Here is a 110,299-nt window from a genome sequence, read left to right on the forward strand (position 1 = left end):
TGGCGGCGGGAGCGGTGCTCGGCATCGCGAGTGCGGCGACCGCACTGGCGGTGGCGTCGGCACGCTTCCCGGCGTCGTACCGGCGGACCTAGCCGTACCCGCCCCCCGCGAGGACCTCGACGGTCTCTCCGGCACGAGGGACGACGCGCACGCTCACACCTGCTCCCCGAACGCCCGGACGGACCGCTCCCCGTGCATGGCGGCGTGGAAGGGGTCCCCGGGCACGATCTCGCCGGCCCGCACGGGCCGCCCCGTGAACGCCGCCTTGTACAGGGCCGCGGCGAACTCGAGCGTTCCCCGCGCCTCCTGCCCGCTGCCCGGCGGCCGCACGCCGGCGTCGTAGGCGTCGAGCAGGGCACCCAGCTGTGCCGCGTGCGAACTGGGCACGTCCCGCCCGGGTGTGCGCCAGGCCTCCGCACGCCCGGCGGGCACGTGCGGCGCCGGCGTGTATCTCCAGTCGTCGTCGACGTGCCCGTACAGATGGGTGAGTTCGACCGTCGCGTCCGCGCAGTCGACGCGGATCCGGCTCGTCTCGTCCGGTGAGAGCACGCTGTTGACCACGGTGGCGAGGGCCCCGTCACGGAAGCGGACCAGGGCGGTGGATACGTCCTCCCCCTCGGTGTCGTGGACCAGGCGCGCCGCCATGGCCCGTATCTCCTCCCATTCCCCCAGCAGGTGCAGCAGCAGGTCGTACTGGTGGATGCCGTGCCCCATGGTCGGCCCGCCGCCCTCGGTGTCCCACCGTCCGCGCCAGGGCACGGAGTAGTACGCGGCGTCGCGATACCACGTGGTCTGGCAGTGCGCGACCAGCGGGGCGCCCAGCTCACCGCTCCGGATCAGCGCGCGGGCACGGTCGGCGCCGGAGCCGTACCGGTGCTGGAAGATCACGGAGGCGTACGCCCCCGACGCCTCCTCCGCGGCGGCGATCCCGTCGTACTCCGCGAGCGACAGGCACAGCGGCTTCTCGCACAGCACCCAGGCCCCCGCCTCCAGCGCGGCCACCGTCTGCTCGCGGTGGAGCGCGGGCGGGGTCCCGATCAGCACCAGGTCGGGACGGACGGCGTCCAGCATGGCGGCCGCCGAGGTGAACCCGGCCACGCGTTCCCCGGCCTCGGAGCGGAAGGCGGCGAGCCTGCCCGGGTCCACGTCGACGGCGGCGACCAGTTCGGTGCGGTCGGCGTGGGCGCGCAGCGCGGGCAGATGGCTCGCGGTGACGACGGCGCCCGTGCCGACGACGGCGACGCGGCGGCGGACGGGAGTACGGGACATGCGTCGCTCCTCGCAGGGCAGAAAGCGCTTTCTCGACAGACCCTAGGCCCGCCCGCGGACCAGGACAACCCCGTCGGCGCCCTCACCTCCCCGCCCCCGCGGACCCGCGCCCCACCCCGGCCGCCGCCACTCCCGCCCTCAGGGCCGCACCCCGCCCCCGGCCCGGGCCCCTCCCCCCGCTGCCACGAACCGGTACCGCCGCTCCGGCCGCCCGGTCACCCCGTACCGCAGCGACACCTCCGCACTGCCCACCGTGTGGAAGTACTCCAGGTACCGGCGCGCACTGACCCGCGAGACACCCGTCAGCCCGGCGCACTCGGTCGCCGACAGGCTCCCCCGCGCCTCCCGCAGGGTGCGCTCGACCAGCCCGGCGGTCTCCGCGCTCATGCCCTTGGGCAGCGCCGTGGCCACCGGCCCGGCCGCCGACCCCGCCAGTACGCGGTCGACGTCGGCCTGCCCCCGGACCACCGTGTCGCGCATCCGTCCGCGCTGGACGGCGTAACGCTCGAGCCGCCCCCGCAGATCCTCGAAGTCGAACGGTTTGAGCAGATAGTCGACGACCCCCTGCCGCACCGCACCGCGGACCGCGTCCGCCTCCCGCGCGGCGCTGATGACCATCACGTCGCAGTCGTGCCCGGCGGTGCGCAGCCGGGGGATGACGTCCAGCCCGAACACGTCGGGCAGGTACAGGTCGAGCAGGACCAGATCGGGCCGGAGCACCTCCACGGCCGCGAGGGCCTGCTCACCGGTGCCGGCCACCCCGACCACCCGGAACGCCCCGAGACGTTCCACGTACGCGCGGTGCACCCGGGCCACCCGGAAGTCGTCGTCGACCACGAGCACGTCGATGGTGTCCACCGCCTCGATCACCTCCGTCGCGTCCGTCGCGCCGGACGTCACGGCCGTGGAGTCACCGCTGTCACCCCGCGTGCTGGTCATGCGCTTCGCTCCCTCCGCCACCGCGTCGGTGAGGTGGCCCGGAGCCGCCCATCATGGCGCCCACCTGCGGCCGGGGAAAGGGACCGGCGCCGACGGAACCGCCCCGCGCGGGCACTGTGCACATTCCGCCCTCCCCGTGGACACGACCTCGATGTCCCGCTGACGCAATGACCACAACCTCCATTGGTTCCGCAAGCGCGACAGCCCCCCGGAGCGCGGGCACCATGTGGCCCACGCCGGCCCGGTCCCCCTCCCCCGCCTTCCGGTACGGGGCCGGCGTGATCCCGGACGACCGACCGACAGGTGGTGGCACTCGTGCGCCTGCGCACACCCCTCGCCCTGATCGGGGCCGCCGTGCTCCTGCTCGTGGGCCCGCCGTTGCTCACGGCGGGCAGCGGCACCGAGAGCGGCACCCGCATCCCGGGCCTGCGTTTCATGGTCCCCAACTCCCCCGGCGGCGGTTACGACATCACCGCCCGCACGGCCGCGAGGAACGCCGAGGACGCCGGACTCACCCACGGCATCGAGGTGTTCAACCTGCCGGGCGCCGGCGGAACCGTCGGCCTGAGCCGGCTGGTGAGCGAACACGGCAACGGCAGGCTCGCGATGTCGATGGGCCTCGGCGTCGTCGGCGCCGTCCGCTCCAACGACGCGCCCAGGACCCTCGCGGACACCACGCCCATCGCCCGGCTCACCGAGGAACAGGACGTCGTCGTCGTGGGGAAGGACTCCCCGTACCGGACGATCGACGAGCTGATCGCTGCCTGGAAGCGGGACCCGGGCAAGCACCCGGTGGGCGGCGGGTCCTCCCCCGGCGGTCCCGACCATCTCGCGCCGATGCTGATGGCACGGGCGGCCGGCATCCCGCCGAAGCAGGTCAACTACGTCCCCTTCGACGGCGGCGGCGAACTGCTCGCGTCGATCCTCGGCGACAAGGTGGCCTTCGGCGTCTCGGGCGTCGGCGAGTACCTCGACCAGATCGAGTCCGGTGAGCTCAGGCTGCTCGCCGTCACCGGCCCGGAACGGGTCGCGGGACTCGACGCGCCCACCCTCCGCGAAGCGGGCTACGACGTGAGTTTCACCAACTGGCGCGGCATCGTCGCCCCGCCCGGCCTGACCGAGGCCGAGCGCGGCAAACTCGTGCGGCTGGCCGAGGAGTTGCACGAATCGAAGGAGTGGCGGGAGTCATTGGAGCGGAACGGCTGGGACGACGCCTTCCTCACCGGCGGCAAGTTCGGCGAGTTCCTGGAGGCGGAGGACAGGCGCGTGGTCTCGGTACTGAAGGAGCTCGGCCTGTGACGACACCGACCACCGACCCCGGCGCGGCGGGCCCGGGCGCGGGCGCGGGCGAGCCCGCGGCCGGACGGCGCTCCTGGCTGCGCGAACACTCCGAACTCGGCGTCTGCGTCCTGTTGTCGGCGCTGGGGGTGCTCCTGTTGACCGACGCGCTCACCATGGACGTCGACATCGCCCAGCGCGGGCCCGTCGGCCCGCGGACCGTGCCGGTCGTGGTCGGCGGCGGGCTGCTCGTCGCGGCCGCCCTCCTCGCGGCCGACGTGCTGCGCGGCGGCCGGGGCCGGGCCGAGACCGGCGAGGACGTCGACCTGTCCGAACCCGCCGACTGGCGCACGGTGCTGCTGCTGACCGGGGTGTTCCTCGGTGCCGCCGTGCTCATCGAGCCGCTCGGCTTCCCGGTCGCCGGCGCGCTGCTCTTCTGGGGCGCGGCCTTCGCGCTCGGCAGCCGCAGACCCGACCGCGACCCGCTGATCGCGGCGGTGGTCTCGTTCGTCACCTACGCCGTGTTCGACAACCTGCTCGGAGTGCCGCTGCCCGGCGGTCCGCTGATGGGAGTGCTGTGACGTGAACACCCTCACCTCCCTCATGGACGGCTTCGGTACGGCCCTCACCCCGCTCAATCTGCTCTGGGCCGCCCTGGGTGTGCTGCTGGGCACCGCGATCGGGGTGCTGCCCGGCATCGGACCGGCGATGGCCGTCGCACTGCTGCTGCCGGTGACGTACGGACTGGAGCCGACCGGCGCGTTCATCATGTTCGCGGGGATCTACTACGGCGCGATGTTCGGCGGTTCGACGACGTCGATCCTGCTGAACACGCCCGGGGAGAGCGCGGCCGTGGTCGCGGCCATGGAGGGCAACCCCATGGCCAAGTCGGGGCGGGGCGCGCAGGCCCTCGCGGCCGCCGCCGTCGGTCACTTCGCGGGCGGCATGATCGGCACGATGCTGCTGGTCGCGCTGGCCCCGACGGTCGCCGGCCTGGCGGTGGACATCGGCGCACCGGACTACTTCGCCCTCATGGTGCTGGCGTTCATCGCCGTGACGTCGGTGCTGGGTTCGTCCCGGATCCGGGGCATGGCCTCGCTGCTGATCGGCCTGACCATCGGCCTGGTGGGCCTCGACCGGATGACCGGGCAGCAACGGCTGACCTTCGGCTCGCTGCAACTCGCCGACGGCATCGACGTGGTGATCGTCGCGGTGGGCCTGTTCGCCATCGGCGAGGCGCTGTGGGTGGCAGCCCACCTGCGGCGCCGGCCGCCGGACCCCATCCCGGTGGGCCGTCCGTGGCTGGGGCGCGCCGACCTGCGGCGCACCTGGAAGTCCTGGGCGCGGGGCCCGTTCATCGGCTTCCCCTTCGGCGCCGTCCCGGCGGGCGGGGCGGAGATCCCGACGTTCCTGTCGTACGTCACGGAGAAGCGGCTGTCGAAGCACCGGGACGAGTGGGGCAAGGGGGCCATCGAGGGGGTCGCCGGTCCGGAGTCGGCCGCGTCCGCCTCGGCGGCGGGGACCCTGGTGTCGATGCTGACCCTCGGCCTGCCGACCACGGCCGTCGCCGCGGTGATGCTGGCCGCGTTCCAGCAGTACGGCATCCAGCCCGGGCCCCTGCTCTTCGAGCGCGAACCGGACCTGGTGTGGGGCCTGATCGCGTCGCTGTTCGTCGGCATGGTGCTGCTGCTCGCCCTCAACCTGCCGCTGGCACCGGTGTGGGCGAAGCTGCTGCGCATCCCGCGGCCGTACCTGTACGCCGGAATCCTGTTCTTCGCGGCGGTGGGCGCCTACGCGGTCGGCGGTGAGGTGATCGACCTGGTGCTCCTGCTGATCATCGGGCTCGTCGGCTTCGGCATGAGGCGCTACGGACTGCCGGTGCTGCCCGCCGTCATCGGGGTCATCCTCGGGCCGGCCGCCGAGCAGCAGTTGCGGCGCGCGCTGCAGATCAGCGACGGCAGTGTCGCGGGCCTGGCCGACACTCCGTTCTCGGTGACCGTCTACGCGGTCGTGGTGCTCCTCCTGGGCTGGCCGCTGGTGCGCCGGGTGCTGCCCCGCAGGGGCGCCCGGACCTGATCGAACGCCGGGTTCGACTCCCGGGGCGCGGCCCGCGCGGGCCGCGCCCCGCCGGGGCGCGGGTGCCGGGGCGCCCGTACCGCAATCCGTCCCACCCCTTGACGTGTCAGCGACAAGGGTGGCTTCATGTCCCAACATGGGAGCGCTCCCACATCTCCAGGGAAGGGGAAACCATGCGCGACGCCCGCCTCCGGCGCCCACGCCGACTGTCACTCCTCGGCCTGCTGGCCGCCCTGCTCCTCCCCCTCGCACTGACCACGGCCCCGGATGCGGCGGCCGCCCCGTCCGCCACCCCGGTACGCGTCATGCCGCTCGGCGACTCGATCACCGGCTCCCCCGGCTGCTGGCGGGCCCTGCTGTGGAACCGGCTGCTGGACGCCGGTCACACGGACATCGACTTCGTCGGCACGCTGCCCGCCCAGGGCTGCGGCGTGCCGCACGACGGCGACAACGAGGGGCACGGCGGCGAACTGGTGACCCGCGTGGCGGAGCAGGACCTCCTCCCCGCCCGCCTCGCCGCGACCCGGCCGGACATCGTTGTCATGCACTTCGGCACCAACGACGTCTGGAGCAGCGTCCCGCCCGACCGCATCCTCGCCGCGTACACCGAACTGGTCGCGCAGATGCGGGCGTCCAACCCGCGGATGCGCGTGCTCGTCGCACAGATCATCCCGATGAACCCCGGCTCGTGCGCCGCGTGCGCGCAGCGGGTCGCCGACTTCAACGCCCGGATCCCCGCGTGGGCCGCGGCGACGAGCACCGGCGGCTCCCCGGTCACGGTGGTGGACCAGTGGACGGGCTTCGACACGGCCACCGACACCTACGACGGCGTGCACCCCGACGCGACCGGCGACGGGAAGATCGCCGCCCGCTGGTTCCCCGCCCTGTCCGCCGCCTTGGCGGAGACCGGTGGCCCCGGTGATCCGGGCGACCCGGGCGACCCCGCCTGCACCGCCTCCTTCCGCACCGTCTCCTCCTGGCAGGGCGGTCACCAGGCCGAGGTGAGGGTGACCAACAACTCCGCCGCCCCCGTGACGGGCTGGACGGTGACCGTCGCACCGGCCGGCGGCGCCCGCGTCACCCAGGTCTGGAACGGCACCCTCCACGCCGCCGCCGACGGCACGGCGACCGTCACCGACGCGGGCTGGAACGGCGCCCTCGCCCCCGGCGCGAGCACGTCCTTCGGCCTCATCGCCACCACCGGGGCGAACTCCGCCCCGCCGGCGGCGACCGTCGGCTGCACGGCCACCCCCTGACCCACGGCGCGCACGCACAGATCCCCCACCCACCCACTGGAGCCGCCATGAGATCCCCAGAACGCCGCCGCACCGTCCCGCGCACCGCCGGCCTCCTCGCCACGCTGCTGGGACTCCTCCTCCCGCTCCTCGCCGTCACCACCCCCGCGGCCCACGCGGCACCCACCGGCTTCCGCGTCGAGAACGGGCGGCTCCTCGAGGCGTCCGGCAACGACTTCGTGATGCGCGGGGTCAACCACGCGCACACCTGGTACACCGACCGGATCGACGCACTGGCGCACATCAAGGCCAAGGGCGCCAACACCGTGCGGGTCGTCCTCTCCAGCGGCGACCGCTGGACCCGCAACGACGCCTCCGACGTCGCGGACGTGGTCGCCCGGTGCAAGCAGAACCGGCTGATCTGCGTCCTGGAGGTGCACGACACCACCGGCTACGGCGAGCAGAGCGGAGCGGTCACCCTCTCCCGGGCCGCCGACTACTGGATCAGCGTCCGCGGTGCCCTGGCCGGCCAGGAGGACCACGTCATCGTCAACATCGGCAACGAGCCCCACGGCAACACCGGTTACGCGAACTGGACGGCCGACACCAAGGCGGCGATACAGAAGCTGCGCGGCGCCGGGTTCGACCACACGCTGATGGTCGACGCCCCCAACTGGGGTCAGGACTGGACGTTCACCATGCGCGACAACGCCGCGTCGGTCTTCGCCGCCGACCCGGACGCCAACACGGTCTTCTCCATCCACATGTACGGCGTCTTCGACACCGCCGCCGAGATCAGGGACTACCTGGGCCGCTTCGTCGCCGCGAAACTGCCCATCGTGGTGGGCGAGTTCGGCCACGACCACTCCGACGGCAACCCCGACGAGGACACCATCCTGGCCGTCACCCGGCAGCTCGACCTCGGCTACCTGGGCTGGTCCTGGAGCGGCAACGGCGGTGGCGTCGAATACCTGGACATGGTCACGAACTTCGACCCCGCCCGGCCGACCGCCTGGGGCACGCGGCTCTTCGACGGGGCCGACGGCATCGCCGCCACGTCCGAGGAGGCGGCCGTCTACGGTTCCGGCTCCGGCGACGACACCACCGCCCCGACCGCTCCCGGCACCCCGAGCGCCTCGGCGGTGACCGCCTCCTCCGTGACCCTGCGCTGGGGCGCGGCCACCGACGCGGTCGGTGTCACCGGCTACGACGTGGTGCGCCTCGACGCGGGTGCGGAGACCGCCGTCACCTCGACGGCCGGCACCTCCGCCACCGTCACCGGGCTTGGCGCGGCCACGTCGTACACCTTCGCCGTCTACGCCCGGGACGCCGCCGGCAACCGTTCGCCGCGCTCGGCCGCGGTGGCCGTCACCACGTCCCCGGGCGGGGCGACGGGCGCCTGCGCGGTGGGCTACCGGGTGACGGGCGAGTGGCCGGGTGGCTTCCAGGGCGAGGTGACCGTGCGCAACACCGGGAACACGGCGGTCGACGGGTGGACGCTGCGCTGGGCCTTCCCCGCCGGCCAGCGGATCACCCACATGTGGGGCGGCACGCCGGTCCAGAGCGGTTCCGAGGTCACCGTCACGGCGGCCTCGTACACCGCGACGATCCCGGCGTCCGGCTCGGTCACCCTCGGCTTCACGGGCTCGCGGTCCGCCACCAACCCGAGCCCCACGGCGTTCAGCCTGAACGGTGCCGACTGCTCGGTGACCTGACGGACGGGCTGCCCGGGAGGTTCCTCCCCCTTCCGGGCAGCCGCTTCCGGCCCGCTCAGACGAGACGGGCGAAGACGACCAGGTTCTCGGTGTAGTCCTTGACGGAGTGGTCGTAGTCGCCGGCGCAGGTGATGAGCCGGACCTGGGCGTCGGGCGTGTCCGCGTAGACGCGCTCGTCGGGGAAGTCGTCCTTGTCGAAGGACTCCGTCTCGTCGACCTCGAACGTGGCCTTGCTGCCGTCGGCGCGCAGCACCCGGAACCGGTCTCCCTTCTCCAGTTCGCCGAGCCGCGCGAAGACGGCCGGGGACGTCGCCGTGTCGACGTGTCCGGCGATGATCGCCGTACCGCGTTCTCCCGGGGAGACACCCTTGGCGTACCAACCGACGAGGTTGGTGTCGTGGGCCGGCGGCGGTTCGAGCTGTCCCTTGTCGTTGATGGCGAGATCGGTGAAGGGGGCGTCGACGCCGATGCCGGGGACGACCAGGCGGGTCGGCTCGGAGCGCGGCAGGGCCTTGCCCTCGGGTTCCCCCGCCGCCGGAGCGGTCGATCCGGGTGCGGACGGCGCGGTGGAGACGGCGGGGGCCGCGTGCGGCCCGTGGGCGTCGTCGGGAGTGTCCTCCCCGCCGCTCAGCAGCGTCGTGGCCAGCACCAGGCCGGCCCCGCTCCAGAAGACGGCCGTCATTATGGCGCGCAGTCTGCGCCTCGCCGGTGACGCCGCATCGGTCTCGGGGGGAGTGGGGGGACTGGCCGGCATCGGGGGGACCACCTCATTCGGGCACGGCAGCGGGTACGACACGTGGGCGAGCGGGCGGGGCCGTCATGACGCGCGTGGCACGCACGACGGCCCCGGCCGCTATGACGCCGGGCACGGCTCAGGCCACGTCGCCGGAGACCTTCTTGCGGCGCAGCGCGTAGGCGCCGGCGCCGAGGGCTCCGAGAGCGGCCAGCCCGCCCGCGGTGACACCGGGCTCGGCGAGACCGCCGCCGCCGGTGTGCATGCCGCCGCTGGGCTTCTCGTGCTTCCACTCCTTGTCCTGCTTGTCGCCGTAGGAGTCCTCCTTCTGGGAGTCGCCCTTGTCCTTGTACGTCTCGGGGTCGTACTTCGGGTCCTTGGCGCTGCCCCAGTCCTCCTCGCCGACGGCGGCCAGCGCCCCGCCACCGGTGTGCACGCCGCCGTACGGCTTCTCGTGCTTGCCCCCGTCCTCGTGCTTGCTCTCCTTGTCGTACTTGGCCTCCTCCTCGTGCTTGCTCTCCTCCTCGTGCTTGCTCTCCTTGTCGTGCTTGCCTTCCTTGTCGTGCTCCTTGCTGTAGGAGGAGGTGTCCTGGCCGTCGCCGCCGGAGTGGTCGGCGTAGGCTGCGGGCGCGGCGATGGCGAGGGCCGCCGTGGCCGTTGCGGTGGCAAGCACCATGCGGGCAGAGCGCATCGTTCAGTCCTTCCGCCAGAGGGCGGGCAGCTGACTCCTCGTCAGCACGGACGTCCCGTTCTCCGGCATGATCCACGCTCGGTCATGCCGCGCGGTCCCACCATCCGGGACGTTCACACGGGTTAACCCTTCGTGTCCGCGCCGCCCGCCGCACCTCTCCCGAGGGCCCCTTGCCCCGGACCCGGTCGACACCTAACCTGATTTTGTGCCGCTCATAAACAAAACCCGATCGCACAGTGTGGTGCCGGGTACCGACCTCGTCCGACTCCGTTACGCCCTGACCGCCTTCTTCGCCCTCGACGGCTTCGTCTTCGCCGGCTGGGTCGTGCGCATCCCCGCCATCAAGGAACAGACCGGCGCCTCGTCGAGCGCCCTGGGCCTCGCCCTGCTGGGCGTGTCCGCCGGGGCCGTCGTCACCATGACGCTCACCGGCCGGCTGTGCCGCCGGTACGGCAGTCACCTCGTCACGGTCGTGTGCGCGGTCCTGCTCTGCCTCAGCGTCGCCCTGCCGCCGCTGACGCATTCCGCCGCCGCGCTCGGCACCGTGCTGCTGCTGTTCGGCGCGGCCTACGGCGGGATCAACGTCGCCTTCAACAGTGCCGCCGTCGACCTCGTGGCCGCGCTGCGGCGCCCCGTCATGCCCAGCTTCCACGCCGCGTTCAGCCTGGGCGGCATGATCGGCGCCGGGCTGGGCGCGCTGGTCGCCGGCTCCCTGTCTCCGACCCTGCATCTGTGGGGGCTCGCCGCCGTGGGACTGCTGGTGACGGCGGTCGCGGGGCGCTCGCTCATGCGGTGCGAGCCGCTCACCCCCGCGGACACCGGACGGTCCGCGCGGCCGGCCCCCCGCCGCCCGGACCGGCGTACCCGGGCGCTGGTGATCGTCTTCGGCCTCATCGCCCTGTGCACGGCGTACGGGGAGGGGGCGCTGGCCGACTGGGGGGCACTGCACCTGGAGGAGGACCTGGGCGCCTCGCCGGGCGCGGCGGCCGTCGGGTACGCCCTCTTCGCGCTCGCCATGACGATCGGCCGGCTGACCGGTACGACACTGCTGGAGCGGCTGGGCCGGACCCGTACGATCCTGGCCGGCGGCTCCACCGCGACGGTCGGCATGCTGCTCGGCGCGCTCGCGCCGTCCCTGCCCGCGGCCCTGCTCGGGTACGCAGTGACCGGTCTCGGGCTCGCCAACCTCTTCCCGGTGGCCATCGAACGGGCGGGCGCGCTGGCGGGCGCCGGCGGGGTGGCGACTGCGTCCACCCTCGGCTACGGCGGGATGCTGCTCGGTCCGCCCGCGATCGGCTTCATGGCGGACTGGTTCAGCCTCCCGGCGGCGCTGACCAGCGTGGCGGTGCTGGCGGCCGTGGCGACCGTGATCGGTTTCGCGACCCGGAACGCGCGGGCGGCCTGAGCCGGCGGGTTCTCCGGCCGGTTCCGGCGGCCGTCCGGGTGGCGTGCCGGGCTGCCGGATCGGACGGCCGGTGTCGGGGTACCCGGGCAGCGGCGCCCGCCATCAGGGGACGGCGGCCGCCGACAGCACGACCGACCTCGACTCTCTGGAGAGAGACCGTGACCGAGCAGCAGAACCCCGTGGAGCAGCACCCCACCCCCGACTTCCCGGCCCAGGACCAGCCGCATCCCGGCTGGACCGGCCCGATGGATCCGCCGCCGGACCACGGTGAGGACACCTACCGGGGCAGCGGCCGGCTGACGGGCCGCAAGGCGCTGATCACCGGTGGGGACTCGGGGATCGGCCGGGCGGTCGCCCTCGCCTTCGCCCGCGAGGGCGCCGATGTGGCCTTCACCCACCTGGACAGCGAGAAGGACGATGCCGCCGAGACCGCGCGGTGGGTGGAGGAGGCCGGCCGGCGCGCCGTGCCCGTCGCGTGCGACGTGCGGGAGGAGGAGAACTGCCGGGCGCTGATCGAGCGCACGGTGTCGGAGTTCGGCCGCATCGACATCCTGGTGAACAACGCGGCGTACCAGATGTCGCAGCCCGACGGCATCGAGGCGATCTCCACCGAGCAGTTCGACCGGGTGCTGCGGACCAATCTGTACGGCATGTTCTGGCTGTGCAAGATGGCCGTGCCGCACATGCGGGAGGGCGGCAGCATCATCAACTCGGCCTCCGTGCAGGCCTACAAGCCGAGCCCGCATCTGCTGGACTACGCGACCACCAAGGGCGCCATCGTCACGTTCACCCAGGGACTGGCGCAGATGCTGATCGAGCGGGGGATCCGGGTGAACGCCGTGGCGCCCGGCCCCGTCTGGACTCCGCTGATCCCGGCGACACTGCCGGACACCACGGAATTCGGCAAGCAGGCGCCCATCGGCCGGCCGGCCCAGCCGTCCGAGATGGCCCCGGCGTACGTGTTCCTCGCCTCGCAGGAGGCGTCGTACATCACCGCCGAGATCGTCAACGCGACGGGCGGGACGCCGCTTCCGTAGTCCCGGAGGGGCCGTCCGTACGGCAGACTCTCCCCATGGACACCGCCTCTTTCGTGGAAGTACTGGAGACCGAGGGCCGGTTGCTGGCAGACGCCGCGGAGGAGGCGGGCCCGGGCGCCCCCGTTCCGTCCTGCCCGGGGTGGGAGATACGTGATCTGCTCGCGCACACCGGCACGGTGCACCGCTGGGCGGCCGCCTTCGTCGCCGACGGGCATCCCGCGCCCCGCCCGATGGGCGAGCACCCCGGGCTCGACGGCACCGGGCTCCTGGCCTGGTACCGGGACGGCCACCGCCGTCTGGTGGACACCCTGGCGGGGGCGGCGCCCGACGTGGAGTGCTTCACCTTCCTGACCGGTTCGCCCTCCGCGCTGGCGTTCTGGGCCCGCCGCCAGGCGCACGAGACGGCCGTCCACCGCTTCGACGCGGAGGCGGCCCGCGGCGGCAGCCCGTCCCCGGTCGCCACGGACTTCGCGGTGGACGGCGTCGACGAGCTGCTGCGCGGCTTCCACTCCCGGCGCAGGAGCCGGGTGCGCACGGACCGGCCCCGTGTCCTGCGGGTGCGCGCCACGGACGCGGACGCGGTGTGGACCGTACGCCTGTCCCAGGAGCCGCCCGTGACCACGCGCGACGCGCGGGGCGACGCCGAGTGCGAACTGGCGGGTCCCGCCGCGGAGTTGTATCCGGCGTTGTGGAACCGGCGGCCGGTGCCCGCGTGGTCGGGTGACGCGGAACTCGCCGCGCTGTGGCGGGAGACGTCGGCCGTGGTCTGACGGCCGCGGGCCGGGCCGGTCAGTGCTCGGGGAGCATCCGTGCCAGCACCGCGCGGTGCACCGGCAGGACTTCGCCGTGCAGCGCCCGCCCCTTCCTGGTGAGCGAGACCCGCACGCCCCGCCGGTCCTCCGCGCACGTCCCCCGCTCGAGCAGCCCGTCTCTCTCCAGCCGGGCGATCAGCCGGGACAGCGCGCTCTGCGTCAGATGGACGCGCTCGGAGATCTCCTGGACGCGGTAGGAGCAGCCGCCGCGTCCGCCGCCCTGGGCGAGGATGTCCAGGACCTCGAAGTCGCTGCCGCACAGTCCGTGCCGGTGCAGGGCACGGTCGATCTCGCACTGGGTGCGCGCGTGGAGCGCGAGCACGTCCCGCCACCGTTCCACGAGCGCCTGTTCGGCCTGCTTCGCCGCCATGGGCGCACCGTAGCAGGCGGGTTGGCCGCCCCGACACACAGCTGACCGACTCCCCGCAGACGGTGCGTCCGGCGCCCTCCGGACGCCGTGGACGGCACGGTGTGCGGGCTGTTCACCTCAGGCCCACCGTGTGCGCGAGGTGTCCCACCGCATGCCGGAAGAAGGTGTCGCGGTCCTCGACGACCCGGTTGAACTGTCCGAACAGCTCGAATCCGATCAGCCCGAACAGCTGGGCCCAGACGGCCACCATCGCCACCACCACCTCGGGCGGCAGGTCGGGGGCGAGGTCGGCGGCCATGCGCACGGCCTCGGGCCTCAGTTCCGCGGGCAGCGCGGGACCGGCGAGGCCGGGGCCCCGGTGCGCGTCGCGGAGGATGCCGATGAGGACCATCGCACCGCGCGCGGCGGGCGGGACGGTCGTCCGGGGCGCGGAGTAACCGGGCACCGGCGTGCCGTAGATCAGCGCGTACTCGTGCGGATGCCCGAGCGCCCAGCGGCGCACCCCCTCGCACACGGCCGTCCAGCGCGGGACCGGACCGGTGCCGCCTGCCGCGTCGCGGGCCGCTTCGGCCGCCTCGCCCACCGAGTCGTAGGCGTCGATGATGAGAGCGGTCAGCAGGTCGTCGCGGTTGGGGAAATAGCGGTAGAGCGCGGAGGAGGCCATGCCGAGCTCACGGGCGACGGCGCGCAGCGAGAGCTTCGCGGCGCCGTCCTCCGCGAGCTGTCTGCGCGCCTCCTCCTTGATGGCCGCGGTGACTTCGACCCTGGCCCGGGCGCGGGCTCCGTGTGCGGTGCTGCTCATGCGGACGAGTGTGCCACGGAAGCAGAGCGGTGCACACAAACGAGAGCAGTGCTCTTGCTTCGGGGAGTGGATGTCGTGCACACTGGAGCCCTGCACCGAGAGCAGTGCTCACAAAAGAGAGCAGCGTTCTCGCCCGGTGTTCCGCGTCTCGCGTACTTCGCCCTTCGTCCTGCGTCTGTCTGCCTGGAGGCACCGATGCCGTCGTCAACGCCCTACTACCTCAAGGGCAGCCCCCTGGCCATCCGGTTCAACAGCATCGTGGGGTGGCTGGCCCGCCACGGGGTGAGCATCGCCGGTACCGCGGAGCTGTCCGTGCGCGGCCGCACCAGCGGACGCATGCAGCGCGTCCCGGTCAACCCGCACACGCACGGCGCGGGCCAGTACCTGGTCTCCGCGCGCGGCCACTCCCAGTGGGTGCGCAACATGCGCGCCGCCGGCGGCGGGGAACTGCGGGTGGGCCGCAAGGTCCGCGCCTTCACCGCGGTGGAGCTCCCCGACGAGGAGAAGCTCCCTGTCCTGCGGACCTACCTGGAGAAGTGGGGCTGGGAGGTGAACCAGTACTTCCAGGGGGTCACCGCCCGGTCGTCCGACGAGGAGATCGCCGCCGCCGCGCCCGACCACCCGGTCTTCCGGATCGCCGTCAGGAACTGACCTCGTCACCCGCCGGGCGCCGGTCCAGCGCCAGGAGGGCACGGTGCGCCATCGGATGGGTACGGACCAGCTCGCCGAGCGACGTCGACCCCTGTGTGATGTCCTTGAAGGCCTTCCACGCCGGGCGGAAGCCGGTGAGGACCGCGTGGAACACCCCGGGCCGCCGCTCGAACGCCGCCAGCATCCGCTTGCCGACGCTCATCTCCACACCGAGCCCCGCCTTGACGGCGAAGGCGTAGTTGAGCGCCTGGCGTCGTGTGTCCACCGCGTCGTGGGCCTCGGCGATGCGCACCGCCCACTCCCCCGCCAGCCGGCCCGAGCGCAGTGCGAAGGAGATGCCCTCACGGGTCCACGGCTCCAGCAGCCCGGCCGCGTCCCCGCAGACCAGTACCCGGCCCCGCGACAGCGGCGAGTCCTCCGTGCGGCAGCGGGTCAAGTGCCCGGAGGAGATGCTCGGTTCGAAGCCGGCGAGACCCAGCCGGCCGATGAAGTCCTCCAAGTACCGCTTGGTGGCGGCGCCTTCACCGCGCCGTGAGATCACCCCGACCGTCAGCGTGTCACCCTTGGGGAACACCCATCCGTAACTGCCGGGCATGGGGCCCCAGTCGATGAGCACCCGCCCCTTCCAGTCCTCGGCGACGGTCTCCGGCACCGGGATCTCCGCCTCCAGGCCCAGGTCGACCTGGTCCAGCTTGACCCCGACGTGCGCTCCTATCCGGCCCGCGCTGCCGTCCGCGCCGACCACGGCCCGTGCCAGCACCGTCTCACCGCCCTGCAGGACGACCGCGACCGTGCGCCGGTCCGGTACGGCCGAGCCGTGCTGCTCCACCCGCTGCACGGCGACGCCGGTGCGCAGTTCGGCGCCCGCCTTCTGGGCGTGCTCGACGAGTTGCTGGTCGAACTCGGGCCGGTTGATCAGCCCGAACATCATCCGCCGGGAACGGCGGGTGCGGCTGAAGCGGCCGTTGTGGGAGAACGTCACCGCGTGCACCCGGTCCTTGAACGGGAGCTCGAAGCCGGGCGGCAACGCGTCGCGCGAGGGGCCGATGATGCCGCCGCCGCACGTTTTGTACCGGGGCAGCTCCGCCTTCTCCAGCAACAGGACACGCCGTCCCGCGACCGCCGCCGCGTAGGCGGCCGAGGCCCCCGCGGGTCCCGCACCCACCACGACGACGTCCCACACCTGCCGCACGTCGTCCGCCGAAGAGTTCTCGCTGCTCACGATGGTCTACTGCTCCCGATCCAGCCGCCTGCCGCTGATGTCCTCCCGCATCCTACGGCGGCGGTCGTCCGGGGCCACTGTGGGAGGATCGGCGGCGTAAGTGCCCCGTACACGGGACCTTACGCGCACCGCACGATCATCTCGTACGAAGAAGTTCGCACACGTACAACGTCGCACCCACAAGGAGCGTGCCCATGTCGTCGAATCCGGTCGCCGCGACCGTCGCCTCACTGATGCCCAGGGCGAAGGAGGAGCTCACCGAGCTGGTGGCCTTCAAGTCGGTGGCGGACTTCGGCCAGTTCCCGCGCGAGGAGAGCGAGGGCGCCGCCCGCTGGATCGCCGGGGCGCTCACCGCCGAGGGCTTCGAGGACGTGGCGCTGCTGGACACCCCGGACGGCACGCAGTCGGTCTACGGCCACCTGCCCGGACCCGAGGGCGCGAAGACGGTCCTGCTGTACGCGCACTACGACGTGCAGCCGCCGCTGGACGAGTCCGGCTGGACCACTCCGCCCTTCGAACTGACCGAGCGCGACGGCCGCTGGTACGGACGCGGGACCGCCGACTGCAAGGGCGGGTTCATCATGCACCTGCTGGCGCTGCGCGCGTTGAAGGCGAACGGCGGCGTCCCCGTGCACGTCAAGGTGATCGTCGAGGGCTCGGAGGAACAGGGCACCGGCGGCCTGGAGCGGTACGCCGAGGAGCACCCCGACCTGCTGACGGCCGACACCGTCGTGATCGGCGACGCGGGCAACTTCCGCGCCGGACTGCCGACGGTCACCTCCACGCTGCGCGGCATGACGCTGGTGCGGGTGCGGATCGACACCCTCGAGGGAAACCTGCACTCCGGCCAGTTCGGCGGGGCCGCGCCGGACGCGCTGGCCGCGCTCGTGCGCGTACTGGACTCGCTGCGCGCCGAGGACGGCACCACGACCGTGGACGGGCTGGCCGGTGACAGCGCGTGGGACGGACTCCAGTACGACGACGGGCAGTTCCGCGAGGACGCCAGGGTGCTCGACGGTGTGGAGCTGATCGGTGCGGGCACGGTCGCCGACCGCATCTGGGCGCGTCCCGCGGTCACCGTGCTGGGCATCGACTGCCCGCCGGTGGTCGGCGCCACCCCGTCCGTGCAGGCGAGCGCCCGCGCGCTGATCAGCCTGCGGGTGCCGCCGGGCGTCGACGCGGCCGAGGCGACCGCGCTGCTCCGGGCGCACCTGGAGTCGCACACGCCGTGGGGCGCCCGGGTGAGCACCGAGCAGATCGGTCAGGGCCAGGCGTTCCGCGCGGACACCACCGGCCCCGCCTACCGGGCGATGGCCGACGCGATGGCGGTGGCGTACCCGGGGCAGGAGATGAGCCGCGCCGGACAGGGCGGTTCGATCCCGCTGTGCAACACCCTGGCCTCGCTCTACCCGAAGGCGGAGATCCTCCTCATCGGCCTGAGCGAGCCGGAGGCGCGGATCCACGCGGTGAACGAGAGCGTCTCCCCCGACGAGTTGGAGCGTCTGTCGGTCGCGGAGGCACTGTTCCTTCGCAACCTCGCGTCGGGCGCCCACTGACACCGGACGCCGTGGGGCGGGGTGACCGTCGGCGGTCGGGCGCCCCGCCCCACAGTCGTCCCCCGGCCGGCGTCGGGGCCGGCTCCCGGGTACCCGGGTCCGCCGGGCCCCCGGTGTACGGCCGACTGCGGTCAGGTGCCCTCCGGCGGGAGGGAGCAGACGCCTGCCGTCCCGCCCGCAGCCACGCCCACGCCCACGCCCACGGCGGCACGGTGTCCCGTTCGGGCGGACGGGAGCCGCGCTCCGGCGGCGTCAGCCGACCGGTACTCCGGCCTCCAGGTACATCGCCCTGCCGCGTTCCCGGGCCCGCAGCGCCCTGCGCAGCCGTTCGTAGCGGACCGGCGGCAGCAGGTCGGCGGCCTCGGCCTCGGAGGCGAAACGCCAGCCGCGCAGTTCCGGCCCGGGCAGCAGCATCCGCCCGGCGGCCGCGGAGTCGAGGCGTCCGCCGTCGAAGAGCAGCCGCAGGCCGCCGAACCCGGGCGGCGCGGGCGGCTCCCAGTCGACGACCAGGAGCGCCGGTACGTCGTCGAGGCGTATCCCGGTCTCCTCGGCGACCTCGCGCATGCCCGCGCGCGCGGGGGCCTCGCCCCGTTCGACGACTCCGCCCGGGAACTCCCATCCCGCCTTGTAGGTGGGGTCGACCAGGAGCACCCGGTCGTGTTCGTCGAAGAGCAGCACCCCCGCCGCGACCGTCTCCGCGGTGGGCTCGGGCGTCTGCACGATGTCGCAGGCCGGCGCCTTCCCGCTGCCCACCGCCTCGGCGATGCGCAGGGCCGTGTCGTAGGGGCTGAGCGTTCCGCTGTCGACCGGGTAGGCGTCCGCGGTGAGCCAGGCGGCGAGGGCCGCCTTGTACGGCTCGATGTGGTCGTAGGCCCACTGGCGGACGCGCATCTCGCCGTCGGGGAGGTCCGCGGGGATCTCGCGGGCGGCTATCCGGTCCCGCAGGATCGTTTCGGCCGGAGCGAGGAGGACGTGGCTGACCGGTATCCGGCGGGCGGCGAGGCCGCCGAAGATCTCGTCGCGGTACTCCTGGCGCAGCAGGGTCATCGGGACCACGAGGGTCCCGCCCAGCTCGGCGAGCATCGCGGCCGCCGTGTCGATCACCAGTCGCCGCCAGACCGGGAGGTCCTGGAAGTCGCCGACCTCGGCGAGGCGTTTGGGCGGGAGCAGCTTCTCCAGCGCTCCGCCGATGACCTCGGGGTCGAAGAGCGTGCTGTTCGGGATCAGCTCGATCAGTTCGCGCGCGGTGGTGGTCTTCCCCGCACCGAACGCGCCGTTGATCCAGACGATCACGGTTCCCCCTCTTCCGTTGGCCCCCTGTGGCTTGCCCGCTCCACCCTGCCACGGAAACCAGCTGCGTTTAAGAACGCGGAAGAGCGGCGCCGGTGCCCCTCCCGTCGAGGGGCACCGGCGCCGCACGGCTCCGTGGTGGGGTCGGTCAGGCCTGGCTGTCCCGGTCGACGTCCAGCTCCAGCGTGTTGTCCTCGCCGACGGTCCGGTCGAGGGTGCTGAGGGTGTCCCCGACGTCGAGACCGCCGAGGGCGTCGTCACCGAGGGCGTGGGACGGGGTGACCGCCGCGACGACGAAGCCCGTGGCGAGGGAGGCGATGGCGAGCATGCTGCGCTTCTTCATACCCGGCTCAACTGCGGACACCGCCCCGGGGTCACGCCCGGCTTCCGGAACGCCGGCCCCCGGATCGCCTCGTCTCAGACCCCGGCGACCGCCGCGTCCGTCCGGCCGGCCAGCGCCGCCGCGGCCGCGCCGACCAGACCCGCGTCCGTGCCCATCCGGGCCGGGGTGACGGCGAGGCGCTGGACGAAGGAAAGGGTGGCGTACTCGGTGAGCGCCCTGCGCAGGGGCGCGAAGAGGACCTCGCCCGCCTTGCCCACGCCTCCGCCGATCACGGCGATGTCGATCTCGACGAGCGTCGCGGTGGCCGCGATGCCGGCGGCCAGCGCCCGCGCCGCCCGCTCGAAGGACGCCGCGGCCACCGGATCGCCGGCCCGGGCCGCGGCGGCCACGGCGGCCGCCGAGGTGTCGCCGTCGGGACCGGGACGCCAGCCGTTCAGCAGGGCCCGGCGGGCGATGTTGGGGCCGCTCGCTATGCGCTCCACGCAGCCGCGCGCACCGCACGGGCACGGATCCCCGTCGAGGTCCACGCTGATGTGGCCGATGTGGCCGGCGTTGCCGGTGGGTCCCGGATGCAGGCGGCCGCCGAGCACCAGACCGCCGCCGACGCCGGTGGAGACGACCATGCACAGCGCGTTGTCGTGGCCGCGCGCGGCGCCCTGCCAGTGCTCGGCGGCCGTGATGGCCACGCCGTCGCCGATCAGCTCCACCGGCAGGCCGCCGGCAGCCTCCCGGACCCGGGCGACGAGCGGGTAGTCGCGCCAGCCCGGCACGTTCACCGGACTCACCGTGCCGGCCGAGGCGTCGACGGGTCCGGCGCTGCCGATGCCCACGGCGCTCGCGCGCCCCCACAGCCCGGAGGCGGTGAGGTCACCGAGCACCGCCTCCACCGCCCGCATGACGGTCTCGCCGTTCTCCCGCGCGGGCGTCGGCCGCTGGGCGCGGGCCAGGATCCGGCCCCGGCCGTCCACGAGTGCGCCGGCGATCTTGGTGCCGCCGATGTCGAGCGCGGCCACGAGGTCGGTGTGCATCAGTGTCGGATCTCCCCGTCAAAGCGTCAGAAACTCGCCGAGAGCGACCATGCGCGACCACAAGGCAACACATGGAACACGACCTCCGCGCCGTCGAGCGGTGATGTGCGGGCCGGAGTGTGCGTCGGACAGTGTCTCCCGACTCTGACAACGTTGTCCAGGCTCTATGCTCGACGCCACATCCTCATACAACCCCATGGGCACACGCATCCCCGTGGCCGACAGGACAGGACACCGCACTGTGCCGGAGACGACCCGCAGCACCGAACGCCGCCTCCCGGGCACCCGTTACGGCAACCGTCCGACGATGAAGGACGTGGCCGCCCGAGCGGGAGTGGGCCTCAAGACGGTGTCCCGGGTGGTCAACGGCGAGCCCGGGGTGACGCCGGAGACGGAACGCCGGGTCCAGGAGGCGATCGAGGCGCTCGGCTTCCGCCGCAACGACAGCGCCCGGGTGCTGCGCAAGGGCCGCACCGCCAGCATCGGCCTGGTCCTGGAGGACCTCGCGGACCCGTTCTACGGGCCGCTGAGCCGTGCGGTGGAGGAGGTGGCCCGAGCGCACGGAGCGCTGCTCATCAACGGCTCCAGCGCGGAGGACGCCGACCGCGAGCAGGAGCTGGTACTGGCGCTGTGCGCGCGTCGGGTGGACGGACTCGTGGTGATCCCGGCCGGCGACGACCACCGTTATCTGGAGCCGGAGCTCAAGGCGGGCGTCGCGACGGTCTTCGTGGACCGTCCGGCGGGGCACATCGACGCGGACGTCGTCGTGTCGGACAACTTCGGGGGTGCCCGCGACGGTGTCCGCCACCTCATCGCGCACGGTCACCGGAGGATCGGGTTCATCGGCGACATGCCCCGCATCCACACGGCGGCCGAGCGGCTGCGCGGCTACCGGACCGCCATGGAGGACGCGGGGATACCGGTCGAGGACCCCTGGATGTCGCTGGGCGTCACCGATCCGGAGCGGGTGCGCCGGGCGGCCCGCGAGATGTTGTCCGGGCCGGAGCCGGTCACCGCGATCTTCACGGGCAACAACCGGGTGACGGTGACCGTCATCCGGGTGCTGGCCGGACATCCCCGCCCGGTCGCCCTGGTCGGCTTCGACGACATCGAGCTCGCCGATCTGCTCCAGCCGGGCGTCACGGTCGTCGCCCAGGACGCGGCGGCCCTCGGCCGGACCGCCGCCGAACGCCTGTTCCGCCAGCTGGACGGCACCCTGCTCGCCCCGGAGCGCATCGAGCTGCCCACCCGGCTGATCACCCGCGGCTCCGGCGAGCTGCCCCCGGCGGACTGAGCGGGCCGCGCGTGGAGGAGGACCGCACCCTGCGGGCCCTGGGCCTGGACGAGGCCCCGCGCGAGCATCCGCTGCTGTATCCGGGCGCGTGGCCGCGCGAGTCGGGGACGCTCGACGGGGAGCGGCTGGTGCCGCTGGAGCGTCTGGTGTTCGAGGACCGGGTGCCGGTCCTCGCGGTCGGCTCCAACGCCTGCCCCGGTCAGTTGCGGCACAAGATGGCCGAGTCCGGGGTCGTCACGCCGCTGCCGATGGTGCGCGCGCGGGTGACGGGCGTCGGGATCGGCGTCTCGGCGCACGTCAGCCGTATGGGATACGTGTCCAACTCCCCGGTCGCCGCCGCGGGGAGGACGCGGGAGCTGCTCGTCCTCTGGCTCGACGCCCAGCAGCTCGCCGTGATCGACGCGAGCGAGGGCGTGCCTAGGCCGGACGGCAACTTCCGTCGCGTCTGGCTGCCGGCACCGGACGTGCGGATCGAACTCGCCGACGGCTCGGCGCTGTCCGGCGCCCACGTGTACGTCAACCGCCACGGCGTGCTGCACGACGGCACCGGGGCGCCGCGCGCCCACCCCGGCCAGCGGCCGCTGCTCACCGACCTGCTGGAGAACGTGCCGGGACTGCGGGAGTTGTTCGGCGCGTCGCCGGAGGAGTTCAGCGCGCGGGCCCGCGCCGACCCGGCGCTGTGCGCGCGGGGCACCCGGCTGTTCGCGGAGCACGGGATGGTGACGGCCTGCGGTCTGGAGCGGTACGCGGGCGCCCGGCGGTACGGGGGACCCGGCTCCGGGGCGTCGCCGTCGCCGCCCCCGGCGTAGACGCCGTCGCCCGGGCACCGGTGCCGCCCCTCCCTCGCCGGTCCGCACCCGTCCGCGGTCTAGGGGGTGGGGACGACGGCAGGAACCGTCGCCTCCTCGGGCTCCCAGCGCAGGAGATCGCCCGGCTGGCATTCGAGCACCTCGCAGAGCGCGGCGAGGGTCGTGAAGCGTACGGCCTTGGCCCGGCCGTTCTTCAGCACGGCCAGGTTGGCCGGGGTGATCCCGACGCGTTCGGCGAGCTCGCCCACGGACATCTTCCGCCTGGCCAGCATCACGTCGATGTCGACGGCGATCGGCATCAGATCACCTCGGCCAGCTCGGCCTGCATCCGCGACGCCTCGACGTCCCGGGCGACGGCCTGTGCCAGGAGCATCCGCAGGACGAGGACGATGAGCGCGATCCCCAGGACCGCGAGGCCGGCTCCGCCGATCAGGAGCACGACGCCCGGCGCCACCGCCTCGCCCGGCGCGAGGAGCGCTCCGCACGTGAACACCAGCAGGGCCGCGGCGACGAACGCGCCGATGACGACGTGCACGTAGCGGAAGGCGGCATCGGAGAAGACCGTCCCGCGGCGGGCCATCGTCACCAGCCGCCAGACGCAGACCAGGACGGTCTGGGCCGCCAGGACGGTGAGGACCACGACGACGAGGAGCGGGGTGCGCAGGTGCGCGTACTCCGCGTCCAGCCCGTCGAGGTCGCTCGCCAGCAGGGGCACCATCACCGTCTGCACGCCCAGTGAGCCCGCCAGCAGCGCCACGATCACGGTGCGCAGCGCGAGCACGGTCAGTCGTCCCATCGCCCCTCCTTCACTCGAATCACGATGGGAATCTATCGAGTTTCGATAGCTCAGGCAAACGGGCGTCGGACCGCCCCGGGCGGCCGGCGACGCGGGGCGAAGCCCTCCAGGTCCGCCCGGGTCAGGCCGGCGGCCCGGGCGACCTCGGCGGCGTCCAGGGCACCGCAGTCGAGGCCCCGCAGCAGGTACCCGGCGAGTGCCCTGGCGGTCGCTGGCTCGTCCATGACGTCGCCGCCGGCCCGGCCGGCGTAGCGGGCGAGGCGGGCGGCCGCCCGCTCGTAGCCCTCGCGGTAGAAGGCGAAGACGGCCGCGTACCGGGTGGGGAGGTGGCCCGGGTGCATGTCCCAGCCCTGGTAATAGGCACGGGCGAGGGCCCGGCGGGTGAGACGGTAGTGCAGGCGCCAGGCGTCGTGGACCTGCCCGGTGGACCCGACGGGCAGCACGTTGGTGGAGCCGTCCGAGAGGCGCACGCCGGTGCCCGCGGCGGCGACCTGCATGACGGCCTTGGCGTGGTCGGCGGCCGGGTGGTCGCTCGCCTGGTACGCGGCGGCGACACCGAGGCAGGCGCTGTAGTCGAAGGTGCCGTAGTGCAGGCCGGTGGCGCGGCCCCCGGCGGCGTGGATCATGCGGGCGACGGCCGCGGTGCCGTCGGCGGCGAGGATGGACTGGCTGGTCTCGATCTGGATCTCGAAGCCGATCCGGCCCGGCTCCAGGCCGCGCGCCTCCTCGAAGGCGCCGAGGATCCGGGCCATGGCGGTGACCTGCTCCGGGAAGGTGACCTTGGGCAGGGTGAGCACCAGCCCGTCGGGCAGACCGCCGGCGTCCATCAGGCCGGTGAGGAAGACGTCGAGGGTGCGGATGGACCGCTCGCGCACGGCGGCCTCCATGCTCTTCACGCGGATGCCCGCGTACGGGGCGGCGCCGGCTCCCGCGTGCGCCTCGGCGATCAGCCGTGCCGCGCGGGCCGCGGCCTCGTCCTCCTCGGCGTCGGGACGGCTGCCGTAGCCGTCCTCGAAGTCGACACGCAGGTCCTCCACCGGCTCGCGTGCCAGTTTGGCGCGGACGCGGCCGTACACGTCCTCGGCCAGCGCGTGGTCCAGTCCGAGGACGGAGGCGAGGGAGGCGGCGTCGGGAGCGTGTTCGTCGAGGGCCGCGAGGGCCCGGTCACCCCAGGCGCGCGGGGTGCCGGCGGCGAAGGCGTCGCCGGGCACGTACACCGTGTGGACGGGCTGGCGGGTGCCGGGGTCCCCGGGATAGCGGCGTTCGAGTTCGGCGTCGACCGGGGCGAGCCGGGCGCCGATCTCCTCGGCCACGGCGCCCGCGAGGGACGTCTCCACCCGCTCCTGCCGCCCCTCGTCCATGCGCAGCCTCCCGGAATTCCGCGATACGGAATCAACAATTTGTAGAGGAAGCTAGCGGGCGCCGCTCGGGCCGGTCAACACCGTCGCGCCGGGTGCCCGGCCGCTCCCCTCGCCATGCTGACATCCGTCTGGCACCGTGTGCCCGTGCCGACTCATCGCCGTGTCACGCGCCGTCCCGTGCTGGCGGGCGCGCTCGCCGCCTCGGTCGCCCTTCCGCTCTCCAGTACGGCGCTGTCACCGGGTCCGGTCGCGCCGGACGGCCGCCTGCACGTCATGTCCTTCAACCTGCGGTTCGCGAGCACGGCCGAACCGAACAGCTGGGCGGTCCGCAGACCGGTGACGCGCCGGCTGCTGCGCCGGGAGCGCCCCCACGTCATCGGCACCCAGGAGGGCCTCCACCGGCAGCTGCGCGACATCGAGGCCGACCTGGGACCGTCGTACGGATGGGTCGGCACCGGACGGGCGGGCGGCAGCCGGGACGAGTACATGGCGGTCCTCTACGACACCCGCCGGCTCGCCCCGCTGGAGCACGACCACTTCTGGCTGTCCGGCACCCCGGACATCACCGCCTCGAACACCTGGGGCAACGCCCACCTCCGCATGGCCACCTGGGTGCGCTTCCGCGATCTGCGCGCCGGGGGCGGGGAGTTCTGCGTCCTGAACACCCATCTGGACAACGGCAACCGGGACGCCCGCGAGCGGTCCGCGGCCCTCGTCGCCGAGCGCGTGCGTGAACTCGCCCGCTCCGGGCCGGTGATCGTGACGGGCGACTTCAACGTCCCGGCCGGCTCCGGCCCCGTGTACGGCACGATGCTGGGTGCCGGGCTCCTCGACACCTGGGAGGCGGCAGCCGAACGCGGGAACGCCTACGGGACGTTCCACGGGTTCCGGCCGCCGGTACCGGACGGCGCGCGCATCGACTGGATCCTGGCCACGACGGGGACCACGGTGCACCGGGCCTCCGTCAACACCTTCGCGGCGGACGGGCAGTTCCCGAGCGATCACCTCCCCGTCCAGGCCTCGCTGACCCTGTGACGCGCCGGGGCCCCCGCGACCGGTACGGTCGCGGGGGCCCCGGACGGGTGCCTTCGGTGATCAGCCCTTTCGGGTCTTGATCTCCTCGGTCAGCTGCGGCACGACGTCGAACAGGTCGCCGACGACGCCGTAGTCGACCAGGTCGAAGATCGGGGCCTCGGCGTCCTTGTTGACGGCCACGATGGTCTTCGAGGTCTGCATGCCCGCACGGTGCTGGATCGCGCCGGAGATGCCGGAGGCGATGTAGAGCTGCGGCGAGACCGACTTGCCGGTCTGGCCGACCTGGTTGGTGTGCGGGTACCAGCCGGCGTCGACCGCGGCACGCGAGGCACCCACGGCCGCGCCGAGCGAGTCGGCGAGCGCCTCGATGATCGCGAAGTTCTCCGCGCCGTTGACACCGCGGCCACCGGAGACCACGATCGCGGCCTCGGTCAGCTCCGGACGGCCGGTCGACTCGCGCGGCGTCCGGCCGGTGACCTTGGTGCCGGTCGCCTGGGCGGAGAAGGACACGCTCAGGGCCTCGACCGCACCGGCGGCCGGGGCGGCCTCCACGGCGGTCGAGTTCGGCTTCACCGTGATGACCGGGGTGCCCTTGGAGACACGGGACTTGGTGGTGTACGAGGCGGCGAACACCGACTGCGTGGCCACCGGGCCCTCGTCGCCGGCCTCCAGGTCGACGGCGTCGGTGATGATGCCCGAGCCGAGACGCAGCGCCAGACGGGCGGCGATCTCCTTGCCCTCGGCGGAGGAGGACACCAGCACGGCGGCCGGGGAGACGGCCTCGTGGGCGGCCTGGAGGGCGTCCACCTTCGGCACGACCAGGTAGTCGGCGTACTCGGCGGCCTCGTGGGTGAGGACCTTCACCGCGCCGTACTCGGCGAGCGTGGCGGCGGTGTCCGCGGCGCCGTTGCCCAGCGCGACGGCGACCGGCTCGCCGACGCGGCGGGCCAGGGTCAGCAGCTCCAGGGTGGGCTTGCGGACGGCACCGTCCACGTGGTCGACGTAGACGAGAACTTCAGCCATGGGACTTCTTCTCTCCTGCTTGCGAGGTATGAGGGGCGGTGAGCGGGCTGAGCCTCGTGGCTCAGATGAACTTCTGGCCCGCGAGGAACTCGGCGAGCTGCTTGCCGCCCTCGCCCTCGTCCTTGACGATCGTGCCGGCGGTGCGGGCCGGACGCTCGGCCGCGGAGTCGACCGTGGTGTAGGCGTTCTCCAGGCCGACCTCGTCCTCGTCGATGTCGAGGTCGGACAGGTCCCAGGACTGAACCGGCTTCTTCTTCGCCGCCATGATGCCCTTGAAGGACGGGTAACGCGCCTCGCCCGACTGGTCGGTCACCGACACGACCGCGGGGAGGGAGGCCTCGAGCTGCTCGGAGGCGGCGTCGCCGTCACGGCGGCCCCTGACGGTGCCGTCCCCGACGGACACCTCGGACAGCAGGGTCACCTGCGGCACGCCCAGGCGCTCGGCGAGCAGCGCCGGCACGACGCCCATGGTGCCGTCGGTGGAGGCCATGCCGGAGATGACCAGGTCGTAACCGGCCTTCTCGACCGCCTTGGCCAGGACCAGGGAGGTGCCGATGGCGTCGGTGCCGTGCAGGTCGTCGTCCTCGACGTGGATCGCCTTGTCGGCGCCCATGGACAGCGCCTTGCGCAGCGCGTCCTTGGCGTCCTCCGGGCCCACCGTCAGTACGGTGATCTCCACGTCGTCGTCGGAGTTCTCCGAGATCTGCAGCGCCTGCTCGACCGCGTACTCGTCCAGTTCGGAGAGCAGACCGTCCACATCGTCACGGTCGACGGTCAGGTCATCGGCGAAGTGCCGGTCGCCAGTGGCGTCGGGCACGTACTTCACAGTGACAACGATCCTCAAGCTCACGCCGGCTCTCCTACTGCATCGTCATTTCTGGCTGCCTGCCTGCAGGCAGCATAGGCGCCTGAAGCGGGCGATCACGGTCGGGGCGACCCACGCTCCGAACCACATATTACTCGTCAGTACATCCAGTTCTTTCCCGCTAAGCAAGCGCTTTGAACTGTGACCTTCGCAACGCAGCGTAACCGGAACTCGACCCGCCCGCGACCAGGCGGGACCCCGGCTCAGTCGCGCAGTCCGCTGAATCTCCCCTGGTGGTACAGGAGCGGACGGCCGTGGCCGGTGGGGTCGCCCAGCAGCACCTCGGCGATCACGATCCGGTGGTCGCCCGCGGGCACCCGCGCCACCACCCTGCACACCATCCAGGCCGGTACGTCGTCCAGCACGGGGACGCCCTCGGGCCCCTCCCGCCACGAGGTGGCCGGGCCGAAGCGGTCGGCGCCGCTGCGCGCGAAGGTCGCCGCCGTCTCCCGCTGGTGCTCCCCGAGGAGGTGCACGCCGACATGGTCGCTCGCCGCGATCACGGACCAGCTGGAGCTTCCCGTACCGATCCCGAAGGACAGCATGGGGGGCTCCGCCGAGACGGAGGCGAGCGAGGTGGCGGTGAAGCCGACCGGGCCGCGGTGACCGCGCGCCGTGATCACGGCGACGCCGGCGGCGTGCCGGCGGAAGACGGAGCGCAACAGCTCGGGCGAGGCGGGGCGGGCGGTGCCGAGGCCGGACGTGGCCGTCATCCCATGGTCCTTCCGCGAGAGGTGACGAGCGGGTTCGCGGCTGCTCACCGGCCCGGTCGGCGCACACGCGCGGCGCGGGCGGCCACCGGGAGACCGGGTACCCGCCGGGGACGAAGGAGTTCCGAGGACATGGAGTCAGGCTGACTACGTGTGGCATGCACAGTCAAGCCGGTCCCCCGATGTGGGAGATGCCTCACCGTGACCCCGGCGGAGCTCACACCGCCTCGCCCAGCGCGGCGATGACGTCGGCCTTGCGCGGCTGCCCGGCCGCGCGCCGGACCTCCCGGCCCGCCGCGTCGAGAACCAGCACCGTGGGCGTCCGCACGATGCCCAGCCGGCGGACGAGGTCCAGACGGGCCTCGGCGTCGATCTCCACATGGGTCACGCCCGGCACCAGGGCGGCCACCTCGCCGAGCACGCGGCGGGTGGCGCGACAGGGCGCGCAGAAGGCGGTGGAGAACTGCACCAGGGTGGCGCGTTCCCCCAGTTCCACGCCCAGTGCGGCCATCGCCCCGGCGTGCGCGCCCCGCCGTCCCTCGTCGTCCCGGTCTCGCACTGGTCCTCTCCCGCCCTGGGTCCGCCGTCAGCCGTCTCCAGCGTCCGCGGAGGCCCGTGCATTCCCCGGTGTCACACAAAAACCGAGGTGGATCAGGGTGGACGTGACGAGAATCTCGCCGCCGCGGGGCACCAGGACTGGTTCACCGGCCGTTCTTCGGGCACCATCTGCGACAAGCCGTAAACCTACGGCTGCGTAACTTTCGACTGGGAGCTTCCTTCCCAGGCAGAGAAGGAAGGGTTCTCACCCGCCCATGGCAGAACTCGTCTACCGGCCCGTCGTCGGCTTCGCCCGCACCCTGTTCAAGGTGTGGGACCTCAAGATCGACTGCCAGGGTTCGGAGAACATCCCGCGCTCGGGCGGCGCCGTGCTGGTCAGCAACCACATCAGCTACCTGGACTTCGTCTTCAACGGACTGGCGGCGCTCCCCCAGAAGCGCCTCGTACGTTTCATGGCGAAGGAGTCGGTCTTCCGGCACCGCGTCTCCGGTCCGCTGATGCGCGGGATGAAGCACATCCCGGTGGACCGCAGGCAGGGCGAGGCGGCGTACGAGCACGCGCTGCGGTCACTGCGGTCGGGCGAGATCGTCGGCGTCTTCCCGGAAGCGACCATCTCGCAGTCGTTCACGCTGAAGAGCTTCAAGTCGGGAGCGGCGCGCCTGGCCCAGGAGGCGGGCGTACCGCTGATCCCGATGGCGGTGTGGGGCACGCAGCGGCTGTGGACCAAGGGGCACCCGCGCAACTTCAGACGCAGCCACACCCCCATCACCATCCGGGTGGGCGAGGCGGTCGAGGCGTCCAGGGACAAGTACGCGGGCGCGATCACCCGTCAGCTGCGGGAGCGGGTGCAGGAGTTGCTGGAGGCGGCGCAGCGGGCGTACCCGGTGCGGCCGAAGGGTCCGGACGACACGTGGTGGATGCCGGCGCACCTCGGGGGCACGGCCCCCACCCCGGAGCAGCTCCGCCAGTCCGAGACCCACTGATTTCCCACCCGTCACGCCCCCGGCCGCCGCGGCTTCCCCCCGGCCGCGGCGGGCACCGCCGGGACGGAGCCGGGACGGGTCAGAGGACGGTGGGCAGGGCCCGCCAGAGGTGGGGGCGGTCGGGGGCCGAGCGCAGTGCGTCCAGCACGGCGGGATGCGGTGCCGCGTACAGGACCGGATGGTCCCGCTGGCCCGACGCCGCGTCGGCCGTGAAGGCCAGCCTCTCCCCTTCCAGGGAGAACCTCGCGTCCACTCCCGGCTTGTTGCCCCGCGGATCCTGCCGGTGCCAGGCGCCGTGGAAGCGGACGGCGACCAGGCCGTGGACCACGCCGAGGTACTGGTAGCACAGCGCGGTCGGGATGTCCTCGGCGCGCAGCAGCGCGGCCAGGGCGTGGGCCTTGGCGTAGCAGATGCCGGTGCGCCGCTCCAGCACGTCGGAGGCGCGCCAGGTGACCCGCAGGTCCCCGGAGTCCTGCGAGTGCGCGATCGTGTCGCGCACGAAGTCGAACGCCACCCGCGCATACTCATACGAGTCGTCCACGTCCCGAGCCAGCCGCTTCGCGGTCTCGCGGACCCGTGGATGGTGATGGTCGATCACCTCGTCGGCGGCCAAGTACGCGGAGAGGTCCGGATTTTCCTGGATGAGCTGCATGGCGCCAGAGCATAGGTATGCGGCCGACCGGGAGTCAATGAATTTCCGATCGACCGCATATTTATGCACGCATCGCTAGCGGGCCATCTCCTCCTTCAGCGCCGCCACGAACGTGTCCACGTCGTCCTCGGTGGTGTCGAAGGCGCACATCCACCGGACGTCGCCCGCCGCCTCGTCCCAGAAGTAGAAGCGGAAGCGCTTCTGCAGGCGCTCGCTCACCTCGTGCGGCAGCCGTGCGAAGACGGCGTTGGCCTGCACCGGGTAGAGGATCTCCACCCCGTGGACGGCGCGCACGCCCTCCGCGAGGCGCTGGGCCATCTCGTTGGCGTGCCGGGCGTTGCGCAGCCACAGGTCCCTGGCGAGCAGGGCCTCCAGCTGCACCGACACGAAGCGCATCTTGGAGGCCAGCTGCATGGACAGCTTGCGCAGGTGCTTCATGTGCCGGACGCCGTCCGGATCCAGCACCACGACCGCCTCGCCGAACAGGGCGCCGTTCTTGGTGCCGCCCAGCGAGAGCAGGTCGACACCGGCCGCGTTGGTGAGGGTGCGCAGCGGCACGTCCAGCGTGGCGGCGGCGTTCGCCAGCCGGGAACCGTCCACGTGCACCTTCATGCCCCGCGCGTGGGCGTGCTCGCAGATGGCGCGGATCTCGTCCGGCGTGTAGACCGTGCCCAGTTCGGTGGCCTGGGCTATGGACACGACCTGCGGCATGGCGCGGTGCTCGTCGTCCCAGCCGTACGCCTCCCGGTCGATCAGCTCGGGGGTGAGCTTGCCGTCCGGGGTGGGCACGGTGAGCAGCTTGATGCCGCCGACCCGCTCCGGGGCGCCGCCCTCGTCCACGTTGATGTGGGCGCTGTCGGCGCAGATGACCGCGCCCCAGCGGTCGGTGACCGCCTGGAGCGCCACCACGTTGGCACCGGTGCCGTTGAACACCGGGAACGCCTCGGCCGTCGGTCCGAAGTGGCTGCGGATCACCTGCTGGAGGTTCTCGGTGTAGGCGTCCTCGCCGTACGCGACCTGGTGCCCGCCGTTGGCCACGGCCAGGGCGGCGAGCACCTCCGGGTGGACCCCGGCGTAGTTGTCGCTGGCGAAACCGCGCACGTCCGGGTCGTGATGACGACGCGCGTCGGTCCTCGGTGGGTTCACGGCTTCTCGGTCAGCCACAGACGGTTTCCGTTCACTTCCGCGGCGGGCTTGTCCCAGACGCCGACGACGGCCTCGGCGAGGTCCTTGACGTCCGTGAAGCCCGCGAACTTCGCGTTGGGGCGGTCGGCGCGCATCGCGTCGTGCACCAACGCCTTCACGACCAGGATCGCAGCCGCCGAGGTCGGCCCCTGCTCACCCCCGGCCTTGCGGAAGTAGTCGGCCATGGCGAGCGTCCACGCCTCGGCGGCGGCCTTGCCGGCCGCGTAGGCGGCGTTGCCCGCGGTGGGCCGGGTCGCGCCGGCGGCGCTGATCAGGACGTAGCGGCCACGGTCGCTGCGCTGGAGCGCCTCGTGGAAGGCGAGGCTGGTGTGCTGCACGGTGCGGACCAGCAACAGCTCCAGGAAGTCCCAGTCGTCGAGGCTGGTCTTGGTGAAGGTCTCACTGCCGCGCCAGCCGCCGACGAGGTGGACCAGACCGTCGACGCGGCCGAACTCCTTCTCCGTGCGGGCGGCCCACTCGCGGGTGGAGTCCAGGTCCAGCAGGTCGACCGTGTCACCGGTGACGGTGGCGCCGCCGTGCGCGTAGCGCGCCGCGTCGACGGCCTCCGCCAGCCGCTCCGGGTCGTTGTCCGAGCCGACGACGGTCGCTCCCGCCTCGGCCAGCCTGAGCAGCGCCGCACGTCCCGCGGGTCCTCCCGCGCCGGCCACCGCGATCACCGCACCGTCGAGCGCCCCGTTCCCCATGATTCTCGCCTCCTGAGCAGTGTTGCGAACGAGATCGCTCACGCGGCGACCCGCTCGGCGCTGTCCGCGGTGATGCCCCTGGTCGAGGCGATCACGTTCTTCAGCTTCTTGGACAGTGCCTCATAGAACATGCTCAGCGGAAACTCGTCCGGAAGCACGTCATCGACGAGCTTGCGCGGCGGCAGCGTGAGGTCGAGGGCGTCGGGACCCTTGGCCCACTTGGAGCCCGGGTGCGGGGACAGGTAGGCGGAGACCAGTTCGTAGCCGGCGAACCAGTGGACGAGCTTGGGACGGTCGATGCCGTCGCGGTACAGCGTCTCGATCTCGGCGCAGAGCTGGTTGGTGACCTGCGGGGCGCGCTCCCAGTCGATGGCGAGCTTGTTGTCGGTCCAGCGGACGACGTCGTGCTTGTGCAGGTAGGCGAAGAGCAGCTGGCCGCCGAGGCCGTCGTAGTTGCGCGTCCGCTCGCCGGTGACGGGGAAGCGGAACATGCGGTCGAAGAGCACCGCGACCTGGACGTCACGGGCCTGCGGGACGCCCTCCCCGGCGAGCTTCACGGCCTCCTTGAAGGCGGTGAGGTCGCAGCGCAGCTCCTCCAGGCCGTACATCCAGAACGGCTGGCGCTGCTTGATCATGAACGGGTCGAAGGGCAGGTCGCCGTGGCTGTGGGTGCGGTCGTGGACCATGTCCCAGAGCACGAACGCCTCTTCGCAGCGCTTCTGGTCGTGCACCAGGGCGGCGACGTCCTCGGGCAGCTCCAGGCCCAGGATGTCGACGGCGGCCTCGGTGACGCGGCGGAAGCGGGCCGCCTCGCGGTCGCAGAAGATGCCGCCCCAGGTGAAGCGCTCGGGGGCCTCGCGCACGGCGATGGTCTCGGGGAAGAGCACCGCGGAGTTGGTGTCGTAGCCCGAGGTGAAGTCCTCGAAGGTGATGCCGCAGAACAGCGGGTTGTCGTAGCGGGTGCGCTCCAGCTCGGCCAGCCAGTCGGGCCAGACCATGCGCAGCACGACCGCCTCGAGGTTGCGGTCGGGGTTGCCGTTCTGCGTGTACATCGGGAAGACGACCAGGTGCTGGAGGCCGTCCTCACGGTCCCTGGCGGGCTGGAAGGCGAGCAGCGAGTCGAGGAAGTCGGGCACCTCGAAGCCGCCCTCGGCCCAGCGGGCCAGGTCCTTGGCCAGGGCCTCGTGGTAGGCGCGGTCGTGCGGGAGCAGCGGGGAGAGCTCCTCGACGGCAGCGGCCACGGTGCGTACCGCGTGCTCGGCGTCGGCGCGGGCCGGGGCGCCGTCGGCGTCGAAGTCGATCGAACCGTCCTTGGACTGCCAGGGCCGGATCCGCTCCACGGCATCCTTGAGCACGGGCCATGCCGGGTGCTCGACCACCCTGGTCACCGAAGGAACCTGCCCCTCGGTACCCACCTGCACAAGAATCTCCGTCATGTCCCATCCTCCACAAGAAAACCTCGCGTGGGGAGACCGTATACACAGCGGCTTCCTCCCAGCAAGGGGGACTTCCGGAAATTATCCTGCCGCACCCCGGGCTTCACCGCATTTTTTCCTGCGGAACACCGGGGGTGACGACACTGCGCGCAATCGCTGTGCGGCCACTGGACGCGGCGGGCACAGGCGATACGGTCCAGGAGGGCCGCAGGGACGCGGTCCCCCGCCGCCGTCGACGGAAGCGAGTCGAGTCTTGAACTTCCTCACCATCGGTCACCGCGGAGTCATGGGTGTCGAGCCCGAGAACACCCTCCGGTCCTTCGTCGCCGCCCAGGAGGCGGGCCTCGACGTCATCGAGCTCGACCTGCACCTGAGCAAGGACGGCGCGCTGGTCGTCATGCACGACACGGACGTGGACCGCACGACGGACGGCACGGGCGCCGTCGCCGACAAGACACTCGCCGAACTGCGCGCCCTGGACGCGGGGCGCGGCGAGCGGGTCCCCCTCTTCGAGGAGGTACTGGACGCCGTGCGGACCCCGCTCCAGGCCGAGATCAAGGACGTACGGGCGGCCAGGGCGCTGGCCGCCGTGATGAACGAGCGGGGGCTGGCCGGCCGGGTCGATGTCTCGTCGTTCCACGACGAGGCGATCACCGAGATCGCCCGGCTGGTGCCCGGGGTGCGCACGGCGCTCATCGCGAGCCGGTACGGCACCGACGTCGTGGACCGCGCGGTCGCGACCGGCGCCTCCGCCGTCTGCCTCAACATCCGCCGGCTCACCCTGGAGATCACCGAACGGGCCCGGAAGGCGGACCTCGCGGTGATCGGCTGGGTGGTCAACACCCAGGACCACCTCAGGCTGGTGCGGGCCCTCCAGCTCGACGGGGCGACCACCGACTACCCGGAGATCAAACGCACCGGCCGCTTCACCGCGTGAGCGGCCGGTGGCGGTGCGCCGGTCAGATCAGTGCCTTCACCAGCAGCTCGAACTGCAGATCGTCGCGCTGGGGGATGCCGAAGCGCTCGTCGCCGTACGGGAAGGGCGTCATCCGCCCCGTACGGCGGTAGCCGCGCCGCTCGTACCAGGCGATCAGGTCCTCGCGGACGGAGATCACCGTCATGTGCATCTCGTCCACGCCCCAGGTCTCGCGCGCCCGGCGCTCCGCCTCGGCGATGATCCTCCGGCCGAGCCCGCCGCCCTGGAGGGCGGGGCTGACCGCGAACATGCCGAAGTAGGCGTACGCGCCGCGGTGTTCGAGCTGGCAGCAGGCGACGACGCGGCCCTCGCGCTCCACCGTCAGCAGCCGGCTGTCCGGGGACCTGACGACGTCGAGCACGGCCTCGGGGTCGGTCCGCTGCCCCTGCAGGATGTCCGCCTCGGTGGTCCACCCGGCCCGGCTGGACTCCCCCCGGTACGCCGACTCGATCAGCGCGACGAGCGCGTCCACGTCGGCGTCGGTGGCGTCGCGGAAGGTCAGTACGGAGTCGGTGGCGGATTCCATGGCCGGGCCCCCTGGTTCGTGTGCGCCGCTTCCGGCGTGGTTCGGACGGGGACGAGACTAACCCGGGCACTACGCTCGGCCGCATGGTGCACGTACTGAGCAGCCGTACCCTGCTCCGCCCCGCCGACCCCGACCGCTCCCGCGCCTTCTACGGCGGACAGCTGGGCCTCGCCGTCCACCGCGAGTTCGGCACCGGCCCGGAACGGGGCACCGTCTACTTCCTCGGTGGGGGCTTCCTGGAGCTCTCCGGACGCTCCGACGCCTCCGCCCCCGCCTCGCCTGACGTCCGGCTGTGGCTCCAGGTCGAGGACGTCGCGGCGGCGCACGCGGAGCTGGAGTCCCAGGGCGTCGGGATTGTCCGTCCGCCGGTGCGGGAGCCGTGGGGCCTGGTCGAGATGTGGATCGAGGACCCGGACGGGGTCCCCATCGTCCTGGTCGAGATCCCGTCCGGCCATCCGCTGCGGTACCGGCCGGGTATCTGAGACGGCGCCGCCGCGGACCGGGACCGGGAGGGGCGGCGGGCCCGCCGCCGGGTCCTCAGGCACGCAGCGCGCCCAGCCGCCCCTCCAGCTGCCCGAGCAGGGTTGCGAGCAGCGCGGCGAGCTCACCGCGTTCCGGGGCGTCGAGGCCGGACAGTACGGCCGTCTCGTAGGCGAGCTGCGCGGGCAGGATGCCGTCGACCGTGTCGCGTCCGGCGTCGGTGAGCCGGACGTGGGCGACCCGGCGGTCACGGGTGTCGCCGCGGCGCTCCACCAGCCCGCGTTCGCCGAGCTGCTTGAGGCGCTTGGTGACCGCGGCGCCCGAGGAGAAGGTCTCGCGGGCCAGCTCACTCGGGGTCAGCTCGTGGCCGGTGCGGCGCAGCGCGCCGAGCAGGTCGAACTCCGCGCGGGACAGGCCGGCCCGGCGCAGCGGGGCGTCCTCCGCCTGCTGGAGCAGGGCGGCGCAGCGGTTGATGCGGCCGATGACCTCCATGGGGCCGGTGTCCAGACCGGGGTGGACGGCCCGCCACTGCCGGACGACCGCGGCGACGGTGTCGTCCCGCCGGTCCCGCGGGGCGGCGCCGGTGTCCGGGGGCCCCTCGTCGCCGGTCGCCGGTGGTCCTTCGGTCGCCGTCATGGCCGTGCGTCCTCCGTGTGCGTGCTGGTGCCGGGGAGCGGCCCCTGGCGTCGTACCGTCGCCGCGAGCGTACGGTGTCCCGACTGCTCGGCGAGCACGACCCGCTCCTGGGGCACCGCACGCTGCCACCACTCGCCGGACGCGGCGTCGGCGGCGGCCCGCAGGCCGACCAGGACGCCGGCGAGGTGCCGCCGGGCGGCGGCCAGGGCCGCGGGCGCGGCCTGCGGGTCGGCCAGCAGGCGGGCGGCGCCCTCCCGGGCGCGGTCGACGGCGGTGAGCGCCTCCTCGACGCGGTCGCCCGCCCTGCGGTTGGTCACCAGCAGGGCCGCGGCGAATCCGGCCAGGGCGCCGACGAGGGTGTCCACGACGCGGTCGGTGACCAGCTCGCCGGCCGGCCGGTGGCCGGGGAACTCGGTGACCAGCAGGGCGAGGGGGGTCACGCAGACGCTGCCGAGCCAGTAGTTGCGGCTGATGAACGCCTCCGCGCCGAAATTGAGGACGAGGCAGCACAGGACGAGGGCGAGCGGGCCGAGGTGGGCGACCGGGGCGACGGCGGCGAAGACCAGGACGCCGACCAGGTTGCCGACGACCCGCTGGACGGTCCGGCTCCAGGTGAGGGTGATGTTGGCCTGGTGGAGCGCGGCGGCGGTGACCAGGGCCCAGTAGGGGCGGCCGACACCGAGGGCGAGGGAGGCGTAGCCGGCGAGCGCGCAGCCGAGGGCGGTGCGGACGGCGATCGGGGTGAGTGCCCCGAGCCCGCTCCGCGGGGAGCGCGGCGCGGCGGCGCGTTCCGCGGCCACGCCCAGGAGCTCGTCGGCGCCCGTGCGGGGGTCGCCGGGGCGCGGTACCGGGCCGGTGCCGCGCAGGCCGCGGGCCCAGCCGCGCAGACGGGCGGGGTCGGCGTCGGCCGGCGCGGCGAGCGCCACCTCGGCGCGGACCACGAGCCGTTCGAGCCCCCGGCGGGTGCCCGAGGGACGGCTCCCCGCGGCCGACAGCGACTGCCACGCGGCCTGCACGGCGCCGTAGGCGTCGGCGCGGGCGCGCGGGTCGCCCTCCCCGGCTTCCGCCGTCTCGGCGTACGCGGCGGCGGACCTCAGGGCGTGGGCGGTGGCCCGGCGCTCCGGGCCGTGCGGCCGGCACAGCGCCGGCGCCATGCCGACCAGCCAGGCCCACGCGCCCGCGGCGGCGGTGAGCGCGAGGTGGCCGGGGACCTGGCCGAGGGTCTGGGGGACGAACAGTGAGGCCGAGCTGACGAAGATGAGGATGACGTGGGCGGGCGGACCGATGCGGGTGGCGTCGCACAGCGCCTTCTGCACGGCGGCCAGTACGGCGCCGACGGCGACCAGGGCGACGGCGTCCCGGGTGAGCGAGGCGGCGACCAGCGCCGTGCCGAGACCGCCGAGCATGCCGAGCACCACCCATGCCAGCGCCCTCGCCCGGGCGGCGTACGGGCGGTTGTGGGCGTACAGGGCGCACAGGGACCCGGCCATGGTGTACGTCGCGAGATCGAGCCGGCCGAGCGCCACCAGGAGCAGGCTGGGCGGGGCGACCGCGGCGACCACGCTGAGGGCGGGCTTGAACCAGATGTCGGAGGGCCGCCCGAGGCGCAGTGCGCCGGCGAGCGGGAGGCGCCGGGCGGAGGGGGTGGGGAGGGCACTGCTCATGGCGGACAAGATTAGCAGATAATTTACCGGTAAAACGACGCGCTGACCTGCCGCGCTCCCCCGAACGCTCCCCGTGTACCCCTGTGCGCCCGCGTGCCCGTCGCCGGGGAAGGGCATTCCCTGACCGACCGCCGTACGGGTCGAGGGGGGAGGTTCGCGTGCACGGACCGGCGTCGTCCGGCTGGCTGCTGGTCGCGCTCTGCGCGGCGACCGGCGCCTACTGTCTGCTGCGGATGCGCAGCCGTGTGGAGGAGCAGCGCCGGGCCGCGGGCGGCGAGGCGCTGATGGGGTTCGGCATGGCCGTGATGGCGGTGCCCGCGACGGTGGTCGCCCCGCCGTCCTGGGCCTGGCCGGCGCTCGCCGTGGTGTTCGGCGCGGCGGGCCTGCACGCGCTGTGGGCGGCCCGCGGCGGCGCCCGCCACCTGCACCATCTGGTGGGCGCCGGTGCCATGGTCTACATGGCGGTGGCCATGGCCGCCTCCCCCGGCGGCGCGCACGGACCCGGGCACGGCGGCTCGGGCGTCCCCCTGCTGACCGGCGTCCTGTTGCTCTACTTCGTCGCGTACGTGCTGGTGTCGGGCGTCCGCCTGGTGCCCGGGCCCGCCGTACCGGGGGGCACGGCGGGCCCGAACTGGGGCGACCGGCCGGAGCTGGCGCGAGCCTGCCGGCTGTCCATGGCGATCGGGATGGTGGCAATGCTGCTGACGATGTGAGAGGTCCCCGGCCGCGGGACCGTTGTCTGCGTCACTCGGGGCCGTTGGACCGTACCGCCGGGCGGCCCGCGCTCGTAGGCTGCGCACATGATCCTCCCCGCGGTCCTGCTGATGCTCGGCGTCCTGACCGCTGTCGCGGGTCCCCGGCTGCTGGCCCGGGCCGACTGGCCGGACCGCGAACCGGTGCTGGCGCTGTGGGCGTGGCAGTGCGTGATCGCCGCCGTACTGCTGTGCTGCGCCCTATCGATGACGTTCAGCGCGGCGGCCGCGTGGCACGCGGTGGGCGGCCAGGTGTTCGCCACCGCGCCCCGCGCGGTCGTGGAGGCGTACTCCCTCGGCACCGCGGGGACCGGGGCCGCGACCACCGCGGTGGCGCTGGCGTGCGGCGGGCTGTGGAGCGCCGCGATGCTGCTCAGGGAGATCGCGCGGGCCCGCGCACGGCGCCGGTCCCGGCGTGCCGGGCTGCGCCTGCGGGCCCCGCTGCTGCCCGGCGAGGAGCCGGGCTCCGAGCGTCTGGTCGTCCTCGAGGGCGAGCGGCCCGACGCCTGGTGGCTGCCGGGCAGCCCGCCCCGGCTGGTCGTCACCACGGCCGCGCTGCGCCGCCTGACGGGCAGGCAGCTGGACGCCGTCCTGGCCCACGAGCGGGGCCACGCCCGGGCCCGGCACGACTGGCTGCTGAACTGCTCCTCGGCGCTGGCGGGCGGGTTCCCCCGCGTCCCGGTGTTCGCGGCGTTCCGCGACGAGATGCACCGGCTGGTCGAACTCGCCGCCGACGACACGGCTTCCCGGCGCGTCGGCCGGCTGACCACGGCCCTCGCCCTGGTCGAACTGAACGAGCACCGGGGGGTGTTCGGCCCCTGCCCGGACCTGCGGGCCCAGGTGCCGGCCCGGGTGCACCGGCTGCTGACTCCCGCCGACCGGCTCAGCGCGGGGCGGCGGCTGCGGCTGACCGCGGTGGCGTCCCTGGTGCCGGTGCTCCCCGTCCTGGTGGCGTTCGTGCCGGGATTGCGGGCACTGGGATAGTCCGCGGACCGAGCAGGGTCCGGCGGCGGTGACAGGACTGGCCCCGGAAGCCGCCGGTCCGCAAGGATCGCTTCATGCACACCCCCGACACCGACTCCCCGCCCGGACCCCCTCGGCAGCGGACCGCGCGCCTGCCCGCGGGCGTGCTGGCGCCGGCCTCGGCGCTGGTGCTGGTGCTCGTCGCCGTCGAATGGAGACCGCTGCTCCGCCTGGACGGCGACATCGCCCGCACCACCCACCGCTGGGCGGTGGCGGAACCCGGGCTGACCCGAGCCGCCCGCATCCTGACGGACTGGGTCTGGGACCCGTGGACCATGCGGGTGCTGTGCGCGGTGGCGGCGGGGCTGCTGGTGTGGCGGTACGCGGACCGGTGGACCGCCGGGTGGCTGGTGCTGACGGTCGCCGTCGCGACGGCCGTGCAGCAGGGCCTGAAGGCCGCTCTGGACCGCGCCCGTCCCGTCTGGCCCGATCCGGTCGACTCCGCGCACTACGCGGCCTTCCCGTCGGGACACGCCATGACCGCGACGGTCGTCTGCGGGCTCCTGCTGTGGCTCGTGCACCGTCACGGCGTGGGCCGCGTCCTGTGGCGTACGGCGCTGGCCGTCGCGGTCGTCTCGGTGGCCGGCGTCGGCCTCACCCGGGTCTGGCTCGGTGTCCACTGGCCGACGGACGTCCTGGGCGGCTGGCTCATCGGCGCCCTGGTGGTGACCGTGGCGGTGGGCGTCCACCGGCGGCGCCACCCGCACGGGACGGGGTGACCGCCACCGCTCGGACGAGCCGGCGCCGGCCGTCTTGGGCGATCCCCCGCGTCGCCCAAGACGACCGGCAGCCGGGAACGGGCGCGAAGGCCCGCCCGACGCGCTGAGTATAGTTGGCTGCCAGCCAGTCAACGCAGGAGTCCAGCATGTCCCCGCGCAGCGCCCTGGTCAATGAAGAGTTGCGGAGGCGTTCGAAGGAGCGGCTGCTGCACGCCGCCGTCGAACTGGTCGGGGAACGCGGGTACGAGGCGACGACGCTCGGCGACATCGCCGACCGGGCGGGGTCCGCGCGAGGTCTGGTCTCGTACTACTTCCCGGGAAAACGCCAGCTCGTGCAGTCCGCCGTGCACCGGCTGATGCACCGCACCCTGGAGGAGGCGCTGGAGCGCGAGCCGCGCACCGGGGACGGCCGGGAGCGGATGGCGCGGGCCATCGACGCGATCCTCGGCCTGGCGCGGGAGAGGCCGGTCCTGATGCGCCAGCACATGGCGGGCCTGCTGCAGGCCGAGGGCTTCCTGCCCTGCCCGGAACAGCGGCGTCTGGGCGAACTGCTGAGCGACACCGTCGCCCGGCACGGCTCCGACAACGTCGAGGCCGGCTACCCGATGCTGCGCGCCCTGCTGATGGGCGCCGTGTACGCGGCCGTGATGCCGGGGGCGCCGATGCCCGTGCCCGTACTGCGCGCGGAGCTGTTCGCACGCTACGGGCTCGACTGGGAGTCGGGGGTCCCGCCGGACACCGGAGCGCCCGGCGGGACGTGTGCGGAGGACCGGACGGACACGGCCCGGTTCTTCGCGACGGAGCCGGAGGCTCAGTCGAAGTAGTCCGGCTGCGTCTGCACGTTGAGCTCACGCATGTGGACCCAGCGGGCCGGGTCCGTGCGCCGGTCGTCGATCTTCAGGACGTCGAAGCCCTTGGCGATGTCGTTCGAGTAGATGTAGCCGTTGTAGTAGTACGCCGACCAGGAGCCGCCGGTGGTGATGCGGTCGGTGGTCAGCGGACCGCGCTCGAAGTACGCGATCTCCCTGGGCTTCGAGGAGTTGGTGAAGTCCCAGACCGAGACGCCGCCCTGGTACCACGCCTGGACCATCAGGTCCCGGCCGCGGACCGGGATCAGCGAGCCGTTGTGGGCCACGCAGTTCTCGGTGTCCGCCTGGTGGCGCGGGATCTTGAAGTAGCTGCGGAAGACGAGCTTGCTCCGGTCCCCCTTGCCGACGATGTCGTAGATGCCGTTGGCGCCGCGGTTCGGGCCGATCTCCGCGTTGCAGGTGGCGCCGCCGCCACCGCCCAGTTCGTCGGTGAAGACGACCTTGTTCGCCTTCTGGTTGAAGGTCGCCGAGTGCCAGAACGCGAAGTTGACGTTGTCCTGCACCCGGTCGATCACCTTGGGCCGCTCGGGGTCCTTGATGGAGAACAGGATGCCGTCGCCCATGCAGGCACCGGCGGCCAGGTCCCTGGAGGGCAGGACGGTGATGTCGTGGCAGCCGGTGGTCTTGGAGACACCCGGGTTGGTGGGCGCGCCCGGGTTGCCGCCGCCGTCGGGGCCCTCACCCGGGAACAGCACCGGGAAGCCCACGACCGCCGCCTTGTGCGGTGCCTTGCGCGGCACCTTGATCACGGAGATGCCGTCGTGCGGCGGCCGGCAGTCGGGGTACGCCGCGTTCGGCGAGTACGAGGAGACGTAGACGTAGACGTTCTTGCGCTCGGGCACCAGCGTGTGGGTGTGCGAGCCGCAGGCGGTCTCGACGGCCGCGACGTAGCGCGGGTTGCGCTTGTCGCTGATGTCGAAGACCTTCATTCCCTCCCACGAGGACTTCTCGGTCGCCGGCTGCGTGGTGCTGTTGCAACTGCTGTCGCTGCGCGAGGAGTCGGTGGACAGGAAGAGCAGGTCACCGGAGACGGAGATGTCGTTCTGCGAGCCCGGGCACAGGACCTGGGCCACCGTCTCGGGCGCCTTGGGGTTGCTGATGTCGAAGATGCGGAAGCCGTCGTAGTTGCCGGCGAACGCGTAGCGGCCCTGGAAGGCCAGGTCCGAGTTGGTGCCGGACAGCGCGTCCTTGGGGATGTTGGCCACGTGCCGGATGTTGTCGGAGTGGACGACCTCGTCCTGGCCGGGTATCTCGCCGTTCTCGATGGCCTCGCGGGCCTCGGCCCGGTCGCTGCTCGAGACCTCCTTCTGCGCGGCGGGCGAGTCCCCGGGGTCGGGGATCGCGGCGGCCGGCGAGGCGGTGAGCAGGGCGGCCAGCAGACCTCCGGCCGCCGTGACAACTCCCAGCCGTCTGCGCCGGGTTCGGGAACCTCTCAACAGGATCACTGTTTTCCTCCCTCGTTCCGTTCACATCGGAACGGTTTTCGCTCCGGCAGTATCGTCTTCGGCATGCACATACCAACAGGGGGCAACGCCATCGCAACAAAGTTTTTTGATCAATGTTGCGCGGAAGCGTGCTAGGACGGTCGTCGACGCTCACGAGGCGTCCCGCCCCGCTCCCCGGAGGAGCGCACCGCCAGCCACAGGAGGTCCTTGTGCACTACCGCCGTGTGCCACGCCTGTCCGTCCTCACCGCCGGGCTGACCGCTCTGGCCGTCCTCGGGCTCGTGAGCTGCGACTCGGGCGAGGAGAAGACCAAGTCGTCAGCGGCGAGCGGGCCTTCGGTCATCGCACCCGGTGAACCCGGTGGGCAGAACCGGACCCTGTCGGCCGAGGAGGCCTCGCGGCAGCGCACGGAGGACGACTCCCCCAACTCCGCCGACGTCTCCTACGCGCGGATGATGATCGAGCATCACGCGCAGGCCCTCGAGATGACGGACCTCGCGGCGGACCGTGCCGAGTCGCCGGGCATCGTCGCGCTGTCCGGGCGCATCTCCGCCGCCCAGAAGCCGGAGATCAGCGCGATGAAGGGCTGGCTGAGGAGTCACGGCAAGCCCGAGCGGGACGAGGGGCACGGGCACGACCACGCGACGATGCCCGGCATGGCCACCCAGGCCCAGCTGAAGCAGCTCCGCGCCGCCGGGGGCAAGGCCTTCGACCAGCTCTTCCTCACCTTGATGATCACGCATCACCAGGGGGCGATCACCATGTCCGCCGAGGTGAAGGGGCAGGGCAACAACATCTGGATCGAGGAGATGGCGGACGAGGTGGTAGCCCAGCAGACGAGTGAGATCAGCCGGATGCGCGACATGCTGTGACGGCCGGTCGCCCGCTCCCGGCCGCCCGCGCGCGACCGGGAGCGGGTCTGCCGGCGCCGGCGGCCGGAGGCGCCCTTCAGCGGCGGGCGTGCCGCGGGGGCAGCAGCCCCGCGTCGCGTGTCCGGCCGATGAGTCGGAGCGCGCCGCGCCGGCTGTACCCGGTCTCGTCCATCACGGCGAGCACCGGATCGGCGCCGCGTTTCTGCGCCTCGCGGTAGGCCCGTGCCACGACGCCCCACGCCCCGCGCCCACGCGGCCGGACGGAGCCGTCGTCGCGGTGCGCGCCCGTACCCACCGGGTCGCCGGGGTCCGGCCCGGCGCCGTCACCGCAGGCGCGCGCCAGCGGACCCTCGATCCAGTCGGCGAACACGGCGAGGTCCTCCAGGGTGAGCGCCGGCCGGGCCTGGACGTCCTCCACACAGACCCATCCGTCACAGACCGTCGCGAGCGCGTCGATCCTGGCCCCGTCGCCGAAGGCGAGCCGCACATGGAGCCACCGGGTCGCCCGTTCCCCCTCGCGCACCTCCCACGCGGGCCACACGGACACCGCACCCTCCGCAGGAGAGCGATCGGAAAGCTGAAGAGAAGCTGCCTCGAGCACCCACGCAACGTAACGGGGTGATCAGATTCCTCCACGGGAACACGCACCCCGAGCGGCGTACGGCACCCTGTCAGCGGAGCGCGACCGGTGCCATGCTGGGAGACACCAGCGGTATCGCGCCGATCCCACGGGTGAGGAGTTCCGCCGTGCTGCGTGTCGCCGTGATCGGTTCGGGGCCGAGCGGGTGCTACACCGCCCAGGGCCTGGTCCAGCAGGACCCCGGGGTGCGCGTCGACGTCCTGGACCGGCTGCCGTGCCCGTACGGGCTGGTCCGTTACGGCGTGGCACCGGACCACGAGAAGATCAAATCCCTGCAGCACAGCCTGCGCACGGTGCTGGAGCACGAGCGCGTGCGCTTCCTCGGAGGGGTGCGGGTCGGCCCGGAGGGGGTGCCGGTCTCCCGGCTGCGGGAGCTCTACCACGCGGTGGTGTACTGCGTGGGCGCGGCGACGGACCGGCGGCTGGGCATCCCGGGCGAGGAGCTGCCGGGCAGCTGGTCGGCGACCGAGTTCGTGTCCTGGTACAGCGCGCATCCGGACGCGGCGGACGGCGGGTTCCTGGACGGGGTTCGGTCCGCGGTGGTCATCGGCGTGGGGAACGTCGCCGTGGACGTCACGCGCATGCTGGCCCGGGGCGCGGCGGAGCTGAGCCCCACCGACATGCCGCACGCGGCCCTGACCGCGCTCGCGGCGAGCCGGGTGACGCGCGTGCACATGGTGGGCAGGCGCGGACCGTCGCAGGCCCGCTTCACCACCAAGGAGCTGCGCGAACTGGCAACGCTGCCGGACACCGCCGTCGTGGTGGATCCGGCCGAGTCCGCGCTGGACCCGGCGTACACCGATCCGTCGTCGCTGCCCGGCCCGCAGCGCCGCAACGTCGAGGTGCTGCGCGGCTGGGCGACCGGGACGGCCCGCAACGCCGGGGCGCGGCGGCTGATCCGCGTGCGCTTCTTCCTCCGGCCGTCCGAACTGGTCGCCCGGGAGGGCAGGGTGGGCGCGGTGCGATTCGAGCGGACGGCGCCGGACGGCCACGGGGGTGTCACGGGCACCGGGCGCTTCGAGGAGATCGAGGCGCAGCTGGTGCTGCGGTCGGTGGGCTACCGCGGGGTGCCGCTGGAAGGGCTGCCGTTCGACGCGGCGCGGGGCACGGTGCCGCACCTCGCCGGGCGGGTCCTGCGCGGAGGCTCCGTCGCCGCCGGCGAGTACGTGGCGGGGTGGATCAAGCGGGGACCCACCGGCGTCATCGGCACCAACCGGTCCTGCGCGAAGGAGACGGTGACGTCGCTGCTGGCGGACGCCCCCCTGCTCACCGGCCGTGACCTGCCCGGTGATCCCCTCACGGTCCTGCGGGCCGAGGGCGTCGAACCCGTCGGGTGGCAGGGCTGGCGGGCGATCGAACGGGCCGAGGCCCGGCTGGGCGCCTCCCTGGGCCGGGGCGTCGTCAAACTCCCCGACTGGGAGGCCCTGCGGTCGGCCGCCCGGACGGCCGGTACCTGACCGCGCCCGGCGCCGCGCCGCACGGGCCGGCTCCCTCTCCGGGGAACGGCCGGCCCGCCCCCCTCACGGCGGCCCCGGCCCGTCACGTCCCGCCGTGCCGGTCGGCCTGCCGGCCGGCCGCGGTGAGCAGGGAGTCGAGCAGGCCCGGGAAGAGGTCGTCCAGGTCGTCGCGGCGCAGGCCGTTCATCTTGGCGGTGCCCTCGTAGTTCTGCCGGATCACGCCGCTCTCGCGCAGCACCCGGAAGTGGTGGGTGGTGGTCGACTTGCTGACCGGCAGGTCGAAGTGCGAGCAGGACAGCGCCACTCCCCCGGCGGCGAGCTCACGGACGATGCGCAGCCGTACGGGGTCGGAGAGGGCGTGCAGCACGCCCTCGAGCCGGATCTCCCCGCGTACGGGATGCGGCAGGTCACGGCTGCTGGGGACGGGGACTGCGGTCGTCACGGCGGCTCCACCTTCGTTCCGGGAGACCTCATTGTACGAGAGGCATCGTAGTTTGACATCCCCCGTACTACGATGCTTATCGTACGACTCGCACCTCGTCCGGTCCCCACCGAATGGAGCCCCCGTGAGCACGCTGTTCGAGCCGTACACCCTGCGCGACGTGACGATCCCCAACCGGGTGTGGATGGCCCCGATGTGCCAGTACTCGGCGGTACCGGACGGCCCCGGAGCGGGTGCCCCCGGCGACTGGCACTTCGCCCACTACGCGGCCCGCGCGGCCGGCGGGACGGGCCTGATCGTCGTCGAGGCCACGGCCGTGTCGCCGGAGGGCCGCATCTCGCCGTACGACCTCGGGATCTGGAACGACACCCAGGTGGAGGCGTTCCGCCGGATCACCGGGTTCCTCGCCTCCCGGGGCACCGTCCCCGCCGTCCAGCTCGCGCACGCCGGCCGCAAGGCGTCGACCGAGCGGCCCTGGAAGGGCGGCGCGCCGGTCGGGCCGGAGGCCCACGGCTGGCAGCCGGCGGCGCCGAGCCCTCTCGCCTTCACCGAGAACCACCCGGTGCCCGACGAGCTGACCACCGGACAGATCCGGCAGGTCGTCGGGCAGTTCCGCGACGCCGCCCGGCGGGCGCTCGCCGCCGGTTTCGAGATCGCCGAGATCCACGGCGCCCACGGCTACCTGATCAACGAGTTCCTCTCCCCGCACTCCAACCACCGCACGGACACCTACGGCGGCTCGTACGAGAACCGGACCCGCTTCGCGTTCGAGGTCGTGGACGCCGTGCGCGAGGTCTGGCCGGACGACAAGCCGCTGTTCTTCCGGGTTTCGGCCACGGACTGGCTGGAGGATTCCGGCTGGACCGCGGACGACACCGTCCGCCTCGCCGCCGGTCTGCACGCCCGCGGCGTCGACCTGCTCGACGTCTCCACCGGCGGCAACGCCTCCGGCGTGCGCATTCCCACCGGGCCCGGCTACCAGGTCCCCTTCGCCGCGCGGGTGCGGCGCGAGACACCGATGCCGGTCGCGGCGGTGGGCCTGATCACCGACCCCGTGCAGGCGGAGAAGATCCTCGCGGACCAGGAGGCGGACGCGGTGCTCCTCGGCCGCGAGCTGCTGCGCAACCCCTCCTGGGCCCGGCACGCGGCCCGTGAGCTGGGCGGCACGGTCCGCGTGCCGGACCAGTACCACCTCTCCGTCTGACCGTCCCGGCCCCGCCGGCCGGGCGGGAGCCACCGGGCCCGGAGCGCATGCCGCGCTCCGGGCCTCTCGCTTGCCGCTCCTGTCCGAATGCGACGCACGCCCACCGTTGACTAGAAAGCGCTTACCCTTTACCTTCCGTTCATCGACCTGACCGGAACGTTCGAACGGTCCCTTCGATGGACGTGTACGTGGACACCATTCACGTGCACGACCCGCACCCCCACACTTCGACAGAAGGAACGACATGACTTCCGCGACACGACCACGCACCCGCGGGCGCGCACTGACGGGCGCACTCGCCACCCTGGGGCTTTCGCTTGGCATGGTCATGACCACCGGGGCGTCCTCGGCGCAGGCCGCCACCTGGCCCACCCCCAACGGCAGCCAGGGCGTCTCCTCCACCATCGCCGTGTCCGGCACCAAGGACTACGCGATGAAGCGGCTCTACGGCACCGGCGACCTGGGCTCGGGCGGCCAGGACGAGGACCAGGGCCCGATCCTCGAACTGGCGGACGGCGCGGTCCTCAAGAACGTCGTCCTGGGAGCCCCCGCCGCCGACGGGATCCACTGCAAGGGCTCCTGCACGCTGCAGAACGTCTGGTGGGAGGACGTCGGCGAGGACGCCGCCACCTTCAAGGGCAAGTCGTCGGGGTCGGTCTACACCGTCAGCGGCGGCGGCGCCAAGGAGGCCAGTGACAAGGTCTTCCAGTTCAACGGCGCGGGAACGCTGAACGTGTCGAACTTCGCGGTCAAGAACTTCGGCACCTTCGTCCGCTCCTGCGGCAACTGCTCCACGCAGTACAAGCGGACCATCAACCTCAACACCATCGAGGTGAACTGGAAGGGCAGCAGACTGGCCGGCATCAACACCAACTACGGCGACAGCGCGACCCTGCGGAACATCACGATCATCGGGGACAGCAGCAAGAAGATCGTTCCCTGCCAGAAGTACATCGGCAACAACACCGGCAAGGAGCCCAGCAGCAACGGCTCGGGCCCCGACGGCACCCACTGCAAGTACGCGTCCTCCGACATCACCTACCGGTAGCCCCTCCCCCCACGGGCGACGGCCGTACGGGGTGCCCCGCGCGCGGCACCCCGTACGGCCGTCCGCCGTTCGCGCCCTCAGGCCCCGTCCGCCCGGGAACCGCCCTCCCCCGCCATCTCCCGCCGGTAGCCGGCGTACGCCGCGCGCAGCGCCTCGCCCGGCCAGTCGGCGGGCAGCAGGACGGGCGGCAGGACGGGGTCGGCGAGCAGGTGGCGCACGACGGCGGCGAAGGCGGTCAGCCGGTCCGCCGGGCCGGCGGCCCGGCCGACGTGCCCGAGGAGCGTGCGGGCCGTCCCCGCCCAGGTGTCCAGTGGCCACAGCCGCGCGGCGAGCTCCCCCGCGGGCCGCCCGGGACGGGCCGTGCCGCGCTCGGCGACCGCGTCCAGGGCGGTGGGCAGCGGGCGTTCCAGATTGGCGGGGCGCAGCCACACCCCCTCCCGCAGCTCGGCGAGCCTGAGCGCGGCGAGCCGGGTGCGCAGGTCCGCCCGCTCGGCGGGACCGCGGCCCGTCGCGGTGACCACCACCAGCTCCCAGTCGCCGTCCCAGGAGCGCGTGCGCGGCCGGACGGACTCGTCCTGGCGGCGCTGGCGCTCCAGCAGCCGGTCGCTGAGGCGGTACCCGGCGCCGGTGCGCCGCAGGTCACCCGCCGCGACCATCCGGCTGAGCGCCGCGCGGAGCGTGGACCCCCCGACACCGAACCCGTCCAGCAGCCGTGCGATGTCCTTCGCCGGGAGCTCCGGCGGGTGGGTGCCGAGCAGCAGACTCAGGACGGCCGACCGCGCGGAGAGGGGGCGCAGCAGCGGTTCCCGGGACGCCGGCGCCGCTTCGTTCCTCCGCATGGGGCCGTACTCTACGCCGCCAGGCATGTTGCACTATTGCTGCGGTCGCAGTGCCAGTGCAACACTCGTGGGCATGGCCACCACACTCGCGGACGAGCGGCAGCACCCGGGCGCGCACGGCGCCACCCGTGACCTCACGCACGAGGTCACCAACCAGCCCCCTCCCCTGTCCCCGTACGACGCCTCCGACGACACGGCCCTGCTGGAGGGTCTGCGGCGCGAGGGGGCGGAGTGGGCCGAGGAGGACCTGCGGCGCCTGGGCCGGCTGGCCGGCAGCGCGCAGGTGCAGGAGTGGAGTGAGCAGGCCAACCGCCACGAGCCCGTCCTGCGCACCCACGACCGGTACGGGCACCGCGTCGACGAGGTCGACTTCCATCCGAGCTGGCACCACCTGACGCGCACGGCCGTCGCCGAGGGACTGGCCGGCGCGCCCTGGGCGGACGACCGGCCCGGCGCGCACGTGGCGCGCACCGCGGGCGGACTGGTGTGGGGGCACACCGACGCGGGACACGGCTGCCCGACGTCCATGACGTACGCGGCGGTCCCCGCGCTGCGCCGGCAGCCGGAACTGGCGGAGGTGTACGAGCCGCTGCTCACCAGCCGCACCTACGAACCGGGCCTGCGCGCCCCCGCGGGGAAGCGCGGACTGCTGGCCGGCATGGGGATGACCGAGAAGCAGGGCGGCTCGGACGTCCGCACCAACACCACCACGGCGACCCCGGCCTCCGAGCCCGGTGTGTACACCCTGCGCGGGCACAAGTGGTTCACCTCGGCACCGATGTGCGACGTGTTCCTGGTGCTGGCGCAGGCGCCGGAGGGGCTGTCGTGCTTCCTCGTGCCGCGCGTGCTGCCGGACGGCACCCGCAACACCTTCCGCATCCAGCGGCTGAAGGAGAAGCTGGGCAACCGGTCCAACGCCTCCTCCGAGCCCGAGTTCGACGGGACCGTGGCCTGGCTGGTCGGTCCGGAGGGGCAGGGCGTGAAGACCATCGTCGAGATGGTCAACTGCACCCGGCTCGACTGCGTGATGATGTCGGCGGCGCTGATGCGCAAGACGCTCGTGGAGGCGGGGCACCACGTGCGCCACCGCAGCGCGTTCGGGGCGCGGCTGGCGGACCAGCCGCTGATGCGCAACGTGCTCGCGGACCTGGCCCTGGAGTCCGAGGCCGCCACGGCCCTCACGCTGCGGCTGGCCGGGGCGGCCGACCGCGCGGTGCGCGGGGACACCGGGGAGGCGGCGTTCCGCCGGATCGCGACGGCGGTCGGCAAGTACTGGGTGACCAAACGCGGACCGGCCTTCACCGCCGAGGCCCTGGAGTGCCTGGGCGGGAACGGCTACGTGGAGGACTCGGGCATGCCACGGCACTACCGGGAGGCCCCGCTGCTGTCGATCTGGGAGGGGTCGGGGAACGTCAACGCCCTCGACGTGCTCCGCGCGCTCGGCCGGGACCCGGCCACCGCGCAGGCGCTCTTCGACGAACTGGCCCTGACCCGCGGGGCGGACGCCCGGCTGGACACCGCCGCGGCCGCTCTGAAGGACCAGCTCGCCGCGGGATCGCAGGCCGGTGCCCGCCGGCTGGTGGAGCGGATGGCGCTGACGCTCCAGGGTTCCCTCCTCGTCCGGTACGCCCCGCCCGCGGTCGCCGACGCCTTCTGCGCGACGCGGCTGGGCGGCGACTGGGGGTACTCCTTCGGCACGCTGCCCGCGGCGGCCGGAGTCGACGCGATCCTCGGGCGCGCGCTGCCCGAGCGGGGCTGAGACGGCCGCCGGCGGGGCGGCACCGGAGGGCGGCCGGCGGGGCGGCACCGGAGGGCGGCCGGCGGGGCGGCACACGGCGTGACCTGCGGCGCGGCCCGATCCGGGGGTGACTGTCAGTGGTGGGGTGCAGACTGGCCGTTGTCCGTTGTCGAGACGTCGAGGGCGACGTCGCGGAGGTGATCGGCATGACCGAGGTACTGCTCGCCGTGGGTACCCGAAAGGGTCTGTTCATCGGGCGCCGGCGGGGCGGCGCCTGGGAGTTCGACGAGAGCCCGTACTTCAACGCGCAGGCCGTGTACTCGGTCGCGATCGACACCCGCGGGGCGAGCCCCCGGCTGCTGGCGGGCGGGGACAGCGCGCACTGGGGCCCCTCGGTGTTCCACTCCGACGACCTGGGCCGCACCTGGACCGAACCGGCCCAGCCGGCCGTCAGGTTCCCCAAGGACACGGGTGCCTCGCTGGAGCGGGTCTGGCAGTTGCACCCGGCCGCCGCCGAACCCGGCGTGGTGTACGCGGGTACGGAACCGGCGGCGCTGTACCGCTCGGAGGACCGCGGGGAGTCCTTCGAGCTGATTCGGCCCCTGTGGGAGCACCCCACGCGGTCGAAGTGGGTGCCGGGAGGCGGCGGCGAGGGCCTGCACACCGTGCTCACCGACGAGCGCGACCCGCGGGCCGTGACGGTGGCCGTCTCCACCGCGGGGGTCTTCCGCACCCGGGACGGCGGCGCGAGCTGGGCCCCGTCCAACTCCGGGGTGTCCGCGGTGTTCCTGCCGGACCCGGACCCGGAGTTCGGACAGTGCGTGCACAAGGTCGCCCGGGACGCGGTGGACCCGGACCGGCTCTACCTGCAGAACCACTGGGGGGTGTACCGCAGCGACGACGCGGGCGGGCGGTGGACGGACATCGGCGAGGGACTGCCGTCGACGTTCGGCTTCACGGTGGTCGCCCACCCGCACCGCGGGGACACGGCGTACGTGTTCCCGATCAACGCCGACTCCGACCGGGTCCCGGCCGGCCGGCGCTGCCGGGTCTACCGGACGTCGGACGCCGGGGCCCACTGGGAGCCGCTGTCCGCGGGGCTGCCGCAGGAGGACCACTACGGCACCGTGCTGCGGGACGCGATGTGCCACGACGGCGCGGACCCGGCCGGCCTCTACTTCGGCAACCGCAACGGCGAGGTGTTCGCGTCGGACGACGACGGCGACAGCTGGCGGCAGCTGGCGTCGCACCTGCCGGACGTGCTGTGCGTGCGGGCAGCCGTGGTGGGCTGATCCCCGCGACGGGCGCCGGTCCAGGTCCTCGGAGCGGCCCACGGCAGCAGAACCGGGCCCCCGGCCGCCTGTCTGCCGGCCGGAGGCCCGGTGGGCCCGCGGAGGCCGGTCGCCCGGCCGGCGGCCCGGACCCGCCGGGCGGGGACCAGGGAGACGCCCACGTCCCCGGGTCAGGGCAGGCGCCACTCCACCGGCTGCGCGCCCTGGCGGACCAGCAGGTCGTTGGCCCGGCTGAAGGGGCGGGAACCGAAGAAGCCGCGGTCGGCCGACATCGGGGACGGGTGGGCCGACTCGATCGCCGGAAGGTCGCCGAGCAGCGGACGGCAGTTGCGGGCGTCCCGCCCCCACAGGATGGACACCAGGGGCTTCCCGCGCTCCGCCAGCGCACGGATCGCCTGCTCGGTGACCTCCTCCCAGCCCTTGCCCCGGTGGGCGGCCGGTTTGCGGGGAGCGGTCGTCAGCGCCCTGTTGAGCAGCAGCACGCCCTGTTCGGTCCACGGGGTCAGGTCGCCGTTCGACGGCCTGGGCAGGCCCAGGTCGGAGTGCATCTCCCGGAAGATGTTCTCCAGGCTGCCCGGCAGGGACCGCACCTCGGGAGCCACCGCGAAGCTCAGCCCGATGGCCATGCCGGGCGTCGGATAGGGGTCCTGACCGACGATCAGGACCCGCACGTCGTCGAAGGGTTGCTGGAAGGCGCGCAGGACGTGGGCGCCCGCGGGCAGGTAGGTGCGCCCCGCCGCTATCTCCGCGCGCAGGAAGTCCCCCATCGCCGCGACGCGGTCGGCCACCGGTTCGAGGGCCTTCGCCCAGCCCGCTTCCACCAGTTCATGCAAAGGTCTTGGTGCCACGCACGGACTCTAGCGACAACGGGGCCCCGGCTCACACCCGGCCGTTCCCGGACCGGGCCCGCCCCGGACGCTACTGTTCGTCGTCGTCGCACCGCAGAGGGAGGGTGAGTCCGTTGACCGAGTCCGGTTACCTCGCCGTGGACTCCGGCGGTTCCGGCCTGCGGGTCGTCGTCGGGGAGGCGGGGCGGGGCCCGCTCGCCCGGGCCGCCTCGGACGTACCGGTACGGACCGGGACGCGGGGCATCGACCCCGGGCACCTCATGGAACAGCTGGTGCCCATGGCGCGGGCGCTGTGCGCCGAAGCCGGGGCCGGGCGACTGCGGACGGCCGTCGTCGGCGCGGCCGGGATGGCCGGCCTGGGGGACGCCCTGCGCGCGGGGCTGCCGGACGCGCTCGCTCGTGAACTGGGGGTGCGGCGGCTGGCGTTGGCGGCCGACGCGGTCACCGCGTACGTCGGTGCGCTGGGGGCCCGGCCGGGAGCGGTGATCGCCGCGGGCACGGGCCTCGTGGCGACCGGCACCGATCTGACGGGCTGGCGCCGGGCGGACGGCTGGGGTCATCTGCTCGGCGACTGCGGCGGCGGCGCCTGGATCGGGCGGGCCGGCCTGGAGGCGGCGCTGCGCGCCCACGACGGCAGGGAGGGCGGCTCGGCGCGGCTGAGGGCGAGCGCGGAGGAGGTCTTCGGGCCCCTGACCGGACTGCCGGGCCGGCTGTATCCGCGAACCGACCGGCCCGCCGTGCTCGCGTCCTTCGCGCCGCGGGTGGGTGAGTGCGCGGCCGGCGGTGATCCGGTCGCCGCGGACATCCTGCGGGCGGCGGCCCGGCACATGGCCGACTCAGCGGCGGCCGTGTGCCCGGCGCGGGGCGAGCCGGCGGTCGGCCTCACCGGGGGCCTGTTCCGCATGGGGGACGCGTTGCTCGTCCCGGTGGAGGAGGAACTGGCGCGACGTCTCCCCGGGGCACGGCGGGTCGTCGCCGAGGGGGACCCCCTCACGGGGGCGGTGCGGATCGCGGAGGACCTGACCACCGGCGCGTTCTCCCTCCCGGACGACCCGACGATGCTGCGCGTCACGGGCCCGGCGGGCGGGGACGTCGCGCGCGCGGCCGACACCCGTACGTAACTCATCAGACAAAACCGGACGGATACCGCTCACCTGCCCCCTCCCCGAACAGGGGGACCCGGGAAAGCACTAACATGCCGCAACATGAGCACCCCCACTGGGCCCGCGTCCGGCCTGCCCGTACGAATGCCGCGCCCCCGCCAGCCCGGGCGGCACCGCCGTCCCGAGCCGTTGGTGGCTCCCGAGGACGCGCCCGCGCTCGTCCTCGCCGTGCCGGGTGCGCCCAGCAGTGCCACCCGCTCGCTCGCGGAAGAGGTCGTGAGCATCGCCCGTTCCGAGCTGCCCGGTCTGGACGCCCGGATCGGCTACCTCGACGGTGACGGGGAGTTCGCCTCGCTGGCGTCCGTGCTCGCGCACGCGGCCGAGGAGCGCGCGGCCCGCTTCGAGCAGGCCCGCGCCGCCGGTATGGACGTCAAGGAGCCCGACGGTCCCGTGGCCGTCGTCGTGCCCCTGCTGGCCGGCCCGGACAGCGCGCTGCTGCGCCGGATCCGCCAGGCCGTGATGGAGAGCAGGGTCGCCGCCGAGCTGACCGACGTGCTGGGCCCGCACCCGCTGCTCGCCGAGGCGCTGCACGTACGGCTGTCGGAGGCCGGTCTGGCCCGCGCCGACCGTGCCCGGCTGTTCACCGTGGCGACCGCCGCGGACGGCATCATCCTGGCCTCCGTGGGCGGTGACGAGGCCGTGCAGGCGGCCGGGATCACCGGCATGCTGCTCGCCGCGCGCCTCGCCGTGCCGGTGATGGCGGCGGCCCTGGACCAGGAGGGCTCCATCGCCTCCGTGGCCGAGCAGCTGCGCGGCTCCGGTTCGCAGCAGCTGGCGCTCGCGCCGTACCTGATCGGCCCGGAGATCGACGCGAGTCTGCTGGAGGAGGCCGCGAGGGAGGCGGGCTGCCCCGCCGCCGAGGCGCTCGGCCCGTACCCGGCGATCGGCAAGCTGGCCCTGGCCAAGTACACGACCGCCCTGGGCATCGCCCCGCAGCAGGCGCAGAACACCCCGGCCCGCTGACGCGGACCGGCTCACGCAGGACGCCGAAAGGGCCCGCCCCGGGAACGGGGCGGGCCCTTCGTCGTGTCCGGCACGGTCAGCCGGTGACCACGACGCAGGACGCGGCCGGCACCGGGAGCGAGCCGCCGCGCCGCGGCACCCCGCTGCCCGGGTCGAGCGCGAACCAGGTCACGTCCCCGGAACGCTCGTTGGCGACGTACAGGACGCCGTCGGCCACCGTGAGGGCGCGGGGCCAGTGACCGCCGCAGGACACCGTGGTGAGCGGGGTCAGCGCGGCACCCCGCTCCTCCACCCCGAACACGGACAGGACGTCCTCGCCCCGGGTCGCGGTCCACAGGAAGCGGCCGTCGGCCGAGACGGCCACCCCGGAGGGGTAGGCGTCGCCCGCCGGGGCGCCGGGCAGCACCGGGACCTCGGCGAGCGGCTTCAGCGCCCCGGCGGCGGCGTCCCAGCGGCACACGACGAGGGTCGGGGCGAGCTCGTTGAGGACGTAGGCGTGCGCACCGGCGGGGTGGAAGGCCAGGTGCCGCGGTCCCGAGCCCGGGCGCAGGGCCGTCTCCCGGTGCGGGACAAGGGTGCCGTCGGTCAGCGCGCACACCCGCACCGAGTCCGTGCCGAGGTCGACGCTCACGACCCAGCGGCCGCTCGGGTCGGGTTGCACCTGGTGGGCGTGCGGGCCCTGCTGGCGCTGCGGATGGGGGCCGGAACCGCTGTGCCTGAGGACCCCGGAGACGGACGCCGCGAGGGTGCCGTCCTCCCGCACCGGGACGGCGCTGACACTGCCGGAGCCGTAGTTCGCGGTGAGGACGTGCCCCGCGAAGAGACCGAGGTGGGTCGGCCCGCTGCCGTCCACCGGGACCTCGCGCCCGGCCGGCCGCGGGCCGTCCCCGGTGACGCGGAACGCGGCCACCGCGCCCTCCGCCGTCTCACTGACCGCGTACAGCGTGCGGCCGTCGGCCGACAGGGTCAGCCAGGACGGGTCGGGTACGGCGTTCAGGGCTCCGAGGCGGGTCAGCGCGCCCGTGCCGGGGGCGACGGCCGCGGTGACGATGCCCGGGCCCCCCGCCGCCGTGAACGACCCGATGAACGCCCGTCGTACGCCGTCCGCCACGGCTGTCCCCTCTCCTGCGATGCCGACCGGGGTGACGGTAACAGCCGATCACCGGCCGGGCCCGACGGGCGTCCGCGGGTCAGGCACCGACCAGCGGGGAGCGGGACGGGGCGCGCAGGGGCGCGGCGAGTTCGGCGAGGGCCCGCTCCAGGCCGTGGAGGTGGGCCAGGGCGGGTCCGGCCTCCGCCGGCGCGGTCCGCACCTCGATGGCGCGGCCTGCGGTGAGCGCCTCGACCGCGGCCTCCACCCGCCGGCAGGCGGCGGTCAGCCGGGCGTCGTGCGAGGCCTCGGGATCGGCGGCCACGGTGACGAGGCCGCGGACCTCGCGGGCGCAGTCGTCGAGCAGGTCGAGCACCCGGCGGGCGCGCCGCTTGCGGGCGAGCGCCGGGTTCAGCGGGTGCACCAGCGGGGCGACGGACAGGCGCACCCGGGCCAGCAGCTGCTCCAGCTCCGCCACCGCGGGCGCCGGGTCGGCGTCCGCGGTCCCGGCGAGCCGCGCGGCGGCCTCCGCGGTGCACGCGTGGACGCAGCGCAGCGCCCGCTGGATCCAGACGTCCGTGATGCTGTGCGTGGTCACGGGCAGGACGAACGCCACCGCCAGCGCGGCCCCCAGCGCGCCGACGCCGGTCTCCACCAGCCGCAGCGCCAGCAGCCCGGGGGTCAGGACGCCCAGGAGGCCGTAGAGCATGGCGGCGAGCACGGTCACCCAGAGCATCATCCACGTGTAGGACACGGCGGCCGTGTAGAAGATGCCGAAGACGCAGACGGCGACGACCATCGCGGTGACCGGCCCGTCGCCGTGGGCGGGGACGGCGACGAGGAGCGCGAGCCCGATGCCGATGAACGTGCCCAGCACGCGCCGGAAGCCGCGTACCAGGGTCTCGCCGCGCGAGGTGGTGTTGACGAAGACCCACCAGGCGGCGCCGACCGCCCAGTACCAGCGCTGGCCGGACACCAGCTGGCCGACGACCAGGGCGAAGCCCGCTCCGGCGGTCGCCTGGACGGCCTGGCGGGTGGTCACCCGGGCCAGTCCGGTGCCGGCGGGCGGCGCGGGTACGGCGACGGGGGGCAGCCGGCGCTCGTAGCACCAGGCTCCGAAGCGCACCGCGGCGGCCGCGAGCACGGACAGCAGGACGGAGGCGTACAGCTCGGGCAGCTGGTCCGGCCTCGTGTGCAGGAACTGCGCCACGAAGTACGTCATGAACGCGAAGACCCCGAGGCTGTGCCCGCGCGGGCCCCAGCGCCGCGCGTACACGCCGAGCCCGACCACGGCGAGGAAGGTGAGGTCGCGGGCGACCGGCTGGTCGTGGAGCAGGGCCGCGGCGGCGAGCACGGGCAGGCCGGCGGCGGGCAGCAGGGCCGTGGTGACGGCCTGTCCGCGGACGGTGGGGTCGGTGACGGTGAACAGGGCGAGCAGCGCGGCGAGCCCGCCGGTGACGACACCGGTGAGCGTGTGCCCGGCGAGGCCGCAGACGACGACCGCCAGCCCGATGCCGAGCACGGCCCGCGCGGCGAAGCGCAGCCGCACCCGGCCCGGGTCCGGCGCCATGAACACCCTCTTCAGCACTGCTTGCCGCCCCCTGATCCGTGGCATGAGAAAGGCGCCGCGGAGGTCCGCAGCGCCATCGACCTCTCCATATCAGCATCTTTACCACCAGTGGCTCAACAGGCCGCCGCGCGAGTGCGCCATTGGTACAGTGATCTCGGAAATCGTCCGGCCATCGCCGGGCCAATGGCCGACACCGGGACGGGGACCTCATGGCCGTGGACGAACTGGACACCCGCATCCTGCGGCTGCTGCTGGAACAGCCGCGCACCAGCGTGCGGGAGTACGCGCGGATCCTCGGCGTCGCCCGCGGCACGCTGCAGGCCCGGCTCGACCGGATGGAGCGCGAGGGGGTGATCACCGGCACCGGACCCGCCCTCTCCCCCGCCGCGCTGGGCCACCCCGTGCTGGCGTTCGTGCACATCGAGGTCACCCAGGGGCACCTGGACGAGGTGGGTGACGCCCTGGCGGCCGTGCCGGAGATCGTGGAGGCCTTCTCCATCACCGGCGGCGGGGACCTGCTGACCCGGGTCGTGGCGCGCGACAACGCCCATCTCGAGGACGTGGTCCAGAAGCTGATCAGTCTGCCGGGGGTGGTCCGCACCCGCAGTGAGGTGGCACTGCGCGAGCGCGTCCCGCACCGGTTGCTGCCGCTGGTGGAGTCGGTCGGCCGGACGGTGCGGAAGTGACGCCTGCGATGCTGTCCCCATGAGCACCCTCGGCGGCCTCTCGGTCCTCTTCGATCTCGACGGAACGCTCGTGGACAGCGAGCCGAACTACTACGAGGCGGGCCGGCGCACGCTCGCCGAGTACGGGGTTCCGGAGTTCTCCTGGGCCGAGCACGAGCGGTACGTCGGCATCAGCACGCGCGAGACGGTCGCTGACTGGCGCCGGCGGTACGGCCTGTCCGCCCCGGTGGAGGAGCTGGTCGAGGTGAAGAACCGCCACTACCTGAAGCTGGCCGGCGCCTCGACCCGGGTCTTTCCCGAGATGCGCGCGTTCGTCGAGCTGCTGGCGGCCGACGGGGTGCCGATGGCCGTGGCGTCGGGGTCGACGCCGGAGGCGATCGGCGCGATCCTGTCCGGCACGGGCCTGGACGCGCTGGTGCGGACCGTGGTCTCGGCCGACGAGGTGGCCCACGGCAAGCCGGCTCCCGACGTCTTCCTGGAGGCGGCGCGCCGGCTCGGCGCGGATCCGGCCGACTGTGTGGTGGTCGAGGACGCGGCCCCCGGCGCCGCCGCCGCGCACGCCGCCGGGATGCGCTGCATCGCCGTCCCCTATGTCGCCGCTCAGGCCGGCGCGCCGGAGTTCGCCACCGCCGCGCTGCTGGTGCGGGGCGGGCAGGAGGAGTTCACGGCGCGGGCGGCCCACGTCTGGCTGGCGGAGTCCGCCCGCCGCTCCTGACCGCCGCCGGCCGCCGCGCCCGCCCGTACGGCCTGCCCGGACCGGCGCCCCGGCGGCCCCCGCCGCGGGCTGTGATCTCCGGCACGTCCGGCTCCGGCGGCGCGGCCCCCGCCCGGGACGTCGGCGTCGCGCTGCCGGACGCGATCCGGGCCTGCGCACCCAACCGCGGCGAGGAAGTGCTGGTCACGCCCGTGCGGCCGATGCCGGACGGCTGGGTGGCGGCCGGTCCGCCGCGGCCGGCCGGCGGCGCCCGAGCGGTGAACACGGCCCGGCGGCCCGGCCACGCCCGTCGAGCGGGTCCGAAAATTCTTTCCCGAACGGTGATTGTCTCGCGTCCCGCGTCCGTACTTCCTGCTGTTGGGCCGTTCGATCCCAGGAGGCACGATGCGCATCTCGCGCAGCACGGCAGGAACCGCGTTCGTGGGCGGAGCCATGATTCTCACCCTCACCGCGCTCGCCTATCCCACCATGCTGGGCGTTCAGAACACGTCGACCAAGCCGGACCGGGTGGTGGCCAACACCAACTACGGCCCGCTGACCGAGGCGGACCGCGACTTCGTGGTCAAGGTCCGCGCGGCCGGGCTGTGGGAGCACCCCCTGGGACTGCTGGCGATGGAGCGGGGGACGACGCCGGAAATGAAGGAGGCGGGCGAGCACCTGGTCGTCGGTCACGGGCGGCTCGACGCGTCCTGCCGCAGGATCTCCCTGGAGCTCGGCATCACGCTGCCGAACCAGGCCTCACCGCAGCAGCAGGGTTTCGTGGAGACCATCCGGGCCACCAACGGCAAGGAGTTCGACTCCACGGCGGTGAACATCATGCGCGTGACGCACGGGCAGATCTTCCCCGCCATCGCGAACATCCGGGCCAACACCAGGAACACCCTCGTGCGGCAGCTCGCCGACCAGGCCAACGACACGGTGCTCGACCACATCACCGTGCTGGAGAAGACGGGGCTGGTCAACCACGAGCAGGTCAACTTCCAGCAGACCAGCCCGCCCAAGATGCCTCAGGAGCAGGTGACCCCGCCGGCGCCGCAGGCAGGGGCCCCGGTCCTCGTGCTGGAGATCCCCAAGGGACTGGAGGACCTCAACACGGTGTCCCCGGCGCCCACACCGTCCTCGACGGTGAAGTAGGGACGGCGCCGGACGGTCGGCCGGGGCGGTTCCGGACGGTCACGACCCGCGGCGGGGCCTGCCCCGCCGCGGGTTCTTCGTCGCGCCTCCGGTGCCCCGGCCCCGGCCGCCGGACCCGCCGGACTTGCGGGAGCCGGCGCCGGACTGCTGCCGGCGCCGGCCGGGATCGGTCCCGGCCCGCTGGCGCTTCTTCTCCTGCGCCGGCTGCTGCGGGCGGCCGCGGGTGCTGTTGACGGTCCGGCCGCGGACGATCCCGATGAAGTCCTCCACCCGGTCCGTCGTCGCCGCCTCGGGCCAGGACAGCGCCACGTCCGACACGGGGGCCGCTTCGAGCGGCCGGTGGGTGAGGTCCTTGCGGTGGTGGAGACGGGCCAGGGACAGCGGCACCACCAGCACACCGATTCCGGCCGCGACGAGCTCGACCGCGTCCGCCGTGGTGGCGGGCCGTTCCAGCGCGGGCCGGCCGGGCAGGCTGTCCCAGGCGAGCACGTCGTCGAGGGGGTGCAGGACGATCTCGTCGGCCAGGTCCTCCGGGGTGAGGGCGTCGGCGGCCGTCAGGAGGTGGTTCTTCGGCACGACGACGACCGTCTGCTCGGTGTAGAGGGGGATCGCGCTGAGCACCGTACGGTCCACGGGCAGCCGGACGAGACCCGCGTCGGCGTCGCCGCCCAGCAGGAGTCCCTGCGCCGTGGCCGCGGACACCTGGGTGAGGTCCAGCGGGACGCCGGGCAGCCGCTCGTTCCAGATGCGCACCCATTTGCCGGGCATCACGCCGGGTACGTACACGAGCCGGAACGAGGGGGAGACTTCCGAGCCTGTCACCTGGCCAGGTTACCGGCCGTGGTCGGCGGTCGCGCACACGCTCGATACCCTGGACGCCATGACGCAACACCAGAGCACCCAGACGATGAAGCCCGCGACCGCGGCGAAGAAGCTGGGTGTGTACCTCGAGGCCACCCCCGACGATTTCCGGGAGGGCGTCGTCTCGCGCGCCGAGCTGAACGCGCTCCAGGCGGACCCGCCGCAGTGGCTGCGGGACCTGCGGCGCGACGGTCCGCACCCCCGGCCGGTGGTCGCCGCGAAGCTGGGCGTGTCCATCGCCGGGCTCGCGCGCGGAGGGGTCACCGAGGCCCTGACCACCGAGCAGATCGAGGCGCTCAAGGAGGAGCGCCCCGAGTGGCTGGAGCGGGAGCGTGCCACCCAGGCCGAGGTCCGCAAGGAGACCGTGCGCATCAAGAAGCGGAACGCCGAGCGCGCGCAGCGGGACGGCTGAGCCTGTCCGTGCCCTCCGCCGCGGACGCCCCCGGCCGGCTCTCCCGGCCCCGGGGGCGTTCGCGTCTCCGGGGGCGTTCGCGTCTCCGGGGGAGATCGCACCGGCCCGCGGGCGGGCGGAAACGCCAGCCCGCGCCACCCTTCCGGTGGATAGAAATATCTACGAGCATGGCGCCCGTACCGCACGCGCCCGCAGCGGCGCGGCCGACCGCGCCCGGGGTGGGGACATGCACAGCGTCATGTGGAAGCAAGCCGTCGAGTGGCTGGCCGCGGCGGCCACGGACCCGCAGGAGTGCAAGCGCGAGTGGGATCACGGGAAGGGGACCGCACTGCTCGCCGCGGGCCGGTACTGGGACGTGCTCAGCGTGCCCGAACGGCTCGGGCTGCTCGCCCTGGACATCCTGTGGCGCGACCCGCTGAAGGCGCCCGGGCCCACGCTGGTGGACGTCACGGCCCGCAGAGTGGGCTTCTTCCTGCCGCCCGACCCGGTCAGCGAGTGGGTGGGGTTCGGCGTGCGGCACGTCGGCAGGGGGTCCTGGGTCGCCGTACCGCCGCCGTACCGGCCCGCGGGACGGCTGGAGTGGCTCGTCCCGCCGGACGGCACCGGCACCCTGCACTCCCCCGTCCCGCTGGAACGCGCCCTGCGCGGGGCGACCGGCACGCTCGCCGTGCTGGCACCGGTCAGCGCGGAGCCTGCGGGGCCGGACGGCTGGTGAGCGGCTCGTCCCCGGCCGGCGGCCCGAGGAGGGGTGACGGGACGAGGAAGGGCACGGGCAGGACGGTGGCGCGCCCGCTCACGGTCGGGGCGGCGAAGGAGGCCCACAGGCCGTCGCGGTGCTGCCCCGGGACGGTGTGCCCCCTGGCCCGCCACTCGGCGACCAGCTCCGTGTAGATGGGGGTGTGTCCCGCGTACCCGCTGGTGAGTTCGGCGTACAGCCGGCGCGCGGTGCCGGGCCCGAGGAGGCGCCGCGCCGTCCCAGTGCTGTCCATGCCGGGGCAACGCGCCCTCGTGCGCCGGTGGTACGCCCGGTGGCTGCGGGTCCGCCCGGCGGGGTGAAGCCGTCACCCGCACGGCGGTGACCGCCGGGGAGGGCGAGGCGTCCGGAGCGCGGAACGGAACGGGCGCCGGGCCGGGGTTGACCCTCGACCTTGTCGAGGGACCAGTGTTCCGGGTGTGGAGAACGAGATGCGCAGCATTGGCGAGATGGCCCGGGAGAGCGGGCTGGGCGTGAGCGCCCTGCGGTTCTACGACCGGGCCGGCGTCCTGGTCCCCGACCGGGTCGATCCGGTGAGCGGCTACCGCTGGTACGCGCCCGGGCAGCTCGACGAGGCCCTGCTGCTGGCCCGGTTGCGCCGGGCCGGCATGCCGCTGGCGGACATCCGGCTGGTCCTGGCCGGCTGGGCGGGCGCCGACACCGATCTCGTACGGCAGCTCCTCCGGGCGCATCTGCGCCGCCTGGAACGGGGGCTGTCCGGTGCCCGCGCGGAGTTCTCCGCACTCCGAGCCCTACTGGACCACAGGGAGAACCCCATGACCTCGCTCCGCACCGACACCGCCGTCCGGCTGTCCCTCTCCGGCCCGGATCTGGCCGCCGCGCTGGACGCGGTCCGGTTCGCGGCCGGCGCCGACCCGGAGCTGCCGGTGCTCGCCGGTGTCCACTTCGACATCGACGACGGCGCGCTGCACGTCGTGGCCACCGACCGGTACCGGATGGCCGTGGCGCGCACCCCCGCCGACGGGTACGACGGGCCGCGCGCGCAGGTCACCGTGCCGCTTCCGCTCGCCGACGCGATGCGCGCGCTGCTGGACGGTGACCGGGAGGCGCGGCTCTCCGTGGACGGTGACCGGGTGACCCTGGAGGCCGGGGACCGGCAGACGGCCGGTCCGTGCCTCGGCCACGACTTTCCCGACTACCGGCGGCTGGTCCGTCTCCCGGCGGGGCGGCGCACCGTCGTGGACGTGCCGGGGTTCCGTGAGGCGGTGCGCACGGGTCCCGTGCGCGAGCAGGAGGAGGCCGCGGGCGACCTGACCGTGCTGGCGGTGGCGGACGACGGGGCGGTCACCGTCGCCGGGGAGGGGGCGGCCGGTGACGGCCTGATCGCCGTCAACCGCGCGTTCCTGCTGGATGCGCTGGCCGCGGGAGCCCGCGACCGGCTGGTCCTGGAGTCGGGCGGCCCGACGGCGCCCCTCGCCGTGCGCCGGCCGGACGACGCGGGCACCTTCTCGCTCCTGATGCCGGTGCGGCTGGAGAACTAGGAGGCCGCTCGGCGCACGGTGCCCCGTCCGTCCCGGCCGGACGGACGGGGCACCGGCGTCTAGCGTTCGACGCCGCGGTCCTCCACGGGCTCGAGGGTCTCCGCGGCCGGCGGCGTGGCGCTCCGTGCGGGCACCCTGTCCGCCCCGGCCGTGCGGCGCGCCGTCAGGGCCAGCGCGAGGGGCTCGGTGTAGCGGGCGGTCAGCGGTCCGAGCACCACCAGGACCAGGACGTACGCGGTGGCCAGCGGGCCGAGCTCCGGCTCGATGCCGGCGGTGACCGCGAGGCCCGCGATGACGATGGAGAACTCGCCGCGGGCGACCAGCGTGCCGCCCGCCCGCCAGCGGCCCTTGGGGGAGATACCGGCGCGGCGGGCGGCCCAGTATCCGGTGGCGATCTTCGTCAGCGCGGTGACGACGGCCAGCGCGAAGGCGGGAAGGATCACCGGCGGGATGGACTGCGGGTCGGTGTGCAGTCCGAAGAAGACGAAGAAGACGGCGGCGAACAGGTCCCGCAGCGGCGCGAGCAGGTTGTGCGCGCCCTCGGCGACCTCGCCGGACAGGGCGATGCCGACCAGGAAGGCACCGACGGCGGCCGACACCTGGAGCTGCTGGGCCAGACCCGCGACCAGCAGGGTGAGCCCCAGCACGACCAGCAGCAGCTTCTCCGGGTCGTCGCTGGAGACGAACCGGGAGATGACCCGTCCGTAGCGCACGGCGACGAACAGCACGAGTCCGGCGACGCCGAGCGCGATGGCCAGGGTGACGCTGCCCGCGGCGAGGCTGACACCGGCCAGCAGGGCGGTGATGATCGGCAGGTACACGGCCATCGCCAGGTCCTCGAGCACGAGGATGCTGAGGATGACCGGCGTCTCCCGGTTGCCGAGCCGTCCGAGGTCGCCGAGCACCTTCGCGATGACGCCGGAGGAGGAGATCCAGGTGACGCCGGCCAGGACGACGGCGGCGACCGGGCCCCAGCCGAGGAGCAGTGCCAGGGCCGCGCCGGGCAGGGCGTTCAGCGCCATGTCGACGAGGCCGGCCGGGTACTGGGTCTTGAGGTTGGAGACCAGGTCACTGGCCGTGTACTCGAGGCCGAGCATGAGCAGCAGCAGGATGACGCCGATCTCGGCGCCGATCGCCACGAACTCCTCGCTCGCGCCGAGCGGCAGCAGCCCGCCTTCGCCGAACGCGAGGCCGGCCAGCAGGTAGAGGGGGATCGGGGAGAACTGGAGGCGTCCGGCGAGGCGGCCCAGCAGGCCGAGGCCGAGGATGATCGCGCCGAACTCGATCAGGAAGATCGCGGAAGAGTGCACTCGCTCACTCCCGCCCGAGAATCGCGGCGGCGGCGTCGATGCCCTCGCGGGTGCCGATGAGGATCAGCGTGTCCCCTCCGGCGAGCCGGAAGTCCGGCGCGGGGGACGGGATCGCCTCCGCCCGCCGCAGCACGGCCACGATGGACACACCGGTGTCGGTGCGCATCCGGGTCTCGCCCAGCAGCCGCCCGTTCCAGTGCGAGACGGAGGACAGCTCGATGCGCTCGGCGACCAGTCCCAGGTCGGTGGTGTGCAGCAGGTTGGGGCTGTGGTGGGCGGGCATCAGCGCGTCGATGAGCGCGGCCGACTCGGCGACGGTCAGGCGCAGCGACCGGGCGCAGGCGTCCGGGTCGTCGGAGCGGTAGACGTTGACCGTGCGGGCACCGTCGCGGTGCGCGATCACGGACAGGTGCTCGTGCTCACGCGTGGTGAGGTCGTATTTCACGCCGATGCCCGGCAGCGGCGTCGCGCTCATCCGTGGAGCAGGCACAGCCCGTCCCCTTCCCGATTCTTCTGATGTCGTCCCGTGCGAGGTGCCCGACCGGCCGCGCCGCGGCACTGGTGAACGACCCCCACGGGGGTAATGGTGCCATCCCGCCAAACGGCCGGAACATGGGTGTCGCCACGGATGGACAGGGCGCCGCAACGCCGGAAAAGATGTCGGCGGAGACCGTCTTTCCGCAGCTGGAAGGCCCTCCGCCCGGACAGCGCGATGACGCGTACGGGGCCCGTGCCGTGGGTACTCGGACGCGCGCCGCGGGACGGGAGTGCGAAGTGGACGACACGGTGATCGTGGGAGTGGACGGTTCGCCGTCCAGTCTCGCCGCGGTGGATGTCGCGGCGCACGAGGCGCGGCTGCGCGGCGCGCAGCTGCGCATCGTGCACGCCTTCAGCCGCCCGGCCGACCTGGACCCGATGATCCACGGGGTGCTGGCGCGGGCGGAGCAGCGTGCTCACGACCGGGTGCCGGGGCTGGAGACGGCCCGGACCGTGGCCTCGGGCGAGACGCTGACGGTGCTGCGGAGCGAGTCGCGGCACGCGGTGCTCACGGTGGTCGGCGAGCGCGGCCACACCGGGTTCGGGGCCCTGCTGCTGGGGTCGACGGTGGTGCAGCTGGCGGCGCACGGGCACGGCCCGCTGATGGTGGTCCGCGGCCGGGAGGATCCGGGGGGACCGGTTCTGCTCGCCGTGGACGGATCGCCGGCCGGCGCGGCCGCCGCGGCCTTCGCCTTCGACGAGGCCGCGCTGCGCGGGGCGCCCCTGGTCGCGATGCACGTGTGGAACACCTGGAGCGAACCGACGCCGTACGAGGGTCCGGGTGATCCGCCGACCGTGGTGGTGGACCTCGACCGGCTCCGGGAGCGGCACGAGCGGCTGCTGGAGGAAGCGGTGGCGCCCTGGCGGGCGGGGCGTCCGGGAGTGGCGGTGGAGCTGCGCCTCGAGCGGGCCCGGGTGCGCCACGCCCTGCTCGACGCGTCGCGGGAGGCCCAGCTGGTGGTGACCGGGGCCCGGGGACACGGTGGTTTCGCCGGGATGCTGCTCGGCTCGGTCAGCCAGGCGCTGCTGTACCACGCCGACTGCCCGGTCACCGTGGTCCGCGCCGAGCGGTGAGGCCGCACGGGCACCGGTGAGCGCCGGGGGCGGTCGCGGGTCGCGGGTCGCGGGCGCGCCGGGTCTCCGCGCCGTCCTAGAGGGCGATCACGGCGCGGACCAGTGTGCCGTGCGCGGACCTGAGCACCGAGGTCTCCACCGCGTAGGCGTCGACCAGGGCGAGGCCCCGGCCGAACGGGGCATCCATGTCGGCGGGTTCGCAGCGGGGCGCGGCGCGCTGCCGCCAGCGTCCGCCGTCGCGCACCCCCACCGTCAGGGCGGCGCCATCGACCTGGAACATCACCTCCAGGTCGGGGCTGCCGCTGTGCAGCACGACGTTGGTGGCCAGCTCACTGACGATCACGGTGAGCGCCTCCTCTACCGCTTCGGGCAGCCGGTGGCTGTTCACCACCGCCCGGGCGAGCCGCCGCAGCCGGGGCACCGCTCCCGGGGACGCGGGAAGGACGGCCGCCACCAGGAACCCGCCGGCGTGCGGCGGCGGTGCCGGCCTGTGCCGCCCGTCCCCCGCATCCGGTCCGGCCGCCTCCAGGACCGTCCCGGCCGGATGCGGCCCCCTCAGGTATGACATGCCGGGCTCCCTTCTGCGCGGCCGGCCTTGCGGGTTCCACGCTGCCCGTCTCCCGGGGCGAACGGCAATCAGGGCAGACTGAGTACGGATACGCAAACAACCGGGAAGACGCGTGGAACGGGGTGACGCACCATGCCGCACAGCGCCGGGAGGGCCGACGGCGCCGGGAGAGCCCTGCGCGGACGGCTCGCCGCGGCACTCGACCCGGAGGGCGCCGGCCGGCCGGTGGTGCTGCTGGTCGAGGGCGCGGCGGGCACGGGCAAGACCCGTCTGGTGGAGCGGCTCGCCGCGGTGGCGGCCGGCCCGGTGCGGCGGACGTCGCCCGGCGGGGCGCCGCCCGGTGCCGAACCCGGGCTCCTCGTCGCGGAGGACGTGCACCGGGCGTCCGCCGAGGAGACCGGCCGGCTGCGTGCCCTGCTCGCCGCGCCGCCCACCCGCTTCGCGTGCGTGCTCAGCTACCGCCCCGAGGAGCTCGAGGCGCCGGGACTCGTCCTCGGAGCCGGGACCGACTTCCCCGCCGGCCTCACCGTCGTACGGCACGTACTGGGGCCGCTCGGCCTCGCCGAGGTGCAGCGGATGGCGGTCGCCGCCCTGGGCGCGGACCGCTGCCCGCCGGGGCTGGCCGCCGCCCTGCACCGCCTCTCCGGCGGTGTCGCCCAGACCGTGGCGGACCTGCTCGACCTTCTGGTGGCGGGCCCGGTCACCGTCGGCCGGCCGCCCTCCTTCGGCCTCGACCGGCTCGGGATCCCTCCCCGGCTGGACGTCCTGACGCTGCGGCGCACGGCCGCCGTGCCGGAGGAGCACCGACGGATCGTCTGCGCCGCCGCCGTCCTCGACGAGCCCGCCACCTCCCGCGACCTCGCCGTCGTGGCCGGTCTCCCCGGACGGGCCGGCGCCGACGCCCTGGCCGCGGCCCTGCGCGCCGCCGTGCTCGAGGACCGCGGCGACGGCCGGTACGGCTTCGGCTCACCGCTCGCCGCGGCCGCGGTCCGCCGCGTGGTGACCGGTCCGGCGTCCGAGGAGCTGCACCGGCGGGCCGGGCAACTGCTCACCAGGCGCCAGCCCGTTCCGTGGGAGCGGGTGGCCGGCCACCGCCGGGCGTGCGGCGACGAGCGGGGCTGGCTGCACGCCGTGGAGCGGGCGGCCCTGCAACTGGAGGACGCCGGGGAGCAGCAGCGCGCCGTGGGTCTGCTGGAGTCGGCGCTCGCCACCGGTCCGGTGCCCGAGCAGGCCCGTGCCCGGGCGGCACGGCTGCTGGCCCGCTGTGCCGTGGTGGGGCTGCGCTCCGACGAGACGCTGAAGGTGCTGCGGCACATCGTGGCCGACCCCGGTCTGCCGCCGGCCGCGCGCGGGGAGATCCGGCTGGACCTCGGACTGCTGCTGTGCAACCAGATGGGCGAGGTCATGGAGGGGCGGGACGAACTCGCCCGTGCGGTGGAGGACCTGGCCGGGGAGCCCGTCCCGCTGGCCCGGGCGATGTCGGCGCTGGCCATGCCGTACGGGCCCGACGCGTCCTTCGCCGAGAACGTCGCCTGGATCGAGCGGGCCGTGTCGGTGGCGGAGGAGTCGGGCGACCCGGTGGTGCGGGCGGCGGTGGCCGCGAACCGGGTGAGCGTCCTGCTCAACGGCGGTGATCCCGCGGCCTGGCCGCTCATCGACCGGCTGCCCCGCGACAGCGAGCTGATCGGCTGCCGCCAGCAGACCTCCCGGGGGCTGTGCAACGCGGCGGACGCGGTGGTGTGGCTGGGCCACTACGACAGGTCGCGTGCCCTGCTCGCCGAGGGTGTCGAGCTGGCCGCCCGCAGCGGTGCCGCCTACGCCGAGCAGACCGGCCGGGGCTGCGCGCTCGTCGTCGACTGGGCGACCGGCCGCTGGTCGGGGCTCGCGGAGCGGTGCCGTGCCTTCGTCGAGGAGTCCGGCGACATGCCCTACCTCGCCTCCGACGCCCGGATGGTCCTGGGGCTGCTGGCGCTGGCCCGCGGGGAGTGGGCCGACACCCTGGACCAGCTGACCGGGCCCGGCGCGGCCGGTCTGGACACCGGCCCGGTGCCGATCTCCGCGACGGTCTCCGGTGCGCTGGTCCGGCTCGCGCTCGCGCACGACGACGTCCCGGGAGCGGCCGCCGAGGCGGAGGCGGCGTGGGGGCGTCTGCGCGCGAAGGGCATCTGGGCCTGGGGGGCCGAACTGGCCCCCTGGGCGGTGGAGGCGGCCCTGAGGGCGGGGGACACCGCCGCCGCGGAGGCGAGGGCGAAGGAGTTCGCCGCCGGACTGGAGGGCCGTGACGCGCCGTCGGCCGACGCCGCTCTCTCCTGGACCCTCGGGGTCCTCGCCGAGCACACCGGGCAGCCGGCGGAGGCCGCGGCCCGCTACGGAGGGAGCGCCGCCGCCTACCGGGAACTGCCCCGGCCCTACCACGCGGCCCTGACCTCCGCGGCCGCCGCCCGTTCCGCCCTCGCCCGCGAGGAGGGTGACGCCTCCGCGGTGGCCGCCCTCGCCGACTGCGCGGCGGTCTTCGACGCCCTCGGCGCGACCTGGGACGCCGCCCGCACCCGCGCCGAACTGCGCCGCCACCAGCCGGCCGCGGAACGCCGGCCGCCGGGCCGCCCGCGGTACGGCGACGTGCTGTCGCCCCGGGAGGGGGAGGTCGCCGAACTCGCCGCGGCGGGCATGTCCAACCGGGAGATCGCCGCGACCCTGCACCTGTCCCCGCGCACGGTGGAGCAGCACGTCGCCCGGGCCTTGCAGAAGACCGGGGTGCACTCCCGCCAGCAGCTCGCCGGGGCGCTGGAACCGGCTTCGGACTGACGGTGGGGCCGCGCGGTGGCGCTCCCGTCGCCCCGGGCGCGCCGGCCGCAGTCAGCCCAGGAAGCTGAGCCGCACCTGACGGTCGGGGTTGTCCTTGTTGGTGTCGACCAGGCACACCGACTGCCAGGTGCCCAGTTCCAGCCGTCCGTCGACCACCGGGAGGGTCGCGTGGGGTGGTACGAGCGCGGGCAGGACGTGGTCGCGGCCGTGGCCGGGGCTGCCGTGCCGGTGCTGCCAGCGGTCGTCGGCGGGCAGCAGGGTGTGCAGGGCGGCCAGCAGGTCGTCGTCGCTGCCGGCGCCGGTCTCGATGACGGCGATCCCCGCCGTGGCGTGCGGCACGAAGACGTGCAGCAGACCGTCGCGGCCGGCCGCCGTCTCCCGCAGGAAGGACTCGCAGTCGCCGGTGAGGTCGGCGATCCGCTCGCCGGAACCGGTGGTGACGTTCAGGACTCGGGTGGTGAAGGCATCGGACATGCCCCCATCCTGGCGGACGCGGCGGGCGGTGTGCGGGAGCGACGGGAAGATCCGCGGCCTCCGACGCGTTGGTAGAAATGTGAACGACATGCGCGAGGTCGAGGTGGTCGTCGTCGGGGCGGGGCAGGCCGGGCTGTCGAGCGCCTACCACCTGCGGCGGGCCGGGCTGGAGCCGGACCGCGACTTCGTGGTGCTGGACCACTCCCCCGCGCCCGGCGGCGCCTGGCAGTTCCGCTGGCCCTCACTGACGTACGGCAAGGTGCACGGGATGCACGCGCTGCCCGGCATGGAGCTGACCGGCGCCGACCCGGCGCGGGCCTCCTCCGAGGTGATCGGCGAGTACTTCGCCCGCTACGAGCGGACCTTCGGTCTGCGGGTGCGGCGGCCGGTGGACGTGCGGGCGGTGCGGGAGGGCCCCGGGGGCCGGCTGTCGGTGGAGTCCTCGGACGGCACCTGGGCGACACGGGCGCTGATCAGCGCCACCGGCACCTGGGACCGGCCGTTCTGGCCGCGCTACCGGGGCCAGGAGACCTTCCGGGGGCGGCAGTTGCACACCGCGCAGTACCCGGGTCCCGAGGCGTTCGCCGGGCAGCGGGTGATCGTGGTCGGCGGCGGCGCCTCGGGCACCCAGCACCTGCTGGAGATCGCCCCGTACGCCGCGGCCACGACGTGGGTGACCCGGCGGGCCCCCGTCTTCCGTGAGGGGCCCTTCGACGAGGAGGCCGGGCGGGCGGCCGTGGCGCTCGTCGAGGAGCGGGTGCGGCAGGGGCTGCCGCCGCGCAGTGTCGTCTCGGTGACGGGGCTTCCGCTCAACGACGCGATCCGGCGGGGTCTGGCTGACGGCGTGCTCGACCGGCAGCCGATGTTCGACCGGATCACACCGGACGGCGTGGAGTGGGAGGACGGGCGGCGGGTGGCGGCCGACGTCATCCTGTGGGCCACGGGCTTCCGGCCCGCCGTCGACCACCTCGCCCCGTTGCGGCTGCGGGAGCCCGGCGGCGGCATCCGGATCGAGGGCACGCGGGCGGTCGCCGACCCGCGCGTCCACCTGGTCGGCTACGGCCCCTCGGCGAGCACCATCGGCGCCAACCGGGCGGGACGCGCGGCGGTGCGGGACATCGGGCGGCTGCCGGCACGGGAGGAGCCGGCCGCGGCCTGACGGCGTGGTCGGTTCGGCGGCCCCTGGAAGGCGCACCACATGAGGGGCTCACTTCTCCGCCGTGGCCTGCGCCGTCTTCCGCTGGGCGTGGGACTCGGCCACGTTGCGTTCGTGCTCCGCGTAGTCGGCGGTGAAGCGGGTGTCGCCGGGCTTGACGGTGACGAAGTAGAGCCAGTCGCCCGGGGTGGGGCTGATGGCGGCGCGCACCGCTTCCTCGCCGGGATTGTCGATCGGGGTGGGCGGCAGCCCCATGCGCCGGTAGGAGTTGTAGGGGCTGTCCACCTCGGTGTCGGCCTTCGTCGTGCCGGGCGTCGAGCGGTTCAGGGCGTAGCTGACGGTCGAGTCCATCTGCAGCGGCATCCCGCGCTCCAGCCGGTTGAAGATCACCCGTGCCACCTTGCCCATGTCCGCCCGGGTGGCGGCTTCGGCCTGGACGATGCTCGCGACGGTGACCGCCTGGTAGACGTTCATCGCGTTGCGCTGCGCGCCGGCCGCGATCGGGGCTCCGTTGAACTTCTTGTCGGCCGCCTCGACCATCCGCGCCAGCAGCTTCTGCGGGGTGGGCTTCTCCTGGAGCGGATAGGTGGCCGGGAAGAGGTAGCCCTCCGGATTGCCCTCGGCCTCGTTCGGCAGTTTCAGGTCCGCCTTGGCGAGGGACTTCTTCGTGGTGCCCGCGGGCAGGTCGAGGGTCTTGTCGATGGCGGCGTACACCTGGCTCGCCCGCCAGCCCTCCGGGACGATCAGGGCGGTCGGGCGCTTCTCCTCGTCGCCGTCCATGATCAGCAGCGGCACCGCCACGGCGGTGCCGGCCACGACGGCCCCGAGCGTCGCGAGGGCGAACCGGCCCCGGCGCGTCAGTCGGATCGTGTTCCGTGACGGAGTGTTGGTCTGCATGCGGGCACGGTAACCCGCACAACGCCACAAACCCGGCATATCTTCATCTTGTCGGCTCCAGTCGGGCGTCCCGGCGGACAAGGGCCGCGTAGCGTCCGTCGCGCTCCAGCAGCTCCCCGTGCGTGCCGCGTTCGACCACGCGGCCGGAGTCGAGGACCACGATCTGGTCGGCGCCGCGCACGGTGGACAGCCGGTGGGCGATGGTGATCGTGGTCCGGTCGGCCGACAGCGCGTCGACGGCCCGCTGGACGGCGGCCTCGGTCCGGGTGTCGAGGGCGCTGGTCGCCTCGTCGAGGACGAGGACCGGCGGGTCGCGCAGGATGGTGCGGGCGATCGCCAGGCGCTGCTTCTCACCGCCGGAGAAGCGGTGCCCCCGCTCGCCGACCACCGTGTCGTACCCGTCCGGCAGGGAGGCGATGTGGTCGTGGATCTGGGCGGCCCGGGCCGCCGCGTGCAGTTCGTCGTCGGTGGCGTCCGGTTTGGCGAAGCGCAGGTTCTCCGCGACGGAGGCGTGGAAGAGGTAGGTCTCCTGGGAGACGACACCGACCGCGCGGGCCAGCGTGTCGAAGTCGAGGTCGCGGACGTCGACCCCGTCGAGGGTGACCCTGCCGCCGGTGACGTCGTACAGCCGGGGCACCAGATGGCCGAGCGTGGACTTCCCCGCGCCGGTCGGTCCGACGACGGCGAGGCTGCCGCCCGCGGGGACGGTGATGTCGATGCCGTCGAGGACGGGGCCGCCCTTGCCGTCGTAGCCGAAGGTGACGTCCTCGAAGCGGACCTCTCCCCTGATCCGGTCCAAACGCACCGGTTCCTCGCGTTCGGTGATGTCGACGGGGAGGTCCAGGTATTCGAAGATCCGCTGGAACAGCGCGAGCGAGGTCTGGATCTGCACGCCGGTGGACAGCAGGCTCACGGCCGGGCGGAACAGGCCCTGCTGGAGCGAGACGAAGGCGACGACGGTCCCGATGGAGACCTCGGGGCCGCCCGTCCGCAGGGCGATGCCGGCCGTCCAGTAGATGACCGCCGGCATCGCGGCCATGACGATCGTGATGACGGCCATGCGCCAGCGGCCGGCCATGCTGGAGCGGACCTCCAGGTCCACCAGCCGTTCGGACTCCTCCGAGAAGGTGCGGGTCAGGGAGTCGGAGCGGCCCATGGTGCGGCCGAGCAGGATGCCGCTGACGGAGAGGGACTCGGTGACGGTGGCGGCCATCGCGGCCATCTGCTTCTGGCGCCGGGTGGTGATCTTCTTGCGTTCGTCGCCGACGCGGCGGCTGATCCAGACGAAGACCGGCAGCAGCACCAGCGACACGGTGGTCAGCCGCCAGTCCAGCACGAGCATCGCGACGACGGTGGCGACCACGCTGGTGAAGTTGGAGACCAGGGACGTCGCCGTCGAGGTCACGGTGGCCTGCATGCCGCCGATGTCGTTGGCGATGCGCGACTGGACCTCACCGGTGCGGGTGCGGGTGAAGAAGGCGAGGGACATGCGCTGGAGCCGCCCGTAGACGGCGGTGCGCAGGTCGTGCATGACGCGCTGCCCGACCGTGGTGGAGATCAGCGTCTGCAGCACGCCGAAGACACTGGTGAGGACCGCGCCGAGGATCATCCCGAGCGCGAGCAGGCTGAGCAGCCCGGTGCGGCCCTCCGGGATGGCGACGTCGAGGATGGCCTTGAGCAGGAACGGGGTGGCGACCGAGACCAGCGAGGCGGCGCCGACGAGCAGGCCGACGACGGCGAGGCGGCCCCGGTAGGGGCGGAAGAGTCCCAGGATGCGCCGCACCTGCCGGGGCTGCTCCTCGGCGCCGGCGGGCGGGGTCCACTCCGGTCGGTGATCGGGGTGCATGGTCTCCTTCGGGACGGACGCCCGGAGGAGGTGCCCCGGGCCGATCGGAATCCAGCTCATTGTTACCTATATTCACAATGAACGTCATCCTGATATTGTTCCCGCATGACCGCCCCCGATCCCGACGGCCTGCTGGCCGAGCAGCTGCTTCGGCTCACCCGCCGGGTGCACCGCATCCAGAAGCGCCATCTGGAGGGGCGTGAGCTCGGAGTCACCCCGGCGCAGTCCCGGCTGCTGCGCACGCTGGCGCATTACGGCTCGCCGCCGCGCATGGCGGATCTGGCCGAGCGGCTGGAGGTGGTTCCGCGGGCCGTCACCACGCTGGTCGACGGGCTGGAGGCGAGCGGCAAGGTGCGGCGGGTGCCGGATCCGGCCAATCGGCGGGTGATCCGCATCGAGCTCACCGACGACGGGCGTGCGGCGCTGCGAGAGCTGCACGCGGCGCGCAGGGCGGCCGCGGAGGAGATCCTGGCCCCGCTGGGCGGGGACCAGCGCGAGGCGCTGGGCGCGTTGCTGGACACCCTGGTCGACGGGAGTACCGCCCCGCCGTGCCGTGAGGTGTCCGCGTGAGGCCCGTGGGGTGACGTCCGGGCCGGCGGGACAGCCGGTTCCGCGCGGTGCGGGGGAAAACCGTTTGCCTCGTCGTGCGCGACGGCGTCAACCTGTCACGGTTTGCTGCTCACCGTCCACGGACGGCGAGCCGGCCTGCCCGTGAACCCCTCGCCGGCGCCGCGCTTCCCGGCGCTCCGCCTCCCTCCCCGCCGCCCTGACCCGAGCCACTGGGACGTCATGCAGATTCAAGACCTTCCGTATTCCGACCCGGGGGTGCCCGACGCCCGCTCGGGTCCCCGATTCCTGTGGTGGCTCTTCCGCAACCAGCTGTCCGGGCAGCTCACGTCGCTGGCGTGGGGCCTGCTGCACTTCGTCTCCGTCGCCGCGCTGCCGTTCGCCGTCGGTGTCGCCGTGCAGGCCGCGGTCGACCGCTCCGGCGGACGGCTCGCGCTGGCCGGCGGCCTGATGGCGCTCGCCTGCGTGGGCAACGCGGTCGGTGACACCTTCCTGCACCGCTCCGCCGTGACCAACTGGATCACCGCCGCCGCCCGCGTGCAGCAGCTGCTCGGCCGCAAGGCGGCGACACTGGGCTCGGCACTGACCCGCCGGGTCGCCGCCGGTGAGGTCGTCGCCGTCTCCACCGGCGACGTCGAGAAGATCGGCTGGTTCGTCGAGGCGCTGTCCCGGTTCACCGCGGCGGCGGTCACGATCGTGCTGGTCTGCGCCGGCCTGGTGGTCTACCAGCCGGCGCTCGGCGTCGTCGTCGCCGCCGGACTCCCCGTGCTGGCGCTCGCGGTGCTGCCGCTGCTGCCCCCGGCCACCCGGCGGGCGGACGTCCAGCGCGAGAAGGCCGGACGGGCCACCGAGCTCGCCTCCGACACCGTCGCCGGACTCCGTGTGCTGCGCGGCATCGGCGGCGAGGACCTGTTCCTCGACCGCTACCGCCGGGCCAGCCAGGAGGTGCGGCACGCCGCCGTGCGCAGTGCGCGGATGTGGTCGCTGATCGCCGCGATCCAGGTGCTGCTGCCCGGCCTGCTGCTGATCACGGTGGTCTGGTACGGCGTCCACCTGGCCCGCGACGGCCGGATCACGGTCGGTGAACTGGTCACCGTCTACAGCTCGGTCATGCTGCTCACCTACCCGATCCGGCACTTCGAGGAGATCGCGATGGCGTACAGCTTCTCGCGGCCCTCGGCCCGGCGGGCGGCGCGCGTGCTGTCGCTGGAGCGGGCCACGGACACCGCGGGGGCGCGGGCCGGCGGGGCCGCCCCGGCGGGCGACCTGTACGACCCGGCGACGGGGCTGCTCGCCCCCGCGGGCCTGCTCACCGCCGTGGTCTGCGGGGATCCCGACGCGGCGGGGCGGCTGGCCGAACGCCTCGGCGGGCACGCCGCGGAGCCGGGCGTCCCGGTGCTGCTCGGCGGGGTCCCCCTCGACGAGCTGCCCCTGGACCGCGCCCGGGGCGCCGTCCTCGTGCAGGACAAGGATCCGGTGCTGCTCTCCGGGACCCTGCGCGAACTGCTCGACGTGCCCGCGTCCGGCGCGGTCGGCGCGCGCGAGGCGCTGGACGCCGCCCAGTGCGGGGACGTACTGGCGGCCCTGGCGCAGGGATCGCTCGGCGCCGACGACCCCATGGACGCCCGGATCACCGAGCGCGGGCGGTCCCTGTCGGGCGGCCAGCGCCAGCGGCTCGCGCTGGCCCGGTCGCTGGTCACGGACCCGGAGGTGCTGGTCCTGGACGAGCCGACCTCGGCGGTCGACTCGCACACCGAGGCGAAGATCGCCCAGGGCGTGCACGGGCTGCGGGAGGGCCGCACCACCGTGGTGTTCACCTCCTCCCCGCTGTTGCTGGACCACGCCGACCGGGTGGTGTTCCTGCACGGCGACACCGTCGCGGCGGTCGGCGGCCACCGCGAACTGGTGCGCACCGAACCCCGCTACCGGGCCGTGGTGACCCGTGAGACCGAGGACGAGGCCGCACGCGACGAGGCGGCCGTACCGGGCGGGGAACGGGTCCTGCACCGGCTGGAAGAACTCGAAGAGATCGAGGAGACGGCATGATCGGCGTGGCTCCGCCGGACTACGACCCGGCGGCCCCGACCGCGGCCACCACCCTGCCGGTGGGCGCGCCCGCGACCGTGCGCGCCTATGTCACGGAGCTGCTGCGACGGCACCGGCGGGCCTTCCTGCTGCTGGTCGCCGTGAACACGGCCGCCGTGGTCGCCTCCATGGTGGGCCCGTACCTGCTGGGCGGGCTGGTGGAGCGGGTCTCCGAGCGGGAGCGGGAGCTGCACCTGGGGCTCACGGCGGGGTTCTTCGTGCTCGCGCTGGCCGTGCAGGCGGTGTTCGTGCGGCAGGTGCGGCTGCGCGGGGCGATGCTCGGTGAGCGGATGCTGGCCGATCTGCGTGAGGACTTCCTGGTGCGGTCGGTCGGACTGCCGCCGGGTGTGCTGGAACGGGCCGGCACCGGTGACCTGCTGTCGCGGATCACGACCGACATCGACCGGCTCGGCAACGCCATGCGGGAAGCCGTCCCCCAGCTGGCCATCGGCGTGGTCTGGGCGGTGCTGCTGCTGGGCGGGCTGGTCGTCGCGGCTCCGGAACTGGCACCGGCCGTGCTGGTCGCCGTGCCGCTGCTGGTGGCGGGCTGCCGCTGGTACTTCCGGCGGGCGCCCGCCGCCTACCGCTCGGAGGCGGCCGGGTACGCCGCCGTGGCGGCCGCGCTCGCCGAGACCGTCGACGCGGGACGGACCGTGGAGGCCCACCGGCTCGGCCCGCGCCGCGTCGCGCTGACCGACCGGCGGGTCGGGGAGTGGACGGCCTGGGAGCGGTACACGCTCTGGCTGCGGTCGGTGCTCATCCCCGTCATCGACATCACCCATGTGACCGTCCTCGGCTCGGTGCTGATGATCGGCGGGGTGTTCGTCCTGCAGGGCTGGATCGGGGTCGGCCAGCTGACCACGGGCGCGCTGATCGCGCAGATGCTCGTGGACCCGGTGGGGCTGATCCTGCGGTGGTACGACGAGCTCCAGGTGGCGCACGTGTCGCTGGCCCGGCTGGTCGGGGTCCGGGACATCGAGCCGGACGCCGGCGACGCCGCTCTGGCACCCGACGGGCGCCGGGTGCACGCGGACCGGGTGCGCTTCGGTTACCTGGAGGGCGTGGACGTCCTGCGCGCCGTGTCCCTTGAGGTCGCCCCCGGAACGCGGCTGGCGCTGGTCGGACCCTCGGGTGCGGGCAAGTCCACGCTGGGCCGGCTGCTCGCCGGGATCTACGCGCCCCGGGACGGGCGGGTCACCCTGGGCGACGCGGAGCTGTCGCGGATGACCGCGGAACGGGTCCGGGCGCACGTGGCCCTCGTCAACCAGGAGCACCACGTGTTCGTGGGCTCCCTGCGCGACAATCTCCGGCTCGCCCGGACGGGCGCCGGGGACGCCGAACTGTGGGCGGCGCTCGGCGCGGTCGACGCGGACGGCTGGGCGCGTGCGCTCGACGACGGCCTGGACACCGAGGTCGGCTCCGGCGGACTGGCGCTCACCCCGGCGCAGGCGCAGCAGATCGCGCTGGCCCGCCTGGTGCTGGCCGACCCGCACACGCTGGTCCTGGACGAGGCGACCTCGCTGCTCGACCCCCGCGCGGCACGTCACCTGGAACGCTCTCTGTCCCGGGTCCTGGACGGCCGGACGGTGGTCGCGATCGCCCACCGCCTGCACACCGCTCACGACGCGGACGTCATCGCCGTCGTGGAGGACGGCCGCATCAGCGAACTGGGCAGCCACGACGAACTCGTCGCGGCGAACGGCGCGTACGCGGCGCTGTGGCGGTCCTGGCACGGATGAGCACGGACGACCCGCCTCCCGCGGCCCACCCTGGTGCGCCTGAGGAGGACGCGGGAACGTCCCGGCCGCCCGGCCGGCGGGGACGTCGTCCCTCCCCTCCGGGGCGGGGGCACGCGTCGGCCCGGGTGGGGCGGGGTGCTCCGTCCTACGGATCCGGGGATCCGGGCGTGGACCCCGCGGCCCGGTGTGCGGGGCCGGAGGGGGCGGCGTCCGGTCCGGCTGTGCCGTTGCGCGGTGGGGAGCTGCGGTGGAAGGCTGGAGTCAGGCACCGGCTCGGGGAACGCCCGGATCCCGGCGGACCGGGAGCGGGCGGCGCCAGTGCCCCGTGCACACGGCCCGGCGCGGGCCGCGGCGGCGGGAACGGGCCCGCCCCCACCCCCTGGAGGTACCCGTGAACAGCGCCGACGGTTGGGGAGACGACGTATACCAGCCCGACGCGTCCGACATTCAGGACGACGCCGGACTGCTGGACGCCGAGGACACGCTGGACAACGACGGCGTCGCCGATCCCCTCGACCGGGGCTGGTCCCCTCCGGAGCGGCCGTGGGCCGTGGAGCACCACGGTGTGACGGCTGCCGAGGCCCACGAGGGCGAGACACTCGACCAGCGCCTCGCCGAGGAGGTGCCGGACCCCGCCGCGATGAACGGCGACGGGCTCGGGGATTCGTCGGGCACCGACGGGGAACTCCTGGACAACGAGGTCGGCGCCGCGCGCTCCGGCCGGCTCGTCTCCCCCGATGAAGGGGCGCACGAGGACGAGGAGGAGGCCCTCGTCGCCACGGACGTCGGCATCGACGGCGCCGCCGCCTCCGCGGAGGAGGCCGCCGTGCACGTCGTCGACGAGGACACCCTGCCCGGCTGACCCCGCCCCTCCCCCGCCGCAGCGCGGGCCCGAGTCGCCCGAGGAGCATCCATGCAGCAGGACAAGCACCCCGACTACCGGCAGGTCGTCTTCCGTGACCGTGCCGCCGGCTACGCCTTCCTCACCCGGTCCACCGCGACCAGCGACCAGACCATCGAGTGGGACGACGGCGAGACGTACCCGGTGGTGGACGTGGAGATCTCCTCGGAGAGCCACCCGTTCTACACGGGCAAGGCCCGCACCGTGGACACGGAGGGCCGGGTGGCGCGCTTCGAGCGCCGGTACGGCGGTGAGGGCGCCGGCTGACTCCGGGCCGGACCGGGGGTTCAGATCACGTTGAGGGCCGCCGCGCCGCCCACTCCGCCCAACAGCATGAACGCGGGCATCAGCACCTTCAGCTCGACCCAGCTGCCCGCGCGGAAGCGCAGCGCCCTGGGCGGGCCGATCGGGTACCAGCGCTTGCGGCCCACCGGTATGGGCCACAGGATCGGGCAGCCGGACACCGTCAGCGCGTCCCCGATGTCGTGCACCAGCGCGCCCAGCACGATGGGCAGCCCCAGCCACAGGTACTCCTGGCCGGGCTCGGTGAACATCCAGTCCGAGCCCATGCCCGGCTGGTCCAGGATGTCCGCGATGATCCAGGCGCTGGTCGCCGCCAGCAGCCACACCAGGACGTCGCTGCTGGATCCGCGGGTGGCCCGCCACAGCAGGCCCTCGATGGCCAGCACCATGTGCACGAAGAGGATGGCCAGCACCGCCCAGCGGCCGCCGGTGATCGCCAGGGCCGCGGTGCCGCCGCCGATGAGTACGGCCCACAGCCAGGTGTGCGTCAGCGTGCGGTGACCGCCTGAGCGGCGCGGGTCGCCCTGCTTCTTGGTGGCCTTGTAGACGGCGTAGGACAGCTTGTCGACGATCTCGCACAGCCAGCGGGAGACGGGTCCGAAGGCCCGCGAGATGGTCGCCGCCTTGTGGTCCAGGTCGGGGGCGAGCGCGGCACCGGCGCAGATCAGCGCGCCGGCCAGGAGCACCGGCCAGGGCATCGGCTTCCCGGCAGCGGCCGCCGCCGCACCGACGCCGAGCCAGGCCGCGGCGCCCGACAGTGAGTGTGCTGGTCCCATCATCGCCGCTGCCCGCCCCATTCGTCGTTCGCCGCAGTCCTGTTGACCGGTCGCGTGGACACCCCGCCGGCGACACAGCGTAGCGTTCGCGATCTTCGGGCCCGCAGCCGATTCCCCCATCGGGTGCGCGGGCAGGCAAGATGGGGACGTGACCCTCATCGATCAGCTGCCGCCGACCGCCGACCCCGACGCCCTGTACGAAGCCTTCGAGTCGTGGGCCGGAGAACGCGGTCTCACGCTCTACCCCCACCAGGAGGAGGCGCTGATCGAGGTGGTCTCCGGCGCGAACGTGATCGTGTCCACGCCCACCGGTTCGGGCAAGAGCATGATCGCGGCCGGGGCGCACTTCGCCGCCCTGGCGCGCGACGAGGTCACCTTCTACACGGCGCCCATCAAGGCGCTGGTGTCGGAGAAGTTCTTCGAACTGTGCAAGATCTTCGGCACGGAGAACGTCGGCATGCTCACCGGTGACGCTTCCGTCAACGCGGACGCCCCGGTCATCTGCTGCACCGCCGAGGTGCTGGCGTCGATCGCGCTGCGCGACGGCAAGGACGCCGACGTGGGCCAGGTCGTGATGGACGAGTTCCACTTCTACGCCGAACCGGACCGCGGCTGGGCCTGGCAGATCCCGATCCTGGAGCTGCCGCAGGCACAGTTCGTGCTGATGTCGGCGACGCTGGGCGACGTCTCCTTCTTCGAGAAGGACCTCACCCGTCGCACCGGCCGCCCCACCGCCGTGGTCCGCTCGGCGACCCGGCCCGTTCCGTTGTCCTACGAGTACCGGTACACGCCGCTCACCGAGACGCTCACCGACCTGCTCGCTGCCCGGCAGGCGCCGGTCTACATCGTGCACTTCACGCAGGCGCAGGCGGTGGAGCGGGCGCAGGCGCTGATGAGCATCAACATGTGCTCGCGCGAGGAGAAGGAACGGATCGCCGAGCTCATCGGCAACTTCCGCTTCACCACCAAGTTCGGCCGCAATCTCTCGCGTTACGTGCGGCACGGCATCGGTGTGCACCACGCCGGCATGCTGCCCAAGTACCGGCGGCTGGTGGAGAAGCTCGCGCAGGCGGGACTGCTGAAGGTCATCTGCGGGACGGACACCCTCGGTGTGGGCGTCAACGTCCCCATCCGCACGGTGCTGTTCACGGCGCTGACCAAGTACGACGGCAGTCGGGTGCGGACCCTGCGGGCCCGTGAGTTCCACCAGATCGCGGGCCGGGCGGGACGCGCGGGGTTCGACACCGAGGGTTTCGTGGTCGCCCAGGCCCCCGAGCACGTCATCGAGAACGAGAAGGCGCTGGCGAAGGCGGGCGACGACCCGAAGAAGCGCCGCAAGGTCGTGCGCAAGAAGGCGCCCGACGGTTTCGTCGCGTGGAGCGAGCAGACCTTCGACAAGCTCATCGGCTCGGATCCGGAGCCGCTCACCTCCCGGTTCCGGGTCACCCACACGATGCTGCTGTCGGTGATCGCCCGGCCGGGCAACGCCTTCGAGGCGATGCGCAGGCTGCTGGAGGACAACCACGAGCCGCGCAAGCAGCAGTTGCGGCACATCCGGCGGGCGATCGCCATCTACCGTTCGCTGCTGGACGGCGGCATCGTCGAGAAGCTCGACCGGCCGGACGCCGAGGGCCGCATCGTCCGTCTGACGGTGGACCTCCAGCAGGACTTCGCGCTCAACCAGCCCCTGTCCACGTTCGCGCTGGCCGCGTTCGAACTGCTGGACCCGGAGTCGCCGTCGTACGCGCTCGACATGGTGTCCGTCGTGGAGTCGACGCTGGACGATCCGCGTCAGATCCTCGCCGCCCAGCAGAACAAGGCGCGCGGTGAGGCGGTCGCCGCGATGAAGGCGGACGGGGTGGAGTACGAGGAGCGCATGGAGCGTCTCCAGGACGTCACCTACCCCAAGCCGCTGGAGGAGCTCCTCTTCCACGCGTACAACACCTACCGCAAGAGCCACCCCTGGGTGGGTGACCATCCGCTGTCGCCGAAGTCCGTGATCCGGGACATGTACGAACGGGCCATGTCCTTCACGGAGTTGGTCTCCCACTACGAACTGGCCCGCACCGAGGGCATCGTGCTGCGCTACCTGGCGAGCGCGTTCAAGGCGCTGGACCACACCGTGCCGGACGACCTCAAATCGGAGGACCTGGAGGACCTGATCGCCTGGCTGGGCGAGATGGTGCGTCAGGTCGACTCCAGTCTGCTGGACGAGTGGGAGCAGCTGGCCAACCCGGAGGAGATGACCGCGGAGGAGGCACAGGAGAAGGCCGACCAGGTCAAGCCGGTCACCGCCAACGAGCGTGCCTTCCGTGTCCTGGTGCGCAACGCCATGTTCCGCCGGGTCGAGCTCGCCGCCCTCGACCAGGTGGCGGAGCTGGGCGAGCTGGACGCCGAGTCGGGCTGGGACGCCGGTGCCTGGGGCGAGGCGATGGACGCGTACTGGGACGAGTACGAGGAACTGGGCACCGGCCCGGACGCCCGCGGCCCGAAGCTGCTGCTGATCGAGCAGGAACCGGAGAACGGGCTGTGGCGGGTCCGGCAGATCTTCGACGATCCGAACGGGGACCACGACTGGGGCATCAGTGCCGAGGTCGACCTCACCGCCTCCGACGCGGAGGGCCGTGCGGTCGTCCGTGTCACCGATGTCGGCCAGCTGTGAGCACAGGAGAATCCCACCCATGACCAATCCGGCCGAGAGCCTCGTCGCCCTGCTCGACCTGGAGCAGATCGAGGTCGACATCTTCCGTGGCCGCAGCCCGCAGGAGTCGCTGCAGCGGGTGTTCGGCGGGCAGGTGGCCGGGCAGGCGCTGGTCGCCGCCGGCCGTACCACGGAGGGCGACCGTCCCGTGCACTCGCTGCACGCGTACTTCCTGCGCCCGGGCCGGCCGGGCGTGCCGATCGTGTACCAGGTCGAACGGGTGCGGGACGGCAGGTCGTTCACCACCCGCCGGGTCACGGCCGTGCAGCAGGGCCGCACGATCTTCAACCTCACCGCCTCCTTCCACAAGCCGGAACAGGGGAGTTTCGAGCATCAGCTGCCGCCGGCCCGGAAGGTCCCGGACCCGGAGTCGCTGCCGACGGTCACCGACGAGATCCGCGAGCACCTGGGCGCGCTCCCCGAGCAGCTGGAGCGGATGGCGCGCCGGCAGCCCTTCGACATCCGCTACGTCGACCGGCTGCGCTGGAGTGCCCAGGAGGTCGAGGGCGCGGAGCCGCGCAGCGCGGTGTGGATGCGCGCGGTCGGCCCGCTCGGCGACGATCCGCTGGTGCACACCTGCGCCCTGACCTACGCCAGTGACATGACCCTCCTCGACGCCGTGCGGATTCCGGTGGAGCCGTTGTGGGGGCCGCGCGGTTTCGACATGGCGTCGCTGGACCACGCCATGTGGTTCCACCGCCCGTTCCGCGCGGACGAGTGGTTCCTGTACGACCAGGAGTCGCCCATCGCCACGGGCGGACGGGGTCTGGCCCGCGGACGGATCTACGACCGGGAGGGCCGGATGCTGGTGTCCGTCGTGCAGGAGGGGTTGTTCCGGGCGCTGTAGGTCACCGGTTCGCGCGGCACCGGCGGGCGGGCCGACCGCCCCGGAGGGGTCTGCGGGGCGGTCCGGCCGTACCGGGTGCCATGCGGTGGTCCGGTCCGGGACCGCGAAGGCGGGGGCCGGGGCGGGGGGTGCGGGGCCCGACCGGCCCCGCTTCCCGTGCCTCGTGGATCAGTCGGGCCAGTTCCGACCGCAGCCGGGCGATCTCGTCCGGGTCCCGGGCCGTCATGAGGTTCTCCGCGATGCGGGAGGCAGGTGATCCGGGGGTGCCGTGGGACGGCGGCGGCACGAGATGCTCCGTCAGCCGGGACCTGTCCCGGGAGTCCGTCACGAGCTGTGCCACGTGGGCCGGCGGGAGGAGCGACGCCACGGCGCCGGCGCGGGCCCACGGCCCGTCGGCCCGGCGGAGCAGCAGCCCCAGGTGCCGGGCGCGCCAGTTGCGGGGACGCAGGTCGAGGCCGGTGTCGAGCTGGCCCCGGAGGGTTTCGGGCAGGCGTCCTGTCAGCAGCGGCGCGTTGCCGTCGTCGGACGCGAACAGTGTCAGTTCCCGGGCCGGGTAGAGCCAGGCCACGGCGCGGTACCGGTCGGACCGGAACGCCACGGGCACCAGCAGGCCGAGGCGCGCCAGCCGGGTGAACCGGATCTTCGACACCCCCATGAGGGCCGCCCCCTCGGCGGCGCCCGGGGCCGGCGCGGTCCGGTGCCGGCCGCCGCCGGCGTCGGCGGGCGCGCCATCGGGCTCGGCGCCGGTGGCTTCGGGCGTGCGGGTGTGCTGTCCGGGCATGTTCGTCTCCCCCGCGGAGTGCGTGACGGCGGGCGCAGACTGCGCCCGCCCGGAAAAACCGTATCCGGTCCGTCACGCTCCGTGGCGAGCCTGTGGAAAACCTCCGTGCCCGCCGAGGAACCCGCAGGTCAGAGGTCTGTTCCGGGGTTCAGCCGGCGGGCGTCCACGTCCAGGTGCTCGCCGACCCTGTTGACCAGCAGCGTCATCTCGTACCCGATCTGGCCGATGTCGGCCTCGGCGCCGCTGAGCACGCACAGACAGCTACCGCTCCCGGCGGCGGTCACGAAGAGCACCGCGTCGTCGAACTCGACCATCGTCTGGCGCACCCCGCCCGCGCCGAAGTGCCGCCCCGATCCCTTGGCGAGGCTGTGCAGTCCGGACGACACGGCGGCGAGGTGCTCCGCGTCCTCACGGCGCAGTCCCGTGCTCGCGCCCGTGACCAGCCCGTCGTTGGACAGGACCAGCGCGTGCCGCACGTGTGCGACGCGTTGGGTCAGCTCGTCCAGCAGCCAGTCGAGTCCCTGGTTCTGCGCCATGTCGTGAATCTCCCCCTGCTCTTCCCCGTGGTCTTCCCCGCGTACCGTGCCCTCCGTCAGGAGGGTCCCCGCGCCAGCCTTCCCCACGACCGGGCCCCGGGCAAGCAGGATGGACGCCATGGCGCACAAGATGACCGAGGAAGAGTGGCGGGAGTTCGTCTCCCGCGGAACCCGCACCGCGAAACTGTCCACCGTCCGGGCCGACGGCAGCCCGCACGTGGCGCCGGTCTGGTTCCTGCTCGACGGGAACGACGTGGTGTTCAACACCGGGGAGCGCACCGTGAAGGGACGCAACCTGGCCCGTGACGGGCGCGTCGCCCTCTGTGTGGACGACGACCGGCCGCCGTTCGGCTTCGTGGTGCTGCAGGGCCGGGCACGGCTCTCGCAGGACCCCGGGGAGCTGCGGCACTGGGCCACCCGGATCGGCGCGCGGTACATGGGCGAGGACCGGGCCGAGGAGTTCGGGGCGCGCAATGCCGTGCCCGGCGAGCTCCTCGTCCGGGTCACCGTCGAGAAGGTGGTGGCCGAAGCGGACCTCGCGGGCTGACATCCGGGCGTACGGCGGTGTCGTGCGCCCGGGTGGGGGATCATGCGGAGCATGAGCGAGGACCACACCCATGTCCAGGAGTTCTTCACCGCGCGTGCCGCCGGCTGGGACCGTCGCTTCCCCGACGACGGCCCGGCCTACGCGGCCGCGGTGACCGCGCTCGGTCTGCGGCCGGGCGGCCGGGTGCTCGACGCGGGCTGCGGTACCGGGCGTGCCCTGCCTCCTCTGCGGGCGGCCGTGGGACCGTCGGGCGTGGTCCTCGGCGCGGACCTGACCCCGGCCATGCTGGAGGCGGCGGCGCGGGCCGGGCGGGACCGCGACGGCGTGCTGCTGCTGGCCGACGTCGCCGCCCTGCCGCTGCGCGGCGCCTCGCTCGACGCGGTGTTCGCGGCCGGGCTGATCGCGCACCTGCCCGATCCCACCGAGAACCTGCGGGAGCTCGCACGGGTGGTGCGGCCCGGCGGCACGCTGGCGCTGTTCCATCCGGTCGGCCGGGCCGCGCTCGCCGCCCGGCAGGGCCGCACGATCACACCCGGCGACCTCCGGGCGGAGCCGAATCTGCGTGTCCTGCTGACGCGTTCGGGCTGGCGGATGACCTCGTACACCGACGAGGACACCCGCTTCCTGGCACTGGCCGTGCGCGCGGACTGACCGCCCGGCGCGGGCCGGGCGGTCAGTCCGGGTGCCGTACCGGGCAACCACGCAGTCCCGGTACGGGACTGGTGCCGAGGTCCGCCGGCCGGTAGCCGTCGGGGTAGCTCCGGATCTCCCGGTTCTGCCGGGCGAAGTGCGGGGCGCTGCGGGGCGGCAGCAGCCGGACCGCGCGGCCCCTCAGCCGAACCGCGCGGCGCACCCACGCGCGCGTGGCCGCACTCGGCGGGGTGTAGCGGAAGGCGCGCAGCAGCGGCTCGTCGAGCAGGGCGAGCGTGGCCGTGCGCAGCGCGGGGGCGAGCGGGCGCGGGTACCAGGAGGCCATGAGGTCGAGGGTGGCGTCCGAGACCCGCCGTGCGTCCTCGTCCCAGCCGAAGTGGGCTTCCTCGTAGGCGTCCAGGCAGCTCTCGAACTCCTCGTAGGAGCCGGGGATGTCACTGATGCCCATGTGGCGGCCCAGGGTCCGGTAGTGGACGGCACTCGCCACGATCTCGTGCCGCGACAGCCGGCGCCATCCATAGCTGTCGATCCAGCGCCGGGGCATCACCACGAACGTGCAGAGCACGTAGCGCATGTCGTCGTCGGCGATGTCGTAGGCGTGGTGCATCTGGTTGATGCGGCGGATCGCGGTCCTGGCCCGGGGGTCGGCGAATCCGTGCTCCACGACGGCGTCCAGCAGGAGCGCGGTGTCGTCGTAGCGTTTCTGGGAGCGGTCGGTGAGCTCTCCCGTCGCGGCGAGCAGCCGGCCGATCCGGGGCACGGCGTAGGTGCGGTAGAGGGCCAGTTCGAGGGCCCGGGTGTGGTCCCAGGGGAACTCGTAGGCCGAGCTGAGCCGGTAGATCTCCGTGGCCTCCCGGTAGGGGTCCATCCGCCGGATCCGTTCCAGCCGTTCGAAGCGCCGCACCGTGCCGCCCCCTTCTGCCGTCGGAGCCCCAACTCTACGTTGCGCAGCAGGAGATGCACGTTCGGTGAGGGCGACGGAGCGGGGGAAGGGTGGACCGCATGTGGGAAAGGGCCCGTGGGATCGGCAGCGGGACTCGCGCGGGAGCGGAACCGGTCCCCGGGGCGGTCACGCGGACGCTGCCGGGCCTCCCGGCCGCCTGACCCGCCCGCCGGCGCGTGGCCGATTCGCCCCCGTCCGGCCGGGAATCCGCAGCTCCGGGCGTGGCTGCGGGGGTCGTGACAAGGGGCTCGGCGTCGGCATATGGTGCGCGCCGACGGAACGAAGCGATGGGGAGGCTGGGATGGCCGGGACGGACGAGGAAGCCGTCGCCGCCGCGGACGATGCGCTCTACGTGCTGACGGCGGCGTTGCTGACGCCGGCGAAGTTTCCGAGCGTGCTGGGCGACGACTATCCGGAGGCGTGCGCGGCGCTCGGCCTTCCGCCGGTCGCGGACGGCTACGGGCTGGTGCTCGGCCAGGACGGCGCGGGCGCCCGGTGGACCGTGGTCGTCGACGACGTCTCGCTGGTCGCCGTCGCGATCGCGTCGTGGGACTGCGGCATGGAGCACGACCTGTCCCCGGACGAGCGCACGGTCGTCACCGCGCTGCCCGGCTGGCCCCTCGCGGTCGCCGTGGCGGCGCCGGACGTGCCCGCGCCGCACGATCCCGGCCCCGACGTCGTGGACGGTCCCGCGCTGACCCCGCCGGACGCCGAGGTGTGGGGTCCGGCGCAGCGCCGGCTGGGCGCGGACGAGATCGCGCTCCAGTGGGCGACCTGGCGGGAACAGGTCGACGACACGGCGTTCCCGGTGGCGGGGGCGGCCGGTGGCCCGGGCGGCTCCGCGGAGGGTGCGGGGCGGGACGGGGAGGGCGCGCCGGGCGGGGAACCGGCCGCGCAGCCGCCGGGCGGTCACCGCGGGATCCGGCGGGTGCTGGCCGAGGCGCGTGCCTACGTCGACTCGCCGCCGCCGCTCGGCCGGGTCCGCTCGTCCTTCGCTCCCGGCGGTGCCCGCACCCTGCGCGCCGACGGGCCCGGATGGTCGCTGGTGGCCCGGACGGACGACATCGCGTTCGTGCTGCTCGACGACGAGCCCGGCGAGGTTCTCCCGGTGGGCCGCGGGCCGGAGCTGCCGGGTCTGCTCGAGGCGCTCGACCAGATGGCCGTACGCCCACTCTGAGCAGGCGCGGCCATCGGCGGGGGCAGGCATGGTGGACGTCAGCGTGTACTGCGGCCCCCATGTGCGGGGCGTGGTCCCGAGGGACGCCGGCCCGTCGACGAGGGCGAGGCCGGGCCTCGGCGCGGGGCACGTCCGTGACCGCCACACCGCTGACCGCTGATCGCTGACCGTCCCCTCCGGAGGCCGTCGTGCGCCCCTCCCGTCGCGTTCCGCAGCTCACTGCCGCCCTGACCGCGGCGGCCCTGGCCGCGACCGCCTTCGCCGCCCCGGCTGCGGCCGGGACGGCCGGGGACGGGCCCTGTGCGAGCCGGGGTCCGGTGACCGTGCCCGGCGCCGCCCGTCAGCGCAGTGTGTGTCTGGCCGATCTGACCACCGCGGGCCTGGCCGGCACCCCGTACACCGACATGGCCGATCAGGCGGGCATCACCGCGGCGGCCACCCGTTCGCCGTCCGGTGTCCCCGGCAGGCAGATCGACGGCTACTTCCCCGACTCCTCCCGCTTCAACGACACGCACGGCTGGGCGCACGACGCGCAGTTCGTGATCCGCCTGCCCGACCGGTGGAACGGCGGGCTGGTGGTCACCGGCGCCCCCGGCAACCGCAGGCAGTACGCGACCGACAAGGCGATCTCCGACCAGGTACTGGCGCGCGGCTACGCCTACGCGGCGACCGACAAGGGCAACAGCGGCGTCGACTTCCACCTCGACGGCGACCGGCCCGGCGACGCGGTCGCCGAGTGGAACACGCGGACCACTCAGCTCACCCGGGCCGCACGACACGCCGTGGCGCAGCACTACGGGCACGCCCCGCGCCGCACGTACATCACGGGTGTCTCCAACGGCGGCTATCTGACGCGCTGGCAGCTGGAGAACCACCCGGAGCTGTACGACGGCGGAGTGGACTGGGAGGGCACCCTCTGGGCCGCCCGGGGCCGTCAGCCGCTGACCGCCCTGCCGGTGGCGGTGGGCTGGGCGCTCGGCAGGGCCACCGACGAGGACATGTACGCGGCGGGCTTCGCCCGCGGATCCGAGTTCCTGTGGCCGTACCACGCGAAGGTCCATTGGGGCGTCACGCAGAAGATCTACCGCGCCGAGTTCGACCCCGCCTACGATCCGGACTGCCCCGGGCCCTCCGCGGGGTCGACACCGGAACAGGTCCTCGCGCCGTGCCCCTCCGACGCCTCCTACGACTACGCCTCGCGGCCCGCCTCCGTGCACCGTGCCGTGGGCCGGGTGGCGCTCACCGGCCGGATCGGCCGCCCCCTGATCACGCTGCACGGCGATCTGGACGCGCTGCTGCCCAAGGCCGTCGGCTCGGACGTGTACGACGGCATGGTCGAGGCGCACGGGCTGGGACGGCTGCACCGCTCCTACACGGTGCGCGGCGGCACGCACGTCGACGGCCTGTACGACAGCCATCCGGACCGGCTGCGGCCGATTCTGCCCTGCTACCGCTCGGCGTTCGACGCGCTGGTCGCCTGGGTGGAGCGCGGAGTCGCGCCGCCCGCGGACCGGACCGTGGAGCGGCCCGCGGACGGCGACGTGGTCGATTCCTGCGCGCTGGACCCCGCCGGGGCGGCGGCGTGACAGCGCCTCAGCGGCCCAGCTCCTTGCGCGACACGCGGCGCAGCCTGCGCCGCTGAGCGGGGTCGAGGGCGAGATAGGCGGCGGCCGGAACTCCCAGGACTATCAGGAGCGCGGCCCACCAGGGCAGCCAGATGAGCAGGATGAGCCCGGCCGCCACACCTCCCGCGGCGATCTTGGCGTTGTTCGACATGGATGTCGCCTCCTTCGCGGCCACTGCCGCTCTCTGTCGTGAAAACGGGCCCGCCCCGCCGGCGGTTCCGGACCGCGACCCTGAGACGCCCCTGAGGTGCGACCCCTAAGGTGTGTCCGCGCCCGTGGGGCCCTTCGGCGGAAGGCCACGACGCGCCTCCATGGTGACCCGGATCACAGGACATTCCTACCCGGTCGCCGCCATTCCCGCGGTACCCTCGGCCGCTCCGGCTTCACTAGTCAAGTTTGAGGACTTCCGACATCGCTGCGTCGACGACTCTCCCCGCACTCTCCTCCGTCTCTTCCGCCTCTTCCGTCTTCTCCACCTCCTCCGCCTCCTCCGTCTCTCCCGCGCTCACCCACTGCCCTGCCGTCTTCGTGCCCGGTGACCCCGCCCGCACGGGCCGGATCGCGTTCTGGCGGCCCGACGGCGAGGCCCCGCCGTCCGCCGGCCCGGTGCCGACCGAGGACCTGACCGTCGTCGTGCCGGCGGATGACGGGGTCGAGACGGTGCGCGTCCCGGCCGTGGTGCTGCCCGTGGGGGCCGCTCTGCCCGTCCTGGCGCGGGCGCGGACCGACGCCGAGAGCCACCGGGCCGCCCGCTTCTGGGGCGCCGCCGCCCTGCACGCCCTGCGACTGGTGGCGCGCGGCCTGCTGCTGCCCGGCCTCTCCCCCGCCGACCACGACGCCTGGCGCGTGGGCCCGCTGGACGCCGCGGACGTCGACGCGGTCCGCCGGCTCGCCGCCGCGATGCCCCCCGAGGCGCATGCCGTGCCGCTGGACGGCGGCGCGGCCCCGAGGCTGCCCGACCCCGAACAGGTGCTGCGCGCCTTCCTCGACGCCGTCGCCGACACGCTCCCCCGGTCCCCCGCCGCCCGCCTGGTGAGCGGTACCGCGGCCTTCGCGGTGCCGGAGCCGCAGCGGCTGCCCGGGCTGCGGGCCTGGGCCGCCGACGTCGCCGCGGGCCACGACGCGGGCGTACGGCTGTCGCTGCGGATCGAGGTGCGCGGGCTGACCGACCCGGCCGACGACGTGTCCGCGGGTGCACCGGACGCCCTCTCCGACGACGCGTGCGACACGGCGGGCGTGTCGTTCCGCGCCGTCCTGCAGATGCACGGGGTGAGCGATCCCGCCCTGGTCGCGGACGCCGCCGACGTCTGGTCCGGGCGCGCGGACGCGGCCTTCGGCCCCGCCGCCCGGGTGGACGCCCTGCTCGCGCTGCGCCGCGCGGCCCGTGCCTGGGCCCCGCTGGCGCCCCTGCTGTCGGCGAGCGTGCCGGACGCGGTCGACCTGGCGGAGGAGGAGATCGCCGAACTCCTCGGCGAGGGCGGCCGGGCGCTGGCCGGTTCGGGTGTCGACGTGCACTGGCCCAGGGAACTCGTCCGCGAGCTCACCACCCGCGCCGAGATCGGTCCCCGCGACGACGACCGGCCGGGGCCCGCCGGGGCCGGACCCACGGCGGGACCGTCCTCCCTGTCCGCCGACCGGCTGCTCGCCTTCGACTGGTTCTTCGCCGTCGGCGACCGGCGTCTCACCCGCGAGGAACTGGACCGGCTGGCCGAGCAGAACCGCCCCCTGGTGCGGCTGCGCGACCAGTGGGTCCTCGTCGACCCCCGGGAACTCGCCCGGGCCCGCGCCCGCCGGAGCGCCGGGATCACCCCGGTCGACGCGCTCGGCGCCGCGCTCACGGGCTCCGTGGACGTCGACGGCGGCCGGGTCGAGGTACTGCCCACCGGGTGGCTGGCGGCCCTGCGGGACCGGCTGGCGGACCCCGAGGCCCAGGAGCCGGTCCCCCAGCCCGCCGCCCTGGCCGCCACCCTGCGGGACTACCAGCGGCGCGGGCTGAACTGGCTGGCCCGCATGACCTCCCTGGGCCTGGGCTGCTGCCTCGCCGACGACATGGGCCTGGGCAAGACGATCACGCTCATCGCGCTACACCTGCACCGCCGGACCGACCCCGCGTCGGCGGGCCCCACCCTCGTGGTCTGCCCGACCTCGCTGATGGGCAACTGGCAGCGGGAGATCGAACGGTTCGCGCCGGGCACCCCGGTGCGCCGCTTCCACGGGGCCCGGCGGTCGCTGGACGGACTCGCCGACGACGAGGTCGTCCTCACCACGTACGGCACGATGCGGCTGGACACCGCCCGGCTGGCCGGGGTGCCGTGGGGCCTGGTGGTCGCCGACGAGGCCCAGCACGTGAAGAACCCCTACTCGTCGACGGCCCGGCAACTGCGCTCCATCGGCGCGGGCGCGCGCGTGGCACTCACCGGTACGCCGGTGGAGAACAACCTGTCGGAGCTGTGGGCGATCCTCGACTGGACGACGCCCGGACTGCTGGGCCGGCTCGGCACGTTCCGGACGCGGTACGCGGACGCCGTCGAGGGCGGACAGGACCCCGCCGCCGCGGAACGGCTGGCCCGGCTGGTGCGGCCGTTCCTGCTGCGCCGCCGCAAGTCGGACCCGGGGATCGCGCCCGAGCTGCCGCCGAAGACGGAGACCGACCACGCCGTGTCGCTCACCCAGGAGCAGACGGCGCTGTACGAGGCCGTGGTGCGGGAGGCGCTGGCCGAGATCTCGGGCGCCGACAGCATGGCGCGTCGCGGGATGATCGTGAAGCTGCTGACCGGCCTGAAGCAGATCTGCAACCACCCGGCGCAGTTCCTCAAGGAGGAGCGGCCGGTGGTCGCCGGGCGCTCGGGGAAGCTGGAGCTGTTGGACGAACTCCTCGACACGGCGCTCTCCGAGCGGGCGGCCGTCCTGGTGTTCACGCAGTACGTGGGGATGGCCCGGCTGCTGGAGCGGCATCTGGCCGCGCGGGGTGTGGCGACGCAGTTCCTGCACGGCGGCACGCCGGTCGCCGAACGCGAGGCCATGGTGCGCCGCTTCCAGGAGGGCGCCGTGCCGGTGTTCCTGCTGTCGCTGAAGGCGGCGGGCACCGGGCTGAACCTGACCCGTGCGGAGCATGTCGTGCACTACGACCGCTGGTGGAACCCGGCGGTCGAGGCGCAGGCGACGGACCGTGCGTACCGCATCGGCCAGACCCGGCCGGTGCAGGTCCACCGGATCGTCGCCGAGGGCACCATCGAGGACCGCATCGCCGAGCTGCTGGTGCGCAAGCGGGAGCTGGCTGACGCGGTGCTCGGCTCCGGCGAGACGGCGCTCACCGAACTGACGGACGCCGAGCTGGCGGACCTGGTCGAACTGCGGGGGGACCTCCGATGAACGCCTACGACGACGGGGCAGACGTGGAGCGCACCTTCGCGGCGCTGCCGCCCGCGCAGGGCCGGGGGTTCGCGCGGACCTGGTGGGGCCGGACCTGGCTGACGGCGCTGGAGGGCACGGCACTGGACACCCAGCAGCTCAAGTCCGGCCGCAGGCTCGCCCGTGCGGGTGCGGTCGGCGCGGTGTCGGTGCGTCCCGGCCGCATCACGGCGGTCGTCCAGGACCGGGACCGCACGCCGCACCGGGCCGACGTCCTGTTGCAGGAGCTGTCCGGGGAGCAGTGGGACCGGTTCCTGGACATGACGGCGGAGCGAGCCGGTCATGTCGCGGCGCTCCTGGACCGGGAGATGCCCACGCACCTGGTCGAGGACGCCGAGCTGGCCGGCGTCGAACTGCTGCCGGGCCTGGGCGATCTGGAACCGGAGTGCGGCTGCGGGGCCTGGGACCACTGCGCTCACACGGCGGCGCTGTGCTACCAGGTGGCCCGGCTGCTGGACCAGGACCCGTTCGTCCTGCTGCTGATGCGGGGACGGGACGAACGCGCCCTGCTGGAGGCGCTCCACGCGCGCGGCGACGCGTCCGCCGGGCGGAGCGCGAGCGGCGCGGAGGGTGTGGACGCGGCCGAGGCCTACGCGGCCGGAGACATCCTGCCGTCGCTTCCCGGGCTGCCCGTACTGCCGCCGGAACCCGGGACTCCGCCGTCGCTCGACACCGAGACCGGGCCCGCGGCGGGGATCGACGCGTCCGCGCTCGGACACCTCGCCGCCCGGACCGCCGTGCGGGCCCACCTGCTCCTCGCGGAGGCGCTGCGGGACGGGCCGGGAGAGCGTGCCGCGGAGCCGGAGCCGTCGGTGGCCCGGGACGCGGTGCGGCTCGCCGCCGGTGAGCCCCCACGGGCGGTGGCGGACCGGCTCGCCGAGGGGTCGGGGCGCGGCCGGGAGGGGCTGGCCGTGGCGGTACGGGCCTGGCGGCACGGGGGCGGGGCGGCGCTGGCCGTGCTGGACGAGGAGTGGACGGTGCGGGGCGACAGCCTGGCGCGGGCGCGTGCCGCGCTGGAATCGGCCTGGGAGGCGGACGAACGGCCGGCGCTCAGGTCCCGGGCCAACCACTGGACGGTCGTCGACGCCCCCGTGCAGCTGCGTCTGGGCCGCGACGGCCGCTGGTGGCCGTACCGGAAGGAGCGCGGCCGCTGGGTCCCGGCGGGTGGCCCCGCCCAGGACCCGGCGACCGCACTGGCCACGGCGGAGGGCGCAGGCGCGGAGTGATCGCCGGCCGCCCTCCCGGTCAGGGCAGCCGGACGTCCCCGAGGGACGGCAGCAGCGACTCCAGCCCGCTGGGCAGATCGCTGGGCAGCTGGGTCGGGAAACCCGACGGCAGCTCGGTGGGGAGGCCGGAGGGCAGCTCGGTGGGGAAGCCCGAGGGCAGCTCGGTGGGGAGGCCGGAGGGCAGCTCGGTGGGGAAACCCGACGGCAGCTCGGTGGGGAGGCCGCCGGTGGCCGTGCTGCTCTCGCCGGGGTCCTTGTCCGGCGAGTCGCCGTCGTCCGAGGCCAGGAGGACGACGAGGGAGACGGCCACGGCGCCCGCGATCACGGCGAGCAGGATCAGCAGCAGCCGGCGTCCGCCGGGACCCCGTCCGGGGCCGCCGCCGGGGTCCCCGGGCGGTGGGGGCGGAGGCGCGCCCCCGTACGAGGGCGGACCGAAGCCGCCGCCCGGGGGCGGCGTGTCGTCCGGCGGACCGGGCGGCTGCTGAGGCGGTACGGGTGGCGTGGCCATACCCCCCATGGTCGCCGCGGAGGCGGTGCCCGCGCGAGGGCGCCGCGTGCAAGCGGGTGCGCGGTCGCGGCTCCGGGCCCCGGGCACGGCGCGCCCGCGCGGGGAGCGGCTGCGGCCGAGCGGTGTGCCGGCGGCGGGACGCCGCACGCACGCGCGTGTCCGTGCCTCCGGCAGACCTCCCGGCCCTCGCCTGCGCGGCGACCGTGTCGCCCTCCCCGGGCGCGCGGACGCTCCCGGGCGCACCCGTCCCGTGCGCGTCCCGCCGGCCGGGGCCGGGGCGGTGCGCACGGGACGGGGGGAGGGGTCAGCCGCGGGCGCCCAGGAGGTGGTCCATCGCCAGCTGGTCGAGGCGCTCGAAGGCCATGCCCCGGGCGGCGGCCGCGTCCGGGTCGAAGTCCTCGAAGGCGGACCGGTCGCCGAGCAGGCCCTGGAGGCCGTCGGCCGCCGTGGGCTGCGCCAGCTCGTCCAGCCGGGCCGCGCGCAGCGCCTCCTGGACCTCCGGGTCCGCGCGGAAGGCCGCCGCGCGCTCCTTGAGGATCAGGTAGTTGCGCATGCAGCCGGCCGCCGAGGCCCACACGCCGTCGAAGTCCTCGGTCCGCGGCGGCTTGAAGTCGAAGTGCCGCGGGCCCTCGTAACCGGCCGTCTCCAGCAGGTCCACCAGCCAGAACGCGGCCCGCAGGTCGCCCGCGCCGAAGCGGAGGTCCTGGTCGTACTTGATGCCGGACTGGCCGTTGAGGTCGATGTGGAAGAGCTTGCCCGCCCACAGGGCCTGCGCGATGCCGTGCGGGAAGTTCAGCCCGGCCATCTGCTCGTGGCCGACCTCCGGGTTGACGCCGTACAGCTCCGGCCGTTCGAGGCGCTCGATGAACGCCAGGGCGTGGCCGATCGTGGGCAGCAGGATGTCGCCGCGCGGCTCGTTCGGCTTGGGCTCGATGGCGAAGCGGATGTCGTAGCCCTGGGAGGTGACGTACTCGCCGAGCAGGTCGAAGGCCTCCTTCATCCGGTCGAGGGCGACGCGGACGTCCTTGGCGGCACCGGACTCGGCACCCTCACGGCCGCCCCACGCGACGTAGGTCTGCGCGCCGAGCTCGACCGCGAGGTCGATGTTGCGGATCGTCTTGCGCAGCGCGTACCGGCGCACGTCACGGTCGTTGGCGGTGAAGCCGCCGTCCTTGAACACCGGGTGGGTGAACAGGTTGGTGGTGGCCATCGGCACCTTCATGCCGGTGTCGTCCAGCGCCTGCCGGAACCGCTTGACGTGCTCCTCGCGCTCGCTGTCGCCGGAGCCGAAGGGGATGAGGTCGTCGTCGTGGAAGGTCACGCCGTGGGCGCCCAGCTCGGCCAGGCGCCGGACCGACTCCGCCGGGTCGAGGGCCCCGCGCGTGGCGTCTCCGAAGGGGTCCCGTCCCTGCCAGCCGACGGTCCACAGTCCGAAGGTGAACTTGTCCTCGGGGGTGGGCTGGTAGTTCATGCCGCGGCTCCTCGCTCGCTGAGACTATTTCGTCATGGCGGTTTACAAATTAGTATGCAGGAACATTTCTGGGAAGAGACACACCCCGCCGGGTGCGGAAGAGGGAGAGACCGATGTCAGCAGCCGAGGGTCCGCTCGTCGTCGGCGTGGACACATCCACCCAGTCCACCAAGGCGCTGGTCGTCGACGTGGCGACCGGCAGGGTCGTCGCGAGCGGCCAGGCCCCGCACACGGTGACCTCGGGGGCCGGCCGGGAGAGCGATCCGCGCCAGTGGTGGGACGCCCTCACCGAGGCGCTGCGCCAGTGCGGCGAGGCGGCGCACGAGGCCGCGGCGGTCTCGATCGGCGGCCAGCAGCACGGACTGGTCACCCTGGACGGGCACGGCGAGCCGGTCCGTCCGGCGCTGCTGTGGAACGACGTGCGGTCCGCGCCGCAGGCCCGACGGCTGGTCGAGGAACTGGGCGGAGCGAAGTCCTGGGCGGAGCGCACCGGGAGCGTGCCCGCCGCCTCCTTCACGGTCACCAAGTGGGCCTGGCTCGCGGAGCACGAGCCGGACGCGGTCCGTGCCGTCAAGGCCGTCCGGCTCCCGCACGACTACCTCACGGAGCGGCTCACCGGCGTGGGCACGACCGACCGCGGCGACGCCTCCGGCACCGGCTGGTGGGCCTCGGCGACGGAGGCGTACGACGAGGAGGTCCTCGCCCACGTGGGCCTCGACCCGGCGCTGCTGCCGCGGGTGGTGCGGCCGGGCGAGGTGGCCGGAACGGTGCGTGACGGTCACGGCCTGCCGTTCTCCAAAGGCACCCTGGTGGCGTGCGGCACGGGTGACAACGCCGCGGCCGCGCTGGGCCTCGGGGTGCGCCCCGGCACACCGGTGATGAGCCTCGGCACCTCGGGCACCGTGTACGCCGTCTCCCGGCACCGGCAGGCCGACCCGACCGGCACGGTGGCGGGCTTCGCCGACGCGCGCGGTGACTGGCTGCCGCTGGCCTGCACCCTGAACTGCACGCTCGCCGTGGACAGGGTCGCCGCCCTGCTGGGCCTGGACCGCGAGGCCGTAGAAGCCGGACGCGGCGTGACCCTGCTGCCCTTCCTGGACGGCGAGCGCACTCCGAACCTCCCCCACGCCTCCGGCCTGCTGCACGGTCTGCGGCACGACACCACCGGCGGCCAGGTCCTCCAGGCGGCCTACGACGGGGCCGTGTACTCCCTGCTGGCCGCGCTGGACCTGGTCCTCGACGAGGACGCCAACCCCTCCGCGCCGCTGCTGCTGATCGGCGGCGGCGCCCGGGGCGCGGCCTGGCAGCAGACCGTACGGCGCCTGTCGGGGCGGCCCGTGCAGGTGCCCGAGGCCAGGGAACTGGTCGCGCTCGGTGCGGCGGCGCAGGCGGCCGGGCTGCTCACCGGGGAGGACCCGGCCGCGGTCGCCCGGCGCTGGAACACGGCGGCCGGGCCGGTGCTGGAGGCCGTGGAACGGGACGAGGAGACGCTGGCCGGGCTGGCCGGGGTACTCTCCGACGCGGCCGCGCTCCTGGAACGCGCCACCGACACCGACTGACAGTGCCGCCCGCGCCGTTCCGGTACCGGCGGCCCGCGCCCCTCCGTCACCCCGGCGGGCGGGCGGAGCCGCCCCGCGAGGTGCGCGGGCCGACCGGGCGGGGTTGCCGACAGCACACCGAGGACCGCCGAGACCGAGGAACGACGGAGGAATGAGCACACCGCCGCACACGACCCGGCCGGCCGGCCCGGGACGCGCACTGCCCGACACCCAGCAGGGCATGCGCCGCCGCAACCTCTCGCGCGTGATGCACACCGTGAGCGCCGAGGGGCCGCTGTCCCGGGCCGCCGTCGCCTCACGCATCGGGCTGACCCGCGCGGCGGTGTCCACGCTCGTCGACGAGCTGACCCGTTCGGGACTGCTGGAGGAGCTGGGGCCCGAACGGCCGGGCCGCGTGGGCCGGCCCGGCTCCGCGCTCGCCGTCAGCGGGAACGGCCCCGCGGGGATCGGTGCCGAGATCGGCGTCGACCATCTCGCGGTCTGCGCGGTCGACCTGCGCGGACGGGTCCGGGCCCGGGCGGTGCGGCACGTCCCGAACCGGGACCGCGCCCCGGAACCGGTGCTCGGGGAGCTCACCGGGCTGGTCCACCGGATCGTCGCCGAGGCGGAGGACGAGGGGCTGTGGCCCGCGGGTCTGGCCGTCGCCGTGCCCGGCCTGGTGGCCCGGGACGCCCGCACCGTCGTACGCGCCCCGAACCTCGGCTGGTTCGACACCGACCTCTCCGCCCTGCTCCCCGCCCGGTTCCCGCTCACCGTCGCCAACGAGGCGAACTTCGGCGCGCTGGCCGAACTGTGGCTCGGTGCGGACACCCCGCGGGACTTCCTCCACGTGTCGGCCGAGATCGGTATCGGTGCGGCGGTCGTGGTGGACGGGCGTCTGCTGCACGGAAACCGGGGCTTCGCGGGCGAGTTGGGTCACGTGCCGGTGTGGCCCGACGGTCCGGGGTGCGCCTGCGGCGGGCGGGGCTGCCTGGAGCAGTACGCCGGTGAGGAGGCGGTGCTGCGCGCAGCCGGCCTGGAGCCGGGCGAGGACCGCGTCGGTCTCCTCGCGGGCCGTGCCGAGCAGGGCGACGCCGGGGTACGACGTGCCCTGCACGACGCGGGAACGGCGCTCGGCATCGCCCTCACCGGGGCGGTGAACCTGCTGGACCCGCAGAGCGTGGTGCTGGGCGGGGCCCTGTCCGGGCTCGCCCCCTGGCTGCTGCCCTCCCTGCGATCCGAGCTGGGCCGCCGCACCGCGGGACCGGCCTGCCCCGTCACCGTGTCCGCGCTGGGCCCCGAAGGCCCGCTGCTCGGGGCGGCGCACTCGGTGGTCCGGGGCGTCCTGGACGATCCGGCGACCGTGGCCGAGCGCGCCTGACCGGCTCGGCCGGGGCCCGCCGGTGACGATCACGCGGGTCCGGCGGGCCCGCGGGCGGGACGCCGCCCGCCCGGCGGGCCGCGGGTCAGGCCGGGGCCAGCCGCTGTTCGAGTTCCGGCCGGTCGGTCACGAACCACACCTGGTCGCCGCGGTTCGCCTCGCGGACGAAGTCGCGCAGGGCCTCGCTGGCGGCCACGCGGGCGGTGATGTCGCCGACGACCACCAGACGGATCCGGTAGTTGGCGAACTTCTGCACCACGTCACCGGCGACACCCGACCGCAGGGTGAAGAACGCGTCGGCCACCCGGTCCACCGGGACGGCCACCACCTCCGCGTGACAGCCCATGGCATCGCCGATCAGGTCGAGGGCGGTGTCCCCGCCGCTCAGCTCCCGGCCGTCCGCGCCGCAGACGAGGACCTTGACACCGTGCGGGGTCACGAGATCGTTGGCTGTCATGGCCTGAGCGTACGTCAACGGCCGTCCGGCCTGCGGGGGTTGTGCCGGTCCGTCACCTCACCGATCGGTGAAGAATCGTCCAACTGCTGGTGGACGGAGGTTGAGCAGGTGACCATGAGGGCATGACAGCGGCGCAGCGTGCCATGGAGAGACTGCTCACCTGGCCCGATCTCTCGGCCTCTCCGGCCGCATGTGGCACGGGGCAGGCGCTCCGCACCGCGCGGGACGAGATCGTGCACTTCCACTCCGCGCGGGACGTGGACCTCCACCTCACCCACCGCGCGATCCAGCGTTTCCACTACGACCTGGGCGGGTCGAGCGCGATCCAGCTGATCCCGGGCTCGTGCTGGGTGACCGTCCACCTGGACTGCGCCACCGACGAGGACCTGCTGATGAGTCTGGTGAGCGTCGCCCTCAAGGCGCACCAGAACAGACCCCCCTCCTCCCCCTCGACGGCGGCGGCCGGGTGCAACTTCCACCGCGTCACCGTGCTGCCGCGCGACGCGACGGCCGGCCACTGAGCCGCTGAGTCACGGAGCCGTCACGGAGCCACGGAGGCACGGAGCCACTCGGTCACCGAGTCACCGAGTCACCGGGCCGCCGGCTGGGGCCCGGTCTCACGGCCGCAGACTGCCGACGATGTCGGCGGTGGCCGTGAGACCGCTGTGGATGGTGGGCGCGATGCTGGTGCTGGCCAGGTAGAACCCGAGCAGCAGACAGACCAGCGCGTGGGAGACCTTCAGCCCGCTGTTGCGCAGGAAGATCACCGCCAGGACCGAGAGCAGCAGCACCACAGAGATGGAAACGGCCATCGTCAACCTCCTCCGCCACATCCGTTTCGCGGCGTTCGGCCGCAAGTGTGGCGTAGCGGAGGGTTCGTCCGGGCTGCTGACCTGTCCGCCGAACGTGTGGTGTCACGGCCTCCGGCGGGCGTCGAGGAAGGACTCGAGACCCGCGAGGTCGTCGGTGTTGAGGTGGTCGACGTCCGCCGCGACCAGTTCGCCCCACAGGGCGTCGCGGGCCGGGCCCGGCAGGTCGGGGGTGGCCCAGAAGCGCACCCGTTGGCCGCGCGCGTGTGCGGTGCGCACGATGCCGTGCAGCTTCCGGCGCTCCGCGGCGGGGAAGGGGCCGACGCCCCGCCAGGTGAAGTGCAGCGTCCAGTTGTCGCTGATCAGCGGGGCGAAGGAGGCCGGCGCGGGAGTGCCGAGGTCGGTGAGCCGCCCGTCGTAGAAGGCGCGGCGCACCCGCTGGGCCTCCATGGGCGCCCGGGCGGCGCGGTCACCGGAGATCACGGCGGTGACCGGGCCGGGCAGCACCCTGCCGTGCGCGTAGGTGGTGAACAGGTGCCGGTGGCGGCGCAGCAGGCGGTCGAGTTCGAGGTACGTGGCGGATCCCTCGGTCTTGAGGTCGATCAGCAGTTGGAGCGGCCTGCGGTGTCCGCGGTACACCGCGCCGCGGTTCGCCCGGACACGGGCGGCGAGCGGGTCCAGGTACAGCGCTTCGAGGGTGCGGGCCGGGTCGAGGTCCTCGGGGTCGTGGGCGACGAGGAGCCGGCCGTCGACGAGGAAGACGTCCGCCTCGACACTGCCGAAGCGGTGGTCGAGGGCGTCGAGGAGGGGGCGCGGATGCTCGTAGTCGTTGTGGGCGTGGGCGCGCCACAACGGGCGCGGCCGGTGGCCGCGTTCACCGGCCAGCGCCTGGGTCGCGGGCAGGGCGACCGAGCCGGCGAGGGCGGCGCCGAGGGTGGTGAGGGCTCTGCGGCGGGTGGTGAGGGCCATGCTCTGCCTCCCTGGAGGTGCCGTACGGGTCCCCGTGAGTATGGGGTCCCGGCGGGTCCAAAGAGCAGTACCGTGCGGGGAGTTGGCTGATCCGCCGTCGCCCGTTCACCTCTCCGGCGCCGCGGGGCGCGCACACCGGGAAGCCCGCCCCGGGGAGGGGCGGGCTTCCCGGTGTGTCCGGCCGGTCAGGGGGCGCGCAGGTCGACCAGCTCGGCGAGCGCCTCGCGGTGGGCGCCCGCGGTGCCGAAGGCGATCGAGTCGGCCTTGGCGCGCTTGAGGTGCAGGTGCACCGGGTGCTCCCAGGTCATACCGATGCCGCCGTGCAGTTGCAGCGCCTCCTCCGCGGCCCGGACGGCCACGGGGGCGGCGTAAGACTGTGCGACCGTGACCGCCAGGTCGGCGTCCTCACCGGTGGACAGCGCGTCCGCGGCGTTCCGCGCGGCCGCCCGGAGGTTGACGGTCTCCAGCCACAGCTGGGCGAGCCGGTGCTTGAGGGCCTGGAACCCGCCGACGGGGCGGTTGAACTGCGTGCGGTCCTTCAGGTGACGGACGGTCTCCTTCAACGACCATTCCGCCGAGCCGAGTTGCTCCGACGCCAGCAGTCCGGCGCCTGCCCGCAGGGCGCGGCGCACGGCGGGTTCCGCGTCGCCGGTCCGGCGGCCCGGGGCACCGTCGAGGACGACCCGGGCGAGCGGCCGGGTGAGGTCCAGGGACGTCTGCGGGACGACGGTGACGGCGCCGGCCTCCACCGCGTACAGCTCGCCGTCGTCCGCCGGTACCAGCAGGACGTCGGCGACGGCCGCGTCGGCGATGCCGGTCAGCTCCCCGTACAGGGCTCCGCCCTCCAGCCGTACGGTGCCGAACGCGGCGCGGGGAGCGGTGTGCAGGCCCACCGCGAGGGCGCCGATCCGGCGGCCGGACGCCAGCTCCGCGAGCAGGTCGCCCGGCTCGGCGCAGGCCAGCAGCGCCTCGGTGGCCACCACGGCGCTCGTCAGGTAGGGCACGGGAGCGACCGCACGTCCCAGCTCCTCCAGGACGACGGCGGTCTCACGGTGGGTGGCGCCCTGGCCGCCCCTGTCCTCGGGGACCAGCAGTCCGGCGAGTCCCATGCCCTCGGCGAGCGACTTCCACAGGGACAGGTCGTGGGGGGTGTCCGTCTCGATGCGGGCGATCACCCCGGCCGCGTCGCAGTGATCGGTGAGCAGGTCCCGGACGGCGGCGCGCAGCGCCTCTTCCTCCTCGGAGTACAGCAGGTCGCTCATCGGGCCAGGTCCTTCCACGCGACGTCCTTGTCGGTGCGCGGCTCGGCCGGCAGGCCCAGGACGCGCTCCGCGACGATGTTCAGCAGGACCTCGCTGGTCCCGCCCTCGATGCTGTTGCCCTTGGAGCGGAGGTACCGGTAGCCGGCGTCGCGCCCGGTGAAGTCGACCAGTTCCGGACGGCGCATGGTCCAGTCGTCGTACAACAGGCCTTCCTCGCCGCGGAGTTCCACCTCCAGGCCGCTGATCTCCTGGTTGAGCCGGGCGAAGCCGAGCTTCATGCCCGCGCCCTCGGGGCCGGGCTGTCCGGCGACGAGCTGCTGGCGCAGGCGTTCGCCGGTGAGCCGTGCCACCTCGGCCTCGACCCACAGCTTCAGCAGCCGCTGGTGCAGGTCGTGGGTGCGCAGTTCCGGCCGTTCGCGCCAGGTCCTGGCGACGGGGCCGATCATGCCGCCCTCGCGGGGCAGCCGCATGCCACCGATGGCGACGCGCTCGTTGTTCAGCGTGGTCTGCGCGACCCGCCAGCCGTCGCCGACCTCGCCGAGCCGGTGGGCGTCGGGGACACGGACACCGGTGAGGAACACCTCGTTGAACTCGGCCTCGCCGGTGATCTGGCGCAGCGGACGCACCTCGACGCCCGGGTCGGTCATGTCGCACACGAAGTAGGTGATGCCCCGGTGCTTGGGCACGTCCGGGTCGGTACGGGCGATGAGGATGGCCCAGCGGGCGAGGTGGGCGCTGGACGTCCACACCTTCTGCCCGTCGACCACCCAGTGCTCGCCCTCGCGGACGGCGCGGGTGCCGAGCGCGGCCAGGTCGGATCCGGCGCCCGGCTCGCTGAAGAGCTGGCACCAGACCTCCTCGCCGGTCCACAGCGGCCGCAGGAAGCGTTCCTTCTGCTCCCGGGTGCCGTACTGGAGGATCGTCGGCGCGGCCATGCCGAGGCCGATGCCGATGCGGCGCGGGTCGTTGTCGGGCGCCCCGGCGCCCTCCAGTTCGGCGTCCACGACGGCCTGGAGCGAGCGCGGGAGACCGAGTCCGCCGAGCCCTTCGGGGAAGTGCACCCAGGCGAGCCCGGCGTCGAAGCGGGCCCGCAGGAAGTCCTGCCGGGCCGTGTCGGCCGGCGGGTTCGCGGCAAGGAACTCCCGGGTGCGGTCACGCAGTTCGGCGGCGTCGGTCATGATGCGGCTCCGTTCTCCGGCGCGGGCAGCACGGCGACGCGCCCGGTGGTGACACCGTCGGCGACCCGCTGCACGGCCTCGGCGGCCCCGGCGAGCGGGACGCGCTCGCTCACCAGCGGCTTGATCGCGCCCCGCGCGGCGAGGTCGGTGAGCTGTTCGTGGCAGTGCCGGACCAGCTCGGGGTTCTTGGTGTTGTACAGGCCCCAGTGCAGGCCGAGGACGGCGTAGTTCTTGACGAGGGCGTGGTTCAGGGCGGGGCTCGGGATGGACCCGCTCGCGAAGCCGACGACGACGATGCGGCCCTCGAAGGCGACGGCCCTGGCGGACTGGGCGTAGGCCTCCCCGCCGACCGGGTCGTAGATCACGTCGGCGCCGCGGCCGCCGGTGGCCTCCTTCACCGCGGCCACCACGTCCTGCTCGCGCCGGTCGATCACCACGTCGCAGCCCAGTGCGCGGGCGACGGCCGCCTTCTCGGCACCTCCGGCCACACCGATGACGGTGGCGCCGGCCGCCTTGCCGAGCTGCACCGCCGCACTGCCGACCCCGCCCGCGGCGGCGTGGACGAGCAGGGTCTCGCCGGCCTCCAGCCGGGCCCTGCGGTGCAGACCGAACCAGCCGGTCTGGTATCCGATGTGCAGCGCGGCCGCCTCGGCGTCGTCCAGCGCCTCCGGAGCGGGCAGCAGCGCGGCGGCGTCCGCGACCGCGTACTCGGCGAAACCGCCGTACGGCAGCGCGGGGTTGGCGATCACCCGGCGCCCGTCCTCGGTCTCGCCGCAGATCTCCACGCCGGGGGTGAACGGCAGCGGCGGCCTGACCTGGTACTGGCCCCGGCACATCAGCGCGTCCGGGAAGTTGATGTTGGCGGCACGCACCGTGAGCAGGACCTGCCCCTCACCGGGCGTCGGCCGCGTCACCTCCGCGAGGCGCATCACCTCGCCCGGCTCGCCGAGCTCGTGCACTTGCCATGCCTGCATGCGGGGCCTCCACGGGACTGTGAACGTCGTGTTCGCCGGACCGGGTCCACCGCATACTAAGCGGTCGCTTGCCCAGAGGGAACAGTCCCGCCCCGTGAGGCCCGCGTCACCCCCGCCGGGGCCGTGCCCTCACGTGCATGCGCTCCCCCTGCGGGCCGAACAGGCTGAGGAACTCCGCCGGCCCCTCCCCGGTCGAACCGAACCAGTGCGGCACCCGGGTGTCGAACTCGGCCGCCTCGCCCGCCGTCAGCACCACGTCGTGGTCACCGAGGACCAGCCGCAGCTTCCCGGACAGCACGTACAGCCACTCGTAACCCTCGTGCGTGCGCGGCTCGGGTTCCTGCTTACGCCGGGGTTCCAGCACTTTGTACGCCTGGAGGCCGCCGGGCTGGCGGGTGAGCGGCCAGTGGGTGCGGCCGTGGCGCACGATCGGCTCGGACGCGCGGATGCGCGGGTCGCCGACCGGTGGCGCGCCGACCAGTTCGTCCAGCGCCACCTGGTGGGCCTGGGCGATCGGCAGCAGCAGTTCGAGGCTCGGCCGGCGCAGTCCGGACTCCAGCCGCGAGAGGGTGCTCACGGATATGCCGGTCGCCTCCGACAGCGCCGCGAGCGTCACCTCCCGTTCCTTCCTGATCCTGCGCAGCCGGGGGCCCACATCCGCGAGTACGTCGTCCGTCGTCATGCCCCTATTGCAGAATCGGCAAAGTTGTTTGTCAATGCGGCACCGGCTGGGCGACCGTCGTCGTCATGGAGGTGGTCACGATGAACGAGAACGACGAGCCGAACACGGCGGACCTCGACGGGATCCACGACGTGGTCGTGGTCGGCGGCGGGCCCGCGGGGCTCTCCGCCGCCCTGGTGCTGGGCCGGGCCCGGCACCGCACGCTGGTCGTGGACGCGGGCGAGCCGCGCAACGCGCCCTCGTCGCACATGCAGGGCTATCTGACCCGGGACGGCATGTCACCGGCCGGCTTCCTGGCCCGGGGACGGGAGGAGATCGCCCGCTACGGCGTCCGGCTCGTCCGCGACCGGGTCACGGAGGTCACCCGGGACGGGCACTTCACCGTCGTCCTGGAGGCGGGCGGGGCCGTGCGGGCCCGGCGGCTGCTCGTGGCGACCGGGCTGAAGGACGAACTGCCCGACGTCGCGGGAGTCGCCGAGCGGTTCGGGCGGGACGTGCTGCACTGCCCGTTCTGCCACGGCTGGGAAGTGCGGGACGAACCCTTCGGGGTCCTCGCGGCGAGCCCGATGAGCGTGCACCAGGCGCTGATGGTGTCCCAGTGGTCCAAGGACGTCACCTTCTTCCTGCACCGGGTCGCCGAGGCCGAGCTGGCCGACCAGGACCTGCGCCGGCTGGCCGCCGCAGGCGTCTCCGTGGTGCCCGGTGAGGTCGCCGGGCTGGTGGTGGAGGACGACCGGCTCACCGGGGTGCGGCTGGCCGACGGCACCGTGCACGCCCGTTCCGTCCTCTTCACCGGACCCCGCCCGGTGCCGCGGACCGGTCTGCTTCAGCGGCTGGGCGCGGAGCTGGACGAGACACCGTTCGGCGCCTACCCGGTGGTCGACCCGACCGGTCTGACGACGGTGCCCGGCGTCTGGGCGGCGGGCAACGCGATCGGCTTCGCCGAGCAGGTGGTGCACGCGGCGAGCGGCGGCTACCGCGCGGCGGCCGCGATCGTCGGGGACCTGCTGATGACGCGCCTGGACGCCGCCGTGGACGCGTAGACACCCGGCGGGCCGGGGTGTGCGACGGCCGTCCCCGTAGCACCATGGCCGCATGTTGCTGTCCCGGCTGGCCCGAGTGTCCCAGGAGGTGGCCGCCACCTCGGCGCGGTCCCGGAAGATCGCCCTGCTCGCCGAGCTGTTCCGGGAGGCGGAGCCGGCCGACGTGCCGGTCGTCATCCCGTACCTGGCGGGCCGGCTGCCGCAGGGCCGGATCGGCGTGGGCTGGAAGGTGCTGAGCCGGCCGGTCGCCCCCGCCGCCGAACCGTCCCTGACCGTGCGGGAGGTCGACGCGCGGCTGACCGAGCTCGGCGGGGTGTCCGGGCCGGGCTCGCAGGCCGAACGGGCCCGGCTGGTGGGTGAACTGCTGGGCGCCTCCACCGAGGACGAGCAGCGGTTCCTGTTCGGGCTGCTCACCGGCGAGGTCCGGCAGGGCGCCCTGGAGGCGGTCGCCGTCGAGGGGCTCGCGCAGGCGACGGGGGCGCCGCCGGACGCCGTGCGGCGGGCGGTGATGCTCGCCGGCTCGCTGCAGTCGGTGGCCGAGGCGCTGCTGGCGGACGGCCCCGGGGCGCTGGAGCGCTTCCGGCTCACCGTCGGCCGGCCCGTGCTGCCGATGCTGGCGCACAGCGCCTCCTCGGTCGCGGAGGCGGTGGGGAAGCTGGGGGCGTGCGCGGTCGAGGAGAAGCTCGACGGCATCCGCGTCCAGGTCCACCGCGACGGCGGCACCGTACGGGTGCACACCCGCACCCTCGACGACATCACGGACCGGCTGCCCGAAGTGACGGCGGCGGCCCTGGACCTGCGGGGCGAGCGGTTCATCCTGGACGGGGAGGTCATCTCCTTCGACGGTGAGGGCCGCCCGCGCTCGTTCCAGGAGACGGCCGGCCGGGTCGGCTCCCGGACCGACGTGGTGACGGCCGCGCGGGAGGTCCCCGTCTCCCCCGTCTTCTTCGACGCGCTCTCCGTCGACGGCCGCGACCTGCTGGACCTGCCGTTCGCCGAGCGGCACGCGGAACTGGCCCGGCTGGTGCCGGAGCCGATGCGGGTACGGCGCACCGTGGTGTCCGGCCCGCGGGAGGAGGACGCGGCCGAGGAGTTCCTGGCCAGGACCCTGGAGCGCGGCCACGAGGGCGTGGTGGTCAAGGGCCTGGACGCCCCCTACAGCGCGGGCCGGCGCGGCGCGTCCTGGCTGAAGGTCAAGCCCGTGCACACGCTCGACCTGGTGGTGCTGGCCGCGGAGTGGGGCCACGGGCGCAGGACCGGGAAGCTGTCCAACCTCCACCTGGGCGCACGCACCGCCGACGGCGGTTTCGCGATGCTCGGCAAGACCTTCAAGGGCATGACCGACGCGATGCTGGCGTGGCAGACGAAGCGGTTGCGGGAACTGGCGGTCGACGAGAGCGGCTACGTCGTGACGGTGCGCCCCGAACTGGTCGTGGAGATCGCCTACGACGGTCTCCAGCGCTCCACCCGCTACCCCGCCGGCGTCACCCTCCGCTTCGCCCGCGTGCTCCGCTACCGCGAGGACAAGCGCCCCGAGGAGGCGGACACGGTGGAGACCCTGCTCGCCGCGCATCCCGAGGTGCGGCCGTGACGGGCGCACGCAGCGCCGGACTGCTGCTGTTCCGGCACACCGGCCAGGGCGTCGAGGTGCTGCTCGGCCACATGGGCGGCCCGTTCTTCGCCCGGCGGGAGCGCGGGGCCTGGACCGTGCCGAAGGGTGAGTACGACCCCGGTGAGCCCGCCTGGGAGGCGGCCCGGCGCGAGTTCGAGGAGGAACTGGGTCTGCCGCCGCCCGACGGTCAGGCGCTGCCGCTCGGGGAGGTCCGGCAGTCCGGCGGGAAGACCGTCACGGCGTGGGCGGTCGAGGCCGACCTCGACCCGGCGACGGCCGTGCCCGGCACGTTCGAGATGGAGTGGCCGCCGAAGTCCGGGCGGATGCGCAAGTTCCCGGAGCTGGACCGGGTCGCGTGGTTCCCCCTGGACCGGGCCCGGGACGTGATCGTCTCCGCGCAGAGCGCGTTTCTCGACCGCCTGGCGGAGCACTCGCTCTGAGGAGCCCCTCCGCGTTGCGCCGCCCACCGCCGCGCGGGAAGGTCGAGAAGGCACAGCCCGTCCCCAGGGAGGTCAGCGATGCACATCGCCACGGTGAATCCGGCGAACGGTGAGACCGTCAAGACGTACCACCCCATGGACGAGGAGGAGCTGGAGCGCCGGCTCCAGTTGGCGGAGGCCACCTTCCGCACGTACCGGACGACGGCGTTCGACGAGCGTGCCCGCCTGATGCACCGGGCCGCCGAGATCCTCGACGAGGACCAGGACACCATCGGCCGGGTGATCACCACGGAGATGGGCAAGCCGCTC

111 protein-coding genes (2 of these 111 running past the window's edge) are annotated in these 110,299 nt (G+C 73.9%); 58 read left to right on the forward strand and 53 right to left on the reverse strand.

Annotation, left to right across the window (positions count from 1 at the left end):
* Positions 1–92 carry the 3' end of a phosphatase PAP2 family protein gene (locus IE118_RS17570; protein WP_189558868.1) on the forward strand. The gene continues 556 nt to the left of window position 1, outside the view, so 92 of the gene's 648 nt are visible here — the last part of the coding sequence; its start codon lies beyond the left edge, outside the window; its stop codon occupies positions 90–92.
* Positions 93–153: 61 nt separating this feature from the next.
* On the opposite strand, the gene IE118_RS17575 is transcribed toward IE118_RS17570, so the two are convergent.
* Complete coding sequence (locus IE118_RS17575; RefSeq protein WP_189558869.1) at positions 154–1,269, reverse strand: Gfo/Idh/MocA family protein; 1,116 nt, start codon at positions 1,267–1,269, stop codon at positions 154–156.
* Positions 1,270–1,407: 138 nt separating this feature from the next.
* Positions 1,408–2,208, reverse strand: coding sequence for a response regulator (locus IE118_RS17580; RefSeq protein ID WP_189558870.1), 801 nt, complete (start codon positions 2,206–2,208; stop codon positions 1,408–1,410).
* A 315-nt stretch (positions 2,209–2,523) separates the two neighbouring features.
* On the opposite strand from IE118_RS17580, the gene IE118_RS17585 reads away from it, so the two are divergent.
* The 5 genes from IE118_RS17585 to IE118_RS17605 all read left to right on the forward strand — a co-directional run bounded on the left by IE118_RS17585 (position 2,524) and on the right by IE118_RS17605 (position 8,512).
* A complete protein-coding gene (locus IE118_RS17585) occupies positions 2,524–3,507 on the forward strand; it encodes a Bug family tripartite tricarboxylate transporter substrate binding protein (protein ID WP_189559116.1) in 984 nt (327 codons plus the stop codon).
* Positions 3,504–4,067, forward strand: a complete 564-nt coding sequence (locus tag IE118_RS17590) for a tripartite tricarboxylate transporter TctB family protein (protein WP_189558871.1) — start codon at positions 3,504–3,506, stop codon at positions 4,065–4,067. Before IE118_RS17585 ends, IE118_RS17590 begins: the two co-directional genes overlap by 4 nt.
* Position 4,068: 1 nt before the next feature.
* A complete protein-coding gene (locus IE118_RS17595) occupies positions 4,069–5,562 on the forward strand; it encodes a tripartite tricarboxylate transporter permease (protein WP_189558872.1) in 1,494 nt (497 codons plus the stop codon).
* Between the two features lie 173 nt (positions 5,563–5,735).
* Positions 5,736–6,818, forward strand: a complete 1,083-nt coding sequence (locus IE118_RS17600; protein WP_189558873.1) for a GDSL-type esterase/lipase family protein — start codon at positions 5,736–5,738, stop codon at positions 6,816–6,818.
* Between the two features lie 47 nt (positions 6,819–6,865).
* Positions 6,866–8,512, forward strand: a complete 1,647-nt coding sequence (locus tag IE118_RS17605) for a cellulase family glycosylhydrolase (protein WP_189558874.1) — start codon at positions 6,866–6,868, stop codon at positions 8,510–8,512.
* A gap of 55 nt (positions 8,513–8,567) precedes the next feature.
* Here IE118_RS17605 and IE118_RS17610 read toward each other — a convergent pair whose 3' ends face one another.
* Positions 8,568–9,266, reverse strand: coding sequence for a class F sortase (locus IE118_RS17610; protein WP_189558875.1), 699 nt, complete (start codon positions 9,264–9,266; stop codon positions 8,568–8,570).
* Positions 9,267–9,384: 118 nt separating this feature from the next.
* Positions 9,385–9,936: a hypothetical protein gene (locus IE118_RS17615; protein WP_189558876.1), complete on the reverse strand. Its 552-nt coding sequence runs from the start codon at positions 9,934–9,936 to the stop codon at positions 9,385–9,387.
* Positions 9,937–10,177: 241 nt separating this feature from the next.
* Between IE118_RS17615 and IE118_RS17620 the strand changes: the two genes are divergently transcribed.
* The 3 genes from IE118_RS17620 to IE118_RS17630 all read left to right on the forward strand — a co-directional run bounded on the left by IE118_RS17620 (position 10,178) and on the right by IE118_RS17630 (position 13,148).
* Positions 10,178–11,341: an MFS transporter gene (locus tag IE118_RS17620; protein WP_189558877.1), complete on the forward strand. Its 1,164-nt coding sequence runs from the start codon at positions 10,178–10,180 to the stop codon at positions 11,339–11,341.
* A 158-nt stretch (positions 11,342–11,499) separates the two neighbouring features.
* Positions 11,500–12,378: an SDR family oxidoreductase gene (locus IE118_RS17625; RefSeq protein WP_189558878.1), complete on the forward strand. Its 879-nt coding sequence runs from the start codon at positions 11,500–11,502 to the stop codon at positions 12,376–12,378.
* Positions 12,379–12,413: 35 nt separating this feature from the next.
* Positions 12,414–13,148, forward strand: a complete 735-nt coding sequence (locus tag IE118_RS17630) for a maleylpyruvate isomerase family mycothiol-dependent enzyme (protein WP_189558879.1) — start codon at positions 12,414–12,416, stop codon at positions 13,146–13,148.
* A gap of 19 nt (positions 13,149–13,167) precedes the next feature.
* Here the strand turns inward: IE118_RS17630 and IE118_RS17635 are convergent, their stop codons facing one another.
* Together IE118_RS17635 and IE118_RS17640 are read right to left on the reverse strand one after the other, a co-directional pair.
* Positions 13,168–13,560, reverse strand: a complete 393-nt coding sequence (locus IE118_RS17635) for a MarR family winged helix-turn-helix transcriptional regulator (protein WP_189558880.1) — start codon at positions 13,558–13,560, stop codon at positions 13,168–13,170.
* 112 nt (positions 13,561–13,672) lie between these two features.
* Positions 13,673–14,362 carry a TetR/AcrR family transcriptional regulator gene (locus IE118_RS17640; RefSeq protein ID WP_189558881.1) on the reverse strand — a complete coding sequence of 230 codons (690 nt, stop codon included), beginning with the start codon at positions 14,360–14,362 and terminating at the stop codon, positions 13,673–13,675.
* A 195-nt stretch (positions 14,363–14,557) separates the two neighbouring features.
* Here IE118_RS17640 and IE118_RS17645 point away from each other — a divergent pair, with 195 nt between their 5' ends.
* Positions 14,558–15,013, forward strand: coding sequence for a nitroreductase family deazaflavin-dependent oxidoreductase (locus tag IE118_RS17645; protein ID WP_189558882.1), 456 nt, complete (start codon positions 14,558–14,560; stop codon positions 15,011–15,013).
* On the opposite strand, the gene IE118_RS17650 is transcribed toward IE118_RS17645, so the two are convergent.
* Entirely contained in the window at positions 15,003–16,235 is a 1,233-nt protein-coding gene (locus IE118_RS17650; RefSeq protein WP_189558883.1) for a geranylgeranyl reductase family protein, read from the reverse strand. The genes IE118_RS17645 and IE118_RS17650 overlap by 11 nt on opposite strands.
* Positions 16,236–16,429: 194 nt before the next feature.
* Here IE118_RS17650 and IE118_RS17655 point away from each other — a divergent pair, with 194 nt between their 5' ends.
* Positions 16,430–17,791, forward strand: a complete 1,362-nt coding sequence (locus tag IE118_RS17655; protein WP_189558884.1) for a dipeptidase — start codon at positions 16,430–16,432, stop codon at positions 17,789–17,791.
* Positions 17,792–18,043: 252 nt separating this feature from the next.
* Here the strand turns inward: IE118_RS17655 and IE118_RS17660 are convergent, their stop codons facing one another.
* The 3 genes from IE118_RS17660 to IE118_RS17670 form a co-directional block, all read right to left on the reverse strand.
* Positions 18,044–19,084, reverse strand: a complete 1,041-nt coding sequence (locus IE118_RS17660; protein WP_189558885.1) for an NUDIX hydrolase — start codon at positions 19,082–19,084, stop codon at positions 18,044–18,046.
* A 145-nt stretch (positions 19,085–19,229) separates the two neighbouring features.
* On the reverse strand, positions 19,230–19,424 hold the full coding sequence (locus IE118_RS17665) for a hypothetical protein (protein WP_189558886.1): 195 nt from the start codon (positions 19,422–19,424) through the stop codon (positions 19,230–19,232).
* Between the two features lie 74 nt (positions 19,425–19,498).
* Positions 19,499–20,452, reverse strand: coding sequence for an ROK family protein (locus tag IE118_RS17670; protein ID WP_189558887.1), 954 nt, complete (start codon positions 20,450–20,452; stop codon positions 19,499–19,501).
* Between the two features lie 196 nt (positions 20,453–20,648).
* Between IE118_RS17670 and IE118_RS17675 the strand changes: the two genes are divergently transcribed.
* The gene (locus IE118_RS17675; protein ID WP_189558888.1) at positions 20,649–21,746 is read left to right on the forward strand and encodes a LacI family DNA-binding transcriptional regulator; all 1,098 of its coding nucleotides are present in this window, start codon (positions 20,649–20,651) and stop codon (positions 21,744–21,746) included.
* Between the two features lie 11 nt (positions 21,747–21,757).
* The gene (locus IE118_RS17680) at positions 21,758–22,555 is read left to right on the forward strand and encodes a hypothetical protein (RefSeq protein WP_189558889.1); all 798 of its coding nucleotides are present in this window, start codon (positions 21,758–21,760) and stop codon (positions 22,553–22,555) included.
* A gap of 59 nt (positions 22,556–22,614) precedes the next feature.
* On the opposite strand, the gene IE118_RS17685 is transcribed toward IE118_RS17680, so the two are convergent.
* The 3 genes from IE118_RS17685 to IE118_RS17695 are packed head-to-tail and all read right to left on the reverse strand — an operon-like array spanning position 22,615 to position 24,712.
* Positions 22,615–22,854 (reverse strand): helix-turn-helix domain-containing protein, encoded by a 240-nt coding sequence (locus IE118_RS17685; RefSeq protein ID WP_189558890.1) that lies wholly within the window; start codon positions 22,852–22,854, stop codon positions 22,615–22,617.
* The gene (locus IE118_RS17690) at positions 22,854–23,351 is read right to left on the reverse strand and encodes a DUF2975 domain-containing protein (protein ID WP_189558891.1); all 498 of its coding nucleotides are present in this window, start codon (positions 23,349–23,351) and stop codon (positions 22,854–22,856) included. Before IE118_RS17690 ends, IE118_RS17685 begins: the two co-directional genes overlap by 1 nt.
* A 50-nt stretch (positions 23,352–23,401) precedes the next feature.
* Positions 23,402–24,712, reverse strand: a complete 1,311-nt coding sequence (locus IE118_RS17695; RefSeq protein WP_189558892.1) for a DUF6986 family protein — start codon at positions 24,710–24,712, stop codon at positions 23,402–23,404.
* Positions 24,713–24,856: 144 nt separating this feature from the next.
* Between IE118_RS17695 and IE118_RS17700 the strand changes: the two genes are divergently transcribed.
* Complete coding sequence (locus tag IE118_RS17700; RefSeq protein WP_229846845.1) at positions 24,857–25,747, forward strand: endonuclease/exonuclease/phosphatase family protein; 891 nt, start codon at positions 24,857–24,859, stop codon at positions 25,745–25,747.
* A gap of 60 nt (positions 25,748–25,807) precedes the next feature.
* Here IE118_RS17700 and IE118_RS17705 read toward each other — a convergent pair whose 3' ends face one another.
* The 4 genes from IE118_RS17705 to IE118_RS17720 form a co-directional block, all read right to left on the reverse strand.
* Positions 25,808–26,770: an electron transfer flavoprotein subunit alpha/FixB family protein gene (locus IE118_RS17705; protein ID WP_189558894.1), complete on the reverse strand. Its 963-nt coding sequence runs from the start codon at positions 26,768–26,770 to the stop codon at positions 25,808–25,810.
* A gap of 61 nt (positions 26,771–26,831) precedes the next feature.
* Positions 26,832–27,620: an electron transfer flavoprotein subunit beta/FixA family protein gene (locus IE118_RS17710; RefSeq protein WP_189558895.1), complete on the reverse strand. Its 789-nt coding sequence runs from the start codon at positions 27,618–27,620 to the stop codon at positions 26,832–26,834.
* 218 nt (positions 27,621–27,838) lie between these two features.
* Positions 27,839–28,348, reverse strand: a complete 510-nt coding sequence (locus tag IE118_RS17715) for a flavin reductase family protein (RefSeq protein ID WP_189558896.1) — start codon at positions 28,346–28,348, stop codon at positions 27,839–27,841.
* Positions 28,349–28,562: 214 nt separating this feature from the next.
* On the reverse strand, positions 28,563–28,904 hold the full coding sequence (locus IE118_RS17720; RefSeq protein ID WP_189558897.1) for a TlpA family protein disulfide reductase: 342 nt from the start codon (positions 28,902–28,904) through the stop codon (positions 28,563–28,565).
* A gap of 253 nt (positions 28,905–29,157) precedes the next feature.
* On the opposite strand from IE118_RS17720, the gene IE118_RS17725 reads away from it, so the two are divergent.
* The gene (locus tag IE118_RS17725; RefSeq protein WP_189558898.1) at positions 29,158–29,886 is read left to right on the forward strand and encodes a lysophospholipid acyltransferase family protein; all 729 of its coding nucleotides are present in this window, start codon (positions 29,158–29,160) and stop codon (positions 29,884–29,886) included.
* A 79-nt stretch (positions 29,887–29,965) separates the two neighbouring features.
* Here the strand turns inward: IE118_RS17725 and IE118_RS17730 are convergent, their stop codons facing one another.
* The 4 genes from IE118_RS17730 to IE118_RS17745 all read right to left on the reverse strand — a co-directional run bounded on the left by IE118_RS17730 (position 29,966) and on the right by IE118_RS17745 (position 33,863).
* A complete protein-coding gene (locus tag IE118_RS17730; protein WP_189558899.1) occupies positions 29,966–30,538 on the reverse strand; it encodes a transglutaminase domain-containing protein in 573 nt (190 codons plus the stop codon).
* Positions 30,539–30,613: 75 nt separating this feature from the next.
* Entirely contained in the window at positions 30,614–31,684 is a 1,071-nt protein-coding gene (locus IE118_RS17735; RefSeq protein WP_189558900.1) for a threonine aldolase family protein, read from the reverse strand.
* The gene (locus IE118_RS17740; RefSeq protein ID WP_189558901.1) at positions 31,681–32,427 is read right to left on the reverse strand and encodes an SDR family NAD(P)-dependent oxidoreductase; all 747 of its coding nucleotides are present in this window, start codon (positions 32,425–32,427) and stop codon (positions 31,681–31,683) included. Before IE118_RS17740 ends, IE118_RS17735 begins: the two co-directional genes overlap by 4 nt.
* 38 nt (positions 32,428–32,465) lie before the next feature.
* Positions 32,466–33,863: a DUF6421 family protein gene (locus tag IE118_RS17745; protein WP_189558902.1), complete on the reverse strand. Its 1,398-nt coding sequence runs from the start codon at positions 33,861–33,863 to the stop codon at positions 32,466–32,468.
* Positions 33,864–34,116: 253 nt separating this feature from the next.
* Between IE118_RS17745 and IE118_RS17750 the strand changes: the two genes are divergently transcribed.
* Positions 34,117–34,800: a glycerophosphodiester phosphodiesterase gene (locus IE118_RS17750; protein WP_189558903.1), complete on the forward strand. Its 684-nt coding sequence runs from the start codon at positions 34,117–34,119 to the stop codon at positions 34,798–34,800.
* 22 nt (positions 34,801–34,822) lie between these two features.
* Here the strand turns inward: IE118_RS17750 and IE118_RS17755 are convergent, their stop codons facing one another.
* Positions 34,823–35,365, reverse strand: a complete 543-nt coding sequence (locus IE118_RS17755) for a GNAT family N-acetyltransferase (protein WP_189558904.1) — start codon at positions 35,363–35,365, stop codon at positions 34,823–34,825.
* An 83-nt stretch (positions 35,366–35,448) separates the two neighbouring features.
* Between IE118_RS17755 and IE118_RS17760 the strand changes: the two genes are divergently transcribed.
* Positions 35,449–35,847: a VOC family protein gene (locus IE118_RS17760; RefSeq protein ID WP_189558905.1), complete on the forward strand. Its 399-nt coding sequence runs from the start codon at positions 35,449–35,451 to the stop codon at positions 35,845–35,847.
* A 55-nt stretch (positions 35,848–35,902) separates the two neighbouring features.
* Here IE118_RS17760 and IE118_RS17765 read toward each other — a convergent pair whose 3' ends face one another.
* Both IE118_RS17765 and IE118_RS17770 read right to left on the reverse strand, forming a co-directional pair.
* A complete protein-coding gene (locus IE118_RS17765; RefSeq protein ID WP_189558906.1) occupies positions 35,903–36,481 on the reverse strand; it encodes a MarR family winged helix-turn-helix transcriptional regulator in 579 nt (192 codons plus the stop codon).
* A complete protein-coding gene (locus IE118_RS17770; protein WP_189558907.1) occupies positions 36,478–38,145 on the reverse strand; it encodes an FUSC family protein in 1,668 nt (555 codons plus the stop codon). The genes IE118_RS17765 and IE118_RS17770 overlap by 4 nt, the downstream gene beginning before the upstream one ends.
* A 158-nt stretch (positions 38,146–38,303) precedes the next feature.
* On the opposite strand from IE118_RS17770, the gene IE118_RS17775 reads away from it, so the two are divergent.
* From IE118_RS17775 to IE118_RS17790, 4 genes are all read left to right on the forward strand, one after another.
* The gene (locus IE118_RS17775) at positions 38,304–38,858 is read left to right on the forward strand and encodes a DUF5134 domain-containing protein (RefSeq protein WP_189558908.1); all 555 of its coding nucleotides are present in this window, start codon (positions 38,304–38,306) and stop codon (positions 38,856–38,858) included.
* Between the two features lie 87 nt (positions 38,859–38,945).
* Positions 38,946–39,881 (forward strand): M56 family metallopeptidase, encoded by a 936-nt coding sequence (locus IE118_RS17780; protein WP_189558909.1) that lies wholly within the window; start codon positions 38,946–38,948, stop codon positions 39,879–39,881.
* A gap of 74 nt (positions 39,882–39,955) precedes the next feature.
* The gene (locus IE118_RS17785) at positions 39,956–40,639 is read left to right on the forward strand and encodes a phosphatase PAP2 family protein (protein WP_189558910.1); all 684 of its coding nucleotides are present in this window, start codon (positions 39,956–39,958) and stop codon (positions 40,637–40,639) included.
* 146 nt (positions 40,640–40,785) lie between these two features.
* Entirely contained in the window at positions 40,786–41,463 is a 678-nt protein-coding gene (locus tag IE118_RS17790) for a TetR/AcrR family transcriptional regulator (protein WP_189558911.1), read from the forward strand.
* Here the strand turns inward: IE118_RS17790 and IE118_RS17795 are convergent.
* The gene (locus IE118_RS17795) at positions 41,451–42,953 is read right to left on the reverse strand and encodes an LVIVD repeat-containing protein (RefSeq protein WP_189558912.1); all 1,503 of its coding nucleotides are present in this window, start codon (positions 42,951–42,953) and stop codon (positions 41,451–41,453) included. The two genes, IE118_RS17790 and IE118_RS17795, sit on opposite strands and share 13 nt — an antisense overlap.
* 209 nt (positions 42,954–43,162) lie before the next feature.
* On the opposite strand from IE118_RS17795, the gene IE118_RS17800 reads away from it, so the two are divergent.
* A complete protein-coding gene (locus IE118_RS17800; RefSeq protein ID WP_189558913.1) occupies positions 43,163–43,825 on the forward strand; it encodes a DUF305 domain-containing protein in 663 nt (220 codons plus the stop codon).
* Positions 43,826–43,901: 76 nt separating this feature from the next.
* Here the strand turns inward: IE118_RS17800 and IE118_RS17805 are convergent, their stop codons facing one another.
* The gene (locus IE118_RS17805) at positions 43,902–44,372 is read right to left on the reverse strand and encodes a DUF6214 family protein (RefSeq protein ID WP_189558914.1); all 471 of its coding nucleotides are present in this window, start codon (positions 44,370–44,372) and stop codon (positions 43,902–43,904) included.
* Between the two features lie 200 nt (positions 44,373–44,572).
* On the opposite strand from IE118_RS17805, the gene IE118_RS17810 reads away from it, so the two are divergent.
* Positions 44,573–45,922, forward strand: coding sequence for an FAD-dependent oxidoreductase (locus tag IE118_RS17810; protein ID WP_189558915.1), 1,350 nt, complete (start codon positions 44,573–44,575; stop codon positions 45,920–45,922).
* 82 nt (positions 45,923–46,004) lie between these two features.
* Here the strand turns inward: IE118_RS17810 and IE118_RS17815 are convergent, their stop codons facing one another.
* Positions 46,005–46,364 (reverse strand): ArsR/SmtB family transcription factor, encoded by a 360-nt coding sequence (locus IE118_RS17815; RefSeq protein ID WP_189558916.1) that lies wholly within the window; start codon positions 46,362–46,364, stop codon positions 46,005–46,007.
* A gap of 124 nt (positions 46,365–46,488) precedes the next feature.
* Between IE118_RS17815 and IE118_RS17820 the strand changes: the two genes are divergently transcribed.
* Together IE118_RS17820 and IE118_RS17825 are read left to right on the forward strand one after the other, a co-directional pair.
* Positions 46,489–47,568: an NADH:flavin oxidoreductase/NADH oxidase gene (locus IE118_RS17820; RefSeq protein ID WP_189558917.1), complete on the forward strand. Its 1,080-nt coding sequence runs from the start codon at positions 46,489–46,491 to the stop codon at positions 47,566–47,568.
* Positions 47,569–47,812: 244 nt separating this feature from the next.
* The gene (locus tag IE118_RS17825) at positions 47,813–48,616 is read left to right on the forward strand and encodes a pectate lyase (protein WP_189558918.1); all 804 of its coding nucleotides are present in this window, start codon (positions 47,813–47,815) and stop codon (positions 48,614–48,616) included.
* Positions 48,617–48,693: 77 nt separating this feature from the next.
* Here IE118_RS17825 and IE118_RS17830 read toward each other — a convergent pair whose 3' ends face one another.
* Positions 48,694–49,455 (reverse strand): PaaX family transcriptional regulator C-terminal domain-containing protein, encoded by a 762-nt coding sequence (locus tag IE118_RS17830; protein ID WP_189558919.1) that lies wholly within the window; start codon positions 49,453–49,455, stop codon positions 48,694–48,696.
* Positions 49,456–49,528: 73 nt separating this feature from the next.
* On the opposite strand from IE118_RS17830, the gene IE118_RS17835 reads away from it, so the two are divergent.
* Together IE118_RS17835 and IE118_RS17840 are read left to right on the forward strand one after the other, a co-directional pair.
* A complete protein-coding gene (locus tag IE118_RS17835) occupies positions 49,529–51,214 on the forward strand; it encodes a DNA alkylation response protein (RefSeq protein WP_189558920.1) in 1,686 nt (561 codons plus the stop codon).
* 116 nt (positions 51,215–51,330) lie between these two features.
* On the forward strand, positions 51,331–52,485 hold the full coding sequence (locus IE118_RS17840) for a WD40/YVTN/BNR-like repeat-containing protein (RefSeq protein ID WP_189558921.1): 1,155 nt from the start codon (positions 51,331–51,333) through the stop codon (positions 52,483–52,485).
* Positions 52,486–52,655: 170 nt separating this feature from the next.
* On the opposite strand, the gene IE118_RS17845 is transcribed toward IE118_RS17840, so the two are convergent.
* On the reverse strand, positions 52,656–53,333 hold the full coding sequence (locus IE118_RS17845) for a uracil-DNA glycosylase (protein ID WP_189558922.1): 678 nt from the start codon (positions 53,331–53,333) through the stop codon (positions 52,656–52,658).
* Between the two features lie 113 nt (positions 53,334–53,446).
* Here IE118_RS17845 and IE118_RS17850 point away from each other — a divergent pair, with 113 nt between their 5' ends.
* Together IE118_RS17850 and IE118_RS17855 are read left to right on the forward strand one after the other, a co-directional pair.
* On the forward strand, positions 53,447–54,454 hold the full coding sequence (locus IE118_RS17850; RefSeq protein WP_189558923.1) for an N-acetylglucosamine kinase: 1,008 nt from the start codon (positions 53,447–53,449) through the stop codon (positions 54,452–54,454).
* A gap of 84 nt (positions 54,455–54,538) precedes the next feature.
* A complete protein-coding gene (locus IE118_RS17855; RefSeq protein WP_189558924.1) occupies positions 54,539–55,459 on the forward strand; it encodes a sirohydrochlorin chelatase in 921 nt (306 codons plus the stop codon).
* A gap of 76 nt (positions 55,460–55,535) precedes the next feature.
* Here IE118_RS17855 and IE118_RS17860 read toward each other — a convergent pair whose 3' ends face one another.
* Positions 55,536–56,570 carry a lactonase family protein gene (locus IE118_RS17860; protein ID WP_189558925.1) on the reverse strand — a complete coding sequence of 345 codons (1,035 nt, stop codon included), beginning with the start codon at positions 56,568–56,570 and terminating at the stop codon, positions 55,536–55,538.
* A gap of 79 nt (positions 56,571–56,649) precedes the next feature.
* Entirely contained in the window at positions 56,650–58,137 is a 1,488-nt protein-coding gene (locus IE118_RS17865; protein WP_189558926.1) for an FUSC family protein, read from the reverse strand.
* A 191-nt stretch (positions 58,138–58,328) separates the two neighbouring features.
* Between IE118_RS17865 and IE118_RS17870 the strand changes: the two genes are divergently transcribed.
* From IE118_RS17870 to IE118_RS17880, 3 genes are all read left to right on the forward strand, one after another.
* A complete protein-coding gene (locus tag IE118_RS17870) occupies positions 58,329–58,805 on the forward strand; it encodes an Lrp/AsnC family transcriptional regulator (RefSeq protein WP_189558927.1) in 477 nt (158 codons plus the stop codon).
* A 19-nt stretch (positions 58,806–58,824) separates the two neighbouring features.
* Positions 58,825–59,520, forward strand: a complete 696-nt coding sequence (locus IE118_RS17875) for an HAD family hydrolase (RefSeq protein ID WP_189558928.1) — start codon at positions 58,825–58,827, stop codon at positions 59,518–59,520.
* Positions 59,521–59,904: 384 nt separating this feature from the next.
* Positions 59,905–60,654: a DUF4142 domain-containing protein gene (locus IE118_RS17880; RefSeq protein WP_189558929.1), complete on the forward strand. Its 750-nt coding sequence runs from the start codon at positions 59,905–59,907 to the stop codon at positions 60,652–60,654.
* 39 nt (positions 60,655–60,693) lie between these two features.
* On the opposite strand, the gene IE118_RS17885 is transcribed toward IE118_RS17880, so the two are convergent.
* Entirely contained in the window at positions 60,694–61,476 is a 783-nt protein-coding gene (locus tag IE118_RS17885) for a LysR family transcriptional regulator substrate-binding protein (protein WP_189558930.1), read from the reverse strand.
* 58 nt (positions 61,477–61,534) lie between these two features.
* Here IE118_RS17885 and IE118_RS17890 point away from each other — a divergent pair, with 58 nt between their 5' ends.
* Together IE118_RS17890 and IE118_RS17895 are read left to right on the forward strand one after the other, a co-directional pair.
* Entirely contained in the window at positions 61,535–61,927 is a 393-nt protein-coding gene (locus tag IE118_RS17890; RefSeq protein WP_189558931.1) for a DUF5997 family protein, read from the forward strand.
* Positions 61,928–62,153: 226 nt separating this feature from the next.
* Entirely contained in the window at positions 62,154–62,642 is a 489-nt protein-coding gene (locus IE118_RS17895; protein ID WP_189558932.1) for a hypothetical protein, read from the forward strand.
* Here the strand turns inward: IE118_RS17895 and IE118_RS17900 are convergent.
* Positions 62,608–62,916: a hypothetical protein gene (locus IE118_RS17900; RefSeq protein WP_189558933.1), complete on the reverse strand. Its 309-nt coding sequence runs from the start codon at positions 62,914–62,916 to the stop codon at positions 62,608–62,610. The genes IE118_RS17895 and IE118_RS17900 overlap by 35 nt on opposite strands.
* Before the next feature lie 196 nt (positions 62,917–63,112).
* On the opposite strand from IE118_RS17900, the gene IE118_RS17905 reads away from it, so the two are divergent.
* Positions 63,113–64,183 carry a DNA polymerase III subunit beta family protein gene (locus IE118_RS17905; RefSeq protein WP_189558934.1) on the forward strand — a complete coding sequence of 357 codons (1,071 nt, stop codon included), beginning with the start codon at positions 63,113–63,115 and terminating at the stop codon, positions 64,181–64,183.
* Positions 64,184–64,242: 59 nt separating this feature from the next.
* On the opposite strand, the gene IE118_RS17910 is transcribed toward IE118_RS17905, so the two are convergent.
* Together IE118_RS17910 and IE118_RS17915 are read right to left on the reverse strand one after the other, a co-directional pair.
* Positions 64,243–65,493, reverse strand: coding sequence for a cation:proton antiporter (locus IE118_RS17910; RefSeq protein WP_189558935.1), 1,251 nt, complete (start codon positions 65,491–65,493; stop codon positions 64,243–64,245).
* 4 nt (positions 65,494–65,497) lie between these two features.
* Positions 65,498–65,968: a cation:proton antiporter regulatory subunit gene (locus IE118_RS17915; protein ID WP_189558936.1), complete on the reverse strand. Its 471-nt coding sequence runs from the start codon at positions 65,966–65,968 to the stop codon at positions 65,498–65,500.
* 299 nt (positions 65,969–66,267) lie between these two features.
* Here IE118_RS17915 and IE118_RS17920 point away from each other — a divergent pair, with 299 nt between their 5' ends.
* A complete protein-coding gene (locus IE118_RS17920) occupies positions 66,268–67,104 on the forward strand; it encodes a universal stress protein (RefSeq protein ID WP_189558937.1) in 837 nt (278 codons plus the stop codon).
* 76 nt (positions 67,105–67,180) lie between these two features.
* Here IE118_RS17920 and IE118_RS17925 read toward each other — a convergent pair whose 3' ends face one another.
* A complete protein-coding gene (locus IE118_RS17925; protein ID WP_189558938.1) occupies positions 67,181–67,672 on the reverse strand; it encodes an ATP-binding protein in 492 nt (163 codons plus the stop codon).
* Between the two features lie 132 nt (positions 67,673–67,804).
* Here IE118_RS17925 and IE118_RS17930 point away from each other — a divergent pair, with 132 nt between their 5' ends.
* Entirely contained in the window at positions 67,805–70,477 is a 2,673-nt protein-coding gene (locus tag IE118_RS17930; protein WP_189558939.1) for a helix-turn-helix transcriptional regulator, read from the forward strand.
* Between the two features lie 51 nt (positions 70,478–70,528).
* Here IE118_RS17930 and IE118_RS17935 read toward each other — a convergent pair whose 3' ends face one another.
* The gene (locus IE118_RS17935; RefSeq protein WP_189558940.1) at positions 70,529–70,951 is read right to left on the reverse strand and encodes a secondary thiamine-phosphate synthase enzyme YjbQ; all 423 of its coding nucleotides are present in this window, start codon (positions 70,949–70,951) and stop codon (positions 70,529–70,531) included.
* Positions 70,952–71,030: 79 nt separating this feature from the next.
* Between IE118_RS17935 and IE118_RS17940 the strand changes: the two genes are divergently transcribed.
* Positions 71,031–72,110 (forward strand): NAD(P)-binding domain-containing protein, encoded by a 1,080-nt coding sequence (locus tag IE118_RS17940; RefSeq protein WP_189558941.1) that lies wholly within the window; start codon positions 71,031–71,033, stop codon positions 72,108–72,110.
* 48 nt (positions 72,111–72,158) lie between these two features.
* Here IE118_RS17940 and mltG read toward each other — a convergent pair whose 3' ends face one another.
* Positions 72,159–73,004, reverse strand: a complete 846-nt coding sequence (gene mltG, locus IE118_RS17945; protein WP_189558942.1) for an endolytic transglycosylase MltG — start codon at positions 73,002–73,004, stop codon at positions 72,159–72,161.
* Positions 73,005–73,047: 43 nt separating this feature from the next.
* On the reverse strand, positions 73,048–74,850 hold the full coding sequence (locus IE118_RS17950) for an ABC transporter ATP-binding protein (RefSeq protein WP_189558943.1): 1,803 nt from the start codon (positions 74,848–74,850) through the stop codon (positions 73,048–73,050).
* A gap of 105 nt (positions 74,851–74,955) precedes the next feature.
* Here IE118_RS17950 and IE118_RS17955 point away from each other — a divergent pair, with 105 nt between their 5' ends.
* The 5 genes from IE118_RS17955 (at position 74,956) to IE118_RS17975 (ending at position 80,409) form a co-directional block, all read left to right on the forward strand.
* Positions 74,956–75,420, forward strand: coding sequence for a MarR family winged helix-turn-helix transcriptional regulator (locus IE118_RS17955; RefSeq protein WP_189558944.1), 465 nt, complete (start codon positions 74,956–74,958; stop codon positions 75,418–75,420).
* A 219-nt stretch (positions 75,421–75,639) separates the two neighbouring features.
* A complete protein-coding gene (locus IE118_RS17960; protein WP_189558945.1) occupies positions 75,640–77,463 on the forward strand; it encodes an ABC transporter transmembrane domain-containing protein in 1,824 nt (607 codons plus the stop codon).
* Positions 77,460–79,241 (forward strand): ABC transporter ATP-binding protein, encoded by a 1,782-nt coding sequence (locus tag IE118_RS17965; RefSeq protein WP_189558946.1) that lies wholly within the window; start codon positions 77,460–77,462, stop codon positions 79,239–79,241. Before IE118_RS17960 ends, IE118_RS17965 begins: the two co-directional genes overlap by 4 nt.
* 391 nt (positions 79,242–79,632) lie before the next feature.
* Complete coding sequence (locus IE118_RS17970) at positions 79,633–80,103, forward strand: DUF5709 domain-containing protein (protein ID WP_189558947.1); 471 nt, start codon at positions 79,633–79,635, stop codon at positions 80,101–80,103.
* Between the two features lie 51 nt (positions 80,104–80,154).
* Positions 80,155–80,409 carry a type B 50S ribosomal protein L31 gene (locus IE118_RS17975; RefSeq protein ID WP_189558948.1) on the forward strand — a complete coding sequence of 85 codons (255 nt, stop codon included), beginning with the start codon at positions 80,155–80,157 and terminating at the stop codon, positions 80,407–80,409.
* Between the two features lie 20 nt (positions 80,410–80,429).
* Here IE118_RS17975 and IE118_RS17980 read toward each other — a convergent pair whose 3' ends face one another.
* Complete coding sequence (locus IE118_RS17980; protein WP_189558949.1) at positions 80,430–81,224, reverse strand: metal-dependent hydrolase; 795 nt, start codon at positions 81,222–81,224, stop codon at positions 80,430–80,432.
* A 145-nt stretch (positions 81,225–81,369) separates the two neighbouring features.
* Between IE118_RS17980 and IE118_RS17985 the strand changes: the two genes are divergently transcribed.
* Positions 81,370–83,883 (forward strand): DEAD/DEAH box helicase, encoded by a 2,514-nt coding sequence (locus tag IE118_RS17985; protein ID WP_189558950.1) that lies wholly within the window; start codon positions 81,370–81,372, stop codon positions 83,881–83,883.
* A 19-nt stretch (positions 83,884–83,902) separates the two neighbouring features.
* A complete protein-coding gene (locus IE118_RS17990) occupies positions 83,903–84,769 on the forward strand; it encodes an acyl-CoA thioesterase (protein WP_189558951.1) in 867 nt (288 codons plus the stop codon).
* A 1-nt stretch (position 84,770) separates the two neighbouring features.
* Here the strand turns inward: IE118_RS17990 and IE118_RS17995 are convergent, their stop codons facing one another.
* Together IE118_RS17995 and IE118_RS18000 are read right to left on the reverse strand one after the other, a co-directional pair.
* Positions 84,771–85,550 carry a DUF6397 family protein gene (locus IE118_RS17995; RefSeq protein ID WP_189558952.1) on the reverse strand — a complete coding sequence of 260 codons (780 nt, stop codon included), beginning with the start codon at positions 85,548–85,550 and terminating at the stop codon, positions 84,771–84,773.
* 128 nt (positions 85,551–85,678) lie between these two features.
* Positions 85,679–86,086 carry a roadblock/LC7 domain-containing protein gene (locus IE118_RS18000; protein WP_189558953.1) on the reverse strand — a complete coding sequence of 136 codons (408 nt, stop codon included), beginning with the start codon at positions 86,084–86,086 and terminating at the stop codon, positions 85,679–85,681.
* A 118-nt stretch (positions 86,087–86,204) separates the two neighbouring features.
* Here IE118_RS18000 and IE118_RS18005 point away from each other — a divergent pair, with 118 nt between their 5' ends.
* Positions 86,205–86,633: a PPOX class F420-dependent oxidoreductase gene (locus IE118_RS18005; RefSeq protein WP_189558954.1), complete on the forward strand. Its 429-nt coding sequence runs from the start codon at positions 86,205–86,207 to the stop codon at positions 86,631–86,633.
* A gap of 51 nt (positions 86,634–86,684) precedes the next feature.
* On the forward strand, positions 86,685–87,284 hold the full coding sequence (locus tag IE118_RS18010) for a class I SAM-dependent methyltransferase (protein ID WP_189558955.1): 600 nt from the start codon (positions 86,685–86,687) through the stop codon (positions 87,282–87,284).
* 22 nt (positions 87,285–87,306) lie between these two features.
* On the opposite strand, the gene IE118_RS18015 is transcribed toward IE118_RS18010, so the two are convergent.
* Positions 87,307–88,188, reverse strand: coding sequence for an oxygenase MpaB family protein (locus tag IE118_RS18015; RefSeq protein WP_189558956.1), 882 nt, complete (start codon positions 88,186–88,188; stop codon positions 87,307–87,309).
* A gap of 340 nt (positions 88,189–88,528) precedes the next feature.
* Here IE118_RS18015 and IE118_RS18020 point away from each other — a divergent pair, with 340 nt between their 5' ends.
* Both IE118_RS18020 and IE118_RS18025 read left to right on the forward strand, forming a co-directional pair.
* Positions 88,529–89,404: a hypothetical protein gene (locus IE118_RS18020; protein WP_189558957.1), complete on the forward strand. Its 876-nt coding sequence runs from the start codon at positions 88,529–88,531 to the stop codon at positions 89,402–89,404.
* Positions 89,405–89,592: 188 nt separating this feature from the next.
* Complete coding sequence (locus IE118_RS18025; protein ID WP_189558958.1) at positions 89,593–90,990, forward strand: tannase/feruloyl esterase family alpha/beta hydrolase; 1,398 nt, start codon at positions 89,593–89,595, stop codon at positions 90,988–90,990.
* A 7-nt stretch (positions 90,991–90,997) separates the two neighbouring features.
* On the opposite strand, the gene IE118_RS18030 is transcribed toward IE118_RS18025, so the two are convergent.
* Positions 90,998–91,180, reverse strand: a complete 183-nt coding sequence (locus IE118_RS18030; RefSeq protein ID WP_149550413.1) for a tail-anchor membrane protein — start codon at positions 91,178–91,180, stop codon at positions 90,998–91,000.
* Positions 91,181–91,557: 377 nt separating this feature from the next.
* Here IE118_RS18030 and IE118_RS18035 point away from each other — a divergent pair, with 377 nt between their 5' ends.
* A complete protein-coding gene (locus tag IE118_RS18035; RefSeq protein WP_189559117.1) occupies positions 91,558–94,401 on the forward strand; it encodes an SCO1167/SCO6262 family helicase in 2,844 nt (947 codons plus the stop codon).
* Positions 94,398–95,666 carry an SWIM zinc finger family protein gene (locus tag IE118_RS18040; protein ID WP_189558959.1) on the forward strand — a complete coding sequence of 423 codons (1,269 nt, stop codon included), beginning with the start codon at positions 94,398–94,400 and terminating at the stop codon, positions 95,664–95,666. The genes IE118_RS18035 and IE118_RS18040 overlap by 4 nt, the downstream gene beginning before the upstream one ends.
* 19 nt (positions 95,667–95,685) lie before the next feature.
* On the opposite strand, the gene IE118_RS18045 is transcribed toward IE118_RS18040, so the two are convergent.
* Both IE118_RS18045 and xylA read right to left on the reverse strand, forming a co-directional pair.
* Positions 95,686–96,174 carry a hypothetical protein gene (locus IE118_RS18045; protein ID WP_229846846.1) on the reverse strand — a complete coding sequence of 163 codons (489 nt, stop codon included), beginning with the start codon at positions 96,172–96,174 and terminating at the stop codon, positions 95,686–95,688.
* 304 nt (positions 96,175–96,478) lie between these two features.
* Complete coding sequence (xylA, locus tag IE118_RS18050) at positions 96,479–97,645, reverse strand: xylose isomerase (protein WP_189558960.1); 1,167 nt, start codon at positions 97,643–97,645, stop codon at positions 96,479–96,481.
* A 113-nt stretch (positions 97,646–97,758) separates the two neighbouring features.
* Here xylA and xylB point away from each other — a divergent pair, with 113 nt between their 5' ends.
* Together xylB and IE118_RS18060 are read left to right on the forward strand one after the other, a co-directional pair.
* Positions 97,759–99,204 (forward strand): xylulokinase, encoded by a 1,446-nt coding sequence (gene xylB / locus IE118_RS18055; protein WP_189558961.1) that lies wholly within the window; start codon positions 97,759–97,761, stop codon positions 99,202–99,204.
* 151 nt (positions 99,205–99,355) lie between these two features.
* Positions 99,356–100,564: an ROK family transcriptional regulator gene (locus tag IE118_RS18060; RefSeq protein WP_189558962.1), complete on the forward strand. Its 1,209-nt coding sequence runs from the start codon at positions 99,356–99,358 to the stop codon at positions 100,562–100,564.
* Between the two features lie 85 nt (positions 100,565–100,649).
* On the opposite strand, the gene IE118_RS18065 is transcribed toward IE118_RS18060, so the two are convergent.
* Positions 100,650–101,021 carry a DUF4180 domain-containing protein gene (locus IE118_RS18065; protein ID WP_189558963.1) on the reverse strand — a complete coding sequence of 124 codons (372 nt, stop codon included), beginning with the start codon at positions 101,019–101,021 and terminating at the stop codon, positions 100,650–100,652.
* 122 nt (positions 101,022–101,143) lie between these two features.
* Between IE118_RS18065 and IE118_RS18070 the strand changes: the two genes are divergently transcribed.
* On the forward strand, positions 101,144–101,542 hold the full coding sequence (locus IE118_RS18070) for a luciferase domain-containing protein (protein WP_189558964.1): 399 nt from the start codon (positions 101,144–101,146) through the stop codon (positions 101,540–101,542).
* Between the two features lie 96 nt (positions 101,543–101,638).
* Here IE118_RS18070 and IE118_RS18075 read toward each other — a convergent pair whose 3' ends face one another.
* From IE118_RS18075 to IE118_RS18100, 6 genes are all read right to left on the reverse strand, one after another.
* Positions 101,639–101,833: a hypothetical protein gene (locus IE118_RS18075; protein ID WP_125508696.1), complete on the reverse strand. Its 195-nt coding sequence runs from the start codon at positions 101,831–101,833 to the stop codon at positions 101,639–101,641.
* Between the two features lie 102 nt (positions 101,834–101,935).
* On the reverse strand, positions 101,936–102,799 hold the full coding sequence (locus IE118_RS18080; RefSeq protein WP_189558965.1) for a phosphatidylinositol-specific phospholipase C/glycerophosphodiester phosphodiesterase family protein: 864 nt from the start codon (positions 102,797–102,799) through the stop codon (positions 101,936–101,938).
* Positions 102,800–102,984: 185 nt separating this feature from the next.
* A complete protein-coding gene (locus IE118_RS18085; protein ID WP_189558966.1) occupies positions 102,985–104,061 on the reverse strand; it encodes an acyl-CoA dehydrogenase family protein in 1,077 nt (358 codons plus the stop codon).
* Positions 104,058–105,239: an acyl-CoA dehydrogenase family protein gene (locus IE118_RS18090; RefSeq protein WP_189558967.1), complete on the reverse strand. Its 1,182-nt coding sequence runs from the start codon at positions 105,237–105,239 to the stop codon at positions 104,058–104,060. The genes IE118_RS18085 and IE118_RS18090 overlap by 4 nt, the downstream gene beginning before the upstream one ends.
* Positions 105,236–106,213 (reverse strand): NADPH:quinone oxidoreductase family protein, encoded by a 978-nt coding sequence (locus IE118_RS18095; protein ID WP_189558968.1) that lies wholly within the window; start codon positions 106,211–106,213, stop codon positions 105,236–105,238. Before IE118_RS18095 ends, IE118_RS18090 begins: the two co-directional genes overlap by 4 nt.
* Before the next feature lie 106 nt (positions 106,214–106,319).
* Positions 106,320–106,895, reverse strand: a complete 576-nt coding sequence (locus tag IE118_RS18100; RefSeq protein WP_189558969.1) for a helix-turn-helix domain-containing protein — start codon at positions 106,893–106,895, stop codon at positions 106,320–106,322.
* Positions 106,896–106,960: 65 nt separating this feature from the next.
* Here IE118_RS18100 and IE118_RS18105 point away from each other — a divergent pair, with 65 nt between their 5' ends.
* The 4 genes from IE118_RS18105 to IE118_RS18120 form a co-directional block, all read left to right on the forward strand.
* A complete protein-coding gene (locus tag IE118_RS18105) occupies positions 106,961–107,938 on the forward strand; it encodes an NAD(P)/FAD-dependent oxidoreductase (RefSeq protein ID WP_189558970.1) in 978 nt (325 codons plus the stop codon).
* A gap of 52 nt (positions 107,939–107,990) precedes the next feature.
* Positions 107,991–109,529 carry an ATP-dependent DNA ligase gene (locus IE118_RS18110; protein ID WP_189558971.1) on the forward strand — a complete coding sequence of 513 codons (1,539 nt, stop codon included), beginning with the start codon at positions 107,991–107,993 and terminating at the stop codon, positions 109,527–109,529.
* A complete protein-coding gene (locus tag IE118_RS18115; protein ID WP_189558972.1) occupies positions 109,526–109,990 on the forward strand; it encodes an NUDIX hydrolase in 465 nt (154 codons plus the stop codon). The genes IE118_RS18110 and IE118_RS18115 overlap by 4 nt, the downstream gene beginning before the upstream one ends.
* Positions 109,991–110,068: 78 nt before the next feature.
* Positions 110,069–110,299 carry the 5' portion of an NADP-dependent succinic semialdehyde dehydrogenase gene (locus IE118_RS18120; protein WP_189558973.1) on the forward strand. Its footprint extends 1,155 nt past the window's final position, so 231 of the gene's 1,386 nt are visible here — the first part of the coding sequence; its start codon is at positions 110,069–110,071; the stop codon falls past the right edge of the window.

Origin of the sequence: Streptomyces pilosus (assembly GCF_014649835.1) — a bacterium.
Lineage (GTDB): Bacteria > Actinomycetota > Actinomycetes > Streptomycetales > Streptomycetaceae > Streptomyces > Streptomyces pilosus.

What these genes read in the sequence shown, in the direction of transcription:
- IE118_RS17575 (WP_189558869.1), bottom strand. Translation starts at nt 1,269, where the DNA reads ATGTCCCGTACTCCCGTCCGCCGCCGCGTCGCCGTCGTCGGCACGGGC.
- IE118_RS17580 (WP_189558870.1), bottom strand. Translation starts at nt 2,208, where the DNA reads ATGACCAGCACGCGGGGTGACAGCGGTGACTCCACGGCCGTGACGTCC.
- IE118_RS17600 (WP_189558873.1), top strand. Translation starts at nt 5,736, where the DNA reads ATGCGCGACGCCCGCCTCCGGCGCCCACGCCGACTGTCACTCCTCGGC.
- IE118_RS17605 (WP_189558874.1), top strand. Translation starts at nt 6,866, where the DNA reads ATGAGATCCCCAGAACGCCGCCGCACCGTCCCGCGCACCGCCGGCCTC.
- IE118_RS17610 (WP_189558875.1), bottom strand. Translation starts at nt 9,266, where the DNA reads ATGCCGGCCAGTCCCCCCACTCCCCCCGAGACCGATGCGGCGTCACCG.
- IE118_RS17615 (WP_189558876.1), bottom strand. Translation starts at nt 9,936, where the DNA reads ATGCGCTCTGCCCGCATGGTGCTTGCCACCGCAACGGCCACGGCGGCC.
- IE118_RS17630 (WP_189558879.1), top strand. Translation starts at nt 12,414, where the DNA reads ATGGACACCGCCTCTTTCGTGGAAGTACTGGAGACCGAGGGCCGGTTG.
- IE118_RS17635 (WP_189558880.1), bottom strand. Translation starts at nt 13,560, where the DNA reads ATGGCGGCGAAGCAGGCCGAACAGGCGCTCGTGGAACGGTGGCGGGAC.
- IE118_RS17640 (WP_189558881.1), bottom strand. Translation starts at nt 14,362, where the DNA reads ATGAGCAGCACCGCACACGGAGCCCGCGCCCGGGCCAGGGTCGAAGTC.
- IE118_RS17645 (WP_189558882.1), top strand. Translation starts at nt 14,558, where the DNA reads ATGCCGTCGTCAACGCCCTACTACCTCAAGGGCAGCCCCCTGGCCATC.
- IE118_RS17655 (WP_189558884.1), top strand. Translation starts at nt 16,430, where the DNA reads ATGTCGTCGAATCCGGTCGCCGCGACCGTCGCCTCACTGATGCCCAGG.
- IE118_RS17665 (WP_189558886.1), bottom strand. Translation starts at nt 19,424, where the DNA reads ATGAAGAAGCGCAGCATGCTCGCCATCGCCTCCCTCGCCACGGGCTTC.
- IE118_RS17670 (WP_189558887.1), bottom strand. Translation starts at nt 20,452, where the DNA reads ATGCACACCGACCTCGTGGCCGCGCTCGACATCGGCGGCACCAAGATC.
- IE118_RS17675 (WP_189558888.1), top strand. Translation starts at nt 20,649, where the DNA reads ATGGGCACACGCATCCCCGTGGCCGACAGGACAGGACACCGCACTGTG.
- IE118_RS17685 (WP_189558890.1), bottom strand. Translation starts at nt 22,854, where the DNA reads ATGCCGATCGCCGTCGACATCGACGTGATGCTGGCCAGGCGGAAGATG.
- IE118_RS17690 (WP_189558891.1), bottom strand. Translation starts at nt 23,351, where the DNA reads ATGGGACGACTGACCGTGCTCGCGCTGCGCACCGTGATCGTGGCGCTG.
- IE118_RS17695 (WP_189558892.1), bottom strand. Translation starts at nt 24,712, where the DNA reads ATGGACGAGGGGCGGCAGGAGCGGGTGGAGACGTCCCTCGCGGGCGCC.
- IE118_RS17705 (WP_189558894.1), bottom strand. Translation starts at nt 26,770, where the DNA reads ATGGCTGAAGTTCTCGTCTACGTCGACCACGTGGACGGTGCCGTCCGC.
- IE118_RS17715 (WP_189558896.1), bottom strand. Translation starts at nt 28,348, where the DNA reads ATGACGGCCACGTCCGGCCTCGGCACCGCCCGCCCCGCCTCGCCCGAG.
- IE118_RS17725 (WP_189558898.1), top strand. Translation starts at nt 29,158, where the DNA reads ATGGCAGAACTCGTCTACCGGCCCGTCGTCGGCTTCGCCCGCACCCTG.
- IE118_RS17730 (WP_189558899.1), bottom strand. Translation starts at nt 30,538, where the DNA reads ATGCAGCTCATCCAGGAAAATCCGGACCTCTCCGCGTACTTGGCCGCC.
- IE118_RS17740 (WP_189558901.1), bottom strand. Translation starts at nt 32,427, where the DNA reads ATGGGGAACGGGGCGCTCGACGGTGCGGTGATCGCGGTGGCCGGCGCG.
- IE118_RS17745 (WP_189558902.1), bottom strand. Translation starts at nt 33,863, where the DNA reads ATGACGGAGATTCTTGTGCAGGTGGGTACCGAGGGGCAGGTTCCTTCG.
- IE118_RS17755 (WP_189558904.1), bottom strand. Translation starts at nt 35,365, where the DNA reads ATGGAATCCGCCACCGACTCCGTACTGACCTTCCGCGACGCCACCGAC.
- IE118_RS17760 (WP_189558905.1), top strand. Translation starts at nt 35,449, where the DNA reads ATGGTGCACGTACTGAGCAGCCGTACCCTGCTCCGCCCCGCCGACCCC.
- IE118_RS17765 (WP_189558906.1), bottom strand. Translation starts at nt 36,481, where the DNA reads ATGACGGCGACCGAAGGACCACCGGCGACCGGCGACGAGGGGCCCCCG.
- IE118_RS17770 (WP_189558907.1), bottom strand. Translation starts at nt 38,145, where the DNA reads ATGAGCAGTGCCCTCCCCACCCCCTCCGCCCGGCGCCTCCCGCTCGCC.
- IE118_RS17780 (WP_189558909.1), top strand. Translation starts at nt 38,946, where the DNA reads ATGATCCTCCCCGCGGTCCTGCTGATGCTCGGCGTCCTGACCGCTGTC.
- IE118_RS17785 (WP_189558910.1), top strand. Translation starts at nt 39,956, where the DNA reads ATGCACACCCCCGACACCGACTCCCCGCCCGGACCCCCTCGGCAGCGG.
- IE118_RS17790 (WP_189558911.1), top strand. Translation starts at nt 40,786, where the DNA reads ATGTCCCCGCGCAGCGCCCTGGTCAATGAAGAGTTGCGGAGGCGTTCG.
- IE118_RS17825 (WP_189558918.1), top strand. Translation starts at nt 47,813, where the DNA reads ATGACTTCCGCGACACGACCACGCACCCGCGGGCGCGCACTGACGGGC.
- IE118_RS17830 (WP_189558919.1), bottom strand. Translation starts at nt 49,455, where the DNA reads ATGCGGAGGAACGAAGCGGCGCCGGCGTCCCGGGAACCGCTGCTGCGC.
- IE118_RS17835 (WP_189558920.1), top strand. Translation starts at nt 49,529, where the DNA reads ATGGCCACCACACTCGCGGACGAGCGGCAGCACCCGGGCGCGCACGGC.
- IE118_RS17855 (WP_189558924.1), top strand. Translation starts at nt 54,539, where the DNA reads ATGAGCACCCCCACTGGGCCCGCGTCCGGCCTGCCCGTACGAATGCCG.
- IE118_RS17870 (WP_189558927.1), top strand. Translation starts at nt 58,329, where the DNA reads ATGGCCGTGGACGAACTGGACACCCGCATCCTGCGGCTGCTGCTGGAA.
- IE118_RS17875 (WP_189558928.1), top strand. Translation starts at nt 58,825, where the DNA reads ATGAGCACCCTCGGCGGCCTCTCGGTCCTCTTCGATCTCGACGGAACG.
- IE118_RS17880 (WP_189558929.1), top strand. Translation starts at nt 59,905, where the DNA reads ATGCGCATCTCGCGCAGCACGGCAGGAACCGCGTTCGTGGGCGGAGCC.
- IE118_RS17890 (WP_189558931.1), top strand. Translation starts at nt 61,535, where the DNA reads ATGACGCAACACCAGAGCACCCAGACGATGAAGCCCGCGACCGCGGCG.
- IE118_RS17895 (WP_189558932.1), top strand. Translation starts at nt 62,154, where the DNA reads ATGCACAGCGTCATGTGGAAGCAAGCCGTCGAGTGGCTGGCCGCGGCG.
- IE118_RS17900 (WP_189558933.1), bottom strand. Translation starts at nt 62,916, where the DNA reads ATGGACAGCACTGGGACGGCGCGGCGCCTCCTCGGGCCCGGCACCGCG.
- IE118_RS17905 (WP_189558934.1), top strand. Translation starts at nt 63,113, where the DNA reads ATGCGCAGCATTGGCGAGATGGCCCGGGAGAGCGGGCTGGGCGTGAGC.
- IE118_RS17915 (WP_189558936.1), bottom strand. Translation starts at nt 65,968, where the DNA reads ATGAGCGCGACGCCGCTGCCGGGCATCGGCGTGAAATACGACCTCACC.
- IE118_RS17925 (WP_189558938.1), bottom strand. Translation starts at nt 67,672, where the DNA reads ATGTCATACCTGAGGGGGCCGCATCCGGCCGGGACGGTCCTGGAGGCG.
- IE118_RS17930 (WP_189558939.1), top strand. Translation starts at nt 67,805, where the DNA reads ATGCCGCACAGCGCCGGGAGGGCCGACGGCGCCGGGAGAGCCCTGCGC.
- IE118_RS17935 (WP_189558940.1), bottom strand. Translation starts at nt 70,951, where the DNA reads ATGTCCGATGCCTTCACCACCCGAGTCCTGAACGTCACCACCGGTTCC.
- mltG (WP_189558942.1), bottom strand. Translation starts at nt 73,004, where the DNA reads ATGCAGACCAACACTCCGTCACGGAACACGATCCGACTGACGCGCCGG.
- IE118_RS17950 (WP_189558943.1), bottom strand. Translation starts at nt 74,850, where the DNA reads ATGCACCCCGATCACCGACCGGAGTGGACCCCGCCCGCCGGCGCCGAG.
- IE118_RS17955 (WP_189558944.1), top strand. Translation starts at nt 74,956, where the DNA reads ATGACCGCCCCCGATCCCGACGGCCTGCTGGCCGAGCAGCTGCTTCGG.
- IE118_RS17960 (WP_189558945.1), top strand. Translation starts at nt 75,640, where the DNA reads ATGCAGATTCAAGACCTTCCGTATTCCGACCCGGGGGTGCCCGACGCC.
- IE118_RS17965 (WP_189558946.1), top strand. Translation starts at nt 77,460, where the DNA reads ATGATCGGCGTGGCTCCGCCGGACTACGACCCGGCGGCCCCGACCGCG.
- IE118_RS17975 (WP_189558948.1), top strand. Translation starts at nt 80,155, where the DNA reads ATGCAGCAGGACAAGCACCCCGACTACCGGCAGGTCGTCTTCCGTGAC.
- IE118_RS17980 (WP_189558949.1), bottom strand. Translation starts at nt 81,224, where the DNA reads ATGATGGGACCAGCACACTCACTGTCGGGCGCCGCGGCCTGGCTCGGC.
- IE118_RS17990 (WP_189558951.1), top strand. Translation starts at nt 83,903, where the DNA reads ATGACCAATCCGGCCGAGAGCCTCGTCGCCCTGCTCGACCTGGAGCAG.
- IE118_RS17995 (WP_189558952.1), bottom strand. Translation starts at nt 85,550, where the DNA reads ATGCCCGGACAGCACACCCGCACGCCCGAAGCCACCGGCGCCGAGCCC.
- IE118_RS18000 (WP_189558953.1), bottom strand. Translation starts at nt 86,086, where the DNA reads ATGGCGCAGAACCAGGGACTCGACTGGCTGCTGGACGAGCTGACCCAA.
- IE118_RS18005 (WP_189558954.1), top strand. Translation starts at nt 86,205, where the DNA reads ATGGCGCACAAGATGACCGAGGAAGAGTGGCGGGAGTTCGTCTCCCGC.
- IE118_RS18010 (WP_189558955.1), top strand. Translation starts at nt 86,685, where the DNA reads ATGAGCGAGGACCACACCCATGTCCAGGAGTTCTTCACCGCGCGTGCC.
- IE118_RS18020 (WP_189558957.1), top strand. Translation starts at nt 88,529, where the DNA reads ATGGCCGGGACGGACGAGGAAGCCGTCGCCGCCGCGGACGATGCGCTC.
- IE118_RS18030 (WP_149550413.1), bottom strand. Translation starts at nt 91,180, where the DNA reads ATGTCGAACAACGCCAAGATCGCCGCGGGAGGTGTGGCGGCCGGGCTC.
- IE118_RS18040 (WP_189558959.1), top strand. Translation starts at nt 94,398, where the DNA reads ATGAACGCCTACGACGACGGGGCAGACGTGGAGCGCACCTTCGCGGCG.
- IE118_RS18045 (WP_229846846.1), bottom strand. Translation starts at nt 96,174, where the DNA reads ATGGCCACGCCACCCGTACCGCCTCAGCAGCCGCCCGGTCCGCCGGAC.
- xylA (WP_189558960.1), bottom strand. Translation starts at nt 97,645, where the DNA reads ATGAACTACCAGCCCACCCCCGAGGACAAGTTCACCTTCGGACTGTGG.
- xylB (WP_189558961.1), top strand. Translation starts at nt 97,759, where the DNA reads ATGTCAGCAGCCGAGGGTCCGCTCGTCGTCGGCGTGGACACATCCACC.
- IE118_RS18060 (WP_189558962.1), top strand. Translation starts at nt 99,356, where the DNA reads ATGAGCACACCGCCGCACACGACCCGGCCGGCCGGCCCGGGACGCGCA.
- IE118_RS18065 (WP_189558963.1), bottom strand. Translation starts at nt 101,021, where the DNA reads ATGACAGCCAACGATCTCGTGACCCCGCACGGTGTCAAGGTCCTCGTC.
- IE118_RS18070 (WP_189558964.1), top strand. Translation starts at nt 101,144, where the DNA reads ATGACAGCGGCGCAGCGTGCCATGGAGAGACTGCTCACCTGGCCCGAT.
- IE118_RS18075 (WP_125508696.1), bottom strand. Translation starts at nt 101,833, where the DNA reads ATGGCCGTTTCCATCTCTGTGGTGCTGCTGCTCTCGGTCCTGGCGGTG.
- IE118_RS18080 (WP_189558965.1), bottom strand. Translation starts at nt 102,799, where the DNA reads ATGGCCCTCACCACCCGCCGCAGAGCCCTCACCACCCTCGGCGCCGCC.
- IE118_RS18085 (WP_189558966.1), bottom strand. Translation starts at nt 104,061, where the DNA reads ATGAGCGACCTGCTGTACTCCGAGGAGGAAGAGGCGCTGCGCGCCGCC.
- IE118_RS18090 (WP_189558967.1), bottom strand. Translation starts at nt 105,239, where the DNA reads ATGACCGACGCCGCCGAACTGCGTGACCGCACCCGGGAGTTCCTTGCC.
- IE118_RS18095 (WP_189558968.1), bottom strand. Translation starts at nt 106,213, where the DNA reads ATGCAGGCATGGCAAGTGCACGAGCTCGGCGAGCCGGGCGAGGTGATG.
- IE118_RS18100 (WP_189558969.1), bottom strand. Translation starts at nt 106,895, where the DNA reads ATGACGACGGACGACGTACTCGCGGATGTGGGCCCCCGGCTGCGCAGG.
- IE118_RS18105 (WP_189558970.1), top strand. Translation starts at nt 106,961, where the DNA reads ATGGAGGTGGTCACGATGAACGAGAACGACGAGCCGAACACGGCGGAC.
- IE118_RS18110 (WP_189558971.1), top strand. Translation starts at nt 107,991, where the DNA reads ATGTTGCTGTCCCGGCTGGCCCGAGTGTCCCAGGAGGTGGCCGCCACC.